109 protein-coding genes and 1 tRNA gene (2 of these 110 running past the window's edge) are annotated in these 111,477 nt (G+C 62.5%); 77 read left to right on the top strand and 33 right to left on the bottom strand.

The features are described from left to right. Positions 1-1,689: the 5' portion of a SulP family inorganic anion transporter gene (locus tag ACLGL5_RS24515; RefSeq protein WP_245307151.1), read on the bottom strand. It extends 51 nt beyond the left edge of the window; 1,689 of the gene's 1,740 nt are visible here — the first part of the coding sequence; it begins with the start codon at positions 1,687-1,689; its stop codon lies off the left edge, out of view. Positions 1,690-1,863: 174 nt separating this feature from the next. Here ACLGL5_RS24515 and gyrA point away from each other — a divergent pair, with 174 nt between their 5' ends. Then, positions 1,864-4,668 carry a DNA gyrase subunit A gene (gene gyrA, locus ACLGL5_RS24510; RefSeq protein ID WP_494372780.1) on the top strand — a complete coding sequence of 935 codons (2,805 nt, stop codon included), beginning with the start codon at positions 1,864-1,866 and terminating at the stop codon, positions 4,666-4,668. A 57-nt stretch (positions 4,669-4,725) separates the two neighbouring features. On the opposite strand, the gene ACLGL5_RS24505 is transcribed toward gyrA, so the two are convergent. Beyond that, positions 4,726-4,878 (bottom strand): hypothetical protein, encoded by a 153-nt coding sequence (locus ACLGL5_RS24505; RefSeq protein WP_019858284.1) that lies wholly within the window; start codon positions 4,876-4,878, stop codon positions 4,726-4,728. Between the two features lie 298 nt (positions 4,879-5,176). On the opposite strand from ACLGL5_RS24505, the gene coaD reads away from it, so the two are divergent. From coaD to tgt, 7 genes are all read left to right on the top strand, one after another. Beyond that, positions 5,177-5,677, top strand: coding sequence for a pantetheine-phosphate adenylyltransferase (gene coaD / locus ACLGL5_RS24500; RefSeq protein WP_019858283.1), 501 nt, complete (start codon positions 5,177-5,179; stop codon positions 5,675-5,677). Between the two features lie 110 nt (positions 5,678-5,787). Further along, complete coding sequence (locus ACLGL5_RS24495) at positions 5,788-6,282, top strand: peptidylprolyl isomerase (RefSeq protein ID WP_010909616.1); 495 nt, start codon at positions 5,788-5,790, stop codon at positions 6,280-6,282. A gap of 28 nt (positions 6,283-6,310) precedes the next feature. After that, positions 6,311-6,823 carry a peptidylprolyl isomerase gene (locus tag ACLGL5_RS24490; RefSeq protein WP_069092219.1) on the top strand — a complete coding sequence of 171 codons (513 nt, stop codon included), beginning with the start codon at positions 6,311-6,313 and terminating at the stop codon, positions 6,821-6,823. A 12-nt stretch (positions 6,824-6,835) separates the two neighbouring features. Further along, on the top strand, positions 6,836-7,285 hold the full coding sequence (locus ACLGL5_RS24485; RefSeq protein WP_019858280.1) for a DMT family transporter: 450 nt from the start codon (positions 6,836-6,838) through the stop codon (positions 7,283-7,285). Next, positions 7,285-8,370, top strand: coding sequence for a tRNA preQ1(34) S-adenosylmethionine ribosyltransferase-isomerase QueA (gene queA / locus ACLGL5_RS24480; protein WP_019858279.1), 1,086 nt, complete (start codon positions 7,285-7,287; stop codon positions 8,368-8,370). The genes ACLGL5_RS24485 and queA overlap by 1 nt, the downstream gene beginning before the upstream one ends. Then, positions 8,363-8,632, top strand: coding sequence for a hypothetical protein (locus ACLGL5_RS24475; protein WP_010909612.1), 270 nt, complete (start codon positions 8,363-8,365; stop codon positions 8,630-8,632). Before queA ends, ACLGL5_RS24475 begins: the two co-directional genes overlap by 8 nt. After that, positions 8,625-9,755, top strand: a complete 1,131-nt coding sequence (tgt, locus tag ACLGL5_RS24470; protein WP_069092218.1) for a tRNA guanosine(34) transglycosylase Tgt — start codon at positions 8,625-8,627, stop codon at positions 9,753-9,755. The genes ACLGL5_RS24475 and tgt overlap by 8 nt, the downstream gene beginning before the upstream one ends. 4 nt (positions 9,756-9,759) lie before the next feature. Here tgt and ACLGL5_RS24465 read toward each other — a convergent pair whose 3' ends face one another. After that, positions 9,760-10,179 carry a DUF4864 domain-containing protein gene (locus ACLGL5_RS24465; RefSeq protein WP_027046864.1) on the bottom strand — a complete coding sequence of 140 codons (420 nt, stop codon included), beginning with the start codon at positions 10,177-10,179 and terminating at the stop codon, positions 9,760-9,762. Positions 10,180-10,432: 253 nt separating this feature from the next. Between ACLGL5_RS24465 and ACLGL5_RS24460 the strand changes: the two genes are divergently transcribed. From ACLGL5_RS24460 to glpK, 15 genes are all read left to right on the top strand, one after another. Next, a complete protein-coding gene (locus tag ACLGL5_RS24460) occupies positions 10,433-10,669 on the top strand; it encodes an Lrp/AsnC family transcriptional regulator (RefSeq protein ID WP_010909609.1) in 237 nt (78 codons plus the stop codon). A gap of 170 nt (positions 10,670-10,839) precedes the next feature. Next, entirely contained in the window at positions 10,840-12,252 is a 1,413-nt protein-coding gene (locus ACLGL5_RS24455) for a circularly permuted type 2 ATP-grasp protein (RefSeq protein WP_027046863.1), read from the top strand. Positions 12,253-12,385: 133 nt separating this feature from the next. Further along, complete coding sequence (locus ACLGL5_RS24450; protein WP_038646939.1) at positions 12,386-13,327, top strand: alpha-E domain-containing protein; 942 nt, start codon at positions 12,386-12,388, stop codon at positions 13,325-13,327. A gap of 7 nt (positions 13,328-13,334) precedes the next feature. Beyond that, positions 13,335-14,126, top strand: a complete 792-nt coding sequence (locus ACLGL5_RS24445; RefSeq protein ID WP_069092217.1) for a transglutaminase family protein — start codon at positions 13,335-13,337, stop codon at positions 14,124-14,126. Positions 14,127-14,157: 31 nt separating this feature from the next. Then, entirely contained in the window at positions 14,158-14,889 is a 732-nt protein-coding gene (locus tag ACLGL5_RS24440; RefSeq protein WP_019858273.1) for a proteasome-type protease, read from the top strand. A 207-nt stretch (positions 14,890-15,096) separates the two neighbouring features. Continuing rightward, positions 15,097-16,509 (top strand): pyridoxal phosphate-dependent decarboxylase family protein, encoded by a 1,413-nt coding sequence (locus ACLGL5_RS24435; RefSeq protein WP_494372779.1) that lies wholly within the window; start codon positions 15,097-15,099, stop codon positions 16,507-16,509. A gap of 126 nt (positions 16,510-16,635) precedes the next feature. Beyond that, positions 16,636-17,403: a DeoR/GlpR family DNA-binding transcription regulator gene (locus tag ACLGL5_RS24430; RefSeq protein ID WP_010909603.1), complete on the top strand. Its 768-nt coding sequence runs from the start codon at positions 16,636-16,638 to the stop codon at positions 17,401-17,403. A gap of 127 nt (positions 17,404-17,530) precedes the next feature. Further along, a complete protein-coding gene (gene glpD, locus ACLGL5_RS24425) occupies positions 17,531-19,057 on the top strand; it encodes a glycerol-3-phosphate dehydrogenase (protein ID WP_019858268.1) in 1,527 nt (508 codons plus the stop codon). 43 nt (positions 19,058-19,100) lie between these two features. Next, a complete protein-coding gene (locus tag ACLGL5_RS24420) occupies positions 19,101-20,180 on the top strand; it encodes an ABC transporter ATP-binding protein (protein WP_069091456.1) in 1,080 nt (359 codons plus the stop codon). Positions 20,181-20,190: 10 nt separating this feature from the next. Continuing rightward, a complete protein-coding gene (locus ACLGL5_RS24415; RefSeq protein WP_494372778.1) occupies positions 20,191-21,255 on the top strand; it encodes an ABC transporter ATP-binding protein in 1,065 nt (354 codons plus the stop codon). Then, positions 21,256-22,122, top strand: coding sequence for a carbohydrate ABC transporter permease (locus tag ACLGL5_RS24410; RefSeq protein ID WP_019858264.1), 867 nt, complete (start codon positions 21,256-21,258; stop codon positions 22,120-22,122). 37 nt (positions 22,123-22,159) lie between these two features. After that, positions 22,160-23,041: a carbohydrate ABC transporter permease gene (locus ACLGL5_RS24405; protein WP_394811856.1), complete on the top strand. Its 882-nt coding sequence runs from the start codon at positions 22,160-22,162 to the stop codon at positions 23,039-23,041. A 2-nt stretch (positions 23,042-23,043) separates the two neighbouring features. Next, entirely contained in the window at positions 23,044-23,331 is a 288-nt protein-coding gene (locus ACLGL5_RS24400; protein ID WP_494372777.1) for a DUF2160 domain-containing protein, read from the top strand. 79 nt (positions 23,332-23,410) lie between these two features. Further along, on the top strand, positions 23,411-25,135 hold the full coding sequence (locus ACLGL5_RS24395) for an ABC transporter substrate-binding protein (protein ID WP_069092212.1): 1,725 nt from the start codon (positions 23,411-23,413) through the stop codon (positions 25,133-25,135). Between the two features lie 89 nt (positions 25,136-25,224). Beyond that, positions 25,225-26,715, top strand: a complete 1,491-nt coding sequence (glpK, locus tag ACLGL5_RS24390) for a glycerol kinase GlpK (RefSeq protein WP_064985743.1) — start codon at positions 25,225-25,227, stop codon at positions 26,713-26,715. Between the two features lie 55 nt (positions 26,716-26,770). Here the strand turns inward: glpK and ACLGL5_RS24385 are convergent, their stop codons facing one another. Then, the gene (locus ACLGL5_RS24385; protein ID WP_069092211.1) at positions 26,771-27,262 is read right to left on the bottom strand and encodes a BA14K family protein; all 492 of its coding nucleotides are present in this window, start codon (positions 27,260-27,262) and stop codon (positions 26,771-26,773) included. A 302-nt stretch (positions 27,263-27,564) separates the two neighbouring features. Here ACLGL5_RS24385 and ACLGL5_RS24380 point away from each other — a divergent pair. The 3 genes from ACLGL5_RS24380 (at position 27,565) to ACLGL5_RS24370 (ending at position 30,540) form a co-directional block, all read left to right on the top strand. After that, positions 27,565-27,640: transfer RNA gene (locus ACLGL5_RS24380), tRNA-Lys, on the top strand. 393 nt (positions 27,641-28,033) lie between these two features. Beyond that, entirely contained in the window at positions 28,034-28,927 is an 894-nt protein-coding gene (locus ACLGL5_RS24375; protein ID WP_245307149.1) for a universal stress protein, read from the top strand. 11 nt (positions 28,928-28,938) lie between these two features. Beyond that, entirely contained in the window at positions 28,939-30,540 is a 1,602-nt protein-coding gene (locus ACLGL5_RS24370) for an MBL fold metallo-hydrolase (protein WP_069092209.1), read from the top strand. 267 nt (positions 30,541-30,807) lie between these two features. Here ACLGL5_RS24370 and ACLGL5_RS24365 read toward each other — a convergent pair whose 3' ends face one another. The 3 genes from ACLGL5_RS24365 to ACLGL5_RS24355 are packed head-to-tail and all read right to left on the bottom strand — an operon-like array spanning position 30,808 to position 32,252. Next, on the bottom strand, positions 30,808-31,407 hold the full coding sequence (locus ACLGL5_RS24365; RefSeq protein WP_245307148.1) for an amino acid kinase family protein: 600 nt from the start codon (positions 31,405-31,407) through the stop codon (positions 30,808-30,810). Continuing rightward, positions 31,400-31,930, bottom strand: coding sequence for a cytochrome b/b6 domain-containing protein (locus ACLGL5_RS24360; RefSeq protein WP_069093427.1), 531 nt, complete (start codon positions 31,928-31,930; stop codon positions 31,400-31,402). Before ACLGL5_RS24360 ends, ACLGL5_RS24365 begins: the two co-directional genes overlap by 8 nt. 43 nt (positions 31,931-31,973) lie before the next feature. Beyond that, positions 31,974-32,252, bottom strand: coding sequence for a PepSY domain-containing protein (locus tag ACLGL5_RS24355; protein WP_019858251.1), 279 nt, complete (start codon positions 32,250-32,252; stop codon positions 31,974-31,976). 260 nt (positions 32,253-32,512) lie between these two features. Here ACLGL5_RS24355 and ACLGL5_RS24350 point away from each other — a divergent pair, with 260 nt between their 5' ends. Continuing rightward, positions 32,513-33,010 carry a cupredoxin domain-containing protein gene (locus tag ACLGL5_RS24350; protein WP_069092208.1) on the top strand — a complete coding sequence of 166 codons (498 nt, stop codon included), beginning with the start codon at positions 32,513-32,515 and terminating at the stop codon, positions 33,008-33,010. A gap of 330 nt (positions 33,011-33,340) precedes the next feature. Here ACLGL5_RS24350 and ACLGL5_RS24345 read toward each other — a convergent pair whose 3' ends face one another. Together ACLGL5_RS24345 and ACLGL5_RS24340 are read right to left on the bottom strand one after the other, a co-directional pair. Then, positions 33,341-35,407: an acyltransferase family protein gene (locus tag ACLGL5_RS24345; protein WP_069092207.1), complete on the bottom strand. Its 2,067-nt coding sequence runs from the start codon at positions 35,405-35,407 to the stop codon at positions 33,341-33,343. A 261-nt stretch (positions 35,408-35,668) separates the two neighbouring features. Then, the gene (locus ACLGL5_RS24340; protein ID WP_223217733.1) at positions 35,669-36,217 is read right to left on the bottom strand and encodes a hypothetical protein; all 549 of its coding nucleotides are present in this window, start codon (positions 36,215-36,217) and stop codon (positions 35,669-35,671) included. Positions 36,218-36,392: 175 nt separating this feature from the next. Between ACLGL5_RS24340 and ACLGL5_RS24335 the strand changes: the two genes are divergently transcribed. The 5 genes from ACLGL5_RS24335 to ACLGL5_RS24315 all read left to right on the top strand — a co-directional run bounded on the left by ACLGL5_RS24335 (position 36,393) and on the right by ACLGL5_RS24315 (position 42,597). Then, entirely contained in the window at positions 36,393-37,454 is a 1,062-nt protein-coding gene (locus ACLGL5_RS24335) for a glycosyltransferase family 4 protein (RefSeq protein ID WP_019858244.1), read from the top strand. 47 nt (positions 37,455-37,501) lie between these two features. Beyond that, positions 37,502-39,664, top strand: coding sequence for an amylo-alpha-1,6-glucosidase (locus ACLGL5_RS24330; RefSeq protein WP_069093426.1), 2,163 nt, complete (start codon positions 37,502-37,504; stop codon positions 39,662-39,664). A 109-nt stretch (positions 39,665-39,773) separates the two neighbouring features. Further along, the gene (locus tag ACLGL5_RS24325) at positions 39,774-41,543 is read left to right on the top strand and encodes an alpha,alpha-trehalose-phosphate synthase (UDP-forming) (protein WP_069092206.1); all 1,770 of its coding nucleotides are present in this window, start codon (positions 39,774-39,776) and stop codon (positions 41,541-41,543) included. Then, on the top strand, positions 41,540-42,331 hold the full coding sequence (otsB, locus tag ACLGL5_RS24320; protein WP_069092205.1) for a trehalose-phosphatase: 792 nt from the start codon (positions 41,540-41,542) through the stop codon (positions 42,329-42,331). Before ACLGL5_RS24325 ends, otsB begins: the two co-directional genes overlap by 4 nt. Positions 42,332-42,384: 53 nt before the next feature. After that, complete coding sequence (locus ACLGL5_RS24315; protein ID WP_038646910.1) at positions 42,385-42,597, top strand: hypothetical protein; 213 nt, start codon at positions 42,385-42,387, stop codon at positions 42,595-42,597. Between the two features lie 9 nt (positions 42,598-42,606). Here the strand turns inward: ACLGL5_RS24315 and dprA are convergent, their stop codons facing one another. The 4 genes from dprA to ACLGL5_RS24295 are packed head-to-tail and all read right to left on the bottom strand — an operon-like array spanning position 42,607 to position 46,666. Next, on the bottom strand, positions 42,607-43,740 hold the full coding sequence (gene dprA / locus ACLGL5_RS24310) for a DNA-processing protein DprA (protein ID WP_027046858.1): 1,134 nt from the start codon (positions 43,738-43,740) through the stop codon (positions 42,607-42,609). A gap of 17 nt (positions 43,741-43,757) precedes the next feature. After that, positions 43,758-44,345, bottom strand: coding sequence for a glycerol-3-phosphate 1-O-acyltransferase PlsY (gene plsY / locus ACLGL5_RS24305; RefSeq protein ID WP_069092204.1), 588 nt, complete (start codon positions 44,343-44,345; stop codon positions 43,758-43,760). Between the two features lie 57 nt (positions 44,346-44,402). Beyond that, complete coding sequence (locus tag ACLGL5_RS24300; RefSeq protein WP_069092203.1) at positions 44,403-45,689, bottom strand: dihydroorotase; 1,287 nt, start codon at positions 45,687-45,689, stop codon at positions 44,403-44,405. Next, positions 45,686-46,666, bottom strand: a complete 981-nt coding sequence (locus tag ACLGL5_RS24295; RefSeq protein ID WP_069092202.1) for an aspartate carbamoyltransferase catalytic subunit — start codon at positions 46,664-46,666, stop codon at positions 45,686-45,688. Before ACLGL5_RS24295 ends, ACLGL5_RS24300 begins: the two co-directional genes overlap by 4 nt. A gap of 157 nt (positions 46,667-46,823) precedes the next feature. On the opposite strand from ACLGL5_RS24295, the gene ACLGL5_RS24290 reads away from it, so the two are divergent. The 3 genes from ACLGL5_RS24290 to ACLGL5_RS24280 all read left to right on the top strand — a co-directional run bounded on the left by ACLGL5_RS24290 (position 46,824) and on the right by ACLGL5_RS24280 (position 49,517). Continuing rightward, the gene (locus ACLGL5_RS24290; RefSeq protein WP_038646902.1) at positions 46,824-48,452 is read left to right on the top strand and encodes a DNA alkylation response protein; all 1,629 of its coding nucleotides are present in this window, start codon (positions 46,824-46,826) and stop codon (positions 48,450-48,452) included. A gap of 157 nt (positions 48,453-48,609) precedes the next feature. After that, positions 48,610-49,158, top strand: coding sequence for a hypothetical protein (locus ACLGL5_RS24285; protein ID WP_069092201.1), 549 nt, complete (start codon positions 48,610-48,612; stop codon positions 49,156-49,158). Beyond that, positions 49,158-49,517, top strand: coding sequence for a DUF6105 family protein (locus tag ACLGL5_RS24280; protein ID WP_083246765.1), 360 nt, complete (start codon positions 49,158-49,160; stop codon positions 49,515-49,517). The genes ACLGL5_RS24285 and ACLGL5_RS24280 overlap by 1 nt, the downstream gene beginning before the upstream one ends. On the opposite strand, the gene ruvX is transcribed toward ACLGL5_RS24280, so the two are convergent. After that, complete coding sequence (gene ruvX, locus ACLGL5_RS24275; protein WP_069092200.1) at positions 49,417-49,941, bottom strand: Holliday junction resolvase RuvX; 525 nt, start codon at positions 49,939-49,941, stop codon at positions 49,417-49,419. The genes ACLGL5_RS24280 and ruvX overlap by 101 nt on opposite strands. A gap of 125 nt (positions 49,942-50,066) precedes the next feature. Between ruvX and ACLGL5_RS24270 the strand changes: the two genes are divergently transcribed. The 6 genes from ACLGL5_RS24270 (at position 50,067) to ACLGL5_RS24245 (ending at position 54,482) form a co-directional block, all read left to right on the top strand. Next, positions 50,067-50,774, top strand: a complete 708-nt coding sequence (locus ACLGL5_RS24270; protein ID WP_069093425.1) for a metal-dependent hydrolase — start codon at positions 50,067-50,069, stop codon at positions 50,772-50,774. A 24-nt stretch (positions 50,775-50,798) separates the two neighbouring features. Further along, positions 50,799-51,215 (top strand): hypothetical protein, encoded by a 417-nt coding sequence (locus tag ACLGL5_RS24265; protein WP_083246764.1) that lies wholly within the window; start codon positions 50,799-50,801, stop codon positions 51,213-51,215. A gap of 125 nt (positions 51,216-51,340) precedes the next feature. Continuing rightward, positions 51,341-51,628 (top strand): Asp-tRNA(Asn)/Glu-tRNA(Gln) amidotransferase subunit GatC, encoded by a 288-nt coding sequence (gatC, locus tag ACLGL5_RS24260; RefSeq protein ID WP_019858229.1) that lies wholly within the window; start codon positions 51,341-51,343, stop codon positions 51,626-51,628. A 7-nt stretch (positions 51,629-51,635) separates the two neighbouring features. Further along, on the top strand, positions 51,636-52,091 hold the full coding sequence (locus tag ACLGL5_RS24255; protein ID WP_019858228.1) for a GNAT family N-acetyltransferase: 456 nt from the start codon (positions 51,636-51,638) through the stop codon (positions 52,089-52,091). Further along, positions 52,091-53,656: an amidase gene (locus tag ACLGL5_RS24250; protein ID WP_019858227.1), complete on the top strand. Its 1,566-nt coding sequence runs from the start codon at positions 52,091-52,093 to the stop codon at positions 53,654-53,656. The genes ACLGL5_RS24255 and ACLGL5_RS24250 overlap by 1 nt, the downstream gene beginning before the upstream one ends. Before the next feature lie 28 nt (positions 53,657-53,684). Then, complete coding sequence (locus ACLGL5_RS24245) at positions 53,685-54,482, top strand: YdcF family protein (protein WP_069092198.1); 798 nt, start codon at positions 53,685-53,687, stop codon at positions 54,480-54,482. On the opposite strand, the gene ACLGL5_RS24240 is transcribed toward ACLGL5_RS24245, so the two are convergent. Next, entirely contained in the window at positions 54,455-55,174 is a 720-nt protein-coding gene (locus ACLGL5_RS24240; RefSeq protein ID WP_019858224.1) for a DUF599 domain-containing protein, read from the bottom strand. The two genes, ACLGL5_RS24245 and ACLGL5_RS24240, sit on opposite strands and share 28 nt — an antisense overlap. Before the next feature lie 176 nt (positions 55,175-55,350). On the opposite strand from ACLGL5_RS24240, the gene ACLGL5_RS24235 reads away from it, so the two are divergent. The 3 genes from ACLGL5_RS24235 (at position 55,351) to ACLGL5_RS24225 (ending at position 58,240) form a co-directional block, all read left to right on the top strand. Then, on the top strand, positions 55,351-56,754 hold the full coding sequence (locus ACLGL5_RS24235) for an L-serine ammonia-lyase (RefSeq protein ID WP_069092197.1): 1,404 nt from the start codon (positions 55,351-55,353) through the stop codon (positions 56,752-56,754). A 70-nt stretch (positions 56,755-56,824) separates the two neighbouring features. After that, on the top strand, positions 56,825-57,262 hold the full coding sequence (locus ACLGL5_RS24230) for a DUF1489 family protein (protein WP_069092196.1): 438 nt from the start codon (positions 56,825-56,827) through the stop codon (positions 57,260-57,262). 276 nt (positions 57,263-57,538) lie between these two features. Further along, positions 57,539-58,240, top strand: coding sequence for a DnaJ domain-containing protein (locus tag ACLGL5_RS24225; RefSeq protein WP_069092195.1), 702 nt, complete (start codon positions 57,539-57,541; stop codon positions 58,238-58,240). Positions 58,241-58,285: 45 nt separating this feature from the next. On the opposite strand, the gene ACLGL5_RS24220 is transcribed toward ACLGL5_RS24225, so the two are convergent. Beyond that, a complete protein-coding gene (locus ACLGL5_RS24220; RefSeq protein WP_019858219.1) occupies positions 58,286-59,722 on the bottom strand; it encodes a D-alanyl-D-alanine carboxypeptidase in 1,437 nt (478 codons plus the stop codon). A gap of 285 nt (positions 59,723-60,007) precedes the next feature. Between ACLGL5_RS24220 and ACLGL5_RS24215 the strand changes: the two genes are divergently transcribed. The 4 genes from ACLGL5_RS24215 (at position 60,008) to ACLGL5_RS24200 (ending at position 64,126) form a co-directional block, all read left to right on the top strand. After that, positions 60,008-60,337: a phasin family protein gene (locus tag ACLGL5_RS24215; protein ID WP_010909566.1), complete on the top strand. Its 330-nt coding sequence runs from the start codon at positions 60,008-60,010 to the stop codon at positions 60,335-60,337. Positions 60,338-60,635: 298 nt separating this feature from the next. Beyond that, positions 60,636-60,965, top strand: coding sequence for an ATP-dependent Clp protease adapter ClpS (clpS, locus tag ACLGL5_RS24210; RefSeq protein WP_010909565.1), 330 nt, complete (start codon positions 60,636-60,638; stop codon positions 60,963-60,965). A gap of 6 nt (positions 60,966-60,971) precedes the next feature. After that, positions 60,972-63,440, top strand: coding sequence for an ATP-dependent Clp protease ATP-binding subunit ClpA (gene clpA, locus ACLGL5_RS24205; RefSeq protein WP_010909564.1), 2,469 nt, complete (start codon positions 60,972-60,974; stop codon positions 63,438-63,440). Between the two features lie 65 nt (positions 63,441-63,505). Then, complete coding sequence (locus tag ACLGL5_RS24200) at positions 63,506-64,126, top strand: chloramphenicol phosphotransferase CPT family protein (RefSeq protein WP_019858218.1); 621 nt, start codon at positions 63,506-63,508, stop codon at positions 64,124-64,126. Positions 64,127-64,157: 31 nt separating this feature from the next. Here the strand turns inward: ACLGL5_RS24200 and ACLGL5_RS24195 are convergent, their stop codons facing one another. From ACLGL5_RS24195 to ACLGL5_RS24180, 4 genes are all read right to left on the bottom strand, one after another. Next, positions 64,158-64,589: an HIT family protein gene (locus ACLGL5_RS24195; RefSeq protein WP_019858217.1), complete on the bottom strand. Its 432-nt coding sequence runs from the start codon at positions 64,587-64,589 to the stop codon at positions 64,158-64,160. 108 nt (positions 64,590-64,697) lie between these two features. Beyond that, a complete protein-coding gene (locus ACLGL5_RS24190) occupies positions 64,698-65,912 on the bottom strand; it encodes a GNAT family N-acetyltransferase (RefSeq protein ID WP_038646888.1) in 1,215 nt (404 codons plus the stop codon). A gap of 55 nt (positions 65,913-65,967) precedes the next feature. Continuing rightward, positions 65,968-66,696, bottom strand: coding sequence for a glycerophosphodiester phosphodiesterase (locus ACLGL5_RS24185; protein WP_038646886.1), 729 nt, complete (start codon positions 66,694-66,696; stop codon positions 65,968-65,970). A 13-nt stretch (positions 66,697-66,709) separates the two neighbouring features. Then, complete coding sequence (locus ACLGL5_RS24180) at positions 66,710-67,174, bottom strand: RidA family protein (RefSeq protein ID WP_038646884.1); 465 nt, start codon at positions 67,172-67,174, stop codon at positions 66,710-66,712. A gap of 138 nt (positions 67,175-67,312) precedes the next feature. Between ACLGL5_RS24180 and ACLGL5_RS24175 the strand changes: the two genes are divergently transcribed. The 5 genes from ACLGL5_RS24175 to tsf all read left to right on the top strand — a co-directional run bounded on the left by ACLGL5_RS24175 (position 67,313) and on the right by tsf (position 71,057). Beyond that, positions 67,313-68,143, top strand: a complete 831-nt coding sequence (locus tag ACLGL5_RS24175; protein ID WP_069092194.1) for a cell envelope integrity EipB family protein — start codon at positions 67,313-67,315, stop codon at positions 68,141-68,143. A 36-nt stretch (positions 68,144-68,179) separates the two neighbouring features. Then, positions 68,180-68,458 (top strand): DUF4031 domain-containing protein, encoded by a 279-nt coding sequence (locus ACLGL5_RS24170; RefSeq protein ID WP_069092193.1) that lies wholly within the window; start codon positions 68,180-68,182, stop codon positions 68,456-68,458. After that, positions 68,455-69,066 carry a LysE family translocator gene (locus ACLGL5_RS24165; RefSeq protein ID WP_019858209.1) on the top strand — a complete coding sequence of 204 codons (612 nt, stop codon included), beginning with the start codon at positions 68,455-68,457 and terminating at the stop codon, positions 69,064-69,066. The genes ACLGL5_RS24170 and ACLGL5_RS24165 overlap by 4 nt, the downstream gene beginning before the upstream one ends. Positions 69,067-69,243: 177 nt before the next feature. Continuing rightward, on the top strand, positions 69,244-70,026 hold the full coding sequence (gene rpsB / locus ACLGL5_RS24160) for a 30S ribosomal protein S2 (protein WP_064985515.1): 783 nt from the start codon (positions 69,244-69,246) through the stop codon (positions 70,024-70,026). Between the two features lie 110 nt (positions 70,027-70,136). Next, positions 70,137-71,057, top strand: coding sequence for a translation elongation factor Ts (gene tsf, locus ACLGL5_RS24155; RefSeq protein WP_010909555.1), 921 nt, complete (start codon positions 70,137-70,139; stop codon positions 71,055-71,057). Between the two features lie 13 nt (positions 71,058-71,070). On the opposite strand, the gene ACLGL5_RS24150 is transcribed toward tsf, so the two are convergent. After that, positions 71,071-72,006, bottom strand: a complete 936-nt coding sequence (locus ACLGL5_RS24150; RefSeq protein ID WP_069092192.1) for a LysR family transcriptional regulator — start codon at positions 72,004-72,006, stop codon at positions 71,071-71,073. Between the two features lie 130 nt (positions 72,007-72,136). Here ACLGL5_RS24150 and ACLGL5_RS24145 point away from each other — a divergent pair, with 130 nt between their 5' ends. The 13 genes from ACLGL5_RS24145 (at position 72,137) to lpxB (ending at position 85,283) form a co-directional block, all read left to right on the top strand. Continuing rightward, complete coding sequence (locus tag ACLGL5_RS24145; protein ID WP_069092191.1) at positions 72,137-72,679, top strand: nuclear transport factor 2 family protein; 543 nt, start codon at positions 72,137-72,139, stop codon at positions 72,677-72,679. A gap of 37 nt (positions 72,680-72,716) precedes the next feature. Continuing rightward, positions 72,717-73,826: an aldo/keto reductase gene (locus ACLGL5_RS24140; RefSeq protein ID WP_069093424.1), complete on the top strand. Its 1,110-nt coding sequence runs from the start codon at positions 72,717-72,719 to the stop codon at positions 73,824-73,826. A 162-nt stretch (positions 73,827-73,988) separates the two neighbouring features. After that, positions 73,989-74,711, top strand: coding sequence for a UMP kinase (pyrH, locus tag ACLGL5_RS24135; RefSeq protein ID WP_038646872.1), 723 nt, complete (start codon positions 73,989-73,991; stop codon positions 74,709-74,711). 109 nt (positions 74,712-74,820) lie between these two features. Next, positions 74,821-75,375, top strand: a complete 555-nt coding sequence (gene frr / locus ACLGL5_RS24130) for a ribosome recycling factor (RefSeq protein WP_010909550.1) — start codon at positions 74,821-74,823, stop codon at positions 75,373-75,375. A gap of 32 nt (positions 75,376-75,407) precedes the next feature. Next, positions 75,408-76,142, top strand: coding sequence for an isoprenyl transferase (locus ACLGL5_RS24125; protein ID WP_019858199.1), 735 nt, complete (start codon positions 75,408-75,410; stop codon positions 76,140-76,142). Beyond that, positions 76,139-76,954 (top strand): phosphatidate cytidylyltransferase, encoded by an 816-nt coding sequence (locus ACLGL5_RS24120; protein ID WP_038646870.1) that lies wholly within the window; start codon positions 76,139-76,141, stop codon positions 76,952-76,954. Before ACLGL5_RS24125 ends, ACLGL5_RS24120 begins: the two co-directional genes overlap by 4 nt. Before the next feature lie 95 nt (positions 76,955-77,049). Beyond that, positions 77,050-78,192: an RIP metalloprotease RseP gene (gene rseP, locus ACLGL5_RS24115; protein WP_064985510.1), complete on the top strand. Its 1,143-nt coding sequence runs from the start codon at positions 77,050-77,052 to the stop codon at positions 78,190-78,192. A 217-nt stretch (positions 78,193-78,409) separates the two neighbouring features. Next, entirely contained in the window at positions 78,410-80,794 is a 2,385-nt protein-coding gene (gene bamA, locus ACLGL5_RS24110) for an outer membrane protein assembly factor BamA (protein WP_064985509.1), read from the top strand. A gap of 75 nt (positions 80,795-80,869) precedes the next feature. Beyond that, positions 80,870-81,925 (top strand): UDP-3-O-(3-hydroxymyristoyl)glucosamine N-acyltransferase, encoded by a 1,056-nt coding sequence (gene lpxD / locus ACLGL5_RS24105; protein WP_494372776.1) that lies wholly within the window; start codon positions 80,870-80,872, stop codon positions 81,923-81,925. Next, complete coding sequence (fabZ, locus tag ACLGL5_RS24100; protein WP_020628878.1) at positions 81,918-82,385, top strand: 3-hydroxyacyl-ACP dehydratase FabZ; 468 nt, start codon at positions 81,918-81,920, stop codon at positions 82,383-82,385. The genes lpxD and fabZ overlap by 8 nt, the downstream gene beginning before the upstream one ends. Positions 82,386-82,398: 13 nt before the next feature. Further along, positions 82,399-83,232, top strand: a complete 834-nt coding sequence (lpxA, locus tag ACLGL5_RS24095) for an acyl-ACP--UDP-N-acetylglucosamine O-acyltransferase (protein WP_027046851.1) — start codon at positions 82,399-82,401, stop codon at positions 83,230-83,232. After that, positions 83,204-84,118, top strand: a complete 915-nt coding sequence (locus tag ACLGL5_RS24090; RefSeq protein WP_019858190.1) for an LpxI family protein — start codon at positions 83,204-83,206, stop codon at positions 84,116-84,118. The genes lpxA and ACLGL5_RS24090 overlap by 29 nt, the downstream gene beginning before the upstream one ends. Next, positions 84,111-85,283 (top strand): lipid-A-disaccharide synthase, encoded by a 1,173-nt coding sequence (gene lpxB, locus ACLGL5_RS24085; RefSeq protein WP_019858189.1) that lies wholly within the window; start codon positions 84,111-84,113, stop codon positions 85,281-85,283. Before ACLGL5_RS24090 ends, lpxB begins: the two co-directional genes overlap by 8 nt. A gap of 30 nt (positions 85,284-85,313) precedes the next feature. Here lpxB and gltA read toward each other — a convergent pair whose 3' ends face one another. Next, a complete protein-coding gene (gene gltA / locus ACLGL5_RS24080; protein ID WP_019858188.1) occupies positions 85,314-86,642 on the bottom strand; it encodes a citrate synthase in 1,329 nt (442 codons plus the stop codon). 183 nt (positions 86,643-86,825) lie between these two features. After that, positions 86,826-88,250 carry a glutamate--tRNA ligase gene (gene gltX / locus ACLGL5_RS24075; RefSeq protein WP_064985725.1) on the bottom strand — a complete coding sequence of 475 codons (1,425 nt, stop codon included), beginning with the start codon at positions 88,248-88,250 and terminating at the stop codon, positions 86,826-86,828. A 103-nt stretch (positions 88,251-88,353) separates the two neighbouring features. On the opposite strand from gltX, the gene ACLGL5_RS24070 reads away from it, so the two are divergent. After that, a complete protein-coding gene (locus tag ACLGL5_RS24070) occupies positions 88,354-90,807 on the top strand; it encodes a ComEC/Rec2 family competence protein (protein ID WP_069092190.1) in 2,454 nt (817 codons plus the stop codon). Here ACLGL5_RS24070 and lexA read toward each other — a convergent pair. Both lexA and ACLGL5_RS24060 read right to left on the bottom strand, forming a co-directional pair. Continuing rightward, entirely contained in the window at positions 90,801-91,538 is a 738-nt protein-coding gene (gene lexA / locus ACLGL5_RS24065; protein WP_020628877.1) for a transcriptional repressor LexA, read from the bottom strand. The two genes, ACLGL5_RS24070 and lexA, sit on opposite strands and share 7 nt — an antisense overlap. A 377-nt stretch (positions 91,539-91,915) precedes the next feature. Further along, a complete protein-coding gene (locus ACLGL5_RS24060) occupies positions 91,916-92,689 on the bottom strand; it encodes a GntR family transcriptional regulator (RefSeq protein ID WP_069093423.1) in 774 nt (257 codons plus the stop codon). 152 nt (positions 92,690-92,841) lie between these two features. Here ACLGL5_RS24060 and ACLGL5_RS24055 point away from each other — a divergent pair, with 152 nt between their 5' ends. Genes ACLGL5_RS24055 through kynU form a run of 4 tightly spaced genes read left to right on the top strand, consistent with a single transcriptional unit; the run spans position 92,842 to position 96,863 of the window. Then, on the top strand, positions 92,842-93,828 hold the full coding sequence (locus ACLGL5_RS24055) for an ABC transporter substrate-binding protein (RefSeq protein ID WP_069092189.1): 987 nt from the start codon (positions 92,842-92,844) through the stop codon (positions 93,826-93,828). A gap of 59 nt (positions 93,829-93,887) precedes the next feature. Further along, positions 93,888-94,667, top strand: coding sequence for an ABC transporter ATP-binding protein (locus ACLGL5_RS24050; protein ID WP_038646859.1), 780 nt, complete (start codon positions 93,888-93,890; stop codon positions 94,665-94,667). 5 nt (positions 94,668-94,672) lie between these two features. Beyond that, positions 94,673-95,596 carry an ABC transporter permease gene (locus ACLGL5_RS24045; RefSeq protein WP_019858181.1) on the top strand — a complete coding sequence of 308 codons (924 nt, stop codon included), beginning with the start codon at positions 94,673-94,675 and terminating at the stop codon, positions 95,594-95,596. Between the two features lie 19 nt (positions 95,597-95,615). Then, entirely contained in the window at positions 95,616-96,863 is a 1,248-nt protein-coding gene (gene kynU, locus ACLGL5_RS24040) for a kynureninase (protein ID WP_069093422.1), read from the top strand. Between the two features lie 4 nt (positions 96,864-96,867). On the opposite strand, the gene kynA is transcribed toward kynU, so the two are convergent. Next, the gene (gene kynA / locus ACLGL5_RS24035) at positions 96,868-97,704 is read right to left on the bottom strand and encodes a tryptophan 2,3-dioxygenase (RefSeq protein ID WP_019858179.1); all 837 of its coding nucleotides are present in this window, start codon (positions 97,702-97,704) and stop codon (positions 96,868-96,870) included. Continuing rightward, the gene (locus ACLGL5_RS24030) at positions 97,701-99,326 is read right to left on the bottom strand and encodes an AMP-binding protein (protein ID WP_069092188.1); all 1,626 of its coding nucleotides are present in this window, start codon (positions 99,324-99,326) and stop codon (positions 97,701-97,703) included. The genes kynA and ACLGL5_RS24030 overlap by 4 nt, the downstream gene beginning before the upstream one ends. A gap of 312 nt (positions 99,327-99,638) precedes the next feature. On the opposite strand from ACLGL5_RS24030, the gene ACLGL5_RS24025 reads away from it, so the two are divergent. Continuing rightward, positions 99,639-100,469, top strand: a complete 831-nt coding sequence (locus ACLGL5_RS24025) for a hormone-sensitive lipase (protein WP_069092187.1) — start codon at positions 99,639-99,641, stop codon at positions 100,467-100,469. Positions 100,470-100,515: 46 nt separating this feature from the next. Here ACLGL5_RS24025 and ACLGL5_RS24020 read toward each other — a convergent pair whose 3' ends face one another. From ACLGL5_RS24020 to ACLGL5_RS24000, 5 genes are all read right to left on the bottom strand, one after another. Further along, positions 100,516-101,721 carry a molybdopterin molybdotransferase MoeA gene (locus tag ACLGL5_RS24020; RefSeq protein WP_069092186.1) on the bottom strand — a complete coding sequence of 402 codons (1,206 nt, stop codon included), beginning with the start codon at positions 101,719-101,721 and terminating at the stop codon, positions 100,516-100,518. After that, on the bottom strand, positions 101,721-102,203 hold the full coding sequence (moaC, locus tag ACLGL5_RS24015) for a cyclic pyranopterin monophosphate synthase MoaC (RefSeq protein WP_019858175.1): 483 nt from the start codon (positions 102,201-102,203) through the stop codon (positions 101,721-101,723). Before moaC ends, ACLGL5_RS24020 begins: the two co-directional genes overlap by 1 nt. 66 nt (positions 102,204-102,269) lie before the next feature. Then, positions 102,270-103,118 (bottom strand): indole-3-glycerol phosphate synthase TrpC, encoded by an 849-nt coding sequence (gene trpC / locus ACLGL5_RS24010; protein WP_069092185.1) that lies wholly within the window; start codon positions 103,116-103,118, stop codon positions 102,270-102,272. 3 nt (positions 103,119-103,121) lie between these two features. Next, positions 103,122-104,132 carry an anthranilate phosphoribosyltransferase gene (gene trpD, locus ACLGL5_RS24005; protein WP_038646849.1) on the bottom strand — a complete coding sequence of 337 codons (1,011 nt, stop codon included), beginning with the start codon at positions 104,130-104,132 and terminating at the stop codon, positions 103,122-103,124. After that, on the bottom strand, positions 104,129-106,021 hold the full coding sequence (locus ACLGL5_RS24000) for a SurA N-terminal domain-containing protein (RefSeq protein WP_069092184.1): 1,893 nt from the start codon (positions 106,019-106,021) through the stop codon (positions 104,129-104,131). The genes trpD and ACLGL5_RS24000 overlap by 4 nt, the downstream gene beginning before the upstream one ends. Before the next feature lie 143 nt (positions 106,022-106,164). Here ACLGL5_RS24000 and tpiA point away from each other — a divergent pair, with 143 nt between their 5' ends. The 5 genes from tpiA to ACLGL5_RS23975 all read left to right on the top strand — a co-directional run bounded on the left by tpiA (position 106,165) and on the right by ACLGL5_RS23975 (position 111,338). Continuing rightward, entirely contained in the window at positions 106,165-106,935 is a 771-nt protein-coding gene (gene tpiA, locus ACLGL5_RS23995; protein ID WP_069092183.1) for a triose-phosphate isomerase, read from the top strand. 167 nt (positions 106,936-107,102) lie between these two features. Continuing rightward, the gene (secG, locus tag ACLGL5_RS23990; protein WP_019858168.1) at positions 107,103-107,579 is read left to right on the top strand and encodes a preprotein translocase subunit SecG; all 477 of its coding nucleotides are present in this window, start codon (positions 107,103-107,105) and stop codon (positions 107,577-107,579) included. A gap of 211 nt (positions 107,580-107,790) precedes the next feature. Continuing rightward, on the top strand, positions 107,791-108,915 hold the full coding sequence (locus tag ACLGL5_RS23985; RefSeq protein WP_038652706.1) for a L,D-transpeptidase: 1,125 nt from the start codon (positions 107,791-107,793) through the stop codon (positions 108,913-108,915). 216 nt (positions 108,916-109,131) lie between these two features. Then, complete coding sequence (pyrG, locus tag ACLGL5_RS23980) at positions 109,132-110,769, top strand: CTP synthase (protein WP_020628875.1); 1,638 nt, start codon at positions 109,132-109,134, stop codon at positions 110,767-110,769. Between the two features lie 23 nt (positions 110,770-110,792). Continuing rightward, positions 110,793-111,338: a DUF1697 domain-containing protein gene (locus ACLGL5_RS23975; protein WP_019858165.1), complete on the top strand. Its 546-nt coding sequence runs from the start codon at positions 110,793-110,795 to the stop codon at positions 111,336-111,338. 49 nt (positions 111,339-111,387) lie between these two features. Here ACLGL5_RS23975 and ACLGL5_RS23970 read toward each other — a convergent pair whose 3' ends face one another. Then, positions 111,388-111,477, bottom strand: partial view of an NCS1 family nucleobase:cation symporter-1 gene (locus tag ACLGL5_RS23970; protein ID WP_020628874.1) — the 3' portion only. It continues 1,368 nt past the right edge of the window; 90 of the gene's 1,458 nt are visible here — the last part of the coding sequence; the start codon falls outside the window, past its right edge — the gene reads right to left on this strand; the stop codon is at positions 111,388-111,390.

Below are 111,477 nucleotides of genomic sequence, written 5' to 3'. Positions count from 1 at the left end.
TTTGATCGCCGCGTCGACGCTGTGGAATATACGTTGCGGGCCCACCATTTCAGCAATGCCGAACCGCGCCAGCGCCGCCTGGGCGCGCAGCGATTCCAGCCGCGCTATGGCAAAGACCGCGCCCGCCTTGCGGCAATGAAGGATGGTGTCGATCAGGGCCTGCGCGGCGGTGTAGTCGATTTCGACGATGTTGCTGGCCTCCAGCACGACCAGTTTCACGGTTTCGTCCCTGGCATCGACAAGGTCGCAAACGCCGCGCTTGAAGCGATCGGCATTGACGAAGGACAGTGGCGCCTGGAAGGCCGCGACCAGCACTCCCGGGAGTTGTTCGCCAGCGCTGGGCTTGGCCGGAGGCCACCAGACGGACGTGCCCGGCACCTGTTCGAGCTCGATAGGCTCCGTGCGCGTCGCGCTCCATATGCCATGCAGCAGCGACAGGCCGATGCCCACCGCCACGCCGGTTGCGATCGGCAACACGACGATTGCCGCCATGGTGACCAGGATCAACACGAATTCGACCGGCGCTTGTCGATAGACGCCGGCGAACACCTTCCAGCGCAATATGTGCTGGGCAACGAACATCAGGACGCCGGCCAAGGCGGCCTGCGGAACATTGGCGAGCAGGGCGCCGCCAAAGGCACCGAGCGCCAGCACGATGGCCGCGGCTGTGAGGCCGGACAGTTGAGAGCGGCCACCCGACTGGGAGACGATGGCTGTACGCGGCGGGCTGGCATTGACGGCAAAGGCGCCGAACAGGCTCGACAAAATGCTGCCGGCGCCGACGCCGACGAAATCGCGGTTGACGTTGGGCGAGGCGTCCTGTTGCGAGGCGAAGGACCGCGAGGTGGCGGCCGTCTGCACCATGACGACAATGGCGATCAGCAGCGCCAGCGGAACGAGCGCTTGCACATCGCCGAGGCTCGTCACCGGCAAATAGGCGCCCGGCAGGCCGTTTGGCAGAGCGCCAAGCACCTCGACGCCGTGATTCCTGAGGCCGAAGACGACGACCGCAATCGTGGCAAGCACCATGCCGATCAGGGCGCCTGGGATGCGGGCGCTGATCCGTTCCGAACAGAACACGATCGCGAACACGCCGAGGCCGAGCCACAGGCTCCAGGGATTGGTGAGATGGAGATTGCCGGCAATCTCGCCGACACGCCGCAAGGTTTCTCCACTCTCGGCAGGCAGGCCGAGCAGTCCGGGCATCTGTGAGACGATGATATGGACTGCGATGCCGGCCAAAAAACCTGTCGTAACCGGCACCGACAGGAGATCGGCGATCCAGCCGAGGCGAAAGACGCCGCTCAAGGTTACGATCAGCCCGACCATCAACGCCAGCATGGCCGCCAGTGCCAGATAATGCGGCGAGCCGGATGTGGCGAGTAGCGCTAGGCTGCCGGCGAACAGCGGCGTGATGGTCGAATCCGCGCCAACCGAGAGGTGACGATTGGCGCCGAACAGGGCAAACGCCACCGAACCGGCGACAAAAGCGAAAAAACCGATCTCGGGGGCAAAGCCGCCGAGCCGGGCCGTTGCCATCTGCTCGGGAATGGCGATCGCCGCCAATGTCAGGCCGGCGATCAGATCACCATTGAGATCCCGGAGCTGCCAGCCGCTCAGCGCCTGCAAAGGCAGCCACCGGCGCCAACTCATGGCGCTTGCGGCTTTCGCGTGGGAAAGTTGGTCCATTGCCGGCTTTTGCCTTGTGGCGGCGAAAAGCGTTGTGGCCATATCGTCGCAATCAGTGGTATCCTTTTGAAATTACCACCAAAAATGACACTGGAAAAGTGCCGCGGACATTGGAGTTTCGGCCTTGCTTCCTATATAAGCGGTCAGTGATTCCTGATTAGATTGTGATCCGATTTGACCGACCAAAAGACACCGCGCGGCGCCGACGGCGGCCCCACCGGCATCGAGCCGATCTCCATCATCGAGGAGATGCAGAGCTCCTATCTTTCTTACGCCATGAGCGTGATCGTCAGCCGTGCGCTGCCTGATGTGCGCGACGGCCTGAAGCCCGTGCATCGCCGCATTCTCTATGCAGCGCATGAGAGCGGTTACCACTGGAACCGCAAATATGTGAAGTCGGCCCGCCCGGTCGCCGACGTGATGGGTAAATACCATCCGCATGGCGACGCCTCGATCTATGACGCCTTGGTGCGCATGGCGCAGGACTGGTCGCTGCGCGTGCCGCTGATCGACGGGCAGGGCAATTTCGGCTCGATCGACGGCGACCCGCCGGCGGCCATGCGCTACACCGAATCGCGGCTGACCAAGGTCGCGCATGAGCTTCTGGAGGACATCGACAAGGACACGGTCGATTTCCAGGAGACTTATGATGCCTCGGACACCGAACCGAAGGTTCTGCCGGCTCGCTTTCCCAATCTGCTGGTCAACGGCTCCGGCGGCATCGCCGTCGGCATGGCCACCAACATCCCGCCGCACAATCTGGGAGAAGTCTGCAACGGCGCCATCGCCATCATCGACAATCCGGCGATCGACCTGCCGGCGCTGATGGAGATCATTCCTGGCCCCGATTTCCCGACCGGCGGCATCGTGCTTGGCCGCTCCGGCATCTACAGCGCCTATTCTACGGGCCGTGGCTCGATCGTCATGCGCGGCAAGGTCAACATCGAACAGCGCGGCAATGACCGTGAATCGATCATCATCACCGAGGTCCCCTACCAGGTGAACAAGGCCTCGATGATCGAGAAGATGGCGGAACTGGTGCGCGACAAGCGCATCGAAGGCATTTCCGACATCCGCGACGAAAGCGACCGCCAGGGCTATCGCGTCGTTATCGAGCTGAAGCGCGACGCCGTCGCCGACGTCATCCTCAACCAGCTTTACCGCTTCACCCCGCTGCAGACCTCTTTCGGCGCCAATATGGTGGCGCTGAATGGCGGCAAGCCGGAACTGCTGACCCTGACCGACATGCTGAAGGCGTTCGTCTCCTTCCGCGAAGAGGTCATCACAAGGCGGACGAAATTCCTGCTGCGCAAGGCGCGCGACCGCGCCCATGTGTTGGTGGGTCTTGCCATCGCCGTCGCCAATATCGACGAGGTCATCAAGCTGATCCGCACCGCGCCGGATCCGCAGACGGCGCGCGAGCAGTTGATGGAGCGACGCTGGCCCGCGGGTGATGTCGAATCGCTGATCCTTTTGATCGACGATCCGCGCCACCGCATCAATGAGGACGGCACCTACAATCTGTCCGAGGAACAGGCGCGCGCCATCCTCGAACTGCGTCTGCAGCGCCTGACCGCGCTCGGCCGCGACGAGATCGCCGACGAGTTGAACACGATCGGCGCCGAAATCGTTGATTATCTGGACATTTTGTCGTCCCGGGCGCGTGTCCAGCAGATCGTCAAGGACGAGCTTGCCGCCGTGCGCGACGAGTTCGGCACGCCACGCCGCACCGAGCTCACCGACGGCGGCGCGGATATGGAAGACGAGGACCTGATCCAGCGCGAGGACATGGTCGTGACGGTGAGCCATTCCGGCTATATCAAGCGCGTGCCGCTGTCGCTCTACCGGGCGCAGCGCCGCGGCGGCAAGGGCCGCTCCGGCATGTCGACCAAGGAAGAGGATTTTGTCACAAGGCTGTTCGTGGCCAACACGCACACGCCGGTGCTGTTCTTCTCCTCGCGCGGCATCGTCTACAAGGAAAAGGTCTGGCGGCTGCCGATCGGCAACCCGCAGTCACGCGGCAAGGCGCTGATCAACATGCTGCCGCTCGAGCAGGGCGAGCGCATCACCACCATCATGCCGCTGCCCGAGGACGAGACCAGCTGGGGCGAACTCGACGTGATGTTCGCCACCACGCGCGGCACCGTGCGCCGCAACAAGCTGTCCGATTTCGTCCAGGTCAACCGCAATGGCAAGATCGCCATGAAGCTGGAGGAGGAAGGCGACGAAATCCTCGGCGTCGAGACCTGCACCGACAATGACGACGTGCTTTTGACCGCCAGCTCCGGCCAGTGCATCCGCTTCTCGGTCGGCGATGTTCGCGTCTTCCAGAGTCGCAATTCCGTCGGCGTGCGGGGCATCACCATGGCCGAGACCGACCGCATCATCTCTATGTCGGTGATCGAGCATGTCGATGCGCCGCCCGCCGAACGCGCCGCCTATCTCAAGCGAGCCGCGGCTGAACGGCGGGCTGCCGCTGGCATCGCGGCCGGTGAAGAGGAAGAGATCGCGCTGACCAATGAAGAGGTCGGCGAGGAGGCTGAGCTTTCCGACGAGCGCTACGAGTTCCTCAAGGCGCATGAGCAGTACGTGCTGACGGTAACGGAGTATGGCTACGGCAAGCGCTCGTCGTCCTACGATTTCCGCCTGACTGGGCGCGGCGGCAAGGGCATCCGCGCCACCGACGTGTCGAAGACGGCCGAGATCGGCCAGCTGGTGGCGACCTTCCCGGTCGGCAATGACGATCAGATCATGCTGGTGTCGGATGGCGGCACGGTCATCCGGGTGCCGGTCAACGGCATCCGTTTCGCCAGCCGCGCCACAAAGGGCGTGACCATCTTCAATACCGCCGAGGGTGAGAAGGTGGTTTCGGTCGAGCGGATTTCCGAGCCGCAATCGGACGAGGAAAGCGAAGAGACCATTGAGGGCAGTTCGGAGTTTGCTCCCGGGACGGACGCTGGTCCAGACGGCGCTGAGTAAGTCCAGACATAGCAACGCCGGCCCATCGGCCGGCGCGGCAGCAAGTCCAGAACTGACTTAGTAGTGACGATACGGCTTGCGGGGGCCGAAGCCTTCGAAGCGCTTGGTGGTTGCCTTGACGCGGATGCGTTGCGCCTCCTGATGCAGCCCGAATACGGTGGCGATCAGCATGGCGACTGTCATTGCGGTGGCGAGCATGTAGATCAGCATTTGCGTGTTCTCCTGCGCCTTACAACGGATAGATGGGATTTTGGTTTCATCTTATTAAGGTGCAACCTAGTGAACGCTGCGTGAAGGCTTCGTGATCAGCGTGTTCATCTGTCGTTCATGTGCTGGAAAAGGTTCATGGGTTCCGCGCCGATCGGATTTGCCTTTGCGAGAGAGGCTCGCTAGAGCCTGCTCCATCTTGGTGGACTGAAGATGGAACAGGCTCTAGCTTTCATTTGAGCATGATCTTTTCCAAAAACCGGTTTCCACTTTTTGGGATCATGCATTAGAAGCACCTGCCATGACTGAACGCACCGCACTTTACGCAGGCTCCTTCGACCCGCTGACCAACGGCCATCTCGATGTGCTGAAGGCGTCGCTGGCCGTGGCCGACATCGTCTATGCCGCGATCGGCATTCATCCTGGCAAGAAGCCATTGTTTTCCTTCGAGGAGCGGGTGCAACTCATCGAAGCCGCCACGAAGGCCGAATTCGGCCGCGATGGCGCTCGCATCAAGGTCGTTGCCTTCGACGGGCTGGTGATCGAGGCCGCCAGGAAGCAGGGCGCCTCGATCATGATCCGCGGCCTGCGCGACGGCACCGATCTTGACTACGAAATGCAGATGGCCGGCATGAACGAAACCATGGCGCCCGAGCTGCAGACGGTTTTTCTGCCCGCCAGCCCGTCCGTGCGCACCATTACCGCCACACTTGTGCGCCAGATAGCCTCGATGGGCGGCGACATACGCCCCTTCGTGCCGGCGGCTGTTGCTGGCGCGCTCACCGCAAAATTCGCGAAATAAGCCCGGAGAAAATCCTCATGCAGCTCAAAAGGCTCGCCTCGTTCCTCGTCGTGCTTGCCGGTCTTGTGACCGCCTCGGTCTCGGCCTATGCCGCCGATCCCGAAAACACCATGATCATCACGCTGAAGGACGGCGACGTGACCATCGCGTTGCGGCCCGATCTGGCGCCCAAGCATGTCGCGCAGATCAAGAAGCTCGTGCGTGACCATGCCTATGACAATGTCGCTTTCCACCGCGTCATCGACGGCTTCATGGCGCAGACCGGCGACGTCAAGTTCGGCAACATGAAGAAGGGGTTCAACTCCCAGGCCGTCGGCACCGGCGGTTCGGACCTGCCTGACCTGCCGGCCGAATTCTCGCAGACCGAGCATTATAAGCGCGGCGTGGTCGGCATGGCCCGCTCGCAAGATCCGAACTCCGCCAATTCGCAATTCTTCATCATGTTCGCGCCGGCGCCGCCGCTCGACGGCCAGTACACCATCGTCGGCAATGTCGTCAGCGGCATGGAACTGGTGGACCACATCAAGAAGGGTGACGAGGCGGACAATGGTACGGTCTCCGACCCCGACCGGATGATCAAGGTGCGCATCGCCGCCGACAAGTAATTTCTGTTTTCTCAAAAGGATATCTGACATGGCCGAAATCAAGGACCGCGAGAACGCGCTCATCATGGAAACGACCAAGGGCAAGGTCGTCATCGAACTTTTCCCCGATCTGGCCCCCGGCCATGTCTCCCGCATCAAGGAACTGGCCAGGGAAGGCGCCTATGACGGCGTGGTTTTCCACCGCGTCATCGATGGCTTCATGGCGCAGACCGGCGACGTGAAGTTCGGCAATTCCTCGAAGCCCACCTTCGCGCCGTCGCGCGCGGGCATGGGCGGCTCGGACAAGCCGGACCTGAAGGCTGAGTTCTCCAACGCCAACCACGGCCGCGGCACCTGCTCGATGGCCCGTTCACAGAACCCGAACTCGGCCAATTCGCAGTTCTTCGTCTGCTTCGACGATGCCGCCTTCCTCAACCGCCAGTACACGGTCTGGGGCCAGGTCATCGAAGGCATGGACAATGTCGACAAGATCAAGCGCGGCGAGCCGGTCGTCGATCCCGACAAGATCGTGTCGCTGAAGGTCGCGGCCGACGTCAAGTAAGGCGAAACGACAATGATGGGCGTCGTCTGGTCGCTTCTCGGCATCCTGTCCGGCGCCTTCATTGCCATTCAGGCACCGATCAATTCGCAGCTGGCGCGCGGCCTGGGTCTCCCGGTCGCGGCGGCTGCATTCTCGTTTCTGTCTGGCGCGATCGTGCTCGGCATCATCGCCGTTACGGTGATGAAGCTACAAAGCATTTCGCTCGACTGGAAGGCGCCGGCGCCCTGGCTGTTCGTTGTCGGCGGCATGCTCGGCGGCTTCTATGTCACTCTCTCCACAATCCTGACGCCGCGCATCGGCGCCGCTGCGCTGATGGCGTTCCTGGTGGCCGGCCAGTTGCTCGCCGGCATGCTCATCGACCGAATCGGCTTCCTCGGTGTCGCGGTGCGTGAAATTTCGCTCGGCCGTGTCGCCGGCGCGGTGCTGCTCTTGGCCGGAGCGCTGCTTATCCGGCTCTACTGATGCGCGTTGATCTCTTCGACTTCGACCTGCCGGAGGAGCGTATCGCGCTTCGCCCCACCGAGCCACGCGACAGCGCCAAGATGCTCGTGGTCAGACCGGGGGAGGCGCTTGATGACCGCACAGTCGGCGACCTGCCATCCCTGCTCAGAGCCGGCGACGTGCTGGTGTTCAACGACACCAAGGTCATTCCGGCGCAGCTCAAAGGCATAAGGCGGCGCGGCGATGCACAGGCGCAAGTCGAGGCCACGCTGCATATGCGCGTGGCGCCGGACCGGTGGCTCGCCTTCATGCGGCCGGGTAAGCGCATTGCCGCCGGCGACCGCATCCATTTCGGCCATGACGGCAATTCCTGCTTCCTCGGCCAACTCGATGCCACGGTGATCGAGAAGGGCGAGGGCGGCGAGGCCTTGCTTGGCTTCGACCTGTCGGGGCCGTTCCTCGACGAGGCGCTGCATACCGTCGGCCACATTCCGCTGCCGCCCTACATCGCCTCGAAGCGTGATGATGACGAGCGCGACCGTGCCGACTACCAGACGATTTATGCAAGGGAGGAAGGAGCGGTTGCCGCGCCCACCGCCGGCCTGCATTTCACGCCGGAGCTTTTTGCGGCTCTTGACGCCAAAGGCGTCGAGCGCCACTTCGTGACCTTGCATGTCGGCGCCGGGACGTTCCTGCCGGTCAAGGCCGACGATACCGCCGACCACAAGATGCATGCCGAGATCGGTTCGGTCAGCCGGGAAACAGCCAATGCGCTGAACGCGGCCAAGGCGAGGGGCGGGCGCATCATCGCCGTCGGCACGACCTCGCTACGCCTGCTGGAGAGTGCGGCGCGCGAGGACGATACGGTGCCTGCGTGGTCGGGTCCGACCGACATCTTCATCACACCAGGCTATCGCTTTCGCACCGCCGACATGCTGATGACCAATTTCCACTTGCCGCGCTCGACGCTGTTCATGTTGGTTTCGGCCTTCAGCGGCCTCGATACGATGCGCGCCGCCTATGCGCATGCCATCGCGAACCGCTACAGGTTTTACTCCTATGGAGACGCAAGCCTGCTGTATCGAGCGGAGATGAGCGATGGATGATGACCTGCAGACCCTTGATCGCGATGCCCTGATTGCCGAGGTGAAGAAACTGCGCGCCGGCATTCGCGCGCATCGCGACACGTCAGGCCATGATCTCTGCTGGCATCACCCCGATCTGTGGGATCTGCTGCCTGAGAAGACCGAGCCGTCGATCGCCGTTCCGCCCTGGCCTAAATTCATGCGCGGCTGCATCCAGTATAGGCAGTCGCTCGACAGACAGGCGCCTGACGCGCCGATCCACGACAAGGAATTCAATGGCTAAGCCGTTCAGCTTCAAGGTCCTTGCCATCGACGGCAAGGCGCGGCGCGGTGTCATCGACATGCCGCGCGGCGAAATCCGCACGCCCGCCTTCATGCCGGTCGGCACCGGCGGCACCGTCAAGACCATGTATATGGACCAGGTGCGTGGCGTCGGCGCCGACATCATCCTGGGCAACACCTATCACCTGATGCTGCGGCCCGGCGCCGAGCGTGTCGCGCGGCTTGGCGGATTGCATGAATTCGCCCGCTGGCCGCATCCGATCCTGACCGACAGCGGCGGTTTCCAGGTGATGTCGCTGTCGAAGCTCAGGAAACTGACCGAAAAGGGTGTCACCTTCCGCTCGCATATCGATGGCGCGCCCTACGAAATGTCGCCGGAGCGCTCGATCGAGATCCAGGGCCTGCTCGATTCCGACATCCAGATGCAACTCGACGAATGCACGGCACTGCCGGCCGAGCTGAAGGAGATCGAGCGCGCCATGGAACTGTCGCTGCGCTGGGCCGAGCGCTGCAAGACGGCATTCGGTGACCAGCCGGGCAAGGCGATGTTCGGCATCGTGCAGGGCGGTGACAATGCAGCACTTCGAGTGCGTTCGGCGCAGGCGCTGAGCGCGATGGGCTTGAAGGGCTATGCGGTTGGCGGCCTGGCGGTCGGCGAGCCGCAAGCGGTGATGCTCGAAATGCTCGACATCACCTGTCCCGAACTGCCCGCGGACAAGCCACGCTATCTCATGGGTGTCGGCACGCCTGACGATATCCTGAAATCGGTGGCGCGCGGCATCGATATGTTCGACTGCGTGATGCCGACGCGAGCCGGCCGGCACGGCCTGGCCTACACCAGGCGCGGCAAGGTCAATCTGCGCAACGCTCGCCATGCCGACGACCCGCGCCCGCTGGACGAGGAAAGCGATTGTCCCGCGGCGCGCGATTATTCGCGCGCCTATCTGCACCATCTGGTGCGCTCGCAGGAGGCGCTGGGCGCTATGCTGCTCACCTGGAACAACCTGTCCTACTATCAGAAGCTGATGCAGGACATTCGCGCCGCGATCGAGACCGGCCGCTTCGAGGCGCGTGGAGCCGAGATATCAGAGGGCTGGGCGAGGGGCGATATACCGGTCCTGTAGAACCTCAGGTGCTTAGCGAGTTGGATGCGCGCAGGCTGCAGCCGGTGATCTGGAACGTGCCGTCGGGCTGCTGCTGCAGCGTATAGACCGCCTCGTAATCCTTGCCGTCGGGTCCGACGATCAGCACCTGCTGGATAATCGAGCCCGGACCTGTCTGCTCGACCTTGCCGAAGGCATAGGATTGTGGCTTGCGCACCGGCGGGTAGCCATTGGTCACCATGTTCATGAAGGCATCGACGGTCGGGAACACCTGCTTCACGTTCGGGGCGGCGAAGCTGTAGGCCTTGGCGCCGTCATCGGCCAGCAGCGCCTTCAACTGACCATCGATGACGGCCTGGCCTGCCTTGATTTCGGCATCGCCGGCAAAGGCCGAGGATATGAAGAGGAATGGAATGACTGCGAATGCGAAAAAAGCGCGGCGCATGGCCTGTCTCCGTTGTTCCTCGGAATAATCCCTCAAAAATGATGTCCGAAGATGCACGACAACATACGCTTGGCGGTGCATCCCGGTTTCACCGATTGCGAATATTCGCCACCGGAATGTCATGCCTGTTGCGGAGCTGCGCGAGGCCGTGGCCAGGGGCCGCGCCGGCTAAGTGCGGATTCCAGTGCTTGAAAGGCCGCCTCCAGTCTGCCAGAAGGGCCGCTTGGACTTGGACGTTTAGCGGGACGAAGCCATGAAGGCGTTTTTCGTGCAGATCAAATGCGAGTTAGGCAAATCCTATGAGGTTGCCAGCGCGCTTGCCGATGCCGAGATCGCTTCGGAAATCTATTCCACCGCCGGCAATTACGACCTGCTCGCCAAATTCTATGTCGATGACGAGGAAGACGTCGGCCATTTCGTCAACGAGAAGGTGCAGATTCTCCCCGGCATCAAGGACACGTTTACGGTCGTCACCTTCCGCGCCTTCTAGCCGGAAATGCATTTGCCCGGGCACGAGGCAAAGCCTGATCAAGGTCGTATTTCGACTGCCTCAATTTTAGGCAGCCGCAACATACTGATCGTCCGCATCTCCCAAATCACCGATTGCGCTTGATTTTCTTCGGCGACGCCAGTGAAATGGCGTCACAGGGGAGTATGCGATTGGCAGCGTTCGATGAAATGCTTCCGGAAGTTTCCGGATTGAGAAGACCGTATTCGGCTTATGATCGCTGGCTGAAGGAGCAGGATCCAGCCAGACTTACCGAGAAGATGCAGGACGCCGAACGCGTCTTCCGCAAGACCGGTATCACCTTCGCCGTCTATGGCGAGCAGGAAGCCTCCGAGCGGCTGATCCCCTTCGACATCGTTCCACGCATCATTTCAGGCAATGAGTGGCGGCGCCTGACGCAAGGCATCGAGCAGCGCGTGCAGGCGCTGAATGCCTTCCTCGACGACATTTACCATCGCCAGGAGATCCTGCGCGCCGGCCGCGTTCCCAGGGACCTGATCGCCAAGAACGAAGCGTTTCTACCGGAGATGATTGGGGTGCGGCCTCCGGCCGGCGTCTACACACACATCATCGGCGTCGATATCGTGCGCATCAGCGAGGACGAGTTCTACGTGCTGGAGGACAATGCGCGCACCCCGTCCGGTGTCTCCTACATGCTGGAGAACCGCGAGACGATGATGCAGCTGTTCCCCGAGCTGTTTCAGAAGATCAAGGTGCGGCCGGTGGAGAACTACCCGCAACTGCTGCGCCAGTCGCTCGCGGCGGTTCGGCCGCAAACCACCAAGGGCGCGCCGACCATTGCCGTGCTGACGCCCGGCAGTTTCAATTCCGCCTATTTCGAGCATGCCTTCCTTGCCGACCAGATGGGCGTGCAACTGGTCGAGGGCCAGGATCTCCGGGTCGTCGACGGCCATGTCGCGATGCGCACGACCGAGGGCTACAAGCAGATCGACGTGCTCTACCGCCGCGTCGACGATTCCTTCCTGGACCCGCTGACCTTCCGGCCGGATTCGGCCCTCGGCATACCCGGCATCATGGATGTCTATCGCGCCGGCAACATCACCATCGCCAATGCGCCGGGAACAGGTATCGCCGACGACAAGGCGATCTATTCCTACATGCCCGAGATCGTCGAATTCTACACCGGCCGCAAGGCGATCCTCGGCAACATCCCGACCTGGCGCTGTTCGGAGCCGGACAGCCTGAAATATGTGCTCGAGCACATCCACGAACTGGTGATCAAGGAAGTGCACGGCTCCGGCGGCTACGGCATGCTGGTCGGACCGGCGGCGACCAAGAAAGAGTGCGAGGCCTTCGCCAAGAAACTGGCGGCGAAGCCTTCCAATTATATCGCCCAGCCGACACTGGCGCTGTCGACCTGCCCGATCCTGACCGACAAGGGACTGGCGCCGCGCCACGTCGACCTCAGGCCCTACGTGCTGGTTTCCGACCGCATCCAGATCGTGCCCGGCGGCCTGACGCGCGTGGCTTTGAAGGAAGGCTCTCTGGTCGTGAACTCGTCGCAGGGCGGCGGCACGAAAGATACCTGGGTGTTGGATGATTGAAATGAGTGAGTAGGGAATAGTCAGTAGTGAGTAGTCAGCTGTCGAGGGAAGCGCATGCCATATTTCATTGAAATTCAACTATTTACTACGGACTACTCACTATTCCCTACTCACTAACCCGAAGGGCCTCCCCATGCTTCTCGGCCGCACCGCCAACGGGCTCTACTGGATGAACCGCTATATCGAGCGGGCCGAAAACATGGCGCGGCTGGTCGATGCCGGCCTGCGCATGGCGCTGACCCGCACGCAAAGCGCGTCGGAGGAATGGAATTCCGTGCTGCTCAGCGCCGGCTCCGACGTCGCCTTCAAGCAGAAGTATTCGGACTATACGGCCGCCGATGTCGCTGATTTCCTTTTGCGCGACACCTCGAATCCGTCGAGCACCATGTCGTCGATCGAAACGGCCCGCAACAATGCCCGCATGGTGCGCACGGCACTGACGCGCGAGACTTGGGAAAGCATCAACGAAGCCTGGATGTCACTAAAGCGGATGCTGGCGAGGCCAATAGACGAGCGCGACCTGCCAAGCGTGCTCGATGCCATCAAGCGCGAGACGGCGCTGATCCGCGGCTCGTTCTACGGCACCATGCTGCGCAACGAGATTTTCGACTTCTCGCAGCTCGGCACCTATGTCGAGCGCGCCGACAACACGGCGCGCATCCTCGACGTGAAGTACTACGTGCTGTTGCCGTCGATCTCCTGGGTCGGCTCGACACTCGACAATTATCAATGGGAATCGATCCTGCGCTCGGTGTCGGCGCATCGTTCCTACCGCTGGGTCTATGATGCGGACTACAAGCCGACCAACATCGCCGACTACCTGATCCTCAACGTGCGCATGCCGCGTTCGCTGACCTTCTGCTACCGCTTCTTGTCCGAGCACCTGAAGTTCCTCGGCGACGATTACGGCGAACGTCATGCCTGCCACGCGACGGCGGAGAAAACGCAAGCCATGCTGAGGGCCGGGTCGATCAAGGATATATTCGACGCAGGCCTGCATGAGTTCCTTGCCGGGTTCATTCGCGACAACACCCGGCTCGGCGACGAGATCGCGCAGGATTACCGGTTTTATTGAGGAAGCCATGAGGCTCAAGATCACCCACCGGACCGAATACCGCTACGATGCGCCGGTGCAATATCTGCTGCAGCGGCTGCGGCTGCTACCGGTGAGCGGGCAGACGCAGACGGTGCTGGCCTGGTCGCTGAAGGTCGAAGGAGCGCGCGAGGAAGTGCGGTTTACCGATCACTACGGCAACGACACAAGACTGCTGAGTGTCGAGGGCGACCACGATTTCATCACGGTCGAGGCGTCCGGCGAGGTGGTGACGCGCGATACGTCAGGCGTTTGCGGGTCGCATCAGGGCTTTGCGCCGCTGTGGCTGTTCGCGCAGGAAACGCCCTTGACCACCATCGGTGGCGGCATCCGTAAGCTAGCCGAAGCGGTCGGCCCGGGAACCGACATCGAAAGGCTGCACCGGCTGATGGCCATGATCGGCGAGCGCGTCGCCTACACGCCAGGCACCACAAATGCGGCCACACCGGCCGAAGAGGCGCTGGCGCTGAAGACCGGGGTTTGCCAGGACCATAGCCATATCTTTGCCGCCGCCGCGCGCGCCATGGGATTTCCGTCGCGCTACGTTTCTGGCTATCTGATGATGGATTCTGTCGAGCAGGCGGCAAGCCATGCCTGGGCCGAAGCGCATGTTCCGGGTCTCGGCTGGGTTGCCTTCGATCCCGCCAACGGTATTTCTCCCGACGAACGCTATGTGAAGGTGGCAACCGGCCGCGACTACCGCGACGCCTCACCGGTGTCGGGAATTCGACTGGGACAGGCGCAAGAACGGCTTGCGGTCACCGTCACGGTAGAGCAGTAATCCGGCAAGGATTAGTGCCAGAAGAGATTCCATGACCTATTGCGTCGGCCTGAAGATCGATCGCGGGCTCGTGTTCATGTCGGACACGCGCACCAATGCCGGCATGGATTCGATCTCGACCTTCAAGAAGATGCATGTCTGGGAACAGCCCGGCGAGCGCGTCATCGTCTTGATGTCGGCCGGCAATCTGGCGACGACTCAGGCCGTCGTCAGCCTGCTTGACGAGCGCACCAAAGCGGTGACCGACCGCCACGAGAAACTGCTCGAAACGCCATCGATGTACCAGACGGTGCGGCTGGTCGGTGATACGGTGAAAGAGGTGATCGCGCAGGCATCACCCGCCGGCGAGAAGGCCGATTCTTATTTCAACGCCTCCTTCATCCTGGGCGGCCAGATCCTGGGCAGTCCGCCGCGGCTGTTCATGATCTATCCCGAGGGCAACTTCATCGAATCGACCGACGACACGCCGTTCTTCCAGATCGGCGAGACCAAGTACGGCAAGCCGATCATCATCCGCGCCTATGAGCGCACGATGAGCCTTGCCGAGACGGTGAAGCTGCTTCTGGTGTCGTTCGATTCGACACTCAAGTCGAACCTGTCGGTCGGCTTGCCGCTCGACCTGCTGTTCCTGGAGAAGGATTCCTTCAAGGTCGGCCTGAAGAAGCGGATCGGCCAGGACGACCAATATTATCGCACCATCTCCGATGGCTGGTCGAATGCGCTGAAGAGCGCCTTTGCCAGCCTGCCGGATTTTCCGGGGTGATGTATGTCGCCCAAAAGTCCCGGTTTCGGGGGAACGACATGCACAAGAACAAGGATCTAAAGCGCATCGCTTGGATCCGATCAAGCGATGCGCTTTAGGGCGCTTGCGGTAGCTGCCGGCGCTTGCATCTATTTCACATGTTAATTATTGATGAATCTAAGAGCCGGGCGAAGAGTGCCGGCATTGCATTCGTGTCGGGAGGACAGGATGAACAATGACGAGTTCCGGCAGTGGTCGCGGCGTGCCGCCGACTGGGGCGCCGATTATCGCAATTCATTGCGCGACCGGCCGGTGCGGCCGCTGGTTGAGCCGGGCGACATTTTCAGGAGCATTGAAGCCTCGCCGCCCGAAGACGCCGAGCCGATGGACAGGATCTTCGCCGACTTCGAAGAGAAGATCGTGCCGGGCATGACGCATTGGCAGCACCCGCGCTTCTTCGCCTATTTCCCGGCCAATGCGGCGCCGGTTTCGGTGGTGGCTGAGTATCTCGTCTCCGCAATGGCCGCGCAGTGCATGCTTTGGCAGACCTCGCCGGCGGCGACCGAACTCGAGACCCGCACCGTCGACTGGATGCGCCAGGCACTTGGCCTTCCCGAAGGATTTTCCGGCGTCATCCAGGATTCGGCCTCGTCGGCGACACTCAATGCCGTGCTGACCATGCGCGAGCGGGCGCTGGATTGGCAAGGCAACAAAAAGGGGTTGGCCGGGCAGGGGCGGCTGCGCATCTATTCCTCGGATCAGGTGCACACGTCGATCGACCGGGCGATCTGGGTGTCGGGCATCGGCGAAGACAATCTTGTGCGCATTCCCGTCGATGGCCGCTTTCGCGCCATGGATGCGGCAGCACTCGAGGCGGCGATTGTCGCCGATCGCGAGGCCGGCATGCTGCCCGCCGGCATCATCGCCAGCGTTGGCGGTACCAGCACGGGCGGCACCGACGATGTCGCTGCTGTCGCCGCGGTGGCCAAACGCCACGGGCTCTATCTGCATGTCGACGCCGCCTGGGCCGGATCGGCGATGATCTGCCCCGAATTTCGCCATTTCTGGGCCGGTGTCGAACTGGCCAATTCCATCGTCTTCAACCCGCATAAATGGCTCGGCGCCCAATTCGATTGCTCGATGCAGTTCATCCGCCAGCCGGAGGATCTTGTTCGCACCCTGGCGATCAAGCCCGAATTCCTGAAGACGCATGGCCGTGACGGCATCATCAACTATTCCGAATGGTCGGTGCCGCTCGGCCGGCGCTTCCGCGCCCTGAAACTGTGGTTCCTGCTGCGCGCCCACGGGCTGGAAAACCTGCGCGCCATGATCCGCAACCATGTCACCTGGAGCGAGGGTATTGCCGCGCGGCTGGCAAGGGAGCCGGATTTCGAGATCGTCAGCGAACCGATGCTGTCGCTGTTTTCGTTCCGGCACAGGGCGCCCCCGAGCGCCGATGCCGACGCGCACAATCTGCGGCTGGTCAATGCGATCAACGACGATGGCCGCATTTACCTGACGCAGACGAGGGTCGACGGGCAGGTGGCAATCCGCTTCCAGGTCGGCCAGTTCGAGGCGACCGCTAGCGATGTCGATGCGGCTTTTGCCGTCATCACCGAAATCGCGCGCGGCATGGTCTGACCGGCCAATACTGGATTGCGCTGGAGTTCGCCTTTGCAATCAGGTGATTTCCATTAGCCGGCTTATGCCTTTTCATTGCTTTCGTTTTCGGCTATAGACAAGAAAAACGAAAACGGGAGGTCGCCCATGTATCTGTCGCCACGCCATGCCGAGATCATCCAGATGGCCAAGGACCATGGCCGCGTGCTGGTCGACGATCTGGCCACGCATTTCAACGTGACGCCGCAGACCATTCGCAAGGATCTCAACGATCTCTGCGACCAACGTCTGCTTTCGCGCATCCATGGCGGCGCATTGTTCCCGTCCGGTATCGAGAACATGGAGTATGAGGCGAGGCGCAAGATCGCCGCGGACGAGAAGGAGGCGATCGGCCGCGCGGCGGCAAGGCTGATCCCCGACAACGCCTCGCTGTTCATCAACATCGGCACCACGACGGAAGCGGTCAGCAAGGCGTTGCTCGACCACAACGGCCTGATGGTGATCACCAATAATATCAATGTTGCCAATAGGATGCGTATATATCCTTCGATCGAGGTGGTGATTGCGGGCGGGGTGGTGCGCGGTTCCGATGGTGGCGTCGTCGGCGAGGCAGCGGTCGATTTCATCAGGCAGTTCAAGGTCGACTACGCCGTTATCGGCGCCTCGGCCATCGACCATGACGGCGCCTTGCTCGACTTCGATTTTCGCGAGGTGAAGGTGGCGCAGGCGATCATTGCCAATGCCAGGCATGTGATTCTGGTCTCCGACCAGACCAAGTTCGAGCGCACGGCGCCGGTGCGTATCGGTCACCTGTCGCAGGTCAACACCTTCATCACCGACCGCTGCGACATCCCCTCGGTGCGCAAGATCTGCCAGGAGGCCGAGGTTCAGCTGATCGAGACGTCGCTGGGGTGAGGCCCTTTCACGATCGTCTCACGGGTTTGTTATATTTCGTTTGACATTCGTTATGAGTTCGAAATAATTCCGCCACGGTTTCGCAAAAGACCAAAAATGGTGCAATGCGAAATCGTGGAGGAGTTAAGTGGACACGTCTTCAGTCCGGGATATTTTCGTCATAGGTGGCGGTATCAACGGTTGCGGCATAGCCCGCGATGCCGTTGGGCGCGGGTTTTCGGTTTTTCTCGCCGAGATGAACGACCTCGCCAGCGGAACCTCCTCCGGTTCCACCAAGCTGATCCATGGCGGCCTGCGCTATCTCGAATTCTACGAGTTCCGCCTGGTGCGCGAGGCGCTGATGGAGCGCGAGGTTCTGTGGAAGAACGCGCCGCACATCATCTGGCCGATGCGCTTCGTGCTGCCCTATGCCAAGGGGCTGCGCCCGGCCTGGCTGATCAGGCTCGGCCTGTTCCTGTACGACCACATTGGCGGGCGCAAATTGCTGCCGGCGACCAGGACGCTCGACATGGCGAGCGATCCGGCGGGCAAGCCTTTGAAGCCGTTGTTCAAAAAGGCGTTCGAATATTCCGACGGCTGGGTCAACGATGCGCGGCTGGTGGCGCTGAACGCACGCGATGCCGCTGATCGCGGTGCAACGATCCGGACCCGCACGAAGGTGGTCGGCGCGCGTCGCGAAAACGGCCTTTGGACAATCAAGATCGAGAACCTGCAGAGCGGCGAGACGGAAGAGATCAAGGCGCGGCTGCTGGTCAATGCCGCCGGACCGTGGGTCGATCATGTGCTTTCCGGTGTCGTCGGCCTCAACGATGTGCACAATGTCCGCCTGGTGCAGGGCAGCCATATCGTCATCGCCAAGAAGTTCGACGATCCGCGCGCCTATTTCTTCCAGAACAAGGATGGCCGCATCATTTTCGCCATTCCCTACGAGGACGAGTTCACGCTGATCGGCACCACCGACCGGGATTATCCCGGCGATCCGCACGATGTGAAGATCAGCGACACCGAGATCGATTATCTCTGCGCCGCGGCCAGCGAGTATTTCGCGCAACCCGTCAAGCGCTCCGACATCGTCTGGACCTATTCGGCCGTGCGCCCGCTCTATGACGACGGCGCCTCCAAGGCGCAGGAAGCGACGCGCGACTATGTGCTGAAGGCCGATGGCGGCGAGGGTGCAGCTCCGATCGTCAATGCGTTCGGCGGCAAGATCACCACCTACCGCCGGCTGTCGGAATCGATGCTGGAGAAGATCGAAGGTTTTCTCGGCAAGCGCGGCAAGCCGTGGACATCGGACGCGCCGTTGCCGGGCGGCGATTTCCCGGCGACCGGGTTCGACGCGCAAGTGGCGAAGCTTAAGACAGCCTATCCTTTCCTCGATGCGCGTCTCGCCCGCCGGCTGACCCGGCTTTACGGGACGCGGGCTCAGCGTCTGCTTGGTCTTGCCAAGTCGAATGCCGAGCTAGGCCGCAATTTCGGCGGCGATCTCTATGAGGCCGAAGTGCGCTATCTCGTTGAAAATGAATGGGCCGTCACATCAGAGGATGTACTGTGGCGCCGCACCAAGCGCGGCCTGCATCTCAACCGCGAGCAGGTGGCGGCACTCGATGAATTCATGCGCGGCATAAGCCGGCGGCATGTCGCGGCCGCCGAATGAAGAGGGGTCTTGAGCTGATGCGGAAAGCCTGGGAGGAGGCGTCATGCTTGAACTGAGGAACGTCACCAAGACGGTCGGTGCGGTCGAGCACGTACGCGATGTCTCGCTGACGCTTCAGCATGGCTCGCTCAACGTCCTGCTCGGGCCGACGCTTTCCGGCAAGACCAGCCTGATGCGGCTGATGGCAGGTCTCGATGTGCCGACCTCCGGCTCGGTCTGGTTCGATGGCCAGGATGTCACCGGTGTGCCGGTGCAGAAGCGCAAGATCGCCATGGTCTACCAGCAGTTCATCAACTATCCGGCGATGACCGTCTATGAGAACATCGCTTCGCCGCTCCGGGTGGCCGGCGGGGAGCAAGGCAAGATCGACAGCCAGGTGCGCGAGGCCGCGGCGCTGCTGAAGCTGACGCCCTATCTCGACCGCACGCCGCTCAGCCTGTCGGGCGGCCAGCAGCAGCGCACCGCGCTGGCGCGCGCCATCGTCAAGAATGCCAGCCTGGTGCTGCTCGACGAGCCGCTCGCCAATCTCGACTACAAATTGCGCGAGGAGTTGCGGGCCGAACTGCCGAGGATCTTCGCCGCCGCCGGCACCATCTTCGTCTACGCCACGACAGAGCCGCACGAGGCGCTGCTGCTCGGCGGCAATACGGCAACGCTGTCGGAAGGCCGCATCACGCAGTTCGGACCGACCATCGACGTCTTCCGCAAGCCGGTCGACCTGGTGACGGCCAGGACCTTCGCCGATCCGCCGCTCAACACCATCGTGCTGGCCAAGAAGGGCGTCGACTTCCTGCTCGAAGGCGGGGTGAAGCTGCCGGTGCCGCCCGAACTCGTCGGCATCGCCGACGGCAACTACACGATCGGCTTCCAACCGCACCATCTGTCGCTCGATCGTCCCAACGCCGGCGCCGTGCCTGTGCGGGCCAAGGTGACCATCACCGAGATCACCGGGTCGGAGAGTTTCATCCATCTCGATTTTGCCGACGTGCGCTGGGTCATGCTGACCCACGGCATCAGGGATTTCGAGACCGACGAAGTGGTCGAGGTGTTCATCGATCCGCGTCACATCATGGTCTTCGACGAGCACGGCCGCGCCGTGACCGCGCCGAAGCTGGCGGCTTGAGGAGGGCGATATGGCGCGCATCGACGTCAACCATGTCAGGCATTCCTACCTGCCGAACCCGCAGAAGGATGCCGATTTCGCGCTCAGGGAAGTGCACCACACATTCGAGGATGGCGGCGCCTATGCGCTGCTCGGGCCCTCGGGCTGCGGCAAGACCACGCTGCTCAACATCATTTCGGGACTGCTGCATCCCTCGCACGGCCAGTTGCTGTTCAACGGCAGGGACGTCACCAATCTGTCGACGCAGGAACGCAACATCGCGCAGGTGTTCCAGTTTCCGGTCATCTACGACACCATGACCGTCTACGACAATCTGGCCTTCCCGCTTCGCAACCGCGGCGTGCCGGAGGTCGATGTCGACCGCAAGGTGCGCGAGACGCTGGAGATGATCGACCTGGCGTCCTGGGCCAAGAAGAAGGCGAGGGGCCTGACCGCCGACCAGAAGCAGAAAATCTCGCTTGGCCGCGGCCTGGTGCGCTCTGACGTCAACGCCATTCTGTTCGACGAGCCATTGACCGTCATCGACCCGCATATGAAGTGGGTGCTGCGCTCGCAATTGAAGCAGCTGCATCGCCGCTTCGGCTATACCATGGTCTACGTCACCCATGACCAGACCGAGGCGCTGACCTTCGCCGACCAGGTCGTGGTCATGTATGATGGCGGCATCGTGCAGATCGGCACGCCGGCCGAACTGTTCGAACGGCCGCGCCATACCTTTGTCGGTTATTTCATAGGCTCGCCGGGCATGAACGTCATGCCGGTGGCGATCGACGGCAAGACGGCGACGCTTGGCTCGCAGCGGATCGAACTGCCCGGAGCCCCCAAAGCCTCCGGCGCCGTCGAACTCGGCATCCGCCCCGAATATGTGCGGCTCGGCCGCGACGGCATGGCCGTCTCGATCAGCAAGGTCGAGGATCTCGGCCGCCACAAGGTGGTTCGCGCCAGGCTGGAGGGGCGCGACATCGCTGCCGTCATCGGCGAGGACGAGACCGTGCCAGCCGAACCGAAGGTGCGGTTCGATCCGGCCGGCATCAACATCTATGCCGATTCCTGGCGCGTCGAGATGGGGGCATAGATGGACAAGACTTGGAACAACAAGGCCTGGTTCCTCGTGCTGCCGGTGCTGGTGCTGGTGGCATTCACCGCCGTCATCCCGCTGATGACGGTGGTCAACTATTCGGTGCAGGACACGTTCGGCAACAATGTCTTCACCTGGGCCGGCACCGAGTGGTTCGAGGAACTGCTGTCGTCCAGCCGCTTCTGGGAAGCGATGGTCCGCAACCTGATCTTTTCCTTCATCATCCTGGCGATCGAGGTGCCGCTCGGCATCTTCATCGCGCTCAACATGCCGAAGAAGGGCTGGGGCGTGCCGGTCTGCCTTGTGCTGATGTCACTGCCGCTGCTCATTCCGTGGAACGTCGTCGGCACCATCTGGCAGGTGTTCGGACGCAACGACATCGGGCTGATGGGCTATTACCTCAACGCGCTCGGCATCGACTACAATTACGTGCAGGATCCGTTCGATGCCTGGGTGACGATCATCGTCATGGATGTCTGGCACTGGACCAGCCTCGTCGTGCTGCTCTGCTATGCCGGACTGGTCTCGATCCCGGATGCCTTCTACCAGGCGGCCAAGATCGACGGGGCCTCGCGCTGGGCGGTGTTCCGCTACATCCAGCTGCCGAAGATGCAGCGCGTGCTTCTGATCGCCGTGCTGCTGCGCTTCATGGACAGTTTCATGATCTACACCGAACCGTTCGTCGTCACCGGCGGCGGGCCGGGCAATTCGACGACCTTCCTGTCGATCGACCTCGTCAAGACGGCCCTCGGCCAGTTCGACCTTGGTCCGGCAGCGGCCATGTCGCTCGTCTACTTCCTCATCATCCTGTTGTTGTCGTGGGTGTTCTACACCGTGATGACCAACTACGACGCGGAGCGCTGAAATGGCTGGCGCCAATGAACGAACCGAGCGCAATGCGATGAACGGGACTGCCTCGGAAAGTCTCGCCGGTACGCTGTCGCAGAGCGATCTCGACAGGCGCATGCGCCGGCGCGGCGAGGAATCGCGCTGGTGGTGGATCGTGCCGACGCTCTACATCATCGTACTTTTGCTGCCGATCTACTGGCTCATCAATATGAGCTTCAAGACCAATGCCGAGATCGTCAACTCGATGACGCTCTACCCGCACGCGCCGACAATCGCCAACTACGTCACCATCTTCACCGAGAAGGCCTGGTACTCCGGCTACATCAATTCGATCACCTATGTGGTCATGAACATGGTGATTTCGGTATCGGTGGCGCTGCCGGCGGCCTATGCCTTCTCGCGCTACCGCTTCCTTGGCGACAAACATCTGTTCTTCTGGCTGCTGACCAACCGCATGGCGCCGCCGGCGGTGTTCGCACTGCCGTTCTTCCAACTCTACTCGGCCTTCGGGCTGATCGACACGCATATCGCGGTGGCGCTGGCGCATTGCCTGTTCAACGTGCCCTTGGCGGTGTGGATCCTCGAGGGCTTCATGTCGGGCGTGCCGAAGGAAATCGACGAGACCGCCTATATCGACGGCTATTCCTTCCCGCGCTTCTTCGTAAAGATCTTCATGCCGCTGATCGCGAGCGGCATCGGTGTGGCCTGCTTCTTCTGCTTCATGTTCTCGTGGGTCGAATTGCTGATCGCGCGCACGCTGACCACCACCGACGCCAAGCCGATCGCCGCCACCATGACGCGCACCGTTTCGGCCGCGGGCATGGATTGGGGCCTGCTCGCCGCCGCCGGCGTGCTGACGCTGATCCCCGGCGCGCTCGTCATCTGGTTCGTGCGAAATTATATCGCCAAGGGCTTTGCCCTGGGGAGGGTGTGATCATGAACCTAGACCTCTCCTGGATGGCGTGGACGTGGCCGACGGCGGCCTTCTTCGCGACCGTCCTGCTGTTGCTGTGCGGCATGGCGGCGTGGGAATACGCCTCGCCGGGCGGTAATCCGCGCGTCGGTATCCTGCGCTTCGAGACGACGCGCGGCGATCGTCTTTTCCTGTCGCTGCTCGGCAGCGCCTTTATCCATCTCGCTTGGCTGGGTCTTGTCGGACCGAGCCTCTGGTGGGCTCTCGCTCTCTCCGTGGTCTACGCCATTGGCGTGTTCCGCTACGTATAGAGGGGGAAACTGTTGGAGCGGCCGCGTGCCGGCGACCGCTCCAGATCGCACTTGAAACCTGAAACAGTGGAGGAAACACATGCGACGGCAATTTTTAACATCAACAACGGCCCTTGTCCTGTTGCTCGGCGCGGGCAATGCCTACGCCGGGATGGATGAGGCAAAAGCCTTTCTGGACAAAGAGATAGGCGGCGTGTCGACGCTTTCCCGCGCCGACCAGGAAAAGCAAATGCAGTGGTTCATCGACGCGGCCAAGCCCTTCGCCGGCATGGAAATCAAAGTCGTGTCGGAAACCTTGACCACCCACCAGTACGAGTCTCAGGTGCTGGCACCGGCCTTTACCGCCATCACCGGCATCAAGGTCACGCATGACGTCATCCAGGAAGGCGACGTCGTCGAGAAGATCCAGACCCAGATGCAGACCGGCCAGAACATCTATGACGGCTGGGTCAACGATTCCGACCTGATCGGCACGCACTGGCGTTACCAGCAGGTGCGCAATTTGACCGACTGGATGGCGGGCGAAGGCAAGGACGTTACCGATCCGATGCTCGACGTCGACGACTTCATCGGCACGAAGTTCACCACCGCGCCGGACAAGAAGCTCTACCAGCTGCCCGACCAGCAGTTCGCGAACCTCTACTGGTTCCGTTACGACTGGTTTAACGACGAGAAGAACAAGGCCGACTTCAAGGCCAAATACGGCTACGATCTCGGCGTGCCGGTCAACTGGTCGGCCTATGAGGACATCGCCGAATTCTTCACTGGCCGCGACGTCAACGGCAAGAAGGTCTATGGCCACATGGACTACGGCAAGAAGGATCCGTCGCTCGGCTGGCGGTTCACCGATGCCTGGCTGTCGATGGCCGGGAATGGCGACAAGGGCCTGCCGAACGGCCTGCCGGTCGACGAATGGGGCATCAAGGTCGATGCGAATTCGCGGCCTGTCGGCTCCTGCACCGCGCGCGGCGGCGACACCAATGGACCGGCATCGGTCTATGCCATCCAGAAGTATCTTGATTGGCTGAAAGCCTATGCGCCGCCGGAAGCCCAGGGCATGACCTTCTCCGAATCCGGCCCCGTGCCGTCGCAAGGCAATGTTGCGCAGCAGATCTTCTGGTACACCGCGTTCACCGCCGACATGGTCAAGCCTGGCCTGCCGGTCATGAACGACGACGGCACGCCGAAGTGGCGCATGGCGCCGTCTCCGCACGGCTCCTACTGGAAGGACGGCATGAAGCTCGGCTATCAGGACGTCGGTTCCTGGACGCTGATGAAGTCGACGCCGACCGACCGCGCCAAGGCCGCCTGGCTTTATGCGCAGTTCGTCACCTCGAAGACCGTCGATGTGAAGAAGAGCCAGGTTGGCCTGACCTTCATTCGCGACTCCACCATCCATGACAAGAGCTTCACCGAACGTGCGCCGAAGCTCGGCGGTCTGATCGAGTTCTATCGCTCGCCGGCCCGTGTGCAGTGGACGCCGACCGGTACCAACGTGCCGGACTATCCGAAGCTGGCGCAGCTCTGGTGGCAGAACATCGGTGACGCCTCGTCTGGTGCCAAGACACCGCAGGAAGCCATGGATTCGCTCTGCGCCGATCAGGAAAAAGTCATGGCACGTATCGAGAAATCCGGTGTCCAGGGCGACATCGGACCGAAGATGGCCGAAGAGCACGACCTTGCCTACTGGAACGCCGACGCGGTCAAGGGCGGCAATCTGGCACCTCAGCTGAAGCTCGAGAAGGAGAAGGACAAGCCGATCACCATCAACTACGACGAACTGGTGAAGAGCTGGCAGAAGTAAGACTGCCCTATGCGGGCGCTCGCGCCCGTGTGAAATTGGGGGAGGCGGCATGTTGCCGTCTCCCCTGTTTTGTGAAGGCGGAGGATGCAATGAGCGGTTTTGTGCTCGCAATCGACCAGGGAACGACATCGACCCGGGCGATCCTGTTCGACGACAAGATGAAGGTTGCAGGCACAGGCCAGCAGGAGTTCGGCCAGCACTATCCGGCCTCCGGCTGGGTCGAGCACGACCCGGAAGAGATCTGGGCAAGCGTCGTGACGACCGTGAAGGCTGCGCTGAAGAATGCTGGCCGCGAAGCATCCGATGTCGCGGCCATCGGCATCACCAACCAGCGTGAGACCGTCGTCATCTGGGACAGGGCGACCGGCAAGCCGATCCACAACGCCATCGTCTGGCAGGACCGCCGCACCGCGCCGCTCTGCCAGAAACTGAAGAAGCAGGGACTGGAGAAGAAGTTCACGCACAAGACCGGCCTGCTGCTCGATCCTTATTTCTCGGGCACCAAGATCGCCTGGATGCTCGACAAGGTGAAGGGCGCCAGGAAACGCGCAGAGAAAGGCGAATTGCTGGCCGGTACCATCGACAGTTTTCTGATCTGGCGGCTGACCGGCGGCAAGGCCCACGCCACCGACGCCACCAACGCCTCGCGCACGCTGGTCTACAACATCGCGGAAAATGCCTGGGACGACGAGCTTTTGGCCATTCTCAACATTCCAGTGAAAATGCTGCCGGAGGTCAAGGACTGCGCCGATGATTATGGAGTGACCGAGAAAAATCTGTTTGGCGCCGAGATAAGGATCCTCGGCGTTGCCGGCGATCAGCACGCCGCGACCATCGGCCAGGCCTGCTTCGAGCCGGGCATGATGAAATCCACCTATGGCACCGGCTGCTTCGCGCTGCTCAACACCGGGGGCGATCTGGTGCGTTCGAAGAACCGGCTCTTGACTACCATCGCCTATCGGCTGAACGGCAAGACCACCTATGCGCTGGAGGGCTCGATCTTCATCGCCGGCGCTGCCGTGCAATGGTTGCGCGACGGCATCAAGGTGATCGGCAAGGCCGAGCAAAGCGGCAAACTGGCTGATGAAGCCGACCCGACGCAAAACGTCTATCTGGTGCCGGCCTTTGTCGGTCTCGGCGCGCCGCATTGGGACGCCGAGGCGCGCGGCGCGATTTTCGGGCTGACCCGCAATTCCGGGCCTGCGGAGTTCGCGCGCGCCGCCCTGGAGGCCGTCGCCTATCAGACCCGCGACCTGCTCGACGCCATGCGCAAGGACTGGAAGGGCACTTCTGCCAAAACGGTGCTCAGGGTCGATGGCGGCATGGTCGCGTCGGATTGGACCATGCAGCGGCTGGCCGACATACTCGACGCGCCGGTCGACCGCCCGACCATCCTCGAGACGACCGCGCTGGGCGCAGCCTGGCTTGCCGGCTCGAAGGCTGGTGTCTGGCCCAAGGCGAAGGAATTCGCCAAGAGCTGGGCGCTCGAGCGGCGGTTCAAGCCGGAGATGGATATCGCTACACGATCCGCCAAGCTGGCAGGCTGGCGCGATGCTGTGCGCAGGACGCTGAGCGCATAAGAAAGACCCGCGCCGTTTCCGACGCGGGCCTTGTCTTAGCTACCGATACCTGGGGTCAGTAAGGCGAACGGCACTCCTGGCGCGGTCCGTAGTTCGGCTGGAATGTGTTGTCCGAAGCACGATAGCTGCGATAGCGGTCGTAGCACCACTGCACATGCGCATTGCCTTCGTGGACCCGGTTGTTCTCGCTGTTGACGATCGCACCCGTAATCAGCGCGCCCGTCGCGAAGGCCGCCAGCGGGAACCAGTTGTCGCCATGGCGACGATAGCCGCGATGGTACTCACGATAGCCGCGATGACCGTTCCAGTAGGCGCCGCCGTCGTTGTTCCGGGCAAAGTTGCGACGGACGCCGAAGTTGCGGTTGCCATGGCGGTTGTGACGCCATTGGAAATTCTGATCCCCGTTGCGGGCTTCAACGTTCAGGATATTGGATGAGGCCTCCGGTGCCTGCGGCACGAACATCTGAGCGGCATTGGCCGGAATCGAGGCCGCTACAAACGAAACGGACAAAGTGGCCGCCAGCATACCCGATATGATCTTGTTCATGATCTTCTCCTTGAAGGGTGGTTGACGTCCCTTGTGGCGAGACAACGGGCGGTATGGGGTAAGGTTCCTCGCTAAATCCCAAGTTGCTGAATTGTAATGTGTCTCCGGCCTGCCGCCAGTGCCGACGAGAGGTGATGGCACCGCTTTGCCGGGGGCGTTGCGCCGTTGATCGAAGCGGGCAGGGCGCCACCGTGGAAATGCTTGAGAAGTATGGCTCGCGGATACTCTTTTTCCGGTTGACCGGTCGAGGCACTCTCCCTATGTTCCGCGCAATTTCGAGGGCCGCCCTTTCGCGCCCGCGGGAGCGCGTAGCTCAGCCGGTAGAGCAACTGACTTTTAATCAGTAGGTCATGGGTTCGAATCCCATCGCGCTCACCATTAATTCAATGAAATCAATAGATTGCATGAGGTTGACCGGTTGTTTTGCCACAGCGGCGCATTTGTGTCCGCGTAGTGTCCGTAAGGAGCGGTGGATAAGCTTGCCATTGGCTTTCCCATGGTCGTGCAAGTTCCTTCGACACAATAGGGTTCCTCAAATCGGACGCTGGGACCCCCACCTGCTATTGAAGTCGGGCCTTGCCTCGATCTGTTCGGCACCGACAACGGGGCTCTATCAGCGGCACCACAACCCGCGAGGTTGTCAGGAGCAGTGAATGCGGCATTCGTGGCGTCAGGTGGGTTTCCCGACCCAGCATGCCCAACCTTCATTCCTCGGCCCCGATGGTAGCATTTGCGGTGAATCAATGCGCGCACTGTCCGCAACCTCCATAGATGTCGCAAGAGCTGGCACCCAGTGGTTCGACCCTGTTGCGAAGGAGGCTAAGTCTCATGAGGCCAATAGCATGTCTCTGCATGGCGACATACCCAGAGGCGAACACACCAAAGATCGCATTGAATACGGTCGCGTTCGTCAAGCATATCGACGCAGCGCTTCATGCCGTCGCCATCAATGTCGACATTCCCGACGTTTCGAACGCCCTCTCAAGATATTTGTTGGATCTTCCCTACAAGATACAGCAGGCCGAAGCGACCAGTCGCAAGCTTGGCAAGGATTTGCTGGAGGCGATTGCGCAAGAAGCAATGCGGGCTGGCGTGACCCTCACCACGCAGGAACTTGCCGCGCCGCCGGCCCTGATGGGAGATACCGCAGCCGAGCAATGCCGATATTTCGATATCGGCCTGGTCGGATGGGCGTTGGAGAACCAGACGGCACGAATGACAGCCGAGGCGGTCGTGTTCGGGTCGGGTCGACCGACACTGATTTTTCCGGATTCCACGAAGGTTGGGGTGCTGGACCATGTGGTCATCGCCTGGGATGGCAGCCGGGTGGCCGCACGGGCCGTTGCCGATGCACAACCGTTCCTGGAGCGTGCTTCGAGGGTCACGGTCGTGACCGTCACGGACGAAAAGCCGCTTCCCGGACACGGTATCGGTGAACGCCTTGCGCTGGGATTGAGGACGCGTGGTCTGGTGGCCGAGGCTGTCTCTATCCAGGCAGGGGACAGTCCAATCGGGACAGCTCTTCAGGAGCACGCTCTCAGGCTCGGCGGCAGGCTGCTGGTCATGGGTGGCTATGGGCATTCCCGCGTCAGGGACTTCGTACTTGGCGGAGCCACCGAAGGCATTCTCAGGGATTTGCGCCTGCCTGTCCTGCTGGCGCACTAGGTGGTGGCGCAATGAGAGGCGAAGCGGATCCTATCCTGCGCTTCCACGGCGCGGCTCATGGCGTCACCGGCTCATGCTATGAGATCGAAATGGCGCACTGGCGAGTGCTCATCGACTGCGGCCTGTTCCAGGGGTCGAAATCCGAGCGGGAATTGAACTATGGCGCGTTCCCGTTTCCACCGGACGTGATTGACGCTGTCATCCTGACTCATGCTCATATCGATCACAGCGGCCTTTTGCCGAAACTGGTCAAGCAGGGTTTTTCCGGTCCGATCCATACGACTCGCGCCACCATCGACCTTTGCTCAGTCATGTTACCGGATGCGGCGCATATCCAGGAGATGGAGGTGGAGCATCTGAACCGGCGCAACGCACAGCGCGGCCGGCCGCCGGTTGAACCGATCTACAGCCTGCAGGATGCGGCCGCATGCATGACTTTGTTTCGCGCCCTGGAATACGGCGCATGGACCACCATCGCTGATGGCCTTCGCGCCCGCTTCTGGAACGCGGGCCATCTGCTTGGTTCGGCATCGGTGGAGCTTGAGATCGACCGACGCGATGCCCCGTTGCGCATCATGTTTTCGGGCGACATCGGCCCAGGCCACAAGCTGCTTCAAACCGATCCCGAGGGGCCCGCCGGCGTCGACTATCTGATCTGCGAATCGACCTACGGTGACCGCGACCGCCCGGACGTTTCGCCAGAAGAGCGGCGAACCCAACTCGGCGACATCGTTCGTGGCGCCGCAGAGGCCGGCGGGGCCCTTATCATTCCGTCCTTCGCTGTCGAAAGGACGCAAGAACTGCTGGTCGATCTGTATTTGCTTATGCAAGCAGGGCAGGTGCCGTCAGCGCCGGTCTTCGTCGACTCGCCGCTGGCAACACGCGCCAGCGCGATTTTCGAGCGACATGCCAAGGAGATCGAAGAGGGCGATGTGCTGCGCCAAGCGCTCAACTCGAAGGAATTGCGCTTTACCGAGACGGTGGAGCAGAGCAAGGCGATCAACCGCCTGAGCGGCTTCTTCGTGGTGATCGCCGCCAGCGGCATGTGCGACGCGGGACGTATTCGCCATCATCTCAAGGCCAATCTCTGGCGCCGGAACGCCACGGTCATGATGGCCGGATATCAGGCCCAGGGGTCGCTCGGCAGGATTCTGCTTGATGGTGCGCAACGCGTGCGCATCCAGGGTGAGGAAGTCGACGTCAAGGCGCGGATCAGCCTGTTCGAGCTCTATTCCGGCCACGCCGACGCCAGCGAGCTGGTCGCCTGGCTCAAGGCCCGAACGCCGGTGAGGCAGCGGGTGTTTCTGACGCATGGGGAGGACGCTGGTCTCGGCGGCCTGCGTGGAAGGCTTGCAGGACTTATACCCGACGACAAGATCATCATCCCAAGGCTGGACGATGCCTTCCAATTGACCCCCAGTGGCAGTTTGGTGGTCGAGCTCAACGAGCCACGCCGTCTGAAGTCGGAGAAGATTGCCCACCTCGATTGGCACAACGACCTTTCAAGGCTTCTCCTTGACGTAAATCAGGCGGTGAGCGCTGCGGCCGACGAGAGGGGCCGCGCAGCGATTATCAGGCGCATGCGTAGGGCGCTCGAGAACAAGGACGCATAAGGTGGAAGGCGGCAATTGATTCAGGGCAAGAAGGGCGCGAGAAAGCCTGCCTGTCAACGGACAGCATATCGACTGCGTTTTGATCCGCGGGTTGATCGAAGCTGCGATCGTGGTGCCGAGCGCTATGAACCCTCAGCTATTGGCGTTCGTCATGGCGAGCAATTTTGTCTTCAGCCAAGAACCGGATTGCCGGAGAGGGAGAAAGAACCATGGCAGGGCATCAGGGCTCAGGTTGATGGGATCGCTATTCTCGACTGGCCTCTAATTTTACTCGCGCCGAGCAGAATGGCCGGTGATGGTGGTTCCCAGATAGGTGGGCGTGTCCCGCTGGGATATCTCTCCTACCGACCGGCGAACCAGGTGCCCCTTTTCACCTCTGATAATTTCAATGGCGTCATTGAGCTTGCCGGTTGCGGCAGGTTTGCCTGTCGCTTCAATGAACTCGATTGCTGCGCTGTCCTTCGGTCCCATGGAGCCAGCCGGAAAATTCTTCCCCGATAGCTCCTTCGGGCCTACGCGCCGCGGCGGGCGATCAGTCGCCGTTCCGTAATCGATATAGACGCCTTCGACATCCGTCAGCATAAGCAGCGTGTCTGCCTTCAACGCGCGAGCGAGAAGCGAGCTTGCCAGATCCTTGTCGATGGCGGCTTCCACGCCGGAAAGACTGCCGTCGTCCCGGGCTATCACCGGAACCCCGCCACCGCCGGTGCAGATGACGATCACGCCGCGTTCTGCTCTTATCTTGTCCGCTCCGCCCTTGTCGCATCGTGCTTCCAGGACCATGTCGAACAGGTAGCGACCAACTTGCGCCTCCGAAATCGTCCAGGGCGCAAATCGGATTTGGTCGGTTAATAGGTCGTCAGGCAATGTCCGCCGGCTCGGCCTTGCGTTTTCGCCCCGTGATCATGGCCAGTACCAGATTTTCGCGATGACGAAAGCTTGCCAGCGCGACGCCGCCAATATGGAAAAGGACCAGCACAAGTAAGCCGTGCGCGCTCAGGCTGTGCGCCGTTTCGACCCACGAGACGCCGAAATACGCGTCCGTCGTCATCAGCCAACCGGTCAATGCGGCTGACCCCATCGCCGCGATCAGCACGACCACCATTGCGCCGCCGGCTGGGTTGTGGCCGATGTACCGGGCTTCGCGGCCGCTCAGTATTGCCGAGAGATAACGCAGCACCGTCGCCGGGTCGCGCACGAATTGCGAGAAGCGCGCATAGGGCGTGCCAAGAACACCCCATAAGAGCCGCATTGCGACCAGCGCCGCAGCGGTGTAGCCGGCCCAATGGTGAACGTCCTCCGAAGAATGGGAGGTGAGCCAGGCCGTGATGAAGCTGAGCACCAGCGCCCAGTGAAAGCCCCGCACGACCCGGTCCCAGACGCGCACCATCTCCAGCGATGGTTGCGCGTCCGCCGCTCTTGAAGCGTTGCGATCAGTTTTCGCCGGCTTCGGCATTGTCGAGCTTTTCAAGGGTCTCGGCATTGTAGGCCAGATTCACTTTCTTGCCGGCCTTGTCGACTGCGTAGACTTCGTAGCAACCCTTCTCGACCTTGATCTGGCGGACGGTAAGACCTTCGCCGGTCAATTGCGCCTCGAGCGTTGCCTTGGGCTTGAACTGTGATTTCGAGGCGGTGCTGCAGCTGCCGCCAGCAGCGAGCGCCGGTCCTGCAATGATGCCGGCGAGCGCGGCGAGGACGAGGGTGCGATACATGATGGCTCCATTCGAGAGGTTGGGCGCGGATGTTGCGCCTTGAGGGGTGGATTTCGACCGATTCGGTCAGACGGCGGTATCACCGTCATTGGTGCGGGATAGCCAATTCAACCTGACAACTGGCTGACAGCGGCATAGGCACCGCCGATCGGGCTCACCGCCGGTCGGTTTGATCTGGCGCAAGGACCGCGGGTGGCGCCGCGAGCAGGATGATGGCTCGGATACAGAGCGCTTCTGTTGCTATCCCAAGGAGAAGAGTCATGAAAACCATATCGAGGAGAGCTACGATCGGGCTTGCGGCCGCAATGCTTATGATCGGCAGCGCCGACGCGACCCGGGCTGCTTCGATTGTCCAGGTCTCGCTGTGGGACAAAGGGGCAAGCGTGGAAATGCCCATGGGGCTCGCCTATGCCACGCCCGGGATCGATCTCTCCAAGGCCACGATGGGTATCAAGGCTTCCCCTGGAGCGGCGAAGGCCGGGGAGGTCACATTCAGTGTGAAGAATGATTCCAAGGACACCGTTCACGAAATGATCGTCATGTACCTTGCTGATCCCAGCAAACCGCTTCCCTACCTTGATGCCGAGAACCGCGTCGACGAAGATAGGGCCGGCGACAAGGGCGAAGTTTCGGAGCTTGATCCCGGAAAATCAGGCACATTGACGGTCGAGTTGAAGGCTGGAAAATACCTGCTTATCTGCAACGTGCCAGGTCACTATGGAGCTGGCATGTGGGCCGAATTCACTGTCGAGCCATAGATGCTGAACCAGGCAGCCGCCCGGCCGGAACCTGCGACTGCCGCAGTTTTCGAAAGCCTGCCGGGATCGCCGGCCTTGTGGGCTTGGCCGCGCCACGGCGGGATAGGCTGGGCAGTCACGGGATTTGTTTTTCCGGCGCAATATGGAACACGTCATGAGAGCGATGGTGCTCGAAAACATCGGCGTGTCATTGAAGCTGGTCGACAGGCCCGATCCCATGGCTGGACCCGGTGAGACGCTGGCTTTCTCGACGGTCCGGGCTTTCCCGGAAATGTTGGCGGGCAGGTTGAAAAATTCTCACCATGGGCGCCAAGCCGGCCGGCACGTGGTTCACATCCTAAGGCGTGCTGTTTGGTCTTTAGAAATTGTGGACTCGATCTCTGACACGAAGTCCCCCACCAGAAGCGAATTGGCATAGGCCGTGACATGATCGCCGTCGAAGAACAACGGGTGTCCGTTCCTGAATGCCGAACATGTAACTTGCGGGCAGAGCGTAGGCAAAGGGTCCCAGACGTGAATGTTCGGCAGAGCCGCTGATATCTCAGCGTAGCCCTTCAAAATTGGTGATCGAAGATTTTCTATCAGCTTTCGATCGATGTCGAATCCGTTGGCACAGGACGGATTCATTGAATTGAACCAATCACTGCATCGAAAGGCCGGGGCCCTGAAGATTGGCTTTGGGCCCTCGAAAACAATCGACAGTCCCGCCTTGGAGAGGGGGGTAAGTTGATCGATAGCGTTCTTGACGGCTTGTTCCGTCTGCTGCTCGCTGCTCTGCGGGCTGCTGTCGGGGCCAGCAGCCCATTGAAGGCTAAGTCGGGTCAGCCGGAGCGAGGGCAGGAACAGCAGGTCGCGAGGCTTGGCAATCTTGGCTATGTAGGCTGCACTGGCAGCCGTGGCATGAGCGCACGTCGGCTCAGTGTCGTGGCGAAGATCCAAGCTGACAAACGGGCAACCAGCGGTCGACACCACCACTGTTCGGATACCGGTTTCGAGCGTGAAGCGCTTCAGGAGAGGAATGTAGGCTCCCGCGTGAGAGTCGCCCAGCACGAACAAGGTCTCGCTACGCCCTTCGCCCGGGCACGCGCCTTTGGTGAAGAACTGTGCTTCTTCCACAGTTTCCGTGACGACGGCGCAACCAGGAGACTGGGGAGAGGTGTCTGGTGAGGTCGCGTACCATTCGCCTCTATTCCTCATGACCGTGCTCAAGGCGATTTCATATCGATTGTCGCGCATCAGCTTGAAGCCGAAAAATGCAGCAGCGATGACAGCCAGAAAGAGGGCGACAACGGCTATGTCGGGGGCGGTTCTCAGAAGCCGCAATCGACGCGTCGGTGTTTCGATCCAGAAATACGAAGCGAGGCTGAACGCCACGGCCGCCAGCAACGCTGTTAATTTTGTGGCGGTGGTTTCGGTGCCTATCGTCCATCTTGCGATCACCAAGACTGGCCAATGCCACAGGTAGAGAGAATAAGAGATCCATCCGACGAATCTGACCGGCTTTATTTCCAACACCGCAAAGTGTGGCGCACGGTCGCTTCCCAGATAGTAGAGGCATCCGATCAAGACAGTGGTGCAGGCAACGGCAGCCATGTTCTCAAGCCCATCGTAGGCCTTGCCAAAGTCGAGCGCGAACGTTGCCACGAGTCCGATCAGCGCGATCGTGGCTGCAAGATTGCAATGCCTTTCGAAGCCCGTCCGTTCCCCTATCCGGCTGACAAGCTGAAAGCACAATATGCCGCATGCCAACTGCCAAAAGCGGGCATAGGGCATATAGAAGGCCTGAAGCGGATTCGCAGCCAGTAGATGAAGCCATATCGCCACCGACACGACGGCGAGCGCACCATAAACAAGCGCCGAGAATCTCTTCCCGCGCGGTCCTATTACCCAAGGAAAAAACAGCAGCGGGAAAACGACGTAGAATTGTTCCTCAACCCCAAGAGACCACGTGTGGGTGAATGGGTTAAATTCGGTCACGGGTGAAAAATAGTCGGTTCCCTTGGCCAGGAAGATATTGCTGAGGCCGACAAAGGCGGAAGAGGCGGTTTTGCTGATTGATGTGCTGAGCCAAGCGTCCGGAACAAACAGAAAGGTGGCGAGCGCACTAAACAGTAAGCACACCAACAGCGCCGGCATGATTCTTGTGAATCGGCGCGCATAGAATTCCAAGACAAAATGAAAAGCGGACTGGCCCCGGTAGCGCCTCGACACCGTATAGCTGACGACGAAACCAGAAATTACGAAGAAAACATCAACCCCTAAAAAACCATTGGGGAGGCGGTCGCCATACAGATGGTAGAACACGACTGACAGGATCGCGATGGCCCGGAGCCCGTCAAGGAAAGCCAAGTAGTCCGTCGACGAGCGTTCCGACGTCGAACCAAAATTATCGGCCATTGGACGAAACACACGTTCTCGTAGGTAAAAAATTCGATCGGATAACGTTCCGGCTGAGGCCAGTTCAGCCCCAGTTGAAGCGCGGCAGCCTTAACCTGCGGGCAATTACAGTATGTGCCGATCATGGGAAAGGCCGGACACAGGATTTGTTTCATTCGACGGCGTTGTGGGGTCGATCCGTGGCTTTCCGCTGCAACCGAATGTCGCGAGCGAGGACGTTCGTCTCGCTCGCAGGACTCCGCAGCAGTGGCGATCGACCGTTCAGCTGTTTCGCGACAGATGCACGTCCAGGACGGCGGCCTTCTTGGCGATCAGGCCTTCCAGATCCGCGTCCGATCGCTTGGTGCCGGTCCGTTCGCGCAGCAGCGAGATCACCGCGCTCATTGAAAGCGGAGCAATTTGGGAAAGCGAAGTAATTTGGGAAAGCGGGGTGTCTTGGGAAAGCGGGGCGGTCTGGGTGGCCAGAATGGCGTCCACCGCGCCGGCAACATCGGGAATCTCCGTTGGTGCTCGCATGGTCGGTTCCTTTCTGCTCAGGTCGGCTTCGGCGGCGTCGGCCGGTCCTCGGACGCCGCGATCGAAGACGACAGCCAGGCCGTTCTTGACAGCGAGGGCGGCGACCATATCGTCGAGCTTGCGGTCGGAGAGGGCTGGGTCCGCGGGTTTCAGGATCTTGCGGATCACCCTAGCGGCCTGATCCGTCGATACGAAGTCATAACGCCGTTTTCTGGCCTCGACATATTGTTCGATGATCATGCTCAGGCGGCGGGCTGCAATGCCCCTGGGTTCCTGCACATCCTTGGGTTCCACCGGAGCCTCCCTAGGCTGCCGTGCGTACAAATTCGGCAGCCAAAAAGAAATAGGGCGGCTTGATCGGACATCAAACGTCCTTCGATCCATTTCGTCGCACCCGCCAAAGGGCCGGAACGATCCTGCGGCTGAAGCATTTCGTTCCATGACCAGCGCATTGAGGGAAGGCCGGGCCATGAAGATCGCTCATGTGGCGCCGCTGTACGAATCCGTTCCGCCAAGGCTCTACGGCGGCACAGAGCGCATCATTTCCTACCTGACCGAAGCCCTCGTCGACCTCGGCCACGAGGTGACGCTGTTCGCCAGCGGCGACACGAAGACTTCCGCCAAACTCGTGCCCTGCCGCGAGCGGGCGCTTCGTCTTGATCCACGCCCGCTGAAGTCCGAGATCGCGGCGCATCTGTCGATGCTCGACGAGGTGAGGAAACGCGCCGACGATTTTGACGTCATTCATTTCCACCTCAGCCATTTCCTGCATTTCCCATTTTTCCGCGATATGCCGCAGCGCACGGTGACGACGCCGCATGGCAGGCTGGATTACGCGGATCTCGCGCAGGCCTATGACCGGTTCCCGCGCTTCCCGATGGTTTCCATATCGCGCAGCCAACGGGCGAGGTTTGCGTCCGCCAACTGGCTTGCCACGATCCATCACGGCCTGCCCGTCGATCTCTACGAACCCGATTTCGAGGCAGGCTCGGATGGCGGTTATCTTGCCTTTCTCGGCAGGATGTCGCGCGACAAGCGGCCGGACCGGGCGATCGACATCGCCCGCCGCACCGGCCTGAAACTAAAGCTAGCAGCCAAGATCGGCGATGGCGACCGCGCCTATTTCGAGGAAGTCGTTCAACCGATGATCGATGGCGACCGGGTCGAATATGTCGGCGAAATCGGCGAGGACCAGAAGAGCAGGTTTCTTGGCAATGCAGCCGCCCTGCTGTTTCCGATCGATTGGCCCGAACCCTTCGGCCTTGCCGTGATCGAAGCCATGGCCTGTGGAACCCCAGTCATGGCCTGGAGTTGCGGCGCCATGCCCGAAATCGTCGACTATGGGGTTACAGGCTTCGTCGTCGAAACCATCGAGGATGCGGTCGCCACGATGCCGGCTCTCCTGCAGCTCGACAGGCGGCGCATAAGGGCGGTGTTCGAAAGGCGGTTTTCAGCCGACAGAATGGCCAGGGACTACGTCGAGGCTTATTCCCTGCTGCGCAACGGCCATGAGCAAAGCAGAGCGTCGTAGGCCTTCACCCGTCCGAAAAACCCAGCACGGGGACAATCCTGTTGACCATCACCCAACTCGACGAGCGCAAGCTTGATCCTGCCATAGCTCTGGCTTCCCTGGACGAAACCGCGCCGAGGGAGCCGCATCGGCTGTTCGCCCTCAAGCATGGCGATTGCTTTGCCGTTGCCGATGCCTATGGCGATATACGCGGTGTCGGCGACGGGTTTTTTCGCGACGACACGCGCGTGCTTTCCGAATTTCGCCTCACCGTCGGCGGGCGGTCGACGTCGTTGCTGGGCGCGTCGCTCAGCCAGGACAACGTGCTCTTCACCACCAACCTCACCAATCTGCCGATAGAGAGCGCCGCTGGCCGCCAGATTCCGCAAGGCGCTATGCATATCGAGCGCGTCCGGCTGTTGTGGGAGGAAAGGCTTTTTGAGCGCATAACGCTGTCCAACTACAGCCGCGAGCATTCTACGATCCTGCTGTCGCTGCGTTTTGCCGCCGATTTCCGCGACATGTTCGAGGTCCGCGGCTCGACCCGATCGAAACGTGGAACCGCCCATACGGCCGAGATCACGGGGAACGCGGTCGTGCTTCGCTACGAAGGCCTGGACAAGGTCGTGCGGACATCGGCGATTTCATTCTCACAGACGCCCGATCAACTGACTTCCGAGCGCGCCGATTTCGTCATCGCCGTCACCAAGCGCAGCAGCCAGACGCTTTATGTGGAAGTGGGCAACGCGACAGACGATCGCCCCGAAAGCCGCCGGTTTCGCGCGGCTGCCGCCCGCGCTCGCTTCGGCATGCGCGCCAAGCGCCGGCATGGCGCGACGCTGCATAGTTCCGGCCGCGTCTTCAACGACTGGATGGAGCGCGCGCGCGCCGATGTCGCGCTGCTCACCACGGAATTGGCGACCGGGCCCTATCCCTATGCCGGCATTCCCTGGTTCTCGACCGCCTTCGGCCGGGATGGCGTGATCTCGGCCTTGCAGATGCTTTGGCTCAATCCCGGTCTGGCGCGCGGCGTCCTGGCGTTTCTCGCTCAACACCAGGCGACCGAGACATCGCCTTTCAGCGATTCCGAACCGGGCAAGATCATGCACGAGACCCGCAAGGGCGAGATGGTGGCGCTAAGCGAACTGCCGTTCGGCCGCTATTATGGCGGTGTCGACACGACGCCGCTCTATATCCACCTTGCCTGCGCCTATGCGGACCGCACGGGGGATACGGCCTTCATCGATACGCTATGGCCATCGCTTTGCGCCGCGGCCGAATGGATCGAAACGGCGAGCCGTTCGACGGGGTTCCTCACCTACCAGCGCGCCGCGGAATCCGGCCTTGCCAACCAGGGATGGAAGGACAGTTTCGATTCCGTCTTTCACGCCGATGGCCGCATTCCGAAGGGGCCGATCGCGCTGGTCGAGGTGCAGGGCTACGTCTTCGCGGCGTTCCAGGGGTTGGCGAAGCTGGCACGGCTGCGTGGCGAGGCGGAACGCGCCGAGAGCTGGGAAATACGCGCCGACACGATTCGCCAAGAAGTCGAGCGCCATTTCTGGATGGAAGACCTCGGCTACTATGCGCTGGCGCTGGACGGCGATGGTCAACCTTGCAAGGTGCGCACGTCCAATGCCGGTCACCTGCTCTATGTCGGCCTTCCCGGTCCGGATCGCGCGCGCATGGTCGCCGATCAGCTGCTGTCGGCCTCGTTTCATTCCGGCTGGGGGCTGCGGACGCTGGCGGACGACGCGATCTTCTTCAACCCGATGTCCTACCACAACGGCTCCATCTGGCCGCACGATACAGCGATCTGTGCTGCCGGGCTGGCGCGGTACGGTATCCGCGACAGCGTCGTGCGGCTGATGAGCGGCACCTTCGAATCCGCTGTCCATTTCAACATGCGGTTGCCGGAACTGTTTTGCGGCTTCACGCGCGCGGCCGGCGAAGCACCGATCGCCTATCCGGTGGCTTGCCTGCCGCAAGCCTGGTCCGCCGGCTCCGCCTTCATGCTCATGCAATCGTGCCTCGGCCTGCAGATCGACGGCTGGACAGGCGAAATCCATGTGACCCGGCCGCGCCTGCCGATCGGCATCGACAACCTCGTCATCCGCCATCTTTCGGTAGGGCAGGCGGCGGTGGATCTGACGTTCCAGCGCGTCGGGGATCGCGTCGGCGCCTTCCTTGCCGAACCGCATGAGGGGCTGGTGCCGCTCGTGGTCAGGAGCTGAAAAATCGGAACCATCCTGCACCGTGAGCGTTGGACCACCACGCCATGGGGTGCCGAAACTCCAGCCCATAAAGCCGCTGCGGTATCCCATTGAAAGGTAATCGATTTCAATGCCCGACAACAGTTCGTATCTAGTCGTTCCCGTTTTCACATTGTGGCTCTTCGTTGTTGCGGCTGTCTGCGTCCTGGCCATTGTGCTGGTGACGATGGTGTTGCGGGCGCGCAAGGGCAGCAGGCTGGCCGCTGTGGAGGTTGACCCAGCTCGCGGCCCATTGCCGGAATTCGAGAAGAACGGGCAGTCGGCGTCCGCGGCACTGGTGCAGTGGTCGCCCGAAACGCTGCGTCACATCCTGGCCACCGAACTTCCCGATGCCCAGGTGATCGTCGTCTCAAACCGTGAACCGTATATCCACAACCGCGAGGGCGACGACATCCAGCTGGTCGTACCCGCGAGCGGGCTCGTCTCGGCACTGGAGCCGATCACACGCGCCTGTGCGGGCACCTGGATCGCCTATGGCGGCGGTTCGGCCGACAAGCTGGTGGTAGACAAGAACGATCGGATCGAGGTGCCGCCGGACAACCCTTCCTACACGCTGCGCCGTGTCTGGCTGAGCGAGGAAGAACAGCAAGGCTATTATCTCGGCTTCGCCAATGAAGGCCTCTGGCCGCTGTGCCATATCGCTTTCACCCGGCCGATATTCCGCGCCTCGGATTGGGAGGCCTACGAGGCGGTCAACCGCAAATTCGCCGACACCGTTGTCGCGGAGGCCCGCAACGAGCGGCCGATCGTTCTGGTCCAGGATTATCATTTCGCGCTGCTGCCGCGAATGATCCGTGAGCGGCTGCCCGAGGCGATCATCATCACCTTCTGGCATATTCCGTGGCCGAATTCCGAGGTATTCAGCATTTGCCCGTGGCGCGAGAAGATTCTCGACGGCCTGCTCGGCAGTTCGATCGTCGGTTTCCACACCCAGTTCCATTGCAACAACTTCATCGACAGCGTCGACCGTTTCCTGGAAAGCAGGATCGAGCGCGAGGATTCGGCCATTTCCTATGGCGGCCAGATCAGCCTGGTCCATGCCTATCCGATCTCGATCGAATGGCCGCCGGCGCAACTGGGCAAACTGCCTGACGTGGCGCAATGCCGCCGGCAGGTTCGCGAGAAATTCGGCCTGGCCGAAAATGTCAAGCTGTGCGTGGGCGTTGAACGTCTCGACTACACCAAAGGCATCCTCGATCGCTTCAATGCCCTCGATGAGCTGCTGACGCTTCATCCCGAATGGATCGGCAAGGTGGCGTTCCTGCAGATCGCTGCGCCCAGCCGCGGCACCTTGCCTGCCTATCAGCAACTCTACGAGGAGTGCCTGAGCCATGCCGAGGATCTCAACCGGCGCTATGGTCGCGAAGGCTACACGCCCGTCCTGATGATAACGGAACATCACTCGCAGCAGCAGGTCTACGAAATCTATCGTGCCGCCGACGTTTGCATGGTCACCAGCCTGCATGACGGCATGAACCTGGTCGCCAAGGAGTTTGTCGCGGCGCGTGAGGACGAACAGGGCGTGCTGCTGCTCAGCATGTTCGCCGGCGCCTCCAAGGAGCTTCTGGACGCACTGATCGTCAATCCCTATGACGCGGCCATGATGGGCGATGCCTTGCTGCAGGCCTTGACCATGTCGCAGGAAGAGCAAAGCCAGCGCATGCGACGCATGCGCGAGATCGTGCGCGACAACAATGTCTACCGGTGGGCGGGCAGCATGCTTCTCGATGCCGCGCGCTTGCGCAAGCGCGACGCGGTCGATCGTGCCGTCAGCGCCGCTCCAGCGGCCCCAGGCAACGTCATATCGCTGCTCGATCGCAGACGGGTGGCGGCGCTATGATGTCGATCTCGCCAAACCTCGCCGTGCCGGTCGTTCCGCAGGGACCATGGAGCCTGTTCCTCGATATCGATGGCACGCTTCTCGAACATGCCGCGCATCCCGATGCGGTGGTTGTCGGTGACGAATTGCGCACCCTGCTGGTGCGGCTCGAAGCGCAACTGGACGGAGCACTGGCGTTCATCACCGGACGGTCGATCGCCGCCGTCGATCATCTCTTCCAGCCCCTCAGATTGCGCGCTGCCGGGCTTTATGGCCTGGAACACAGGCTGGCGCGCGATGGTCCTGTCGAGGCGGCCGACGAACCGGCTGATATTGCGGCGCTTGCCAACGAAATCGCGACGGAACTGGACAACGCGGATGTCTATATCGAGCGCAAGGGACCCATCCTGGCCATTCATACGCGGGCGGCACCGCACCTGCTGCAACGCGCGACACAACTCGTCGAACAGGCACTGGACAGATTGCCTGCGGGATATCGGGTCCTGGCCGGAAATGCCGGTGTGGAGCTGATGCCGCTGGAGGCGGCGAAGGGAGCGGCCATCCGGCGCTTCCTGCAAATTCCGGCCTTCAGGGGACGACGCCCGGTGTTCCTGGGCGACGATACGTCCGACGAGAACGGGTTCGAGACCGTCAACGAATGGGACGGCATTTCGGTTCGCATAAAGCCGCAGGGATCGACAGCGGCGCTTTTTGGGCTGGCTGGGGTGGACGCGGCCCTGGCCTGGCTGGACGAGATGAGCAGAAGCGAGACCGCGAAAGCGGTGACGCTTGCCGCAACGTCCAAATGAACCGGACTGCCCCCTAAGTCGTTGCCGGTTCACGCACATGGAAGGAAGTTGCAATGACCCAACTGACCAGCCTCATCCAGGAAATCATGCCCGCCTGGCTCCGGCGGCAATCCAAGACGAACAGCCGAGATCGCCAGGCGGCAGCTGAGCCGCTGCGTCCCGAAGATGCGGACGCAGTCTGGCGCAAGGCTGTCGAAAACGATTTGTTTGGAGCCAACACGCCGGATTACGCCAAGACTGGGGAGAAGCAGCCCAGCCGTCATTGACGGCTGCGCTCAGCCATCCCCGAAAATCAGCGAAACATTGCCGCCGGCATGGCGTTCGAGCCGGCCGGCGAGGTCGAGTTCCAAAAGCACCATGAAGACCTGGGCCGGGTGAAGGCCGGTGTGGCGGATGATCTCGTCGACTGGCACCGGTGTCGGGCCTAGCGCCTCATTGACCTTGGCGCGGTCGCTCTCGCCGGGTGGCGGTGTGGCCGAAAAGTCGGGCGGGTCCTCGAACGGTGGCACAGCAGGCGCCCGCATGCCGGTCAGCGGCGCGATCGCCCTCGAAACGTCCGATGCCTCGGTGACCAGCGTGGCGCCGTCCTTGAGCAGACCGTTGGTGCCGGCGGCGCGTGGATCGAGCGGAGAGCCCGGCACGGCAAAAACCAGCCGGCCCATTTCGCCGGCAAGCCTGGCGCTGATCAGCGAGCCCGAACGCTGGGCGGCCTCGACCACCACCAGCCCGAGGACAGCACCCGCGACAAGACGGTTGCGGCGTGGGAAATCCTGGGCACGCGGCTGCCAGCCGAACGGCATTTCGGAGATGATGGCGCCGCGCTCGGCAATTTCCGCGCACAGGCCGGCATTTTCGGGCGGGTAGGGCAGGTCGAGGCCTCCGGCCAGCACAGCGACCGTGCCGGTTTGCAGGCTGCCCTGATGCGCCGCCGTGTCGATACCGCGCGCCAGCCCCGAGACGATGCCGTAGCCGTCGCCGCCAAGGGCGGCCGCCAGCATGCGCGCCATCTTGATGCCGGCCAGCGATGCATTGCGGGCGCCCACGATGGCGACGCCAGGCAGCCGGAACACAGCGGCATTGCCTTTGACCGCCAAAAGAGGTGGGGGATTGTCCATGCTTCTCAGCAGCGGGGGATAGTCGGGCTCGCCGATGCCGACAAAGCGCGCGCCAGCCCGGCGGGCTGCCTCGAGTTCGGCCTCGGCTTCGGCGACCGACGGAATGCGGGCGATCCGGCTGGCGCCGCCCGAAATCATCAGTTCCGGCAGGATTTCCAGCGCCACTTCGGCGGATCCGAAACGGTTGATCAGGTCGCGAAAGGAAGCGGGGCCGACATTCTGGGTGCGGATCAGCCGCAGCCAGCTCAGCCGCTGCCGGTCGCTGAGGCGCGGCCCGGTGGCCGGCTCGCTCACCGCGGTGGCGCGCTCGCTCACCCCTTGGCTCCGATCTTGCCCTCGGTGCCGGCAAGCAGCCGCGAAATGTTCGCCCTGTGCTTGATGAAGACGATGATGCTCATCACCACGAACAAAACGGCAATTTGCGGCGCGCTCAGGAAGTAGAGGGCTATCGGCACGATGACGGCTGCCGTCAGCGCCGCGAGCGACGAGTAGCGGAACAGGAATGCCATCGCCAGCCAGATGGCGGCGAAGATCAGTGCCACCTGCCAGGCAAGGCCGATCAGCACGCCGAGATAGGTGGCGACGCCCTTGCCGCCCTTGAAGCCAAGCCAGACCGGGAAGAGATGACCGAGAAAGGCGCCGAGGCCGGCCCAGACCGCCGTTTCAGGTGCGAAATGGCCTGCGATCAGCACGGCGGCGGTGCCCTTCAGCGCATCGAGCAGCAAGGTCGCGGCGGCCAGGCCCTTATTGCCGGTGCGCAGGACGTTGGTGGCGCCGATATTGCCGGAGCCGATCTTGCGCACATCACCGAGGCCGGCGGCGCGGGTCAGCAGCAGCCCGAAGGGAATCGAGCCCAAGAGGTAGCCGAATACCAGCGCCAGGATCAGGCCGTAAGTCATTGTTTCCCCCGCATTTCCCCCAGCTCAGTCCGGTCAGGCGCGACGCCCGTTGCCGGTCTATGCCGAGAACACTGTGCGGCCCGCGACCAGTGTTTGCAAGACCTTGCCTTGCAGGCGGGCGCCTTCGAAGCAGGTGTTTTTCGAGCGCGAGCGGATGCCGCTTTCACTGACGATCCAGGGTTCATCGAGATCGACGATCGCGAGGTCGGCGACTGAGCCCGGCTTCAGTGTGCCGCCGGGCAGTCCGAACAGCCTGGCCGGCGCTGTGGACAGCGTTTCGACGAGCCGCAGCAGGGGGACGTCGCCATTGTGGTAGAGCCGCAAGGCGGCGCCCAGCAGCGTCTCCAGCCCGATGGCGCCGGCCGCGGCATCGGCGAAGGGCAGGCGCTTGGTATCGACATCCTGCGGATCGTGCGAGGAGACGATGATGTCGACCGTGCCATCCCTGACCGCCTCGATCATCGCCAGCCGGTCTTCCTCGGCGCGCAATGGCGGTGTCAGGCGGAAGAAGGTGCGGTACTCACCGACATCGTTTTCATTGAGCGACAGGTTGTGGATCGACACGCCGGATGTCACCGCCGCACCATCGGCTTTGGCGCGGGTCACGGCGTTTGCCGCCATGGCCGTCGAGATTTTTGCCGCGTGGTAGGAGCCGCGCGTCAGCCGCGCCAAAGCCAGGTCGCGCTCCAGCGGGATCGATTCGGCTTCGCGCGGAATGCCGGAGAGGCCGAGCCAGCTGGCGTACAGGCCTTCATTCATCACGCCTGACGAACCGAGGTCGGCATCCTGCGTTTCGTGCACGATGGTGGCGCCGAAATCGCGGGCATAGGTGAGCGCCCGGCGCATCACCAGTGAACTGGCGATGGTGTGGCGGCCATCGGTGAAGGCGACGGCGCCGGCCTCGCGCAGCAGGCCGAATTCGGTCATCTCGCGGCCGTCGAGGCCCTTGGTGATCGCCGCCGCCGGAAAAATGTTGACGATGGCGGTGTCCTTGGCGGTGCGCAGCACGAACTCGACCAGCGCGACATTGTCGATCACCGGATCAGTGTCCGGCATCATGACGATGGAGGTGACGCCGCCGGCGGCGGCCGCGACGCTGGCCGAAGCGATGGTTTCGCGATGTTCGCCGCCCGGCTCGCCGATAAAGACACGGCCATCGATCAGTCCGGGAATGATCGCCTTGCCGGCGCAATCGATGGTCGTGGCGCCATCGGGCACGCCCTGGTTCAACGCCGCCTTGCCGGCGGCAACGATCTTGCGACCCTCGACGATGACGGAGCCGACTTCGTCGATGCCGCGCGAGGGGTCGACGATACGGGCGCGTTCAAAGACTGACGTGCTCATGCGCCGCGACCCTCCTGGTTGCGGCCCTCTTGATTACGACGCGGGTCGAGCAGCGCTTCCATCACCGCCATGCGCACGGCGACGCCCATCTCCACCTGCTCCTGGATCACGCTTTGCGGGCCGTCGGCTATTTCCGAGGCGATTTCGACTCCGCGGTTCATCGGGCCGGGATGCATCACCAGCGCGTCGTCCTTGGCGGCCTTCAGCTTTTCGGCGTCGAGGCCGAAATAGCGGAAATATTCGCGCACCGAAGGCACGAAGGCGCCCTCCATGCGCTCGCGCTGCAGGCGCAGCATCATCACCACGTCGGCGTCCTTGAGGCCTTCGGCCATCGAGCGCGTGACGATGACGCCCATCTTCTCGATGCCGGACGGCAGCAGCGTCGAAGGCGCCACCACCCGTACCTGCGCGCCAAGCGCGTTGAGCAGCATGATGTTGGAGCGCGCCACGCGCGAATGCAGGATGTCGCCGCAGATCGCCACGATCAATCTCGACAGCGGCCCCTTGGCGCGGCGGATGGTGAGTGCGTCGAGCAGCGCCTGGGTCGGGTGTTCATGCGCGCCGTCGCCGGCATTGACCACCGAGCAGCCGACTTTCTGCGCCAGCAGGGCGGCAGCGCCCGCCGACTGATGGCGGATGATCAATATATCGGGCCGCATGGCGTTCAGCGTCATCGCCGTGTCGATGAGCGTTTCGCCCTTCTTCACGGAAGAACTTGCCACCGACATGTTCATGACATCGGCGCCGAGCCGCTTTCCGGCCAGCTCGAAAGAGGACTGTGTGCGGGTCGAGGCCTCGTAGAAGAGATTGATCTGGGTGCGGCCGCGCAGCGTCGAGGTCTTCTTCTCGGATTGCCGCGAAATCGCGACGGCCCGATCCGCCCGGTCGAGCAACAGCTCGATGTCGGCGGGCGAAAGGTCGCTGATGCCCAGAAGATGGCGGTGAGGGTAGAGTGGCAGGGACGAAGCGTCGGTCATCTCAAGGCGCTGCTATAGGGTGCGGATTTTGCGCCCGCAAGCACCAGCTTTGGATTGGCGCCTTTCTCCCCGGTATTTTCGTCGCGCACGCGGCAACGCTTGGCTATATCTAGCCGATGGCCCCGGATTCGAGGCTTTCCGACGATAGGGACGAATTGTGACCGACGACGTGACGAACCAGCCGCCGCCGCTGACGGGTGGCAACGCCTGGCGAGGCGATCCGTTGCTGATCCAGCTTGCCGAGCGGTTTTCCGACCCGGTGCGCAAGGACCTCGACGGTCTCGGCCGTTTCGTCCTGACGCAGGAGGCCCAGGAGCTGGCGCGCCTGGCCAATGTCGAGACACCGAAGCTCAGGACCCATGACCGGCAGGGACGTCGCATCGACCTCGTCGAGTTCCACCCCGCCTACCACGCCTTGATGCGCCGCTCGGTGGCGAACGGGTTGCATTCCTCGGTCTGGGAAAATGGCGACGCCGAGATCGGCCGCCGCCATCAGGTGCGCGCCGCCCGTTTCTACCTGACCGCCGAACTCGAGACCGGGCATCTCTGCCCCATCACCATGACCAGCGCCTCGCTGGCGGCTTTGATGGCCAGCCCGAAGCTGTTTCGCGAATGGGCGCCGCGCGTGACGACGCGCAAATACGACCAGAGCCAGAAGCCGCCGGTCGAGAAGACCGGGCTGACGCTCGGCATGGGCATGACCGAAAAACAGGGCGGCACGGATGTGCGCGCCAATGTGACGAGGGCCGAGCGCGCCGGCAGCGGCTTCTATCGCCTGACCGGCCACAAATGGTTCATGTCGGCGCCGATGTCGGACGCCTTCCTGGTGCTGGCGCAGGCGCCGGAAGGATTGTCGTGCTTCCTCGTGCCGCGCGTGCTCGGCGACGGGTCGGGCAACGGCTTCCGCTTCCAGCGGCTGAAGGACAAGCTCGGCAACCGCTCCAACGCGTCTTCCGAGGTCGAATTCGTCAACGCCATCGGCGAGATGGTCGGCGAGCCAGGTGCCGGCGTGAAGACGATCATGGACATGGTGACCTTGACTCGGCTCGACTGCGCGGTGGCGTCCTCGGCGATCATGCGGGCAGGACTGGCGGAAGCGGTTCATCATGCCCGCCATCGCCAGGTGTTCGGCTCGACCTTGATCGAACAGCCGCTGATGCAGCGCGTGCTGGCCGACATGGCGCTGGATGTCGCCGCCGCAACCGCGCTGTCGTTCCGGCTGGCGCGCTCCTTCGACGAAGCGGCGAGCGATCGCGGCGAGGCGGCATTTGCCCGCGCCATGACGCCGGTGGTCAAATACTGGGTGTGCAAGATCGCGCCGCCGCTGCTTTACGAGGCGATGGAGTGTCTCGGTGGCAATGGCTATGTCGAGGAGGCGCCGCTCGCTCGTTATTACCGCGAAGCGCCTGTCAACGCGATCTGGGAAGGGTCGGGCAATGTCATGGCGCTCGATGTGCTGCGCGTGCTCGGGCGCGCGCCCGGCCTGTTCGATGAGGTGCTGGCCGGCATCGACCGCGACCTCGGCGCCGGCGGGCGCGGCACGATCGGCGTGTTGAAGGCGGCGATGCAGGTGGCTTCGACCGACGAGGGCTCGGCGCGCCTGCTGACCGAACAGCTGGCGTTGTCGGCCGCGGCGGCGGAACTGCGCCGGCTGGGGGCAGGGCGGATTGCCGATGCCTTCGTCGAGACCCGCCTGGCCGGCCAGTGGCGCAACACCTACGGCATGATCGATTCGCGCCACGACGCGCGCATGATCATCGACACGCTCTATCCGCCGGTGAACTGAGCCGAGAGCGGCGCACCGCTCGATTTTTCGATCGGTTCAACGCATCCGAGGACATCGTGAGTGCGTCCTGTGGATCGCCGTTAACCTTAACAAATGGTTTCCATTGCGGCGGCGGGCGGCAAAGCCCACTGTCATTCCTGCCGAAGCAGGGACCACGATGCGACACGTACTGACCTCCTTTCTGTCTGTGCACTGGGCGATTGTCTTCGCCCTGCTGGCGCTGATCTGCATAGATGGAGACCGTGGCGTGGCGGCGGCCCTCGGCGTGCTCGGTGTGAGCGTCGAGAGTGCCCGGTTCGTCGATCTGCAGAACGTCGTCGTGGTCGCGCCGCTTGCGATCGCCTTGCTGGTCGTGGCGGTGCTGTTCTTCTGGGCCTTTGTCGATACGCTGATCAACGATGCGGCCAGCCCGGGCGCCGACAGCGTCGTTCGCATCGCCTTCATTTCCGCGTCCGGCGTCATGTCGATGATCCTGATCGGTGGCGCCGCGCAAGGCATCAACGGGCTGTTCATGGTCGTCGCGGTGCAATTGGCGGCACTTCTGGCTTCCTATGTCGCGATGCTCGCCGAGCGGCGCTCCGCGGCCGCGTCGGATGACGCCGATTTTCGCGCCACGGCGCACAGCATGGCGAAGGCAGCGGCCCACAATTCGCTGCTTTCCCTGATATCGGGCCGGACCGGGCCGAACGGGAAGGGAGGCCGCTGATGCGCTATATCTTCGCATTGTGGGCGGCCCCGATGGCGCTGTTCTGGGGCTGGTTCTACCTGTCGCTCAACGACATGAATTTCGGCTATGTGATGCTGACCCGGCAGCTGCATGATTTCGTGTTCCAGCTTTATGGCCAGATGCTCGGCATCGATCCCGCGATCATCCCGGGAATGGTGGGAAAGGCCTGTATCTTCGACGGATTTCTGCTGATGGCGATATGGGCTTTTCGCCGTCGCCGCGAAATTCTGGATTGGGTCAGGCGTCGTCGTTCGGGCCCGCTTCCGCTTGACCGCCCAATTCCGTTCGATCGCCTGAATCGAGCGACTGAAGCCGGTCCAAGACTCCCTGCAGAATAAAGGCCGCGGCCGCGGAATCGATCTTGCCGGCACGTTTGGCGCGCGAGAAATCCATTTCGATCAACGTCCTCTCGGCCGCCACCGTCGACAGCCGTTCATCCCAGAACACAAAGGGCAGGTCGCTCAGCTGCGCCATGTTGCGCACGAAGGCGCGCGATTTTTGCGCGCGCGGACCTTCCGACCCGTCCATGTTGATCGGCAGCCCGATCGCCACCGCGCCGACATTCTCCTTCTTCAGCAATGCCAGAAGCACGGCGGCATCGAGCGAGAATTTCTTGCGCATGATGACCGGGCGCGGGTGAGCGAAGGCGAATCCCCGGTCGGAAACCGCGACGCCGATCGTCTTGTCGCCGAGATCGAGCCCCGCCAGCGTCCTGCCGTCGGCGAGCCATGCCGGCAATTGCTCAATCGTGATGATAGCCAACGGTTTTCCCTTGTCTTTTTCAGCAGCGTGCGTCCTTCCGGATGCGCGGCGGACACTATACCCTTTGATATCGAGGTCATCGGCGTTTTATCCTCTGGCCCGGCAATAATCGAGGAATGCATTTCATGAAACTCACCTGGTACGGCCATTCGGCCTTCCGTATCGAAACCGACGACGCCAAGATCCTCATCGACCCCTTTCTGATCGGCAACCCGTCCTGGACGGGCGGCTGGGAAGGGCCGGCCGAAGGGATCACGCATGTTCTGCTGACGCATGGACACAGCGATCATATCAGCGGCGCGCTGGAAGTGCTCGGCAAGAGCGGCGCGCAGCTGGTCGCCAATTTCGAGATCTGCATGTATCTGGTCGGCAAGGGCGCCGACGGCAGCAAGATCAATCCCGGCAATATCGGCGGCACGGTCGATTGCGGCGGCTTCACCACCACTTTCGTCCAGGCGCTGCACTCTTCCTCGTTTGGCGAAGAAGGCGGCAAGAACGTCTATCTCGGCAATCCGGGCGGGCTGGTCCTGCATTTCCCGGACGACCCGACGCTCTACCATATGGGCGATACCGACATCTTTTCCGACATGGCGCTGATCAACGAATTGCATGAGCCGAAGATCGGCATCGTGCCGATCGGCGATCGTTTCACCATGGGCGGCGCGGTGGCGGCACTTGCCTGCCGGCGCTTCTTCAAGTTCGACACGGTCGTCCCTTGCCATTTCGGCACGTTTCCGATGATCGATCCGACGCCCGAGAAATTCGAGGCCGGCCTCGAAGGGTCCGGTGTGAAGGTCGCGTTGCCGAAAATCGGTGAAACGATTACGATCTAGAAACAGCCAAAGCGGAACAACTCCATGGCGTTGGGGCGATCTCTTTGTGTGTCGATGTTTGTCGCGGCATCGCCCGCGCTCGCCGCGGATGACTTCATCGAAGGCGTCTATCTGCAGTCCGAGGAGCTTTGCACGCAGGCCAGGAAGGACACGCTGCAGAGGCTGATCGATGCTGGCAACATCGTGCTTTCCGTGCATGGCCTGCAGGGCGTTGAATACAATTGCGAATTCGTGCAAGTCAGCAAGGCGACACGCTCGCCGAGCTGGGCGGTGACGGCCATCTGCCAGGAGCCGGGCTATGTCTTTCCCGATGTCCTGTCGGTGACGCGGATCAGCCCGACGCAGATCGATCTCGTATCGGTCCGGCCGGTCGATGACGAAAGCGAAGCGAGCGGCAACAGCGGCAGCTATTATCTGTGCGAGGGCGTTGCCTTGCCATAGACTTGTCCTTGGACCGATGGCCGTGAGCCAGGGCGCCACCACGGCCTGGTCTCTCGCATGATGCATGTTGCGCCGCGCGCGCGGCGCCGCTATAGCCCGGACTGGTTTTCCCCGAGGCAAAATCTATGTCCGTTGATCTTCAGACTGTGAAGCGCGTCGCGCGTCTCGCCCGCATCGCGGTGAGCGAAGAAGATGCAGAACGCATGACCGGCGAACTGAACGCCATACTGGGCTTCGTCGAGCAACTGAACGAGGTCGATGTCTCCGGCGTCGGGCCGATGACCTCGGTGACGCCGATGGAGATGAAGAAGCGCCAGGACGTCGTCACCGACGGCAACAAGGCGGCCGACATCGTCGCCAATGCGCCGGCGACCGAAGAGAATTTCTTCCTCGTGCCGAAGGTCGTGGAGTAGGGCGCCGATGGCAATCGAGATCGCCATCGAGACACCGTTGCAGGACGATGTGCGCGGCCTGGTCAAGGAACTCAACGAGACCTTGCTCGAATTGACGCCGCCGGAGCACTGCTATCATCTGACAGTGGAGCAGATGGCCGGTCAGGACACGACCGTTTTCATCGCCCGCGACAATGGCATCGCCATCGGTTGTGGCGCGCTGAAGCGCCATGGCGGCGCCATTGGCGAGGTCAAGCGCATGTATACGCGGCCTTCGCATCGCGGCCAGAAAATCGGCGCCGCCATCGTTGAGCGCGTCGAGGCGCTGGCGCGTCAGGAAGGGCTGGAGCGGCTGGTGCTGGAGACGGGCGACCGTCATCCCGCCGCTTGGACCGTCTACGAACGTGCCGGGTTTTCGCGCTGCGGCCCGGTGCTGGATTATCCCGATTCCAAGTGGTCGGTGTTTTACGAAAAGAGCCTTTGATGAGCGACCTGACCAGACTGACGATTTCACAGGCCCGCGCCAAGCTGCGCGGCAAGGAAATCACCGCGACCGAGATCACCGAGGCCTATCTCTCGGCCATCGATCGCGCCAATCCGGCGCTCAATGCCTATGTCGCGGTGACTGGCGACAGGGCGCGTGACATGGCCAAGGCGTCCGACGCCAGGCTGGTCAAGGGCGAGGGCGGTGCGCTGGAAGGCATTCCGCTGGGGATCAAGGACCTGTTCGGTACCGAAGGTGTCCACACCCAGGCCTGCAGCCACGTGCTCGACGGCTTCAAGCCACTCTACGAATCGACTGTCACCGCCAATCTGTGGGCGGATGGCGCGGTCATGCTCGGCAAGCTCAACATGGACGAGTTCGCCATGGGCTCGTCCAACGAGACGTCCTATTACGGCCCGGTCATCAACCCGTGGCGGCGTTCGCGCCTCGACACAGTGGTGATGCCGACGACGCATCAGGGCGACGGCGGTTTCGTCTCGGCCGGCGGCACGAAAACCCAGCGCAGCCTGGACAACGCGCAGCTGGTGCCGGGCGGTTCTTCCGGCGGCTCGGCAACCGCCGTCTCGGCGTTCCTGTGCGCCGGCGCGACGGCGACCGATACGGGCGGCTCGATCCGCCAGCCGGCGGCCTTCACCGGCACCGTCGGCATCAAGCCGACCTATGGCCGCTGCTCGCGCTGGGGCATCGTCGCCTTCGCCTCGTCGCTGGATCAGGCCGGTCCGATCGCGCGCGACGTGCGCGACGCCGCGATCCTGCTCAGGTCGATGGCCTCGGTCGATCCGAAGGACACCACCTCCGTCGACCGCCCGGTGCCGGACTATGAGGCGGCCATCGGCAAGCCGATCAAAGGCATGAAGGTCGGCATTCCCAAGGAATACCGCGTCGACGGCATGCCCGAAGAGATCGAGGCGCTGTGGCAGAAGGGCATTGCCTGGCTGCGGGATGCCGGCGCCGAGATCGTCGACATTTCCCTGCCGCATACGAAATACGCACTGCCGGCCTATTACATCGTGGCGCCCGCCGAGGCGTCGTCCAACCTGGCGCGCTATGACGGCGTCCGCTACGGCCTGCGCGTGCCAGGCAAGGACATTGTCGAGATGTATGAGAAGACCCGCGCCGCCGGTTTCGGCCGCGAGGTCAAGCGCCGCATCATGATCGGTACCTATGTGCTGTCGGCCGGCTATTACGACGCCTACTACCTGCAGGCGCAGAAGGTGCGCAATTTGATCAAGCGCGACTTCGAAAATGTCTTCGCTGCCGGCGTCGACGTCATCCTGACCCCGGCGACGCCGTCCGCCGCCTTCGGCATCGCCGACGAGGACATGGCGGCCGATCCGGTGAAAATGTACCTCAACGACATTTTCACCGTCACTGTGAACATGGCCGGCCTGCCGGGCATCGCCGTGCCTGCCGGCCTCGACCCCAAGGGGTTGCCGCTTGGCCTGCAGCTCATCGGCCGGCCGTTCGAGGAAGAGACGCTGTTCCAGACCGCTGCCGTCATCGAGCAGGCGGCCGGCACATTTCAGCCTGAGAAGTGGTGGTAAGGGTATCGATCATCTGAAGGGGTGAGCGATGTTCTTCTATCTTTCCAAGGTCTTCTGGTTCTTCATGCAGCCGCTCAACCTGACGATCTTCCTGCTTCTGGCGGGATTGATTGCCGGGCTGATCGGCCGGCGGCGGCTGGCCTTCACCGGCAGTGTCCTGGCGTTTCTAATCCTGGCGCTCTCGACCTGGACGTCGCTTGGCGCGATGATGCTGAACCCGCTCGAGGAGCGCTTTCCACGGCCGCCGCTGCCGCAAAAGGTCGACGGCATCGTCGTGCTCGGCGGCGGCTTCGAGGGCGCCATTAACCTCGCGCGTGGCGGCTATGAATTGAGCAGCAGCGGCGATCGCATGGTCGAGACCGCAATCCTCGCCCGGCGCTTCCCACAGGCCAAGGTGGTTGTATCAGGCGGTCACGGCGCGTTTTTCATCGACGCCGAGGGGGACGCCGACACCGCGTCCCGCCTGCTCGTTCCGCTCGGTGTATCGGCCGATCGTCTTGTCCTTGAGGACAAGTCCCGCAACACCTACGAAAATGCTGTCTTCAGCCGCAAACTTGTCGAGCCGAAGCCGGGCGAGACCTGGCTGCTGGTGACCTCCGCCTTCCACATGCCACGGGCCAAGGCACTGTTCGACAAGGCTGGTTTTCCAACCGTTCCATGGCCGGTCGACTATCACACCTCCGGCAAGGAAGGTGTCGGCTTGTTTCGCGACAATGCGATTGATTCCGTGCAGAACACCACCATAGCGCTCCGCGAATGGATCGGGCTTTTCGCCTATTGGCTTTCCGGCCGCATCGATCAGCCCTTTCCGGGGCCGGGCGGCTGACCGATGACGGCGCGTCGCGCCGCCGAGAAGAACTGGCGCCGCACCAGCACGGCCAGCAGCAGAAGCGTCGACAGCACGAACACCACTGGGTCAACGAACCAGCCGAGATAGCCGATCGAGAAGAACACGCCGCGCAGGCCCGAGTTGAAATGCTTGCCGGCCAGCATGTTCATCTGCGCCGCGCGCCACACCGCGGTTTCCGTGACCGGATTGCGCGAGGCTTCGCCATGCGGGATCGGCACGGCGCCGATCAGGATCGAGCAATAGTTGAACAGCCGGTAGGCCCAGCCGAATTTGAAGAAGGAGAAGGCGAGGATCAGCACCAGCCCCAGCACCTTGATCTGAAAGGCCGGGCGCGATGGGGCGCCGCCGAGCGGCAGGTTGCTCAGCACTTCCAGCACCCGGTCGGACGCACCGAGCAAGGCAAAACAGCCGCCGAGCGCGATCAGCGAACTCGACGCGAAGAAGGCGGTTCCCTGCTGCAGGCCGCTCATGATGGCGGTGTCGACGATGCGGATTTCGCGCTCGGCCATGGTGCGCATCCAGGCTTCGCGCTGTGCATTCATCGCCGTCGTCAGCGACATGCGGCTGACCAGCTTGCCGTCCGAGGCGAGCGTATGCAGGAGCCACGCGATCAGGAAGAAGGCCAGCGCCCCGAGATCAGCCATCGAAAGATAGAAGGAATCGCCCATGGGCTGAATTTATCACATCCAGCGTGGTTGCTTCGATGCCGGCTCCCGTGATCGGCGGCAATGTCGCTGCCGGAGCAAACAAGGTCGGCAGGTGCTGCGCCGTGCCCGTCAAAAGAGCGGAAACATTCCTGGGAATTCCTATATGTAGAGTCCTCGACGCGACTCCAGGAGACAGCGTGTTCCTTTCGGTTTTCGACCTGTTCAAGATCGGCATCGGCCCCTCGAGCTCGCACACGATGGGGCCGATGACGGCCGCGCGGCGGTTTCTCGACGAGGTCGCCGGAGACGACTGGCCTCGGCCCGCCGGCGCCAAGGTTGCCCGCATCGGCGCCAGCCTGCATGGCTCGCTCGCCTATACCGGCATCGGCCATGGCAGCGACCGCGCCGTCATCCTTGGCCTTGCCGGCCAGACCCCGCAAACGGTCGATCCGGACCAGGCCGACGGCATCATCAGCCGCATCACCGCCGACAAGATGATTTCACCGCCAGGTCACCCGTCCTACCATTTCGATCCGGCAACCGATCTGGTGCTCGACCGCAAGACACCGCTTACCGGCCATGCCAACGGCATGGCGTTCCATGCCTATGACGCCGGCGGACGCCTGCTGCTCAAGCGCATCTACTATTCGATCGGCGGCGGCTTCGTGGTGTCGGAAGAAGAGCTGCAGCGCGTGAAGGCCAAGGGGTCGGTGACATCAGAAGGCAAGAAAGTGCCTTATCCCTTCAAGAACGCGGTCGAGATGCTCAAGATGGCGGCCAAGAGCGGGCTTTCCATCGCCGAGATGAAGCGCGTCAACGAGGAAACGCAGATGTCGCGCGAGGACCTCGACGCCGGCCTCGACGCCATCTGGGGTGCGATGAAGAGCTGCATCGATCGTGGCCTGTCGCAGGACGGCATCATGCCGGGCGGGTTGAAGGTGCGGCGTCGGGCCCGGCAGTTGCACGACAAGCTGCAGGAACAGTGGCAGCAGAACCGGCCAAATCCGCTGCTCGCCAATGACTGGCTGTCGATCTACGCCATGGCGGTCAACGAGGAGAATGCCGCCGGCGGCCGCGTCGTCACCGCACCGACCAACGGCGCGGCCGGCACGCTGCCGGCGGTGCTGCGCTACTGGCTGCATTTCCATCCCGAGGCCGACCAACCGAGCATCCGTGACTTCCTGCTGACGGCTGCCGCCGTCGGCGGCATCATCAAGACCAATGCGTCGATCTCGGGCGCCGAGGTCGGCTGCCAGGGCGAGGTCGGGTCCGCCTCGGCGATGGCCGCGGCCGGCCTGTGCGCCGTCATGGGCGGCACGCCCGAGCAGGTCGAGAATGCCGCCGAAATTGCGCTCGAACACCATCTCGGCATGACCTGCGATCCGGTCGGCGGGCTGGTGCAAGTGCCGTGCATCGAGCGCAATGCGCTCGGCGCGGTCAAGGCGGTGACGGCCGCGTCGCTGGCGATCAAGGGCGATGGCGTCCATTTCGTACCTCTCGACGCGGCGATCGAGACCATGCGCCAGACCGGCCTCGACATGAACGAGAAGTACAAGGAAACCAGCCTCGGCGGTCTCGCCGTCAATGTCGTGGAGTGCTGAGCAACGCTTGGCACTGTGGAGAAGTCCCTCAGGCCGTTGACGTCCCGGCGCTCCGGACTAACCTTAGCGAATGGCTCTCAATCTCCTAAAACTGTGCGTCGGCTGCGACAGCGTCGAGGATCTCGAGGAATGGATCGAGTTCCGCCTCGACGAACGGCGCCGGGCCGGCGAACCGGCCGAACACTGGCACACCACCCGCATGGTGCCGACGCGCGGCGCCGAGGTCACCGATGGCGGTTCGCTCTACTGGGTGATCAAGGGCAATGTGCAATGCCGGCAGCTGATCACCGAGATCCGGCCCTTCATTGACGACGAGGGCATCGGTCGCTGCCGCCTGATGCTCGATCCGCAAGTCGTGCGCACCGATTGGCAGCCGCGTCGGGCCTTCCAGGGGTGGCGCTATTTGAAACCGTCGGATGCACCACCTGATCTCGGCAAAGGCAAGGCGGGACTGGTCGAGATGCCGCCGAAACTCAGGCGCGAGCTTGCCGATCTCGGCTTGCTGTAGGCCATCGCGCGCAAGTGCTGTCTGTTTTGGCGTCGGCTTTTCTGGCCCTCCATCTTGCTTCGCTCTGGACTTGCAAGCGGCGCGACAACGCCACATCTTGAAATCCATGCGCGATGAAAAGCTGGCGAAGCCGACAAGGTCCACAGGGCTGGGGAACCATTCCGCATGGCGGTCTTCTTCCTGTCCAGGTGAAAGCCTTCATTCCGGCGCAGAAAAAGTGTTGGATGACATCACGCGGCTGTCCAAGCGGACAGGGCATCTGCGGGGCGGTGGGAAATGTTAGGCGCAATTGTCGGTCTGGTCGCATTGCTGCTGGTGCTCCTGGGCGTTGCCTCGGCCTTCCTCCGGGCCGATCCGGCCCGCTTGGCAACCGGCATGAGAACACTGGGACCAATCCTGCTGGCACTGGTGGGCGCCGCCGTGCTTCTGGTCGGTCGAAGCGGAATCGGCGGCGTCGTGCTGTTTGCGGCGATCGGCTGGTATGCTGCCACGCGCAAGAACCGGCCTGATGTCAAGCCGGCGCCGGGAAAACGCTCAACGGTGCGGACGGCAGCGCTTGAAATGGAGCTGGATCACGATACCGGCGGCCTCGAAGGGCTGGTTCTGGCCGGCCGCCATGACGGCAAGATGCTTGGTGCGATGGGCCTTGCGGAGTTGCAGCATCTCTACCGCGAACTCTCTGCCGATGCGGAGAGCCGCCAGTTGCTAGAGACGTATCTTGACGGCAGATTTCCCGTCTGGCGCAAAAACACTGAGACGAACGGTGGCGAAGGGCTGGGTGTTGCGCCAGGTCCGGGCGCCATGACTAAGGAGGAGGCCTACAAGGTCCTTGGTCTTGAAGCGGGGGCCGCCGCGGCGGATGTCCGCAAGGCGCACCGCCGCCTGATGCAGCGCCTGCACCCCGATATCGGCGGCACGTCTTTCCTGGCGGCGCGAATCAACGAAGCCAAGGACGTCTTGCTCTCCAATCACAACTAGTCTCCTTCGACGCAGAAATTTTCCGGGAGATACTTCCACGCCGTCCTACTGCTGGACGGCGTAGCACTCGATTTTCTTCTTCTTTAAAGCGGTGCAGGCCTTCCAGGCGGCGTCCTTCGAACCAAAGCCGCCGAAACGGGCGCGGTAATAGGTGACGCCGTCCTTGTCGAAGGCGACGGTGAAGCCGGAAGCATCCGCCAGCGCCTTCGGCGCCTGCTTGCTGGTCTTGTCGAGGACGGCCTGGGCTTCCGACTGCTTCGGCGAAGAGGCGACCTGGATCGCCCAACCCGACGGCACCGAAGCGGTGTTGACCGGATCGACGGTTGGCGCCGGCTCGGCGGCCGCCGCCGGCTCGGCATAGGCGGCCACGACCTGTGCGCTGGCGACCTTGGGCGCTGAGACGATGACCGTCTTCACCTTCTTTGCCGGGGCAACCAGCTTGGGCGCTTCGGCCTCGGCGCTCTCTTCGTCATCACCCTGCGCAGCCGTCGCGTCGTCGGCAACGGCGTCATCGGCGCTGGCCACCGCGACCGGCTTGTCGTCCGGGGTCGGCGCGTCGTGCTTGGGCAAAAGAACCTTGGCGAGGGCCTTGACCGGGTTGCTGCTGTCGGCCTTGGCGACGAGGTCGCCGCCACCGCGGGTCGAGGCCCTTGGCATGTAGGTGTTGATCAGGGAAGCCATCTGGTTGTCGCGGCTGCCGCCCGACGTGCCGCCCATGACAACGGCGACAAGGCGGCGGTTGCCGTCGGCCACCGATGAGACGAGGTTGAAGCCGGAGGCACGGGTATAGCCGGTCTTGATGCCGTCGACGCCCTTGATGCGGCCGAGCAGTCGGTTGTGACCGTTGATGCGCTGGCGGCCGTAGAGAAACGAGCGCTGCGAGAAATAGCCGTAGTACTGGGGAAAATGTTCCCTGAGCGCAATGCCGAGCGTGGCCATGTCGCGCGCGGTGGTGAACTGGCCGGGGTCGGGCAGGCCGTTGGCGTTGCGGAAGACGGTGCCGTTCATGCCGAGAGCCCGCGCCTTGGCGGTCATCATGCGGGCAAAAGTGGATTCATCGCCGCCAAGCATTTCACCGAGGGCAGTGGCCGAGTCGTTCGCCGACTTGGTGACGATCGACAGGATCGCGGTTTCGACCGAGACCGAACCGCCCGGCTTCACGCCGAGTTTCGTTGGCGCCTCGGCGGAGGCCTTGGCGGAAAACACGACAGGCGTGTTCCGGCTGATCTTGCCCTTCGCCATCGCTTCGAAGGTCAGATAAAGCGTCATCATCTTGGTCAGCGACGCCGGATAGCGCCTGCCATTGGCATCCGCGGAGTACAGCACCTTGCCCGTCTTGGCGTCCACAACGATGGCCGCCTGCCGCGCTGCCAGCGAGGCGGCAACGTCGGAGCAAACGAACGTCATCGCCAGGGCGAGGACCATGATCGCTTTGAGGGGGGAGGTGGATTTGGAAACGATGCCCAACAACGCCTGACGCACTGATATTTCCCTTGAATTCTTCGTTGCGTTGGAGGCGGCAAAGGGTCCTGCCTCACTTTCAGCCAAGCTAACGGGGCAGCGTTACCAATCCGTTTATGGTAACCGCCGCGTTCACCATTTTCTTCGGGCTTGAAACACACTTTATTTGATTTTTAGCCATTGCCTGCGCAGGCGAGCCTCGCACGCCGGTGAAATATTGACTTTTGTGCGGCGCACAATATATTGAGGTGCATTGCACAATGGCGCCCCGAAGAAGGACGCCTCAACCGTCAAGGGAATCGTGAAATGACCCAGACCTATGAGGACTTCAGCAAATACGGCAAGGAATTCGCCGACACCGGTTTGAAGAGCTTCGCTTCGCTCTCCAAGGGCGCCCAGGCGATCGCCACCGAGGCCGGTGAGTACACCAAGAAGAGCTTTGAGGCCGGCAGCGCTGCTGTCGAGAAGCTGTTTTCGGCCAAGTCGCTGGACAAGGCGATCGAGATCCAGACCGACTATGCCAAGCAGTCCTACGAGGCATTCGTCGCCGAGGCCACCAAGATTGGCGATCTCTATGCCGAACTCGCCAAGGAAGCCTACAAGCCGTTCGAATCGATAGTTGCCAAGGCGAAGTAATTTCGCCCGGGCGAGGTAATTTTCGCCCTGACACATTCAGATCCGGCCCTTTGGGCCCGGGACAAAGCCCGGTCGCGGAAACGCGGCCGGGTTTTTTCATGCTAATTTCCGGTTCGCGGCGGCGTAGCGCTTCACGATTGCGAAAATCCGCCAAGTTTGGTCACCTAGCCATATTGTCAGCTAACCAGAAGGGCTTAAAATCGTCCATCGAACACCTACATGTCGAACTCGCATGAGGATTCGAACGAGGCAGGATTACGTGACGATCAGTTTGACTGCCATGAGACAAGTGGCGCGGATGCAAAACGGCGGCGGCGACGGCAATGAGGCCGGCCGCGGGACGGCCGTTATCACGCGCACCAAAACCAAGACCAAGAAGCCCAGCCTTTACCGGGTCCTCATCCTCAACGACGACTACACTCCCATGGAGTTCGTGGTTCACGTGCTGGAGCGTTTTTTCCAGAAGGACCGCGAAGCCGCCACACGCATCATGCTTCATGTTCACAATCATGGAGTGGGCGAGTGCGGGGTCTATACATTCGAGGTGGCCGAGACCAAAGTGTCTCAGGTCATGGATTTCGCCCGACAGAATCAGCATCCGCTGCAATGCGTGATGGAGAAGAAGTGAGGTAACATGCCGGCTTTCTCCCAAGGCCTGGAAAAGGCGCTTCACCAGGCGCTGACGCTCGCCAATGAGCGGCACCATGAATACGCAACCCTTGAACATCTGCTGCTCGCGTTGATCGACGACACCGAGGCGGCCGCCGTCATGCGCGCCTGCAACGTCGATCTCGATGAGCTGAAGCACACTGTTCTGACCTATATCGACACCGAGCTCGACAATCTGGTCACCGGCTACGACGAGGATTCCAAGCCGACCGCCGGCTTCCAGCGCGTCATCCAGCGCGCGGTGATCCATGTGCAGTCGTCGGGCCGCGAGGAAGTGTCGGGTGCCAACGTGCTCGTCGCCATCTTCGCCGAGCGCGAGAGCCATGCCGCCTATTTCCTGCAGGAACAGCAGATGACCCGCTACGACGCGGTCAATTACATCTCGCACGGCATAGCCAAGCGCCCCGGCGCATCGGAAACGCGCTCGCCGCGCGGGGCCGATGACGAGCAGGGCGGCCAGAATGGCGCCGAGCCGCAAGAGGAAGGCGGCAAGAAGAAGCAGCAGCAGGACGCGCTGACGGCTTATTGCGTCAACCTCAACAACAAGGCCAAGGCCGGCAAGATCGACCCGCTGATCGGCCGCGAGTCGGAAATCAACCGCACCATCCAAGTGCTGTGCCGCCGCTCCAAGAACAACCCGCTCTATGTCGGCGATCCGGGCGTCGGCAAGACGGCGATCGCCGAGGGTCTCGCCAAGCGCATCGTCGAGGGCGACGTTCCCGAAGTGCTGCACAACGCCACTATCTTCGCGCTCGACATGGGCACGCTGCTGGCCGGCACGCGCTACCGTGGCGATTTCGAGGAACGGCTGAAGCAGGTCGTCAAGGAACTCGAGGACTATCCGGGTGCGGTGTTGTTCATCGACGAGATTCATACGGTGATCGGGGCAGGAGCCACCTCGGGCGGCGCCATGGACGCGTCGAACCTGCTGAAGCCTGCTCTGTCGTCGGGTGCGATCCGCTGCATCGGCTCGACCACCTACAAGGAATTCCGCCAGTTCTTCGAGAAGGACCGCGCTCTGGTGCGGCGCTTCCAGAAGATCGACGTCAACGAACCGACCATCGAGGACGCCATCGAGATCATGAAGGGCCTGAAGCCCTATTTCGAGGAGTTCCACAAGGTCCGCTACACCTCGGAAGCCATCAAGGCTTCGGTCGAGCTGTCGGCGCGCTACATCAACGACCGCAAGCTGCCGGACAAGGCGATCGACGTGATCGACGAGACCGGCGCCTCGCAGATGCTGGTGCCGGAAGCCAAGCGCAAGAAGACCATTGGCATCAAGGAGATCGAAGCAACGATCGCTACCATGGCGCGCATCCCGCCGAAGACGGTTTCGGCGGATGACGAGAAGGTGCTGCAAGGCCTCGATATCGAGTTGAAGCGGGTCGTCTATGGCCAGGATACTGCCATCACGGCGCTGACCTCGGCGATCAAGCTGGCCCGTGCCGGATTGCGCGAACCGGAAAAGCCGATCGGCTCGTATCTGTTCTCGGGTCCGACCGGTGTCGGCAAGACGGAAGTGGCCAAGCAACTAGCCGCCTCGCTCGGCGTCGAGCTGATCCGCTTCGACATGTCGGAATATATGGAACGCCACACCGTTTCGCGGTTGATCGGCGCGCCTCCCGGCTATGTCGGTTTCGACCAGGGCGGCTTGCTCACCGACGGCGTCGACCAGCATCCGCACTGCGTGCTGTTGCTCGACGAGGTCGAGAAGGCGCATCCGGATCTGTTCAACATCCTGTTGCAGGTCATGGACCACGGCAAACTGACCGACCACAACGGCAAGCAGATCGACTTCCGCAATGTCATCCTGATCATGACCACCAATGCGGGCGCATCGGATGCGCAGCGCGCGGCGATCGGTTTCGGGTCGACCAAGCGCGAAGGCGACGATGTCGAGGCGATCAACCGGCTGTTCACGCCGGAATTCCGCAACCGTCTCGATGCGATCATCCCGTTCGGCTCGCTGCCGGTGCCGGTCATCCATCAGGTGGTGCAGAAGTTCGTCATGCAACTCGAGGCGCAACTCTCCGAGCGTGGCGTCACCTTCGACCTGTCGCCGGATGCGATCGCCTGGCTCGCTGACAAGGGCTATGACGAGCGCATGGGCGCGCGGCCGCTCGGCCGTGTGATCCAGGAGCACATCAAGAAGCCACTGGCTGACGAGGTGCTGTTCGGCAAGCTCAAGAAGGGCGGCACGGTGCGCGTCACCGTCGAGAAGAAGGAAACCGGCGAGACCGGCCTGAAGCTCGAATCGCTGGCCGACGAGGCGCCGGTGAAGCCGAAGAAGGAAGAGCCGGAAGACGCGCCGAAGCCGCCCAAGGCAGTGGCCAAGAAGCCTGCAGCCAAGAAGGTCGTGGCGCAGAAGCCGGAGCCCAAGGGCAAGGATGGCGGCAAGCGCAGCCTGGTCCCGCAACTGCCCCGCAAGGGCTGATCGGCACGCACTCGAAAAAGCCCCGGCAACGGGGCTTTTTTTCATTTTTGAGCAATGGGGTGGCTATGCCAGGCCAGATCGTCATCCTCAACGGCGCGCCGCGGTCGGGAAAATCGAGCATCGCTCGCGCCATTCAGGAAAGCTTCGATGGCGCATGGATGAATCTGGGTGTCGACAGCTATGCCCAGATCATACCGTCGCGACTTCGCCCGGGAATAGGGTTGCGACCTGGAGGCGAACGCCCCGACCTCGAAGTCTTCGTGCCGCACCTTTATGCCGCCCTCTACGAATCGGTCGCGGTGCACAGCCGGCTGGGGCTGAACGTCGTGACGGACGTCGGCCATCACGATGCCTATTCGAAGCCGCTCGATTGCCTGGCCGATTGCGCGCGCCGTCTCGCCGGCCTGCCGGCGCTGTTCGTCGGCGTTCGCTGTCCGATTGAAATCATCATGGAAAGGCGAGCCGCCAGCGAGGCGGGCCGGGGTTATGTCACCGGCTCTTCGGACGATCCCACGCCTTTGCCGGTGCGTATGTGGCAAGAAGCGGTGCACCGGCCGGGCATATATGATCTCGAGGTCGATACCTCGGTCCTCAGCCCTGAACAGTGCGCACAAGCGATCCGCCAGCGCCTGCGTGATGGCGCTCAGCCGGGTGCGATCGAGCGCTTGGCTCAAGCCGCTAGCTAGACTTTCTCCTGCCCCCGAAACGAAGTTCGGCTCAGCTTCCCAGCGCCGCCCGTATTTTCTCGGCGTTCCCGGCCAGCACTTCGGGTTTCTCCATCTCACCGCTATGCGGCTTCAACGGGATGCCGTCGAAGCGCGGGATGACATGGACGTGCAAGTGATAGACGGTCTGGCCGGAGGCCGGCTCATTGAACTGCAGGATGGTGACGCCGTCGGCATCGAGCGCCTTCTTGACTGCCAGCGCCACTTTCTGGACGACGGTAAAAAGCGGGCCGAAGGTCGACGGATTGGCGTCGAGCAGGTTGCGCGACGGGGTTTTTGGCACAACCAGCGTATGGCCGGGTCCTTGCGGCATCACATCCATGAAGGCGACGACGGCGTCATCTTCGTAGACGCGGTGCGAAGGGATTTCGCCGCGCAGGATCTTTGCGAAGATGTTGTTGGTGTCGTAGGCGGCCTCAGTCATGGCGAACGCTCCGGATTGTGCCTCGCGTCCCGTGTAGCGAAGCTCTTCCGGAGCGGCAAGACGATGTGGCGGTACGATCAGGCGAGATCGGCCATGCCAGAAGGCCTGCTACTCCTCGAGATCCTTGCGAAACGGCGTATGTTCTTCGAGATAATCGCTCATCCGCTCCACTTCGCGCCGCTCGCGCTGGAGATAGTCGGCCACCGCATTGCGCAGGCCGGGGTGCGAAATGTAGTGCGCGGAATGCATCGTCACCGGCCGGTAGCCGCGCGCCAGCTTATGTTCTCCCTGCGCGCCCGCCTCCACCACCTTCAGCTTGCGTTCGATGGCGAAGTCGATGGCCTGGTGGTAGCAGACCTCGAAATGCAGGAAGGGATGATCCTCGATGCAGCCCCAGTTGCGGCCGTAGAGCGCGTCCGAGCCGATGAAATTGATGGCGCCGGCGATGTAGCGGCCGTTGCGCCTGGCCATCACCAGCAGGATATCATCCGCCATGCGTTCGCCGATCAGCGAGAAGAACTGGCGGTTCAGGTAGGGGCGGCCCCATTTGCGGCTGCCGGTGTCCATGTAGAAGGCGAAGAAGTCGTCCCAGGCCTTTTCCGTCAGGTCCTTGCCGGTCAGCCAGTCGATGGTGATGCCATCGGCAAGCGCCTCGCGCCGTTCCTTCTTCATCGCCTTGCGCTTGCGAGAGGCAAGCGTGGCGAGGAAGTCGTCATAGGTCGAAAAACCTTCGTTGAAGAAGTGGAATTGCTGGTCGGTGCGGTGCAGGAAACCGGCGGCCTCGAGTGTCGCCACGTCGTTTTCCTGCGCGAAGGTGACATGCGCCGAGGACACGCCGAGCTTGTCGGTCACCATTTTGAGGCCGGCGGCAAGCCCGGCCCTCACCGCATCCGGATCCTCGCCTTTGCCGACCAGCAGGCGAGGGCCGGTGACCGGCGTAAACGGCACGGCGCATTGCAGTTTCGGATAATAGCGGCCGCCTGCGCGCTCGAAGGCGTCAGACCAGCCGTGGTCGAACACATATTCGCCCTGGCTGTGCGATTTGAGATAGCAGGGGACGGCGCCCAGCAGCCTGCCTTGCGCGGTCTCCAACCGCAAATGATGTCCCTGCCAGCCGGTGCGCCGCACGGCGCAGCCGGAATCCTCCAACGCGCTTAAAAAAGCGAATGAAACGAGCGGATTATAGCCGTTTTCCGCATCGCCGCGCGTGGTGCCGGCAAAGCCGTTCCACTCATCGCAGGTGAACGCGCCGATGCCCGCGGCGATACGGATCGAATAGTCCGCATTTGCAGTTTGCCCGTCGCCATCGTCGCCCTGATCCATGAGGCTTATTTAAGCTCCATCCGGGGCGCTACAAGTCACGTTTCAGACACTCCGCTCAAGCGACTTTGACCAACTCGGGTTCGAACCCTTCGAATGTCATCTGATCGGCGTATTTGAAGGTCAGGTCGATCGCGGGCTGATCATGCACCGTCCAGGTGATGACAGGCATTTTGAGCTTTTCACGCACGAAACTGACGAACGGGTTCGGCAGGTCGCCGGCGGCGTAGGAGGTGAAGGATAGCTCATGCGCCAGCATGGAAAAATGCGCCTCGATCAGCTTGAGGTCCTTGCCGTAGGCGGTCAAGCCGGCGGGAATGCCGGGTGCATGTTTCGGGAAGTCACGGATCAGCCAGTGATCGAACGACATGATCGCCGCCTTGCCCTTGTAGCGCTTGAGCATCCTGCCGACACTTGCCACCAGGCCTTCATCGCGGCCGGGAACCCCTTTCAGTTCGACGACCATGGGCACGCGGCCGTCGACGAGGTCGAGCGCTTCCTGCAGCGTCGGCACGCGGTCGGATGTGGCGCCAACCTTGAGCGCGGTCAGTTCGGCCGCGCTGCGCTGCCAGACGAAACCGTCCTCTCCAGTCAGTCTTTTCAGGTCGTCATCATGGATGATGACGGGAACGCCGTCCGACGACAGATGCACGTCGCATTCGATGGCGTAGCCCCGTTCGGCCGCGGCCGTGAAGGCGGAAAGCGTGTTTTCCCAGCGCGTCTTGTTCATGTCGTGGAAGCCGCGATGGGCAACGGGCCGGGCGGTTAGCCAGGATAGATCGGTCATGTCAGGCCTTCGTTCATTCGACTTCGAAGATGGCTTCGATTTCCACTGCGGCATTAAGTGGCAGGGAGGCAGTGCCGACGGCGGAGCGGGCGTGTTTGCCGCGCTCGCCAAGGGCGGCGACCAGGAAATCGGAAGCGCCGTTGGCAACCAGATGCTGTTCGACAAAGTCGGGGGCAGAGGCGACGAAGACGGTGATCTTCACCAGCCGGCTGATCTTCTCCAGGTCGCCGAGCGCAGCCTTGGCTTGCGCCAGAATGTTGATCGCGCAGTATCTCGCCGCGTCCTTGCCGCTTGCCGTGTCGACGTCACGGCCGAGCAGGCCGCTCGCCTGCAGCTTGCCGTCCTTGAGCGGCAATTGCCCGGCGGTGAACAGCAGATTGCCCGACCTGCAGTAGGGAACGTAGTTGGCGGCAGGTGCGGCGGCGACTGGAAGCGTCACGCCGAGATCACTTAGCCGCTTTTCGATTGTTTCACTCATTGCTTTTCCCTATTGCTGGAAGGCGCCGCGCTGGCGGGGCCGAAATTGCTATTTTTGCCTCGCTTCCGCCACGACTTTTTTTAAGCTGGACCATCTTTCCCTGCGGCCTGCCATCAGCCGCGACGATCGGAGTACCTCATGCGCGCAGCGCGCCTCGCATTCCACGCCGTTCTGTTATCGGCGGTGTTCCCGATAGTCCCCGCCTTCGCCGTACCGGCGCTGCAGGCGCATCGCGCCGTGTATGACCTTACCCTCAAAAAGGCCTCCGACCGCTCCGGCATAACAGGTATATCCGGTCGCATGGTCTACGAATTCAACGGTTCGGCGTGCGAAGGTTATACGGTGAAATTTCGCTTCGTCACCCAGATCGTTACCGGCGAGGGCACGAAGCTGACGGACCAGCAGACGACGACTTTCGAAGATGCCGAAGGCAAGACTTTTTCCTTCGTGACCAAATCCTTTGTCGACCAGAACCTCGACAAGGAGGTCAAGGGCATCGCCACGAAAGACGCCAAGGGCCTCAAGGTCGATATCGACAAGCCCGAGAAGAACAGCCTGGAACTCGCCGCCACCCAGTTTCCGACCCAGCATCTGGTCGAACTGATCGGCAAGGCCGAGAAAGGCGAGAATTTCTACCAGACGAACCTGTTCGACGGCTCGGAGGACGCAAATAAGGTGATGGCGACCACTGTTGTCGTCGGCAAGAAGACCGAAGCCGACAAGGTCGATCCGGAGGCTCCGGCGCTGGCCAAACTCGCCACCGACAAGTACTGGCCGGTCGACATCGCCTATTTCGACGACAGCGCCCAGAACGGCGAGGAAGTGCCGGAATACCGGATCAGCTTCAAGCTGCACGAGAACGGCATCACCCGCGATCTCACCATGGACTATGGCGACTTCTCGATGACCGGCAAGCTGGTCAATCTTTCGCTGTTCGACCAGACAAAGCCTTGCGCGGTATCGAAGTAGCAGAGTTGCGCAATTGAGCTGGCCGCGGCGGGCTTGATGGCGGTCTACGTCGATGCGGCGATCTGGAAGTGGGCCGGCCATCGCTGGTGCCACCTGATGGCCGACGACACCAACGAGCTGCATCGCTTCGCCGCCGCGCTTGGCGTCAAGCGTTCGTCCTACCAGGGACCGCCCAAGACATCGGCCCCGCATTATGACATAACCGGCTTCGAGCGCGACCGCGCGGTGCGGCTCGGCGCCATCGAATGCAGCCGCGAGGAGATCGTCGCGATCTTCCGGCGCGTGCGGGTGCCCAATGGAAAGGCCAAGCGATGACACCAACGGCATTTCTGGCTTATTGCGCCGCCGTCACACTCGCCGCCGCCACGCCGGGGCCTGCGATGTTCACGGTCATCACCAATGGTGTGTCGCGCGGTTTCCTTCGCGCCTTCATGGCCGGCGTCGGGGTTGCCGCCGGCGATGCCGTGCTGGTCACTCTGGCGCTGCTCGGCCTTGTGGCGCTGGCGCAAACATTCGAATGGATCTTTCTCCTGTTGAAATATGCCGGCGCCGCCTATCTGATCTTTCTCGGCATCAGGATGTGGCGCGCCTCGGCCTCGCAATCGAATGAGCCGCGGACGGCCGAGGCGAGATTGTCCCGGTCCTTTTTCCTTGGCGCGTCCATTGCGCTGGGCAACCCCAAGGCGATCCTGTTCCACGCCTCGATCATGCCGCTGATCCTCAATCTCGACACGCTGACCCTTGTCGATGGCCTTCTGGTGGTGGCCACCGTCATCAGCGTCAACATCCTGACCATGGGGGTCTATGCAGCGCTTGCGGGCCGGGCTTCGGGCTGGTTCAGGACACCGAAGCGCATGCGCCTGATGAACCGGTTTGCCGGCAGCGCCATGATCGGCACCGGCGCGCTGATTGCCGCACGCTGAGCGGGAAAACGCTACCCCGCTTGCGTTTGTCGCGCTTCCCCTCTATATGCGCGCTCATTCCACACACGGACTTTGGTGTCTGCCCGGGAGAAATCCGGCTGAAACCTCCGGTGGCGTTCGAGGACAAAGTCCAAAAATGCCTGTGTCCGTGGAGGCTAACCGGAAAGGAAAATAAGAATGGCTCTGCCTGATTTCAGCATGCGCCAGCTTTTGGAAGCTGGCATCCACTTCGGCCACCAGACCCATCGCTGGAACCCGAAGATGGCGCCCTACATCTACGGCGCTCGCAACAACATCCACATCATCGACCTCTCGCAGACGGTGCCTTTGCTGCACCAGGCGCTGAAGCAGGTTTCCGACACCGTCGCCAAGGGCGGCCGCGTGCTGTTCGTCGGCACCAAGCGCCAGGCGTCCGACATCGTCGCCGATGCGGCGCAGCGTTCGGCCCAGTACTATGTCAATTCGCGTTGGCTCGGCGGCATGCTGACCAACTGGAAGACGATCTCGAATTCGATCCAGCGCCTGCGCAAGCTCGACGAGATGCTGGCCGGCGAGGCCCAGGGCCTCACCAAGAAGGAGCGCCTGAACCTCGACCGCGAGCGCGAAAAGCTCGACAAGGCGCTGGGCGGCATCAAGGACATGGGCTCGACGCCCGACCTGATGTTCGTGATCGACACCAACAAGGAAGCGATCGCCATCCTGGAGGCCAAGCGTCTCGGCATCCCGGTCGTCGCCATCATCGATTCGAACTGCGATCCGGACAAGATCGACTTCCCGATCCCTGGCAATGACGACGCAGCGCGCGCCATCCAGCTCTATTGCGACCTGATCGCCAAGGCTGCGATCGACGGCATCGCCCGTCAGCAGGGCGCGCTCGGCGTCGACATCGGCGCTTCGATCGAAGCCCCGGTCGAGCCGGCGCTCGATCCGGCTCCGTCGACCGAGACCCCGCAGGCGTAAAACGGCGAGGGCCGGTTCCGGCCTTCATCTTTCTAATATTTTGGCACGCTAAACGGACGCATCATCGAGTACCGGTGGTGCGTCGGTGCATTTAAAACAAAGAGGCGACAATGAGCATTTCGGCTGCACAGGTCAAAGAACTCCGCGACTTGACCGGCGCGGGCATGATGGACTGCAAGGCGGCGTTGAACGAGACGAACGGCAACATGGAAGAAGCCGTCGACTGGCTGCGCAAGAAGGGCATCTCCAAGGCCGACAAGAAGGCCGGCCGCACGGCGGCCGAAGGCCTGATCGGCGTCGATGCCGGCGTGCGCGAAGCTGCCGTCGTCGAGGTCAATTCCGAGACCGACTTCGTCGCCCGCAACGCTGCATTCCAGGAAATCGTCGCCAACGTTGCCAAGGTTGCTCTCGCCTATGGCACGACGGAAGCCGTGGCTGCCGCGAAGTATCCGGGTTCGGATAAGTCGGTCACCGACACCATCAAGGATGCGGTCGGTACCATTGGCGAGAATCTGGGCTTCCGCCGCTCGGCCAAGCTGACCGTTCCGCACGGCGCCGTTGCGACCTATGTCCACAACGCGGTTGCCGACGGCCTTGGCAAGCTCGGCGTGCTGGTTGCGATCGAAACCACCGGCAATGAGCATGCCGCAAATGCCTTCGGCCGCCAGGTCGCCATGCATGTCGCCGCCACCAACCCGATGGCGTTGACGGCGGAGCAGATCGATCCGGCAGCGGTCGAGCGTGAGAAGGCGATCTTCTCCGATCAGGCGCGCCAGTCCGGCAAGCCGGAAGCCATCATCGAAAAGATGGTCGAGGGCCGCATGCGCAAGTTCTACGAGGAAGTCGTGCTCCTGAAGCAGGCCTTCGTGCTCAATCCCGACATCACCGTCGAGAAGGCGCTGAAGGATGCCGAAAAGGAAATCGGCGCGCCGGCCAAGATCACGGCCTATTTGCGCTTCGCGCTCGGCGAAGGCATCGAAAAGGAAGAGACCGATTTCGCAGCGGAAGTCGCGGCGGCGGTCAAGAAGTAAACTTCCTACTGCTTTATTCCAAAAGCGTCTTTCTGCCGGACGTCCGCAGGGATGTCCGGCTGATTTCTTGTGCGGTGTCGATAAAGGCCCGCAGTTTCGGCGCCATCGCCGCCCGGCGCGGGAAATAGAGGAAAAGGCCGGGTTCCTCGATTGCCGATTGCGGCAGAACCTGCACCAGGCGGCCGGCCGCAAGATCGGCGCGCGCCAGCGGCTCGAACATATAGGCAAGGCCCACTCCGGCAAGCGCCAGGTCAATCGCTGCGAGCGAATCCGTGACGATGGCCGTACCGCCGGTCTGCACCACGACATCCTTGCCGTCTTCGGTCAAATCCCAGCGATAGAGGGCACCGGAGCGGACAAGCCGGTAGCCGATGCAATTGTGGTTGGCGAGATCGGCCACGCTGCGCGGACGGCCGCGGCGTCCGATATAGGCGGGCGAGGCGACGATGACGGTTTTGAACGGAGGCGTGAGCCGCACGGCCACCATGTCCTGCGCGATCATCTCGCCTAGCCGGATGCCGGCATCAAAGCCTTCGCCGACGATGTCGACCAGCCCCTGGTCGGCGAAAATCTCCACCGTAACGTCCGGATAGCGCTCGGCCATCGCCGCGACGACAGGCGTCACCGCCAACGGAATCGCGATGGTGGAGGCGTTGATCCTGAGCAAGCCGGAGGACCTGCCCTTGACGCTGCGGATTCGATCGATCCGTTCACCAATATCCTGAAGGGCAGGAGCCGCGGCCTCCACCAGCGCCTTTCCGGATTCGGTCAGCGAAACACTGCGCGTCGTGCGCGCGAACAAAGGCTGGCCGATACGCTCCTCGACCAGCCGTACGGCGTGACTGACCGCCGACGGGCTCATGCCGAGTTCGGCCGCCGCGAGCGCGAAGCCGCCACGCCGGGCAACGGCAACGACCACAGGCAGATGTATGAGGAGATCACGATCCATTCATGAGCAATATCGCATGGTCTTTGCGAACAATGCAATCTTATCGATGCCTCCGCCGGGGTCCACATTGTCGCCAACGCACCGGCGCCCACACACTGGCAATTGGCTGGTTGCATCAAGGAGAAGAGACATGAATGCGTTGAAGCACGTAACGTTCGCGGCAGGCATGGCGCTGGCGCCGATCGATGCCGGCGGGGCGGAACCCTCCGGCTGGCAGGCACTTGCGGACGAACGCACGGTCATCCGGATCGCCGACGCCATCGACCGCGCCGTCGACGCGCAGGACTGGAAACTGGCGCGCAGCTATTTCGCGGATCGGGTTACCGCCGATTTCAGCAGCCTGTCCGGGCAGCCGGCGGCCAACATCGCCTCCGACGACCTGATCGGCGCCTGGGCCGGCAACCTCAAGGGCAGCAAGACAAGCCTGCATCTGCGCACAAATCATCAGGTCGTTCTCGAGGCGAAAACGGCGACGGTCCGTTCGAACGGCTATGCCTGGAACCGGATGGAGGGCAATGGCGACCCGCTTTGGGAAGTCTGGGGCACCTATGAGCATCACCTGACGCGCTCCACCGCCGGCTGGAAGGTCGACGGCTTCGCGTTCCACATGACGCATGAGCGCGGCAACGTTTGGGTCAAGGCAACGCCGGGCAATGACACGGCGGGCCAGTGACACCGCGGCATTCACCAGCAAGCATTGGAAGACGATCATGACCATGACCTATTACACGCTCGGCAACAGCGGCCTCAGGGTCAGCCGGCTCGCTCTGGGCACGATGACTTTCGGCAAGGAATGGGGGTGGGGAGCCGACAGGAACACAGCCCGGGCGATGTTCGACGCCTATGTCGAGGCGGGCGGCAATTTCTTCGACACGGCGGACCTCTACACCGGCGGCACGGCCGAAGCCTGGCTTGGGGAATTCATCGCCGAGCGGGGCTTGCGTGACACCGCGGTGATCGCCAGCAAGTTCACCATGAATATGCAGCCGGGCAATCCGAATGCCGGCGGCAACGGCCGCAAGAACATCATGCGGGCGGTCGATGCCTCGCTGAAGCGGCTGGGCACCGACTATATCGATCTCTATCTCATGCATGTGTGGGACAGGCTGACGCCGGCCGAAGAGGTCATGCGTACGCTGGATGACCTGGTGCGGATGGGCAAGGTGCGCCATGTCGGCCTGTCCGATGTGCCGGCCTGGTATGCGGGGCGCGCGCAGGCGATCGCCGAACTGCGCGGGTATGAGCCGGTTTCGGCCCTGCAACTCGAATACTCCCTGGCCGAACGCGCGATCGAGAACGAGTTCGTGCCTTTCGGCACGCGCCATGGCGCCGGCATCATGGTCTGGAGCCCGCTGGCCAGCGGGCTGCTCAGCGGCAAGTATCGGCCGGCCCAGGCCGGAAATGTGGGCCGGCTCGACGGGTTCCGCAATTCGACGCATCCGGGCTTCCAGAAATTCACGGAGCGCAACTGGGCCATCGTGACCGAACTCGAGAAGGTTGCATCCGGGCTCGGCCGCAGCATGCCACAGGTCGCGCTCAACTGGGTGGCGACGCAGCCGGGGATCGCAACAGTCATCCTCGGTGCGACCACGCTGGCCCAGATACAGGACAATCTTGGCGCGCTGGACTTCGAGATTCCGGCAGCGCTTCGCGACCGGCTGGATTCGGTCAGCAGAACGCCGGCGCCGTTCCCCTATTCCTATTTCGGGCCGCAGATACAGGCGCGCGTCACAGGCGGCGCTGCGACCGGCGACAAGCCCTCCGGCTACGCATTGCCGGTGCTTGTCGAGGGCGAGCCAGCCAGCGTGTCCGCCGGCTGATCGATCCGGCAGGCTGCCACCAATTTTGCCGGTCGGGCGCCGCGTGACATCGCGGCGCCCTTCGTGTATCGGAACTCGGCATCGTGCCAATGTTCGGGGCGCGACGCCTGCGCGAGGGCGGCCAGCCCAGGCGTGACCACATACAAAAATGACGAGGACCAGATGACGGTGAAGCCCCTCTACCGACGTGTCTTGCTGAAAGCGTCGGGCGAAGCGTTGATGGGCGAACAGCATTTCGGCATCGATGTCTCGGTCGTGGATCGCATCGCCGCCGACATCGCCGAGGCCCGTGCTCTGGGCATCGAGGTCGGCGTCGTCATCGGCGGCGGCAATATCTTTCGCGGCGTGGCCGTCGCCTCCAAGGGCGGGGACAGGGTCACCGGCGACCACATGGGCATGCTTGCCACGGTCATCAATTCGCTGGCGTTGCGCACCTCGCTGAACAAGATCGGCGTCGACGCCGTGGTGCTGTCCGCGATCGCCATGCCGGAGTTGTGCGAAAGCTTTTCACAGCGCCAGGCCACCGCCTACATGAACCAGGGCAAGGTGGTGATCTTTGCCGGCGGCACCGGCAATCCGTTCTTCACCACTGATTCGGCGGCGGCACTGCGCGCGGCCGAAATCGGCGCCGATGCGCTGTTCAAGGGCACGCAGGTCGATGGCGTCTATTCGGCCGACCCGAAAAAGGATCCGAAAGCGACGCGTTTCGAGCGCATCAGCCATGCCGAAGTCATAAATCGAGGCCTTTCCATCATGGATACGGCTGCGATTGCACTTGCGCGCGAAAACAACATTCCGATAATCGTCTATTCGATCCACGAAAAAGGTGGTTTCGGCGATATTCTGAGGGGCGGCGGCCGCTGCACGGTCGTCGCGGACGATTGATCCCGGGCCTGATCCCGACAAAGGGGAAACCGGCTTTTCGAAAATCAGGCTCGAACGGGGCCTTGCCCCGAAGCAGTGAACCCGCAGCAGACGGGTCGAGGAGACTAGGATGAGTGGTGAGTACGACGATCTCAAGCGGCGCATGGATGGGGCAATCGCCGCGTTCAAGCATGACCTGGCTTCGCTGCGGACCGGCCGCGCCTCTAGCAATCTGCTCGATGCCATCCAGGTGCAAGCCTACGGCACCACCATGCCGATCAACCAGGTCGCCAACGTCACGGTGCCGGAGCCGCGCATGATCTCGGTGTCGATCTGGGACAAGTCGATGGTCGGCGCCGTCGATCGCGCCATCCGCGAATCCAACCTGGGTTTCAACCCCATCGTCGACGGCACCAATCTGAGGATTCCGCTGCCCGAGCTCAACGAGCAGCGCCGCAAGGAACTGGTCAAGATCTCGCACGGCTATGCCGAGAATGCCCGTGTCGCCGCGCGCCATGTGCGCCGCGACGGCATGGACTTCCTGAAGAAGGCCGAGAAGGACGGCGTTATCAGCGAGGATGATCAGCGCAAACGTTCGGATCAGGTCCAGAAGCTTACAGACGAAACGATCAGCACCATCGATCATCTGCTTTCCGACAAGGAAGCTGAAATCATGCAGGTTTAGGGTTGGCGGCCGGCTGACCCGAAAGCGAGATCATGACAACGCCCGCGCACGTCGCGATCATCATGGATGGAAATGGACGCTGGGCCAAGGCGCGCGGCATGCCTCGGCTCGCCGGTCATCGCGCAGGCGTCGAGGCATTGCGCAAGACGGTGCGCGCGGCGCCCGATCTCGGCATCTCGTTCCTGACCGTCTATGCGTTCTCGTCGGAGAACTGGTCGCGGCCGAAGGCCGAGGTCAGCGACCTGATGGGGCTATTGAAGCTGTTCATCCGCCGTGATCTCGCCGAACTGCACCAGAGCGGCGTACGGGTCAGGATCATCGGAGACAGGGCAGGGCTGCAGGCCGACATCCGAGGGTTGCTCGAAGAGGCCGAATCGCTCACCGCCCGTAACGAGTCCCTGACGCTGGTGATCGCCTTCAACTATGGCGGGCGCGACGAGATCGTTCGCACGGCGCGCAAGCTTGCCTCGGCCGCGGCGCGCGGCGAAATCGACGCCGAATCGATCACCGCAGAGAGCTTTGCCGGCTGTCTCGACACCCAAGGCATTCCCGATCCGGAACTGGTCATACGCACCAGCGGCGAGCTTCGCCTGTCCAACTTCCTCTTGTGGCAGGCCGCCTACAGCGAACTCGTCTTCCTGCCTTGCTATTGGCCTGACTTCAGCCGCGAACACCTTGCCGAGGCGTTGCGCGAATTTGCCGGCCGCGAGCGCCGTTTCGGCGGATTGGGCCCGCAAGACGTCGCTTCGCGACCGGCCGCGGGATGAGCAACCTTCAGCTCCGCGTCATTTCAGCGGTCGTGCTTGCCGTCATCGCCCTTGGCCTGACCTGGCTTGGCGGCCTGCCATTCCGACTGCTGTGCGCGGCCATGTCGGCGATGATCTTCTACGAGTGGACACGCATGTCGCGGCCCGCCGCGGCCAATGGGCTAGGCTTCCTGCCCGAGGCGCTGGTCGTCGTTTTCATCGGCGCCTTGATTGTCGGGCTTGCCGCACCGTGGCTGCTGCTGCTTGTCGTGATTCTGATCGCCGTTACGGCGATTGCCGCCCTGGTTCGCAAGGCCGGGCAGTGGGAGGCAAGCGGTCTTGCCTATGCCAGCGTGTCCGGCCTGTCGCTTGCGTTGTTGCGCGATGGCGACCATCCGGGCCTCGTCGCCATCCTGTTCCTGTTCGCAGTGGTCTGGGCGACCGACATTTTTGCCTATTTCGTCGGGCGAGCCGTCGGTGGTCCCAAACTGGCGCCGTCGATTTCGCCCGGCAAGACGCGCAGCGGCGCGGTCGGCGGCGCTGTCGGTGGCGTTGTCGCCGGGGTCATGCTGGCAGCAGTCGCCGGTGCCGGCAATCTGGCGCTCCTTGGCTTCGTGGCGCTTGTGCTTTCGATTATCGCCCAGGCTGGAGACCTGTTCGAATCCTGGGTCAAACGGCGGCATGGCCGCAAGGATTCGGGCGTGCTCATTCCAGGCCATGGCGGCGTCATGGACCGTGTCGACGGGCTTGTCGCGGCGGCTCTTGCTCTATACGTCATTGGCTGGATTTCGGCGGGCGCCGATCATCCGGCGCAGGGGCTGTTTCCGATTTGAACGGTGTCGTTTCACGATCTGGTGCGGGCGTGCCTTGGATTCGCCTGGATTGATGTCACAGTCACCGCGACAGCGGAAGAATTTGAGGGCATGAGTTGAACGGGATTCTTCACGCGATTTTCAGCACCGAAGGCTTTTTTCTCGGCACGCTCGTGCCGTTTCTCTTCGTGCTGACCGTGGTGGTGTTCGTCCACGAGATGGGCCACTACCTCGTCGGCCGCTGGTGCGGCATCGGGGTCAAGGCCTTCTCGATCGGCTTCGGTCCCGAACTCATCGGCTTCAACGACCGGCATGGCACGCGCTGGAAGCTTTGCGCCATTCCACTTGGCGGCTATGTCAAATTTGTCGGCGACATGAACGCCACCTCCAGCCAGCCCACCCCGGAAGATCTTGAAACGCTGACCGACGAGGAGCGCAAGGTTGCCTTCCACACACAGGCCATCTGGAAGCGAGCGGCGACCGTGGTGGCCGGGCCCCTGTTCAATTTCCTGCTGGCGATCGTCGTCTTTTCCGTGCTGTTTGCCTCCTATGGGCGTTATGTCGCAGAGCCCATGGTGGCGGAAGTCACGGCGGACAGTCCGGCGGCAAAGGCCGGCATCCAGCCTGGCGATCGATTCGTCAGTGTTGACGGCAGCAAGGTCGAAACCTTTGGCGATGTGCAGCGGCTGGTCTCGGGCCGCGCCGGCGATACCATCACCTTTGTCATGCTGCGCGACGGCAAGGAAGTCACGGTGACCGCGACGCCGCAGTTGATGGAGCAGCAAGACGCGCTCGGCAACAAGGTCAAGGTCGCGGTGATCGGCGTCGTCAACAACAAGGAGCTCGGTCAGCCGCGTCTCATCACCTACACACCGGTCGGGGCGGTTGCGGCGGCAGTTGAGGAAACAGGCCACGTCATCGAGCGCACCGGCCAGTTCTTGCAGCGTTTCGCCGTCGGGCGCGAGGACAAGTGCCAGTTGGGCGGTCCCGTCAAGATCGCGGACATGGCCGGCAAGGCGGCGAAACTCGGTTTCGAATGGCTCGTGCAGCTCGTCGCACTGCTCTCTATTGGCATAGGTTTTCTAAACCTTTTGCCGATTCCCCCCCTCGACGGCGGCCATCTGTTGTTCTACGGGGTGGAGGCCGTCATTCGCCGGCCGGTGTCGGAACGGATGATGGAAATGGCCTATCGGGCCGGTCTGCTCCTGGTCTTGTGCTTCATGGGTTTCGTGTTCTGGAACGATCTGTTTGGATGCTGAAATCATGAAGAAATTTGGCTTTGGCATGGTCGATGTTGAGACGCCGTTTACCATGCACGGGGATATGAGTGACGCGAAAGCCACGCACCAGGGTTAAGTAAATACAAATTAACCAGAAGCCTTGCGTGTAGGGAAAATCCGGTTAATACGGTAGGGGAAATTACCGCACGTCCGGTTTTCTCGCCGTGGGGACTACGAGAAAAGGTTATTAAGCCCGATGAAGGCAGCATCCAAGTTTCTGAGCGCCGCGTCAGCGGCGGCACTGTCCGCCGCTCTGGTCGTGCCAGGTGCGCTCGCAGTACAATTCGTTGCCACATCGGCGGCTGAAGCCGCTGTCGTCAGCAGGGTGGAGGTGAGCGGCAACCAGCGTGTCGACGCCGATACCATCCGCAATTACATCACCATCAAGCCGGGCAAGGCCTTCTCCAGTTCCGATGTGGATGCGGCCGTCAAGGCGCTGTTCGGCACTGGCCTGTTCTCGGACGTCCAGATCAATCAGGTCGGCTCGACGCTGGTGGTCAAGGTTGCCGAGTACAAGGTCGTCAACCAGGTGCTGTTCCAGGGCAACAAGAAGCTCAAGGACAATGCGCTTGAGGCGGCGGTTCAGCTGAAGCCGCGCGGCACATTCTCGCAAGCGACGCTCGATTCCGACGTCGAGGCCGTGAAGGCCGCCTACAGGCGCATCGGCCGCGATGATGCCGGCGTGACCACGCAGATCATGGAACTCGGCGACAACCGCGTGAACGTGGTGTTCCACATCACCGAAGGCGACCGCACGCAGATCGCGGCGATCAATTTCGTCGGCAACAGTGCCTATTCGAGCCGTCGTTTGTCGGACGTGATCAACACCAAACGCTCATCCTGGGTGTCGTTCATCCTGCGCGACGACGTCTATGACGAGGACAAGCTGCGCGCCGACCAGGAGCTGCTGCGCCGCTTCTACTACAATCACGGCTACGCCGATTTCCAGGTCGTGTCGGCCGTCGGCGAACTCGACAATGCGACGAACAAATACACGGTCACCATCACCGTCCAGGAAGGCGAGCGCTATAATTTCGGCGATATCAGCGTCGAAAGCACGATCCCGGAAGTCGACTCCAAGTCGCTGGAATCGGTGGTCGAGACCCACAAGGGCGATGTCTACAATGCCAAGGATGTCGAGGACTCCATCATCGCTCTTACCGAGAAGGTGGCCGGTTCAGGCTATGCCTTCGCGCAGGTGACGCCGCGCGGCGACCGCAATTTCGAGAACCATACGATTTCGGTGGTCTATACGGTCGACCAGGGCACCAAGGCCTATATCGAGCGCATCGAGATCCGCGGCAACGACCGTACGCGTGACTATGTCATCCGCCGCGAATTCGATGTCAGCGAAGGCGATGCGTTCAACCAGGTGCTCATCCAACGCGCGAAGAAGCGCCTGGAAGACCTGAATTATTTTGACAAAGTCGAAATCTCGAGTGTGCCCGGCTCGCAGCCCGATCAGGTGGTGCTGGTTGTCGACGTGGTCGAGAAATCGACGGGTGAATTCTCCGTTGGTGCCGGCTATTCGACCGGCGGTGACACGGCAGGCCCGTCCGTCGAAGGCTCGATCACCGAGCGTAACTTCCTCGGCCGAGGCCAGTTCATCAAGCTGTCGGCGGGCGGCGGCAAAAATTCACGCGACTACGCCGTATCGTTCACCGAGCCGTATTTCCTCGGTCGACGCATCGCCGCCGGTTTCGACATCTACAAGTCGACGAGGCAATACAACAACAACTACGACAGCGACACCACCGGTGCGACGGTGCGCTTCGGGTTGCCGATCACCAATAGCATCACGACACAACTGGCGTATAATATCTCTCAGGAGAAGTATAAGGTCGACGACAGTTGCGGCCCTACCGACCTTCCGAATCCTCCCGGCGGCACCTGCAACATTTCTCAGGCCATCTTGGATGGCATCGCAGAAAGCCCCTGGATCAAGTCGTCGGTCAGCCTGGGTTTGGTCTATAACACCATCGACGACATGAAGAACCCGCATGAAGGCATCTATGCCAACACGACCGTCGAGGTCGCGGGTCTTGGCGGCGATGCCAAGTTCGTGAAGATTACCGGGCGCGGCAGCATCTACCAGACGCTGTCCGAACAGCTTGACCTTGTCGGGCTCATTTCGGGTGGCGCGGGGCATGTCGAGGGATACGGCAACGACGGCGATCTGCGCATCTTCGATCACTTCCAGAGCACGGATCGCATGATCCGCGGTTTTGCTTACGGTGGTATCGGTCCGGTGGCTGAGGGCACCAGTGGCGACCATCTGGGTGGCACGACGTATTTCAACGCTTCGGCCGAAGCCCAGTTCCCGCTGCCAGTCGTTCCCGAAAGCTTCGGCCTGCGCGGCGCGGTGTTCGCCGACGCGGCGACGCTCTATGGCAACAAGATCGCCAATCAGTCACTGGTCAATCAGGACTCGACCGGCATGAAATTGCGCGCTTCGGTCGGTATCGGCCTGATGTGGGCCTCGCCGTTCGGTCCGATCCGTATCGACTATGCGATCCCGGTCAGGAAGGAAGCGAGCGACGACGTGCAGGAATTCAACTTCGGCATATCGACCCGCTTCTGATCGGCGGCTAACGATGCTCCCGGGTTTTTTGGATCCGGGAGAAATGTTCCGACCTAGCTGGATATAGCTTCTGGAATGACCGATCCGGTGTTCTTCGCGCCATCACGCCGGTATACGGCGGCCGAAGTCGCGAATCTGACCGGCTCGGTGCTTGTCGATTCCGGCCAATCCGACGTTTCGATCGAGGCGCTGGCGCCGGCCCACGAAGGCGGTGCCAATGCGCTCGTCTTCGTCGATGGCAGGCGCAATTCCGCGCTGATGCCGTCATTGCGGGCGGCCGCGGTGCTGTGTCCGGCGGAATTCGCCAACAAGGCGCCGTCCAGCGTCGCCGTTTTGGTCCATCCGCGTCCGCAACAGGCATTCGCGCTGGTCGGCCGACTGCTGTTTCCGACAGCTGCCACGCCGGGTCCAATGACCAGTGAGACCGGTGTTTCACCGCATGCCCATATCGATCCGACCGCGCATATCGAAGGCGGCGCCATTATCGAGGCAGGTGTGGTCATCGGGCCAGGCGTCTCGATCGGCAAGGGCACCGTCATCGCGCCAAACGCGGTTATTGGACAATCCTGCCAGATCGGCCGTGACGGCTATGTCGGCCCGGGCGCCAGCATCCAGTACGCGCTGATCGGCAATCGGGTCATCATCCATGGCGGCGCCAGGATCGGCCAGGACGGCTTCGGCTTTGTCGGCGGTGCCAAGGGTCCAGAACGCGTTCCCCAGATCGGACGGGTCGTCATCCAGGACGATGTCGAGATCGGTTCCAATTCCACCGTCGATCGCGGCGCCATGTCCGATACGATCATCGGTCAGGGCACCAAGATCGACAATCTCGTGCAGATCGCCCATAACGTCCGCATCGGCCGCAATTGCATAGTGGCCGGGCTTTCAGGTATTTCCGGTTCCGTGGTCGTGGGTGACAACGTTACGATGGGCGGCGGCGTCGGGCTCGCGGATCACTTGACCATCGGCTCAGGAGCCAAGCTTGCCGCCAGAAGTGGATTTATGAGCAATGTTCCCGCCGGCGAGATCTGGGGCGGTTATCCGGCACAGCCGATGGCGGAAGCCATGCGGGAGATAGCCATGTTGCGCACGATGGCCAGGGCACGCAAGCAGGGCAAGGACAATGGCTGATATGGTGGCGGCGACGACGCTGGAAGCGGTCGACATACTGGGGCTGATGAAGCTCCTGCCGCACCGCTATCCCTTCCTGATGATCGACCGCATCGTCGACATCGATGGCGACGATTCCGCCGTAGGCATCAAGAACGTCACCATCAACGAGCCGCATTTTCAGGGGCATTTCCCGGAGCAGCCGGTGATGCCGGGCGTGCTGATCGTCGAGGCCATGGCGCAGACGGCAGGCGCCATCTGCATCCGCAGCCTTGGGGCGTCGAAGCCGTCGCTGGTCTATTTCCTGACCATCGACAATGCCAAATTCCGCAAACCGGTCGTTCCCGGCGACCAGTTGAAGATTCACGTCAAGAAAATCAAGAAGCGCGGCAACCTGCTCAAATTCGCCTGCGAAGCCCTGGTCGATGGCACCAAGGCGGCCGAGGCCGAGATTTCAGCCATGATGGTCACCGGCGACTGACGATCGAGTGCTTATGAAAATCAAGACTTCAATCCATCCTTCCTCCGTCATGGAAGAGGGCGCTCAAATCGGTCAGGGTGTGCGCATAGGGCCGTTCTGCCATATCAGCGCCGATGCCGTGATCGGCGATGGTGTCGAACTGGTCAGCCATGTCTCCGTCATGGGCGCGACCACCATCGGCGCCTCGACCAAGGTCTATCCGATGGCGACATTGGGCGCACCGCCGCAGAACACCAAACACCAGGGCGGCCGCACGACGCTGGTCATCGGCGCCAACTGCACCATCCGGGAAGGCGTCACGATGCATGTCGGGACCGACACCAGCCGCGGCGAAACGACAGTGGGCGACAATGGCAATTTCCTTGCCTACGCCCACATCGCCCATGATTGCGTTGTCGGCAAGAACGCCACCTTCGCCAATGGCGCGACGCTGGGCGGCCACTGCGAGATTGGCGACAACGTCTATATAGGCGGCCTCAGTGCCGTTCATCAATTCGTGCGTGTCGGCGACAATGCCTTTCTTGGCGGGTGCTCGGCCTTCGTTGGTGACGTCATTCCCTATGCCATTGCCGTCGGCAACCGCGCCAGCTTGCGCGGTTTGAACATCATCGGCCTCAAGCGCGCCGGTCTGCCGCGTTCCGAAATCTATCTGTTGCGCAAAGCCTACAGGACGATTTTCGACCGCTCTCGCACCGTTGGCGAGAACATCGAATTCGCCAAGGCCGAGTTCGCCTCTTCGCCGACCGCCATGAAGATCGTCGACTTCATCAGCAGTCGCGGCAAGCGGCACTATGCAGTGCCATCGCTAAAAGGCAGCGATGGCGACGATACCGACGATGAAGACTGAGGCCGCTTCCGCCGGTCTTGATCTCCCGCCAGATGCCAGGGTCGGCATCATCGCAGGCGGCGGCAGTCTTCCGGTCGAAGTCGCGGCGGGCTCGGCCGGGCAAGGTTATCCGCCCTTCATCGTCCTCATGGAGGGCGAAGCCGACCGTCTGCCGGAATTGTGCCGGTACGAGCATGAGACCCTTGCGCTGGAGGCGATCGGCTCGCTTATTCCATTGCTCAAACGCCACCGGATTACCCATCTGGTCCTTGCCGGCGAGATCAAGCGCCGGCCAAGGCTGACGCATCTGCGCCCAAGCCTTAGCCTGCTGGGGGTGATACCAATTGTCGTCATGGCGCTGGCGCGTGGCGACGATGGCCTGTTGAAGGTGGTGGCGCGCGGTCTCGAGGCCCGAGGGATAAAGGTCATGGGCGCCCACGAAATCGTGCCGAGCCTGGTCGCCGCCGAAGGGGTCTTGACCAAAGCGGTGCCGCAGAAATCGGATTGGCGCGACATCGAGGCAGGCTTTGCCGCGGCGAAGGCCATTGGGGCGCTGGATATCGGCCAGGCGGCGATCGCGGTCGGCGGCCGGGCCATTGCGCTCGAGGGCATCGAGGGTACGGCCGGATTGCTCGACCGCGCCAAACTGCTGCGTGGCCACGGCCGCATCGCCGGCAAGACCCGCGGTGTCCTGGTCAAATGTGCCAAGCCTGGCCAGGAACTGCGCGCGGACCTTCCATCCATCGGGCCGCAGACGGTCGAAGCGGCACATGCGGCCGGGCTTGCCGGCATTGCCGTCGAAGCGGGGCGCTCACTGATCCTCGAAGGCCCCGCAACCCTGTCGCGCGCCAATGAACTTGGTCTGTTCATCGTCGGCCTGGCCGCAGCGGAGCCTGCACATGGCTGACAGGGCGTTGAAGATCGCGATCGTCGCCGGCGAGGAATCGGGTGACCTGCTCGGCGCCGACATCGTGCGTTCGCTCCGTCAGATAACAGGTCGCGAGGTGCGGCTCGTCGGCCTCGGCGGCCGGCATCTCGGCGAATTGGGCCTGGTGTCGCCCTTCGATGCCGGTGAGATCGCGCTGATGGGTTTCAGCGCCGTCCTGCGCGACCTGCCGCGCCTCATCAGGCGGATCGGCCAACTGGCCAAAACCATCGCCGAAGAAAAGCCGGACTGTCTGGTCACCATCGACAGTCCGGACTTTTCCTTGCGCGTCGCCAGGAAGGTGCGGGCAGCCAATCCGTCGATACCGATCATCCATTATGTCTGCCCGAGCGTCTGGGCCTGGCGGCCGGGCAGGGCGGTGGCGATGAAGCCCTATGTCGACCATATCCTCTGCATCCTGCCGTTCGAGGTGAAGGAACTCGACCGGCTGGGCGGCCCGCCGGGCACCTATGTCGGGCATCGCCTGACGCATGATGCGGGCGTGCTTGCCGCCCAGAAGGCGCAGGCCTTGCCGCGCGATCTTGCCCAGGACCGGATCAAGACATTGCTCGTCCTGCCGGGCTCGCGGCGCGGCGAGGTACGGCGACTGATCGAACCATTCGGCGAGACCGTGTCGATGCTGCGCGCGCGCGGGCATCGGCTGCGACTGCTGCTGCCGACGGTTCCGCATGTCGCCGATCTCGTCAAATCCTCGGTCAATCGTTGGGACGAAAAACCCGAAATCATCGTTGATCCGCAACGCAAATGGCAGGCTTTCGGCAAGGCCGATGCCGCGCTGATCGCATCGGGGACCGTGTCGCTGGAACTGGCTTTGGCTGGTGTGCCGATGGTGTCGTCCTACAGGCTCGATCCGGTCGCCCGTGCCGTTGCGCCGTATCTTGTTTCGGTCTGGTCGGCGCTGCTGCCCAATCTCATCTCGGATCGCGCGCTCATCCCGGAGTTCTACAACGAGTACGTCAAGCCGAACAATCTGGCTCGCCAACTGGAAGCGTTGTTTGCCGACAGCGGCATGCGCGCCTGGCAGAAGGACGGCTTTGCGGAGATTGCGCTGCGCATGGCGACGGACAAGCCGTCGGGCGAGATCGCGGCGGGCGTTGTGCTGCGCCATATAAAAAAGGCGCCCTGAGAGGCGCCTTTTTTTAATCGGCAGCTTCGGTCAGCGCTTGGCGATCGGCACGTAGTCGCGCTCCGGCGCACCGGTGTAGAGCTGGCGCGGGCGGCCGATCTTCTGGCGCGGATCCTCGATCATCTCCTTCCACTGCGCGATCCAGCCGACGGTGCGTGCGACCGCAAACAGCACGGTGAACATGGTGGTGGGGAAGCCCAGCGCCTTCAGCGTGATGCCGGAATAGAAATCGACATTCGGGTAGAGCTTCTTCTCGATGAAATAGGGGTCGGTCAGCGCGATCTTTTCCAGTTCCATCGCGATGTCGAGCAGCGGATCGTCCTTGATGCCGAGTTCGCCCAGCACCTCGTGCGCCGTTTTCTGCATGATTTTCGCGCGAGGATCGTAGTTCTTGTAAACGCGGTGACCAAAGCCCATCAGCCGGAACGGGTCGTTTTTGTCCTTGGCGCGGGCGATGAATTCCGGGATGTGATCGACATGGCCGATCTCGCCCAGCATGTTGAGCGCCGCTTCATTGGCGCCGCCATGGGCCGGGCCCCACAGGCAAGCGATGCCGGCGGCGATGCAGGCGAACGGGTTGGCGCCCGACGAGCCGGCGAGGCGAACCGTCGAGGTGGAGGCATTCTGCTCGTGATCGGCGTGCAGGATGAAGATGCGCTCCATGGCGCGCGCCAGCACCGGGTTGATCTTGTACTCCTCGCATGGCACCGCAAAGCACATATGCAGGAAGTTTGCCGCGAAACCGAGATCGTTCTTCGGGTAAATGAAGGGCTGGCCGATGTGGTACTTGTAGGCCATGGCCGCGATCGTCGGCATCTTGGCGATCAGGCGCATCGACGCCACCATGCGCTGGTAGGGGTCGGAGATGTCGGTGGAGTCGTGATAGAAGGCCGACAGCGCGCCCACCACGCCGCACATCACCGCCATCGGGTGCGCGTCGCGGCGGAAGCCGGTGAAGAAGCGCGACATTTGCTCGTGCACCATGGTGTGGCGCGTCACGCGGTAGTCGAAATCGTCCTTCTGCGCCTTGGTCGGCAGTTCGCCGTAGAGCAGGAGATAGCAGACTTCGAGGAAGTCGCCGTGTTCGGCCAGCTGGTCGATCGGATAGCCGCGGTGGAGGAGAATACCGGCATCGCCGTCGATGAAGGTGATCTCGGACTCACAGCTTGCCGTCGAAGTGAAGCCGGGGTCGTAGGTGAAGGCGCCGGTCGTGCTGTAGAGCGAGGCGATGTCGATGACGTCGGGTCCGACGGAGCCGCTTCGCACCTTGAATTCATGGGTCTTGCCGGCGAATTGAAGCGTTGCGGTAGCCTCTTGGTTCGCGCCGCCCACATCCAGTTTTTTCGCAGCTTCGGTCATTGCAAACTCCTTGTTGTTTCCTCATGCCGGCAAAGGCAAATTCTGCAGAGCGACACGTCGAAATCACCGCAATGCGCGTATTCGCCACCGCATTTTAGGAGGTGCGTGCCAGATTGGGCCAAGGCCTAATGTTGCACTGCGAAACGCGCCTTTCAATGCCAATCTTCTTGGGCCAGTTTGCTCCTAATCGATTTGATCCGCTATGCGCGCCAGGCTTTCCTCGCGCCCAAGCACGGCAAGCACGTCGAACACGCCAGGCGAGGTGCTTTTGCCGGTCAGCGCGGCCCGCAACGGTTGGGCCACGGCGCCAAGCTTGTGGCCACCGGCCAGCGCATAGTCGCGGATCACGGCTTCCGCCGCGGCTGCAGTCCAGTCGCCGGAAAACGCATTCAAAGCTTCGTGAGCGCCGCGCAGGATCTTGCGGGCGTCGTCGTTGAGCAGGAGGGCCGCCTTCTCGTCGACCGGCAGCGGTCGCGTGGCGAACAGATAGGCCGCGCCATCGACGAGCTCGACCAGCGTCTTGGCGCGCTCCTTCAGGCCCGGAAGGGCCGCCAGCAACTGCGCCTTGTTGTGTTCGTTGAGGCGCGCGGCCATCGCCGGGCCACCCTCGAGATAGGGCAGAGTGGCGATGAAGATGTCCAACAGCTTCGCGTCGGCCATGCGCCGCATATGCGCGCCGTTGATCGCTTCCAGCTTGGCGAAATCGAAGCGGGCAGCGCCCTTGTTGACGTCGCCGATATCGAACCAGGAGATCATGTCCTTGATCGACATGATCTCGTCATCGCCATGACTCCAGCCCAGGCGCGCCAGGTAGTTGAGCAGTGCCTCCGGCAGGTAGCCCATGGCCCGATAGGCTTCGACGCCGAGCGCGCCATGGCGCTTCGACAGCTTGGCGCCGTCGGCGCCATGGATCAGCGGGATGTGCGACATAGACGGCACGTCCCAGCCCATGGCGTTGTAGATCACGGTCTGGCGGGCCGCATTGGTCAGGTGGTCGTCGCCGCGGATGATGTGGGTGACACCCATGTCGTGGTCGTCGACGACGACGGCATGCATGTAGGTTGGGTTGCCGTCCGAACGCAGGATGATGAAGTCGTCGAGATCCTTGTTGGGGAAGCGCACCTCGCCCTGGACGCGGTCATGGACGATCGTCTCGCCTTCGGTCGGCGCCTTGATGCGGATGGCGCCCTTGACGCCCGCAGGCGCCTCAGAGGGGGCGCGGTCGCGCCACTGGCCGTTGTAGCGCGGCGGCAGGCCCTTGGCCCGTGCTGCCTCGCGCATCGCCTCCAACTCGGCCGGCGTCTCGTAGCTGTAATAGGCCTTGCCCAGACGCACGAGTTCCTCCGCGACCTCGCGGTGGCGTGGCGCGCGCTCGAACTGCGAGACCGCGTCGCCGTCCCAGGTCAAGCCGAGCCAGGAGAGGCCGTCGAGGATGGCAGCCGTCGCGGCGGCGGTCGAACGCTCGCGATCGGTGTCCTCGATGCGCAGCAGCATCGTGCCGCCGGTGTGTTTGGCATAGAGCCAGTTGAACAGAGCCGTGCGCGCGCCGCCGATGTGCAGATAGCCGGTGGGCGAGGGGGCAAAACGGGTGACGACCTTGTCGGACATGAAACTCTCGGAAACCATCTGAAGCGGGGTGCGGCCGCGCGGACTTTCGCGCGTCGCGCGTTCATGTAGCATAGGGCGTCAGGGGTGCAAGGGGCAGGACCCGATGGCTGGACGAGGCTGGGGCTCGGATCAGGGCGAGGACGCTGGTGTTGGCGTCAGCGAACGGTCGTTGTTTGCATCTCCCCTTGCGAACCCACTGCCATCGCCCCTTATGCCTGCACCCGGCAGCCAGCCGCCGCAGGCGGATATGCCGGCGACACTTCCGCCGCCTGCTTCAGGCCGGATTGTGCGTGTCCGGCGGCGACTCGCCCGGGTTTCCTGGCCTCGCCTACGCCATAGTGCGGCGACGGCAGCGGAGCTCGAGCTTGACCGGGGCATCGCCTTCCTGCTGGTGCCGGTTTGTCTGGCCGCTGGAGCGATCGGCTATTATTCGCTCGCGACGGAGCCTGATTTTGCAAAGCCTGTCGCGGTCGTCGTGCTGATGGCGGTCTGTGCATTTGTTTCGCGCTCCTGGCCCAAAACCCATCTGGGCTTCACGGCGGCATTGTTGTGCGCGCTTGGCCTGCTTGTCGCCAAGGTCGAGACATGGCGGGCGGGCACCCAGATGCTGGGTTCGGAAATCTCGGCGCAAGTCACCGGCCGTGTCGTTTCGCTCGACCGGATGGAGACCGGCCGCATCCGGCTGACCATCGACGTGACGTCGACCGCCCGGCCGAAACTGCGCTATGCGCCGGAAAGGGTCAGGCTTTCGGCGCGAGATATCCCGGCGGAAATGACTGCCGGCTCCCTGGTCACCGGCTATGCTAAACTGTTGCCGCCGACCGGTCCGGTGCGGCCGGACAGTTACGATTTCTCCTTCGACAGCTATTTTGCCGGCATTGGCGGCAGCGGATTCTTTCTCGGCAACCCAAAGCTTGTCTCAGCCACGGACGACGAGGTGCCGCTCACGGCCCGCCTTTTCTCGGGGATAGAAAATGCCCGTGAAGCCATTGCCGACCACATCAGGGCCACGGTTGGCGGTGCCGAGGGTGAGATCGCGGCGGCGCTGATCGTCGGCGTGCGGGCCGGCATTCCCGATGAAATCAACGAGGCGATGCGACGCACCGGCATCTATCACATCATCTCCATTTCCGGACTGCATATGGCGCTCGTCGCCGGTACCATCATGGGGCTGCTGCGCGGCGCCTTCGCGCTGTTTCCGGACTTTTCCGCGCGTCGGCCGGTGAAGAAATATGCGGCCGCCGCGGCCCTTTTCTCGATCGCCGCCTATCTCGTCATTTCCGGCGTCGTCGTCGCGGCCGAACGCAGCTTCATCATGCTGGCGGTGATGCTGATTGCCGTGCTGTTCGATCGCGCGGCGCTGACCATGCGCAATCTTGCGATCTCGGCGATCGCCGTCATTGTGGTGTCGCCGCATGAGGTAGTCGGCCCAAGCTTCCAGATGTCGTTCGCCGCGACCGCGGCGCTGGTCGGGGCTTATGCCGGCTGGGCGGATCACCATGCGGGAAAGGCAAGACCGCCACCGCCAAAGCGATCCCTGCCGGGTTTTCTCACGCGAAAATTCCTGCTGGCGACGGGTGGGTTGGCGATGACATCCATCATCGCCGGCTGCGCCACGGCGCTGTTTGCCATCTGGCATTTCCAGCGTGTGTCGCCGCTCAGCCTGTTCGCCAATCTGGCCGTCATGCCGATCGTGTCACTGATTGTCATGCCTTTCGCTGTTCTCAGTTCGCTTGCGATGCCCTTTGGTGCCGACGGTCCCTTCCTTTACGTGATGGGCAAGGGCCTGACCGCAATGATCGCCATATCGGCGTGGATATCGGAGCGCTCCCCGGTCGATGCGGTCGGGCTGATTTCGCAGCAATCCGTGCTGCTGGTGACCATCGCCCTGATCATCGCGACGATGGCGACGACCTGGCTGCGGCTCGCGGCAGTGCCATTCGCGCTTGCCGGCCTGCTGACAGTATCGGATACGCGCGCCCCGGATGTGCTGATTTCCGAAGATGCGCGTTTGGTGGCGCTGCCGATCGGCGGTGGAGAACTCGCGGTCAGCCGGGCTCGCCCGAACGAGTTCACCGTCGACAATTGGAAACGCGCGCTGGTGTCCGAAACCATCGTCGTGCCGGAGATGTTCGACAAGGCGGACTGGCAATTCGACATTGCCGATGCCGCCAATCTGCCGCCGGGAGCGCCGTTTTATTGCACGGATGGCGTCTGTCTTGCCCGGCACCCGTCAGGGGCGATCATCGCGCATGTCGAAGACCGCAAGGACACCTGGAAGGCTTGCGGCTTCGCCGATTTGATCGTCGTCAATGACGCAACCGGCTATGATTCCTGCCACAATCCGCTGGTTGTTGTCGTCACCAAACGGCAACTTGCCCGCAAGGGCAGTGCCGCCGTCTTCTTCGACCGCCAATCGGCGACAGGTCCGCCAATCATCAGCTTCGCGGTGGACGGGCCATATCGGCCCTGGCACGAGCAGCGAAAATTTTCGCGCGAGGCGAGGGGGCTGCCGCCCTATCAAAAACCCGAAAAGCCTGCCGTTCCTGCTCAGTAGCGCCGGATCAACCCGACAAGCTTGCCTTGCACCTTGACCCTGTCTGGCCCGAAAATGCGCGTCTCGTAGGCCGGGTTGGCGGCTTCAAGGGCGATCGAGGCGCCCTTGCGGCGGAACCGTTTCAGGGTTGCTTCCTCCTCGTCGACCAACGCCACGACGATCTCGCCCGGGCTCGCCGTGTCGGCGTTGCGGATGATGACCGTGTCGCCGTCGAAGATGCCGGCGTCGATCATCGAGTCGCCCTTGACCTCAAGTGCATAATGCTCGCCACCCATGATCATGTCCGGCGGTACCGAGATCGAATGTGTCTGATGCTGGATGGCATCGATCGGCACACCAGCGGCGATGCGACCCATCACCGGGATCGACACGGCGGAAACCGCATCGTCATTATTGCCGGCCGCGGGCAAGCGCGATGCCGCCGGCTTGATCTGGCGGCCAAGACCACCCTGGCCGAGGCTGCCCTGGATGACGCTTGGCGAGAATTTCTTTGCCGCGTTGAGGCCGGGTGCGATCGAATCCGGCAGCCGCAGCACTTCCAGCGCCCGCGCCCGGTTGGGCAGCCGGCGAATGAAGCCGCGTTCCTCCAGTGCCGTGATCAGGCGATGAATGCCTGACTTGGAGGCAAGATCGAGCGCTTCCTTCATTTCGTCGAAGGAAGGCGGAATGCCGCTTTCCTTGAGCCGTTCATGAATGAACATCAGCAGTTCATGTTGCTTGCGTGTCAGCATGGCGGCCCCCAAGGCATTGAACGACGGGTGTGAATCAGAATCGAAAAACAAACCCAGAACAAACACTATCTGTTCCAGTTGTGTTCCGCAACTGTTTAAAGTTTAATGAATTTGTTAACGCGTCCGAAATTATTTGGCCCCGGCAGCGGGCCGCGCTAGACCGCTTCCGCTCCCCGCAGGTTCATTGAAATCATTTTGGTTAATGGCCTGTGGCCTACCCCTGGATGCGGTTTGGCATCAGGCATTTGAGAGGCGTCCACAGAGCGGATTTGTACGGTGTATCGATCCATTTCCGGCGGAACGAAACGAAATCAAAATGCCAACGGTCGCGGGTTCAGGCCGGCCATGGCCGCGTGGATATGGACGCCGCGGCAACGTCATCCGGAAACCGCTTTCAGGCTGCCGGCGCGCGCGGTGTAGGTGTTGGCGCCGTTGTCTTCGCTGTGGACATAGACATGCAGCGTGTAGCCGATATGCGCGGTCATCAGCGCCTTTGCCCGCTCGACATTGCGATCGAGCGCCGCTTCCATGATTGCGGTGTGATGCTCGATGGCGATCGCCTCGCGCAGGGCGTCCATAGCCTCGCCATAGCCGTCCTTGAGGCCGGCCGCCGCCCGCAATGTCGGCGCCAGGCCGAGAAACCGATGATGCCGACGCAGTTGATCGGCGATCGTCGAGCGGAAGCGCAATAGCCAGTTCGACGTCGCCGCGCTCAGCAGAGCCGCATGGAAGGCCTCGTGGCTCTCGTCCCATTTGTCGACGGCCGCATCGGAAGGGTCTTCGACCGCGGTCTTGCACCGGGAGAGCCGGTAATGAGCGGTGACGACCGCGTCCTCCCATTCCCTGCCGCCGTTCGCGATCGATTCCAGGAACAGCGGCATTTCGACAACCATCCTTGCGCGCGCCAAGTCCTCGAGCTCGGCGCGCGACACGGGAGCGACGGCAAAGCCGCGATTGCTGATGGCGGTGACCAGGCGCTCGGCTTCAAGTCGGGACAAGGCTTCACGCAGCGGCGTCCAGCCGACGCCGTATGTGCCGCGCAGCGCGCTCAGCTTGAGCGGCGCGCCCGGCATGAGGCGGGTGGTCAGGATATCGCGCCGCAGCAGCTGATAGGCCGCCTCGGTCTTCGTGGAATTGTTCTGATCCTGCATCGCCATCCGTCCGTCATCGGCTTGCGAAAATTATATATGAAGCGGAGGTATGGCAAGAATTATATATAATGTTTGACACACGGCGGGCGACTGACCATGATCGCCGCAGTTGCCGTCCTGTGGGCGGCGCTGATCAAATCTGGGAGGAAATGATGTTGAAGTCGAAGTCCGCTTGGCTGTCGGGATTGGCCCTGGCAGGCGCATTAATGGTCAGCGCAGGCAGCGCCGCGGCCGATCAGATACGCATCGGCATCGCTAATTTCGGCGAGCATCCGCAGCTCAATGCCGCCATAGCCGGCTTCAAGAAGGCATTGACGGACAACGGTTTTGTCGAGGGCAAGGACGTCGTCTACACCGAAAGCCATACCAACTTCGATGCATCGCTGGTGCCGCAGATGATTGCCAAGCTGCAGGCGGAGCAGCCCAAGCTGATCTACACCATCACCACGCCGGTATCGCAGATCGCCAAGAAGGCGCTCGCCGGTTCCGGCATTCCGATCGTCTTTGCCGCTGTCACCGATCCGGTGGCGGCCAAGCTGGTGCCGTCGTGGGACGCCGGAGACGAAGGCATGACCGGCGCCAGCGATCTGCAGGATGTCGCCGCGGTGATGGCCTTCACCAAGAAGCTGCTGCCGAACGCCAAGCGCTTCGGGGTGCCTTACAATCCAGGCGAGGCCAATGACGTTGCCCTGATAGAAAAGATCAAGGCGGCGGCGCCGGCGGCCGGTTTCGAGGTCGTGGAAGTCGGCATCGACAACGTCAATGACATCCAGCAACGCATCGCTTCGCTCGCCGGCAAGGCTGACGTGATCTACGGTCCGGCCTCGAACCTGATCCAGCCGGCAATCGCCGCTGTCTCCGCGGCCGCACGCCAGGCCGGTATCCCGGTCGTCAACTCTGATGACAGCGCGGTCCGCAACGGCACCGTGCCGGCGAGCTTCGCGGTCAATTACACGCAGGTCGGCATGAACGCCGGCAACATCGCCGCCGAAATCCTCAAGGGCAAGGATCCCAAGACGATCGCGCCGTCGCGCCCGGCCTACAAGGATCACATGGCAACGATTTCCCGCAAGGCGATGGCCGCGTTCGGCATCGAGATACCGGCTTCGATGGCCGATTGCGGCTGCATCGTCGACTGATATCGGGCTGCAAGGGGCGATGGCGTTGGCGCCGTCGCCCTTCCGGCCAGGGAGGAACGATGCTCGATATCCGATCCGCGCGCAAAGTATTCTACAAGGGGCAGGCCGACGAGAAGGTCGCGCTCGACGGCCTCAGCCTGTCATTGGCCACCGGCGAGTTCGGCATCGTCATCGGCTCCAACGGGGCCGGCAAGAGCAGCATGCTCAACGCTATTTCCGGAGCCCTCGTCCTGGATTCCGGCAAGATCCTGATCAACGGCGCCGACGTGACAGCCATGCCGGTGCACAAGCGCGCCACACGATTGGCGCGCGTCTTCCAGGATCCGATGCGAGGCACCGCCGCCAGCATGACCGTGGCGGAGAACATGCTGCTGGCCGATCTGCGCAGCCAAAAACGCACGCTGCGGCAAGGGCTGAACGCCACGCGGCTCGCGTCCTACAAGGAGCGCCTGTCGATATTGGGCCTCGGCCTCGAAAATCGTCTCGACACCCGTGTCGACCTGCTCTCGGGCGGGCAGCGGCAGTCGCTGTCGCTGATCATGGCAGTCGGCGGATCGCCGGACCTGCTGCTGCTCGACGAGCATACCGCGGCACTCGACCCGCGCACGGCCGAGATCGTCATGCAGGCGACGGTGCGTGCCGTCAACGCGCTGAAGCTGACCACGCTGATGGTGACCCACAACATGCAGCACGCCGTCGACTATGGCAGCCGGGTGATCATGCTCGACGCGGGCCGGGTCCTGCTGGAGGTCTCCGGCGAGGAGAAGGCGAGGGTCACGGTTATCGATCTGATCGGCCATTTTTCCATCAAGACCGACCGCATGTTGCTGGCGAGCTGATCACCATGGGCTTTATTCCGGACGTTCTGACGAGCTTTGTCGCGATCATGCCGGTGACCCTGGCGCAGAGCCTGATCCTGGCCTTTGTCGTGCTCGGCATCATGATCCCGTTCCGCATGCTGAACTTTCCCGATCTCACTAGCGAAGGCGCCTTTCCGCTGGGCGGCTGCGTCTGCGGCGTGCTGCTGGCTGCCGGGGTATCGCCGCTGACCTGCATCGTCGTCGCATTTGTGGCGGGCTTCGCGGCGGGTTGCTGCACCGCCTTCATCCATCTGCGCTTCCGCATCCACACGCTGCTGGCGGGCATCCTGATGATGACGATGCTCTACAGCATCAACCTGCGCATCATGGGCAAGTCTAACCTTTCGGTTTTCGGCTCGCCCACCGTGTTCGATTGGGTGCCGTTCGCGCGGCCGGGTTTTCCGGCCAGCAAGATCGTCGTCGCCGGCCTTCTCGCGCTCATCGCCTTTGCGGCGCTCTACATGTTCTTCAGAACCGAGAAGGGGACCGCCGTGCGCGCCGTCGGCGCCAATCCCGACATGGCCGAGGCGCAGGGCATCAATGTCTGGGCGGCGACCATAGGCGGTGTCGGGCTGGCAAGCGCGTTTTCGGCCTCGAGCGGCGCGTTGATGGTGCAGTCGCAGGGATTTGCCGACGTCAATATGGGGCTGGGCATCCTCATCAACGGCCTTGCCGCGCTGATGATCGGCGAGGCGGTCGTTGGCAAGCAGACGGTCTCGCGCCAGCTGCTGGCGCCCTTTGCCGGCGCGATCATCTACTACCAGCTGGTGTCGTTCTGCCTTGCCGCCGGCATGCCGCCTCCCGACCTGAAGCTTGCCACGGGCCTGTTCGTGCTCGCCATGCTTGCTCTGCCGAGCCTCAAGCGCAGCCGGGGACCAGCGCCCGCGCGCGAAGCGATCCGTGAATAACCAGGGAATGTCACACATCATGCGTGCAACGATCGATCTCGCCGCAGTCGAAGCCATGGATGCGGCGGATCCGCTGCGTGCCATGCGCGACCGCTTCATTTTGCCGGAAGGTGTGATCTACCTCGACGGCAACTCGCTGGGTGCCGCGGCGCCCGCCGTCTTCAACGAGCTGCAAAAGGCGGCGACGCAGGAATGGGCGCAGGATCTCATCCGCGCCTGGAACACCGCGGGCTGGTTCGACATGCCGGTCGCGCTCGGCGACCAACTCGGACGTCTGATCGGCGCCGAGGCCGGCCAGACGGTGGTCTGCGACACGACCTCGATCAACATCTACAAGGTGCTGCATGCAGCCCTTGGCATTCGGCCGAACCGCTCGGTCATCGTCGCTGAGGGCGACAGTTTCCCGACCGATCTCTACATGGCCGAAGGCGTGGCCTCGACGCGGCCGGGCACGGTGCTGCGGCTCGAAGGCGTCGACGCGCCCACCATCGAGGAGCTGATCGATGAGCGCGTCGGGGTCATCCTGGTCAACCACGTCAATTACAAAACCGGACAATTGCGCGACATGGCCGCGCTGACGTGCAAGGCCCATCAGGTCGGTGCGCTGATCGTCTGGGATCTCTGCCATACGGCCGGCGCGTTGCCGGTCGAACTCGATGCTGCGAACGCCGATTTCGCCATTGGCTGCACCTACAAATATCTCAATGGCGGTCCGGGTGCGCCGGCGTTCATCTATGCAGCGAAGCGCCACCACGACGACGTCCATCAGCCGCTGAGCGGTTGGTGGGGCCATGCACGGCCCTTCGCTTTTGAACAAAGTTATGCGGCCGGCAGCGGCATCCGCCGGTTCCTGTGCGGCACGCAGCCGGTGCTGTCGATGCGGGCGCTGAAAGGGGCGCTCGATATCTGGGACGATGTCGACATGGCGGCGGTGCGCAAGAAGAGCATCGCGCTCACCGACCTGTTCATCCAGCTCGTCGAAGCCAGATGCGGCGCCTACGGCCTCGAACTCGAAGGTCCGCGCGACGGCAATGCGCGCGGCAGCCAGGTGTCGTTCCTCCACCCGCATGGCTACCAGGTGATGCGGGCCTTGATCGAGCGCGGTGTGATCGGCGATTTCCGCGCGCCGTCGACCATCCGCTTCGGCTTCACGCCGCTCTATGTCGGCTACAAGGACGTCTGGCAGGCGGTCGAGGTGCTCGAGGACATCCTGCGCACCGGCGCCTGGCAGGAAGCGCGTTTCGCGGTCAAGACGGCGGTGACTTGAGACCTCAGAGCCGCGTGCGGACCGTCCACAGTTCCGGAAACAGCACGACCTCGAGCATCTTCTTGAGATAGGACGCACCTGAGGTGCCGCCGGTGCCGCGCTTCAGGCCGATGATGCGCTCGACCGTGGTGACATGGTTGAAGCGCCAGCGGCGGAAATAGTCCTCGAAATCGACCAGCTTCTCGGCCAGCTCATAGAACATCCAGTAGCGCTGCGGATCGCGGTAGACGGTCTGCCAGGCGACCATCACCTCTTCGTTCTCGGTGCGGGTCTCACGCCAGTCGGTGCGCTTGGCATCGGCGCCGATGTCGAACCCGTTGCGCGCCAGAAGCAGCAGCGCTTCGTCGTAAAGCGATGGCTCGGCCAGGATGGCCTCCAGCTTGCCGGTGAGGTCCGGCCGGTGCTTGTGAGGTCCGAGCATTGCTAGGTTGCGGTTGCCAGCCATGAACTCGATGGCGCGGTATTGCCAGGACTGGAAGCCAGAGGATTGGCCGAGCGCGTCGCGGAACTCGGTGTATTCGCTTGGAGTCATCGTGCGCAGCACGTCCCAGGCGTTGTTCAACTGCTCGAAAATCCGGGCGACGCGCGACAGCATCTTGAAGCTCGGCTCGAGGCGGTCGGCGCGAATGGAGCGTATGGCGGCGCCAATCTCGTGCAAAGCAAGTTTCATCCAGAGCTCCGAGGTCTGGTGCTGGATGATGAACAGCATCTCGTCATGCGCCGACGACAGCGGCGTCTGTGCGTCGAGCACTTTTTCCAGATGCAGATAGTCGCTGTAGGACATGCGCTCCTTGAACGACATCTGCGCGCCTTCGGAGGCCGGATCGTAGGGCTCGCTCAATTGGTTTTCTCCGTACGCAGCCGGAAGCGCTGGATCTTGCCGGTCTGGGTCTTGGGCAGGGCGGCGATGAATTTGACCGAGCGCGGATATTTGTAGGGCGCTATCGTTGCCTTGACGTGGTCCTGCAGGCGCTTGACGGTCAACGCATCGGGCGCCACGCCTTGCACCAGCACGACATGCGCCTCGACGATCTGACCGCGTTCGCCGTCATCGGCGCCTATGACCGCGCATTCGGCGACATCGGGATGCGACAGCAGTGCCGCTTCGACCTCTGGTCCGGCGATATTGTAGCCGGCGCTGACGATCATATCGTCGGAACGCGCGGCGAAGTGGAAGAAACCGTCCTCGTCCTGGGAAAAGGTGTCGCCGGTGAGGTTCCAGCCGTCGCGCACATACTCCTTCTGCCTGTCGTCGGCCATGTAGCGGCAGCCGGTTGGTCCGCGCACCGCCAGCCGTCCGGTCTCGCCGCGTGGCACCTCTTGCATCGCGTCGTCGACGATACGCGCTTCATAGCCGCCCACCGGCTTGCCGGTGGATGCAGGCTTCATGTCGCCAAAACGGTTGGAGATGAAGATGTGCAGCATTTCGGTGGCGCCGATGCCGTCGAGGATCGGCTTGCCGGTCTTCTCGGTCCATTCCTCGAAGACAGGAGCCGGCAAGGTCTCGCCGGCCGATACGGCGACACGCAGCGATGACAAATCGGCACCTTCATCCATGGCCTTCAGCATGGCGCGGTAGGCGGTAGGCGCCGTGAAGGAAATGGTCGCTTTGTAGGTCTCGATGATGTGGATCATGTTGGGCGGCGTCGCCTGTTCCAGCAGCGTCGCCGCCGCTCCAAAGCGCAGAGGGAAGATGGCAAGGCCGCCAAGGCCGAAGGTGAAGGCGAGCGGCGGCGAGCCGGCAAAGATGTCGTCCGGCGTGACCTGGAGGATTTCGCGCGCATAGGCGTCAGCGATGATCAGGAGATCGCGGTGGAAGTGCATCGTGGCCTTCGGCACGCCCGTCGTGCCGGAAGTGAAGCCGAGCAGGGCGACATCGTCGCGGCCGGTGTTGACGGCGGTGAAGGTGACCGGCTTGTCGAGCGCGGCGCGGTCGAGCTCGGCATCGTGGTTGGCGGTGCCGTCGAAACCGATCACCTGCTTCAGGAAGGCGCTGTCCTTGGCGCAGGCGGTCATCTCGTCCATCAGCCTGGTGTCGCAAAGCGCGGTGGTGATCTCCGCCTTGTCGACGATCTTGGTAAGTTCGCCGGCGCGCAGCATCGGCATGGTGTTGACGACCACCGCGCCGACCTTGGTGGCGGCCAGCCAGCAAGCAACCATTGCGGGGTTGTTGGCGGAACGGATCAGCACCCGGTTGCCCGGCTTGACGCCATAATTCTCGACCAGCGCGTGGGCCAGCCTGTTCGTCCAGTCAGACAGTTCCTTATAGGTGCGGCGGCGGCCATTGCCGATCAGGGCGGTGTGATCGCCAAGACCCTTCTCGACCAGCCTGTCGGTCAATTCGACGCCGGCGTTAAGGCGTTCGGGATAGTCGAAGCCGTCGAGCAGGAAGTCCGGCCACTGATCCGGCGGCGGCAGATGTTCGCGCGTGAACGTGTCGATATGCGCTGAAGGCCCAAGCATGTCGCCGCCATCCCATTTGCTGCCTGGCCAGTGCGCGAAGCATCTGTCCGAGGTCGTGGATCTGAAGTTCCCGTCTTTCGCGAGAGGCTTTGTGTCGCCAGTTACACCTGTTCGGCGACGCCACCGGAAGGTTGGACATTCGCAGGTTTGGACAGCACAGCGGACCTCCCATTGTCGACTGTTCTCGGGGCAGGATCGCACCAGTCGAAATTTGTTTCAAGCCTAAAATGTTTTTGCCCTGAAGCATTGACGCATGGCATGGTGGCGGCCATTGCTAGCGTCAAACGCATGCGTTTTTGGGGGAGGGTGCCGATGCCTAGACATCGCATTGCCGATTGGAACAACGCCTACGCCAATGGCGCGAACATCGCCGGCAGCGACCGTTGGCCGGCAGCGTGGGCGGAACCGGCGCAAGCCTTCCGGGACGCGCTGGCGGCAGAAGGCCGGGCACGGCTGGACATCGCCTATGGCGAGCGGCCGCGAAATCGCTTCGATCTTTTCCTTCCCGAGGCCGCGCCCCAGGGGCTCATCGTGTTCATCCATGGCGGTTATTGGCTGGAGTCCGACAAGAGCGACTGGTCGCATCTGGCCAAGGGCGCGGTCAGCAGCGGCTTTGCCGTGGCGATGCCGTCCTACACGCAGTGCCCGGACATACGCATCGCGGGCATCGTCCGTGAAGTCGGCGCGGCGATCGAAAAAGTGGCGGCAATGGTCGCCGGACCGTTGATGCTGACCGGACATTCGGCCGGCGGACATCTCGCCAGCCGCATGGTGACCACATCGACGCCTCTGGCGGCCGATGTGGCAAAGCGCATCCGCCATGTCGTCTCGATCTCGGGCCTGCACGACCTTCGTCCGCTCATGCGCACCGGCATGAATGGCGCTTTGGCAATCGACGAAGCCGAAGCGCAGGCCGAGAGCCCCGCCCTGTTGCGGCCCTTGGATGGCACCCGCATCACCTGCTGGGCCGGCGGTGGCGAGCGTTCCGAGTTCCTGCGCCAGAATGCGCTGCTGGCCAATATCTGGACCGGTCTTGGCGCCACCACCAGCTGCGTGGTCGAGCCCGACCGGCATCATTACGACATTGTCGATGGCCTCGGCGATCCGGCGCATGCGCTGACGCGAACCTTGATCTCGGAATAGGTGAGATCGTTTTTGTCCTGTTATCAGTGAATTATGGGATAATCCTTCAGCGCAGCATCAGCACGCTGCAAGAATCCCCGGCAGCGGATGCAGGGGCAAATGGCGCCCGCACGATCAGTCCATTGGCGTCGGCCAGCATCCTCAGCATGGACGAGTCCTGGATGCTGAACGGCGTCGCCACCAGCCCGCCATCGTCCTCCCTGACCACCGACCGCACATAGTCTTGGCGCAGGTCATTGGCCGGCATTGCGGCGCCCAGTCGGGCCGGACGGATGTCCTGACGATGATCACGGCCGCCGAGCCTCGCCAGAAGCGGCTTGAGGAACAATTGCGAGCAGACCAGGCTTGCCACCGGATTGCCGGGCAGGCCGATGCACCTGATGTCGCCGAGGCGTCCGAACATCAGCGGCTTGCCGGGGCGCATGGCGATCTTCCAGAATCCGAGCATCATGCCTTCGCCGGTCAGCACGTCATGGATCAGGTCATGGTCGCCAACCGAGGCGCCGCCAAGCGTGACGATGACATCCGCACCGGCCGCAACCGCCTTTTTGACCAGCGCTGCGATGGCATCCTTGCGGTCGGCGGCAATGCCGAGATCGAGCGCGCGGGCGCCGACCGATTGCGCGGCAGCGGCGACGCCATAGGCGTTGGACGAGATGATCTGGTCCGGCCCGAGATCGCTGCCGGGCGGCAGCAGCTCGTCGCCTGTGGCGATGATGGCGACCAGCGGCCGCCTTACCACACTCACTCTGGGATGGTTGGCCGATGCCGCCAGCGAGAGTGCCGCCGCATCGAGCAAACGACCTTTTTCCAGCAGGACGTCGCCCTTGGAAAAGTCGAGGCCGATGCGGCGTATGTTGCGCCATTCCGCAGTGGGCTCGATCACTTCGATCTCACCGCCGCCGAGATCCCTCACGTTTTCCTGGATGACGATGGTGTCGGCACCTTCAGGCAGCGGCGCACCGGTGAAGATACGCACGGCCTGGCGCTCGCCGACGGTGCCCTCAAAACCGCGCCCGGCCGGTGCCATGCCGATCACCGAAAGTTTCGATGGCACGGACGCCACTTCGGCCGCGCGCACCGCGTAACCATCCATGGCCGAAGCGTTGAAGGGCGGCTGAGTGCGAAGTGCCGCGACCTGTTCCGCCAGCACCCGATCGACCGCGTCGAACAGAGAAACGCTTTCGCTGGCCAGGGGGGCTGCACCATCCAGCAGGCGCTCAAGCGCCTCGGCCACCGGAACCAGCGCCATCAGGCGCCAGCCTTGTAGTCGCCGGACTTGCCGCCGGTCTTTTCCACCAGCTTGATGCCGGAAATGACCATGGCGCGGTCCACGGCCTTTGCCATGTCGTAGATGGTCAGGCAGGCGACCGATGCGGCGGTCAGCGCTTCCATCTCGACGCCGGTCTTGCCGGTGACACGCGCCAGCGCGGTGACTTTCAGGCCGGGCAGCGCGTGGTCGGGCTCGATGTCGACGGAAACCTTGGTCAGGAGCAGTGGATGGCAGAGGGGGATCAATTCATGCGTCTTCTTCGCCGCCATGATGCCGGCGATGCGGGCGGTGCCCAGCACGTCGCCCTTCTTGGCGTTGCCGGCGAGGATGGTCTTAAGCGTCTCGGGCTGCATCGAGACGAACCCTTCGGCGATCGCCGTGCGCGTCGTTTCTTCCTTATCGCCGACATCGACCATATTGGCCTCGCCCTGTGCGCCGAGATGGGTGAGGGCCGATGTCATCGTCAGACGGCCATAGAGCGACGTGCGTCCATTCGGACGCTCAAAGTACGCTCTATCACTTTGAATCTATGCATCGTGCTCTCCGAAAATCGATTCCGATTTTCGGGCCGATGCATCCAGCGCCTTGCCCGTCAGCAGAATGCGGGTCGCCGCGGTGACATCCTGTTGCCGCATCAGGCTCTCGCCGACAAGAAAGGTGCCGATGTCCTTCTTCTGCAGCCTGAGGCAATCGTCATGTGTGAAGATGCCGCTCTCACTGACCAGCAAGCGGTCGGCCGGCACCATCGTTGCCAGCCGCTCGGAGGTTTCGAGGCTGGTTTCGAACGTTCTCAGATTGCGGTTGTTTATGCCGATCAGCCGCGACGACAGTTTTAGCGCGCGCATCGTCTCGGCTTCATCATGCACCTCGATCAGCGCATCCATGCCGAGTTCGAATGCGGCCGCTTCCAATTCGCTCGCCAAGGCATCGTCGACGCTGGCCATGATGATCAGGATGGCATCCGCGCCCCAGGCGCGTGCTTCATAAACCTGGTAGGGGTCGAATAGGAAATCCTTGCGCAGCGCGGGCAAGGCGACGGCTGCCCGTGCCCTGGTAAGGAATTCCGGCGCGCCCTGGAAGGACGGTGCATCGGTCAACACCGAAAGACAGGCGGCGCCGCCCTTCTCATAGGCCTGCGCCAGTGCCGGCGGATCGAAATCGGCACGAATCAGCCCTTTGGAAGGGCTCGCCTTCTTGATTTCGGCGATCAGGGCGAAGCGACCCGATCCGCGCTTCGCCTCGAGTGCTGCAAGAAAGCCGCGTGGTGCGTCGGCGTCCTTCGCCCGCGCCTTGATCTCGGCCAGCGGTATCAGTGCCTTGGCGGCGGCGATCTCGTCGCGCTTGTAGGCCTCGATCTTGCGCAAAATGTCAGACACGGTTCACCCGTTCGAAATTTCGACCAAACGGTCGAGCACCTGCAGCGCCCGGCCGCTGTCGATGGCTTGTGCCGCGAGCGCGATGCCGTCGGCGAGCGTCGTCGCCTTGCCCGCGATCACCAGCCCGGCGCCGGCATTCATCAGCACGGTGTCGCGATAGGCGCCGGCAGCACCACCCAGCATGTCGCGCAAGGCCTTGGCATTGTAGGCGGCGTCACCGCCGCGCAGCTCGTCCTTGGTGTGGCGCTTCAGTCCAACCTCTTCCGGGGTCAGCGTGAAGCTGCGGATCTCACCGCCGATCAGTTCCGCCACCTGCGTCTCGCCGGTGGTGGTGATTTCGTCATAGCCGTCGCCATGAACGACCCAGGCATGCTCGGTGCCCAGCGCCTTCAATGTCTCGGCCACCGGCATGATCCATTCCGGCAGGAACACACCGACCATCTGCCTGACGACGCCAGCCGGATTGGAGAGGGGGCCGAGCAGGTTGAAGATGGTGCGGGTGCCGAGCTCGACGCGGGTCGGGCCGACATGCTTCATCGCCGGGTGGTGCGCGGGCGCGAACATGAAGCCGACGCCGGCTTCGTGGATGCAACGGCCGATCGTCTCCGGCGGAATGTCTATCTTGACCCCAAGCGCGATCAGGACATCGGCCGCGCCGGTCAGCGAGGACAGGCCGCGATTGCCGTGTTTGGCGACCGGCACGCCGGCGGCGGCGATAACGAAGGCCGAGCCCGTCGAAATGTTGACGCTGTGGGAATTGTCGCCGCCCGTGCCGACGATATCGATGGCACCCGCGGGCGCCTCGACGCGCAGCATCTTGGCCCGCATCGTGGCGACAGCGCCCGAAATCTCGCTGACCGTCTCACCGCGTACGCGCAGCGCCATCAGGAAGCCGCCGATCTGCCCGGGGGTCGCGTCGCCTGACATGATGATGTCGAAGGCCTCGCGCGCTTCCTCGAAGGAAAGCGCGGTGCCGGCCGCCACCTTGGCGATATGGGTTTTCAGCGCGCTCATCTTGTCGAGGCTTGGGCAACGGCGGCCTGGTCGATGCGGACGTCATACTGCGTCTGCAACTGCGCCACCAACTGGTCGAGCAGATCGTCCGACATGCCGGAAGTGAAGGATTTTTGCGCATCCTCCGGCACCGAGCTGGCATCGGCTCCGGCGGGCTCGAACACTTCGGCGACCTTGAACAGGATCTGCCCGTCGCCGGTGGGCGAGGGGATCAAGCCGGTGCCGCCTTCGCCGACGCCGAACATCACGGCAGCGCCTTCCTTGCCGAAATCGGCATCGTCGGCTTCGCGCCTCAGGCCGCGCTTGGTCTGCTTCTCCAGCTTGAGATCGCCGGCGATGACATCGAGCGTGGCACCAGCCTTGAGCCGCTTGTCGAGCTCGCTCGCCTTGGCGGCAAGGCGCTTGGTGGTCTCGGCCGCCGTCCAGTCGGCGACGACTTTCTGGCGGACCTCGTCAAGTGTGCGGTCGCGAGCCGGTGTGATCGAGGCGACTTCATAGAAGATGAAGCCGTTGTCGGCCGTGGTCAGCGCTTCGTTTTCGGTTTTGGGTTCGGCATCAAAGATCGCCTTGATCAGTGCAGGAGATTCCGGCAGGTCCTTGACGATGGAGCCGTCCGGCCTGAGGCCGCTGCGATCGACGGCATCGATGGTGACGTCCTTCAGCTTCAGCTTGGCGGCCGCGTCGGCCAGCGAACTGCCGGAGGCGCGGGTATCTTCGTAATTGTCGTGCACATCCAAAAGGATGCGGCTTGCCTCGCCCAGCGCCAGGTCCTTGCGGATCTGGTCGGACACTTCGGCGAGCGGCTTCACCACCTCGGGCTTGATCTCGGTGACGCGCAGCAGAACCGGACCGAAGGCGCCCTGAACGACCTGGCTGACTTCGTTGGCGTTGAGCGCGAAGGCGGCATCTGCAACCGCCTTGTCGGCTATCTTGTCCTTGGCCAACGTGCCAAGCAGCGTGTCGGCCGGGGTCTTGCCTTCGGCTGTCACCAGCTTTTCGAACGTGGCGCCGGCCTTGAGCGAATCGAGCGCGGCTTTGGCTGCGTCCGGTGTCTTGAACACAAGCTGCTCGATCGTGCGCATTTCGGGCGTCGTGTAGCGCGCCTTGTTCTTGTTGTAATCGTCATTGACCTGCTGGTCGGTGACAGCAGTCGGATCCATGATGTCCACCGGCTCGAGGCGGACATAGGAGAATTTGCGGTACTCAGGTGCGGCGTAGGTCTTCTTGTTGGCCTCGAAATAGGCCCGAAGCACGCTGTCGCTCGGTGCCTCGATGGGCTCGACGAGCTTCTTCGGCAACACCAGATAGTCAACGGTGCGGTCCTCGCCGCGATAGAGCGCGACGGCCTTGAAGAAAGCGTCCGGTGCCTTGAGGCCGTCCGAGACCGCCTCGACGATCTGCTGGCGCACCGCCACCTGGGCGCGATTCTTCAGATAATCCTCTGGCCGCATGCCGACCTGGCGCAGCATGTACTCGAATGTTCTCCTGTCGAACTCGCCGCCTGGACCCTTGAACGCCGGATCCTCGCGCGTCAGCTCGGCCAGCCGGTCCTTGGACAGGCCAAGGCCAAGCTTACGGGCCTGTTCGTCGAGAACGGCGCCGGAGACAAGCTGAGCCAGGACCTGGTTGTCGATGCCGAGCGCCTTTGCCTGTTCGTGGGTGAGGCGCTGACCGAATTGCTGCGACATGACGGCGAGCTGGCGATCATAGGCGAGGCGGTATTCGTTGATCGATACCTTGGTGTCACCCGCTATTATCACCGAATCGTGGCCGGCAAAGCCGCCCATCAGCCGCCCGGAGATGCCCCAGGCGGCGAAACTGACCACCAGCAGCGAAAGCAATGTCTTCGCGACCCATGTACCCGCCGCGCTTCTCAATACACCAAGCATCGTTACTTCCGATTTATGCGCATTTTCGCATGCGCCGAGTCTGAAACAAGCGCAATAGCGCCCTTCCGGGCCACTGTCGATTGCTTTGTGGCCTGATTTTGGTAGTGAGGGCCAGAGCTTGATATCGCCCGGAGAAGCAGACCATGACGCCAGGAATTCGCCCGCTTGTCGCCGGCAACTGGAAAATGAACGGAACCAGCGCTTCGCTGAACGAGCTCAGGATGATCGGCAACGGTTTCATGAGCGGGCTCGACGCGGAGACCGAGGCCCTGGTCTGCGTTCCCGCGACGCTGCTCTCCCATGCCGCGGATATTCTGTCGCGCACGCCGGTCCATGCCGGCGGCGAGGATTGCCACACCAAGGAAAGCGGCGCCTACACCGGCTGCATCTCGGCGGAGATGCTGAAGGACGCCGGCGCGAGCCATGTCATAGTCGGCCATTCCGAATGCCGCGAACAACGCGGCGAGGACGATGCGACGGTCCAGGCCAAGGCCGCCGCCGCATGGCGTGCCGGGCTCGTGGCCATCATTTGCATCGGCGAGACGCAGCAACAGCGTGAAGCGGGCGCCACGCTCGACGTGCTGTCGCGCCAGGTCGCCGGCTCGGTGCCGCCGAGTGCCACGCCATCCAACACCGTCATTGCCTATGAGCCGGTGTGGGCGATCGGCACGGGCCTGACGCCGACCGCGGCCGATGTGACCGAAGCGCATGCGCATATCCGCGAAAAGCTCTCGGAGAAACTTGGCGCCGCTGCCGCCAAGATGCGCATTCTCTACGGCGGCTCGGTCAAGCCGTCCAATGCGGTTGAACTGCTCGGCGTCAGGAATGTGGATGGCGCGCTGGTTGGCGGCGCCAGCCTGAAGGCGGCCGATTTCCTCGGTATCGCCGAGGCCTATCGCAGCATTTCAGGCTAAGTTTCACGACGAAGGACGGGGCTTATCCCGTCCCAATTCGTTGCAAAGGGCGCGTTGCTTCCCATATTCCGGCCACGGGCTTGGAAATGCCGTGAAAGCATTGTATTGAGCCGCCTCCAATTCACCGGTCGTGTCCGCGGCCGGGCAAGGCCTTGCCAGGATAAACTATGCAAACCGTACTGATCGTCATCCATCTCATGGTCGTGCTCGCCCTCGTCGGCGTGGTGCTGCTGCAACGCTCCGAAGGCGGCGGCCTTGGCATTGGAGGCGGATCGGGCTTCATGACGGCGCGCGGCGCCGCCAACGCGTTGACCCGGGCAACGGCGATCCTGGCGGCGGCTTTCTTCGTCACGTCGCTGACCTTGTCGATCATTGCCCGCTACGGCGAAAAGCCGATCGACATTCTCGATCGCGTCCCCGCGACCTCGGACGGCGCCGGCAAGGGCGTGCTCAACCAGTTGCCTGGCACGACGACCCCGGCACCGGCCGGCAGCACCACCCCGACGCCGCCGTCGGGCAATGGCGCGGCGACGACGCCTGCGCCGGCAGCTCCGGCCACCGCCCCCGCCTCTGGTGCAACGCCGCCGGCAAGCAACGGCACCACCAACACGGCGCCCGCGGCACCGCAGGTCCCGAACCAGTAACCTCATCTGGTCCAAACCGCGACCTGTGATCGTTTGAACACAGTCGCGGCAAATGCTGCGCGATCACGAAGATTCAACGGGCAGCAGCGTGGTCTCGCGCTTGAGGCATCCGCGCTTATTCGACTATAGATTGCACGCGGCATTTTCGGTGTCCTTGGGGGACGCCGGGCGACGCCGTGGGCAACAAGCATTGAACGATCGGATCTTCGCCATGCAGCTTCGCAGCTTCATTTTCCTGGGACTTTGCGCCGTACTCGGCTTGAGTTCCCCGGCTTTCGCCGGCGTGCCGGCCAATTTGGCCGCCAATCAGTCGGTCGACAAAACCGACGCCATCAACGTCGCAGTCAAGAGCGATGCGGCGCAGTTGAAGGCTCTCAAGAAGAAGAAAAGCCCGACACCGGACGATCTCGCCCAGATCAAGAAAATCGAGGCCAAGATCGCCGCCGACAAGGAAGACGCCAAGACCAAGGCGCTCGAAGCCAGGAAGCTGGCGTTGCGCGAGGCGGCCAAGGCCAAGGCCGACGCCGAACGGCAGGCCTTCCTGGCTAAGAAGGGAAAGAGCGCTTCTACAACGGCCGAAGTGGCTGACGCCAAGCCGGCCAAGAAGACCACAAAGGTCATCGAGCCGATCGAACCGATCACACCAATCCAGTCAGCCGAGCCGCTTCCGGCAGAAGCGATGAATGTCGCTCTGACCGGCAACAATGGTGAGCTTCGTAGCGAGGTCATCGGCCAGAAGCAGCCGAGCCGCGGCCTGTTCGCCGGCCTGTTCGGCGGCACCTCTTCCGGCTCGTCGATCAGCTATCTGCCCGAGACGCGGGCTCTCGACCGGGCTCTCGCCCAGAAGGACGCCAAGAAGCCGTTCAAGGTGAAGCCGGAATTCGTGCCGCAGGACGTGGAATTCACCGGCTATGAGCCGGGCACCATCGTCATCGACACCAGCGCGCGCCGTCTCTATCTCGTCGAATCGTTTTCGACCGCGCGTCGCTACGCGATCGCGGTCGGCCGTGAAGGCCTGCAGTTCAAGGGTACGGTCGCGGTGGGCGACAAGCAGGAATGGCCGCGCTGGATCCCGACGCTCGACATGCAGAAGCGCGAGCCCAAGCACTACGGCCAGTACAAGGACGGCATGCCCGGCGGCGGCCAAAACCCGCTCGGCGCCCGCGCCATCTACCTCTATGACGGCAAGAAGGACACGCATCTGCGCATCCACGGCACCATCGCGCCGCAGTCGATCGGAACCAGCGCTTCCAATGGCTGCTTCCGCATGATCAACGAGCACGTCATGGATCTCTACAGCCGCGTCAGGGTCGGCACCAAAGTCGTCATCATCTGACGTTTCCGCCATCCTGCCGAAAGGGCCGGCTCAGCCGGCCCTTTTGTTTTGCCTCGCTCACGACAAGCCTGTCCGGTCGTGATCCCCGGACAAACGAAAACCGTTTGTTCGAGAAAACCGGGTTCCACACTTCGGGATCATGGTCCGACGCCTTCTTGGGAAAAAACCTTCGCGGTGGTTTTTTCTCTGGCGGAATCAATCCAGCCGCGTTAAGCGATGACTCCCATGGCGCGATATGTATTCATCACAGGCGGCGTGGTTTCCTCACTTGGAAAAGGCATAGCCGCAGCGGCCCTTGGGGCTCTCCTGCAGGCGCGAGGCTATCGCGCACGCATCAAAAAACTCGACCCGTATCTCAATGTCGATCCCGGCACGATGTCGCCGTACCAGCATGGCGAGGTGTTCGTCACCGATGACGGTGCGGAGACCGATCTTGACCTTGGTCACTACGAGCGCTTCACCGGCCGCTCGGCCAATCAGCAGGACAACATCACCACCGGCCGCATCTACAAGAACATCATCGAGCGCGAGCGGCGCGGCGACTATCTCGGTGCCACCGTGCAGGTCATTCCGCACGTCACCGACGAGATCAAGAATTTCGTCCTCAACGGCAATGACGACTATGATTTCGTGCTGTGCGAGATCGGCGGCACGGTCGGCGACATCGAGGCGATGCCGTTCCTCGAGGCGATCCGTCAGCTCGGCAACGACCTGCCGCGCAACAATGCCGTCTACGTGCATCTGACCTTGATGCCCTACATTCCGACGGCGGGTGAGCTGAAGACCAAGCCGACCCAGCATTCGGTCAAGGAACTGCGCGGCATCGGCATCGCGCCCGACATCCTTCTGGTTCGCGCCGACCGCGCCATTCCCAAGGAAGAGCGCAGAAAGCTGTCGCTGTTCTGCAATGTCCGGGAAAGTGCCGTCATCCAGGCGCTCGACGTGCCGCACATCTACGACGTGCCGATGGCCTACCACAAGGAAGGGCTCGATTCGGAAGTGCTGGCCGCCTTTGGCATCGACCCTGCGCCGAAGCCGCGCATGGAGCCCTGGCAGAAGGTGTCGGACCGCATCCACAGCCCGGAAGGCGAGGTGACCATCGCCATCGTCGGGAAATACACTGGCCTCAAGGACGCCTACAAATCGCTGATCGAAGCGCTTTCGCATGGCGGCCTGGCCAATCACGTCAAGGTCAAGCTCGACTGGATCGAATCGGAGATCTTCGAGAAGGAGGATCCGACGCCTTGGCTGGAAAAGGTGCATGGCATCCTGGTTCCCGGCGGCTTTGGCGAACGCGGCTCCGAAGGCAAGATCCTGGCGGCGAAATTCGCGCGCGAGCGCAAGGTGCCGTATTTCGGCATCTGCTTCGGCATGCAGATGGCCTGCATCGAGGCGGCGCGGTCGCTGGCGGGCGTCGAGCATGCCTCCTCGACCGAGTTCGGCCCGACCAACGAGCCCGTCGTCGGCCTGATGACCGAATGGCTGAAGGGCAACATGCTGGAGAAGCGGCGGGAAACCGGCGATCTCGGCGGCACGATGCGTCTCGGCGCCTATCAGGCCGACCTCGCCAAGGGCTCCAAGATCGCCGAGATCTATGGCGACACGCAGATTTCCGAACGCCACCGCCACCGCTACGAGGTCAATATCGACTACAAGGAGCGGCTAGAGGATTGCGGCTTGGTGTTTGCCGGCATGTCGCCAGACGGCGTGCTGCCGGAGACGGTCGAATATCCCGACCATCCCTGGTTCATCGGCGTCCAGTATCACCCTGAGCTGAAGAGCCGGCCGCTCGATCCGCATCCGCTGTTCGCCAGCTTCATCGAGGCTGCCGTGGAACAGTCTCGCCTGGTGTAGGCACCCGCCAGGCGGAGCCTCTCATGCAGACCTATGTCGCGCTCCTCTACAGCATCATCCTGGGTGAGGGGCGCCGGGTCGTCATGGCGGACCTCAAGGCGATGGCGGAAGGCCTCGGCTTGAGGAATGTTCGCACGCTGGTGGCGACGGGAAATCTGGTCTTCGAGGCTGAGAGGACCGCGACTGCCGCGCTTGAGAAGCGGCTGGAGGCCGCCTTCGAAACGGCCTTTGACCGCCACGTCGACATCATTGTTCGTGGCGCTGGAGATTGGCAGAAACTCGCGTCGCGCAATCCATTCCCAACCGAATCGGAGGAAGCCGGGGATCAGGTCGCGGTGCGTGTGATGCGCAAGCCTGTGGCCGAAGATGTCCTGTCGGGGCTTCAGGCCTATGCCGCCGAGGACGAGAAGGTGCTCTTGATCGGCGGCGACATATGGCTTGTGTTTTCGCGCGAACGGCCAAGCTCGCGGCTGCTTGCGGCCGCCAATCACAAGCGCCTGGGCATAGGCACGTCGCGCAACTGGAACACGGTGCGCAAATTGGCGGAGATGGTTGGCAGTAGGGAATAGGGAATCTGTTTGTGTATTCCCCTAGCCCCTACTGCCTACTGCATCACTTTCAGGCTTTCGCTATCTTGGCGCCCGCACCCACGGCGGCGGTGCGCAGCACGTAGTAGATGATGCCGGCAATCGCCACGCCGAAGAACCA

Source organism: Mesorhizobium sp. U510, from assembly GCF_059180695.1.
This window is presented reverse-complemented; position numbering and strand designations above follow the sequence as displayed.

What these genes read in the sequence shown, in the direction of transcription:
- ACLGL5_RS24505 (WP_019858284.1), bottom strand. Translation starts at nt 4,878, where the DNA reads ATGCTGATCTACATGCTCGCCACCGCAATGACAGTCGCCATGCTGATC.
- coaD (WP_019858283.1), top strand. Translation starts at nt 5,177, where the DNA reads ATGACTGAACGCACCGCACTTTACGCAGGCTCCTTCGACCCGCTGACC.
- ACLGL5_RS24495 (WP_010909616.1), top strand. Translation starts at nt 5,788, where the DNA reads ATGATCATCACGCTGAAGGACGGCGACGTGACCATCGCGTTGCGGCCC.
- ACLGL5_RS24490 (WP_069092219.1), top strand. Translation starts at nt 6,311, where the DNA reads ATGGCCGAAATCAAGGACCGCGAGAACGCGCTCATCATGGAAACGACC.
- ACLGL5_RS24485 (WP_019858280.1), top strand. Translation starts at nt 6,836, where the DNA reads ATGATGGGCGTCGTCTGGTCGCTTCTCGGCATCCTGTCCGGCGCCTTC.
- queA (WP_019858279.1), top strand. Translation starts at nt 7,285, where the DNA reads ATGCGCGTTGATCTCTTCGACTTCGACCTGCCGGAGGAGCGTATCGCG.
- ACLGL5_RS24475 (WP_010909612.1), top strand. Translation starts at nt 8,363, where the DNA reads ATGGATGATGACCTGCAGACCCTTGATCGCGATGCCCTGATTGCCGAG.
- tgt (WP_069092218.1), top strand. Translation starts at nt 8,625, where the DNA reads ATGGCTAAGCCGTTCAGCTTCAAGGTCCTTGCCATCGACGGCAAGGCG.
- ACLGL5_RS24465 (WP_027046864.1), bottom strand. Translation starts at nt 10,179, where the DNA reads ATGCGCCGCGCTTTTTTCGCATTCGCAGTCATTCCATTCCTCTTCATA.
- ACLGL5_RS24460 (WP_010909609.1), top strand. Translation starts at nt 10,433, where the DNA reads ATGAAGGCGTTTTTCGTGCAGATCAAATGCGAGTTAGGCAAATCCTAT.
- ACLGL5_RS24450 (WP_038646939.1), top strand. Translation starts at nt 12,386, where the DNA reads ATGCTTCTCGGCCGCACCGCCAACGGGCTCTACTGGATGAACCGCTAT.
- ACLGL5_RS24445 (WP_069092217.1), top strand. Translation starts at nt 13,335, where the DNA reads ATGAGGCTCAAGATCACCCACCGGACCGAATACCGCTACGATGCGCCG.
- ACLGL5_RS24440 (WP_019858273.1), top strand. Translation starts at nt 14,158, where the DNA reads ATGACCTATTGCGTCGGCCTGAAGATCGATCGCGGGCTCGTGTTCATG.
- ACLGL5_RS24435 (WP_494372779.1), top strand. Translation starts at nt 15,097, where the DNA reads ATGAACAATGACGAGTTCCGGCAGTGGTCGCGGCGTGCCGCCGACTGG.
- ACLGL5_RS24430 (WP_010909603.1), top strand. Translation starts at nt 16,636, where the DNA reads ATGTATCTGTCGCCACGCCATGCCGAGATCATCCAGATGGCCAAGGAC.
- ACLGL5_RS24420 (WP_069091456.1), top strand. Translation starts at nt 19,101, where the DNA reads ATGCTTGAACTGAGGAACGTCACCAAGACGGTCGGTGCGGTCGAGCAC.
- ACLGL5_RS24415 (WP_494372778.1), top strand. Translation starts at nt 20,191, where the DNA reads ATGGCGCGCATCGACGTCAACCATGTCAGGCATTCCTACCTGCCGAAC.
- ACLGL5_RS24410 (WP_019858264.1), top strand. Translation starts at nt 21,256, where the DNA reads ATGGACAAGACTTGGAACAACAAGGCCTGGTTCCTCGTGCTGCCGGTG.
- ACLGL5_RS24405 (WP_394811856.1), top strand. Translation starts at nt 22,160, where the DNA reads ATGAACGGGACTGCCTCGGAAAGTCTCGCCGGTACGCTGTCGCAGAGC.
- ACLGL5_RS24400 (WP_494372777.1), top strand. Translation starts at nt 23,044, where the DNA reads ATGAACCTAGACCTCTCCTGGATGGCGTGGACGTGGCCGACGGCGGCC.
- ACLGL5_RS24395 (WP_069092212.1), top strand. Translation starts at nt 23,411, where the DNA reads ATGCGACGGCAATTTTTAACATCAACAACGGCCCTTGTCCTGTTGCTC.
- glpK (WP_064985743.1), top strand. Translation starts at nt 25,225, where the DNA reads ATGAGCGGTTTTGTGCTCGCAATCGACCAGGGAACGACATCGACCCGG.
- ACLGL5_RS24385 (WP_069092211.1), bottom strand. Translation starts at nt 27,262, where the DNA reads ATGAACAAGATCATATCGGGTATGCTGGCGGCCACTTTGTCCGTTTCG.
- ACLGL5_RS24375 (WP_245307149.1), top strand. Translation starts at nt 28,034, where the DNA reads ATGTCGCAAGAGCTGGCACCCAGTGGTTCGACCCTGTTGCGAAGGAGG.
- ACLGL5_RS24370 (WP_069092209.1), top strand. Translation starts at nt 28,939, where the DNA reads ATGAGAGGCGAAGCGGATCCTATCCTGCGCTTCCACGGCGCGGCTCAT.
- ACLGL5_RS24360 (WP_069093427.1), bottom strand. Translation starts at nt 31,930, where the DNA reads ATGGTGCGCGTCTGGGACCGGGTCGTGCGGGGCTTTCACTGGGCGCTG.
- ACLGL5_RS24355 (WP_019858251.1), bottom strand. Translation starts at nt 32,252, where the DNA reads ATGTATCGCACCCTCGTCCTCGCCGCGCTCGCCGGCATCATTGCAGGA.
- ACLGL5_RS24350 (WP_069092208.1), top strand. Translation starts at nt 32,513, where the DNA reads ATGAAAACCATATCGAGGAGAGCTACGATCGGGCTTGCGGCCGCAATG.
- ACLGL5_RS24345 (WP_069092207.1), bottom strand. Translation starts at nt 35,407, where the DNA reads ATGGCCGATAATTTTGGTTCGACGTCGGAACGCTCGTCGACGGACTAC.
- ACLGL5_RS24335 (WP_019858244.1), top strand. Translation starts at nt 36,393, where the DNA reads ATGAAGATCGCTCATGTGGCGCCGCTGTACGAATCCGTTCCGCCAAGG.
- ACLGL5_RS24325 (WP_069092206.1), top strand. Translation starts at nt 39,774, where the DNA reads ATGCCCGACAACAGTTCGTATCTAGTCGTTCCCGTTTTCACATTGTGG.
- otsB (WP_069092205.1), top strand. Translation starts at nt 41,540, where the DNA reads ATGATGTCGATCTCGCCAAACCTCGCCGTGCCGGTCGTTCCGCAGGGA.
- ACLGL5_RS24315 (WP_038646910.1), top strand. Translation starts at nt 42,385, where the DNA reads ATGACCCAACTGACCAGCCTCATCCAGGAAATCATGCCCGCCTGGCTC.
- plsY (WP_069092204.1), bottom strand. Translation starts at nt 44,345, where the DNA reads ATGACTTACGGCCTGATCCTGGCGCTGGTATTCGGCTACCTCTTGGGC.
- ACLGL5_RS24300 (WP_069092203.1), bottom strand. Translation starts at nt 45,689, where the DNA reads ATGAGCACGTCAGTCTTTGAACGCGCCCGTATCGTCGACCCCTCGCGC.
- ACLGL5_RS24295 (WP_069092202.1), bottom strand. Translation starts at nt 46,666, where the DNA reads ATGACCGACGCTTCGTCCCTGCCACTCTACCCTCACCGCCATCTTCTG.
- ACLGL5_RS24285 (WP_069092201.1), top strand. Translation starts at nt 48,610, where the DNA reads ATGCGACACGTACTGACCTCCTTTCTGTCTGTGCACTGGGCGATTGTC.
- ACLGL5_RS24280 (WP_083246765.1), top strand. Translation starts at nt 49,158, where the DNA reads ATGCGCTATATCTTCGCATTGTGGGCGGCCCCGATGGCGCTGTTCTGG.
- ACLGL5_RS24270 (WP_069093425.1), top strand. Translation starts at nt 50,067, where the DNA reads ATGAAACTCACCTGGTACGGCCATTCGGCCTTCCGTATCGAAACCGAC.
- ACLGL5_RS24265 (WP_083246764.1), top strand. Translation starts at nt 50,799, where the DNA reads ATGGCGTTGGGGCGATCTCTTTGTGTGTCGATGTTTGTCGCGGCATCG.
- gatC (WP_019858229.1), top strand. Translation starts at nt 51,341, where the DNA reads ATGTCCGTTGATCTTCAGACTGTGAAGCGCGTCGCGCGTCTCGCCCGC.
- ACLGL5_RS24255 (WP_019858228.1), top strand. Translation starts at nt 51,636, where the DNA reads ATGGCAATCGAGATCGCCATCGAGACACCGTTGCAGGACGATGTGCGC.
- ACLGL5_RS24250 (WP_019858227.1), top strand. Translation starts at nt 52,091, where the DNA reads ATGAGCGACCTGACCAGACTGACGATTTCACAGGCCCGCGCCAAGCTG.
- ACLGL5_RS24245 (WP_069092198.1), top strand. Translation starts at nt 53,685, where the DNA reads ATGTTCTTCTATCTTTCCAAGGTCTTCTGGTTCTTCATGCAGCCGCTC.
- ACLGL5_RS24240 (WP_019858224.1), bottom strand. Translation starts at nt 55,174, where the DNA reads ATGGGCGATTCCTTCTATCTTTCGATGGCTGATCTCGGGGCGCTGGCC.
- ACLGL5_RS24230 (WP_069092196.1), top strand. Translation starts at nt 56,825, where the DNA reads ATGGCTCTCAATCTCCTAAAACTGTGCGTCGGCTGCGACAGCGTCGAG.
- ACLGL5_RS24225 (WP_069092195.1), top strand. Translation starts at nt 57,539, where the DNA reads ATGTTAGGCGCAATTGTCGGTCTGGTCGCATTGCTGCTGGTGCTCCTG.
- ACLGL5_RS24215 (WP_010909566.1), top strand. Translation starts at nt 60,008, where the DNA reads ATGACCCAGACCTATGAGGACTTCAGCAAATACGGCAAGGAATTCGCC.
- clpS (WP_010909565.1), top strand. Translation starts at nt 60,636, where the DNA reads ATGCAAAACGGCGGCGGCGACGGCAATGAGGCCGGCCGCGGGACGGCC.
- clpA (WP_010909564.1), top strand. Translation starts at nt 60,972, where the DNA reads ATGCCGGCTTTCTCCCAAGGCCTGGAAAAGGCGCTTCACCAGGCGCTG.
- ACLGL5_RS24200 (WP_019858218.1), top strand. Translation starts at nt 63,506, where the DNA reads ATGCCAGGCCAGATCGTCATCCTCAACGGCGCGCCGCGGTCGGGAAAA.
- ACLGL5_RS24195 (WP_019858217.1), bottom strand. Translation starts at nt 64,589, where the DNA reads ATGACTGAGGCCGCCTACGACACCAACAACATCTTCGCAAAGATCCTG.
- ACLGL5_RS24190 (WP_038646888.1), bottom strand. Translation starts at nt 65,912, where the DNA reads ATGGATCAGGGCGACGATGGCGACGGGCAAACTGCAAATGCGGACTAT.
- ACLGL5_RS24185 (WP_038646886.1), bottom strand. Translation starts at nt 66,696, where the DNA reads ATGACCGATCTATCCTGGCTAACCGCCCGGCCCGTTGCCCATCGCGGC.
- ACLGL5_RS24180 (WP_038646884.1), bottom strand. Translation starts at nt 67,174, where the DNA reads ATGAGTGAAACAATCGAAAAGCGGCTAAGTGATCTCGGCGTGACGCTT.
- ACLGL5_RS24175 (WP_069092194.1), top strand. Translation starts at nt 67,313, where the DNA reads ATGCGCGCAGCGCGCCTCGCATTCCACGCCGTTCTGTTATCGGCGGTG.
- ACLGL5_RS24170 (WP_069092193.1), top strand. Translation starts at nt 68,180, where the DNA reads ATGGCGGTCTACGTCGATGCGGCGATCTGGAAGTGGGCCGGCCATCGC.
- ACLGL5_RS24165 (WP_019858209.1), top strand. Translation starts at nt 68,455, where the DNA reads ATGACACCAACGGCATTTCTGGCTTATTGCGCCGCCGTCACACTCGCC.
- rpsB (WP_064985515.1), top strand. Translation starts at nt 69,244, where the DNA reads ATGGCTCTGCCTGATTTCAGCATGCGCCAGCTTTTGGAAGCTGGCATC.
- tsf (WP_010909555.1), top strand. Translation starts at nt 70,137, where the DNA reads ATGAGCATTTCGGCTGCACAGGTCAAAGAACTCCGCGACTTGACCGGC.
- ACLGL5_RS24150 (WP_069092192.1), bottom strand. Translation starts at nt 72,006, where the DNA reads ATGGATCGTGATCTCCTCATACATCTGCCTGTGGTCGTTGCCGTTGCC.
- ACLGL5_RS24145 (WP_069092191.1), top strand. Translation starts at nt 72,137, where the DNA reads ATGAATGCGTTGAAGCACGTAACGTTCGCGGCAGGCATGGCGCTGGCG.
- ACLGL5_RS24140 (WP_069093424.1), top strand. Translation starts at nt 72,717, where the DNA reads ATGACCATGACCTATTACACGCTCGGCAACAGCGGCCTCAGGGTCAGC.
- pyrH (WP_038646872.1), top strand. Translation starts at nt 73,989, where the DNA reads ATGACGGTGAAGCCCCTCTACCGACGTGTCTTGCTGAAAGCGTCGGGC.
- frr (WP_010909550.1), top strand. Translation starts at nt 74,821, where the DNA reads ATGAGTGGTGAGTACGACGATCTCAAGCGGCGCATGGATGGGGCAATC.
- ACLGL5_RS24125 (WP_019858199.1), top strand. Translation starts at nt 75,408, where the DNA reads ATGACAACGCCCGCGCACGTCGCGATCATCATGGATGGAAATGGACGC.
- ACLGL5_RS24120 (WP_038646870.1), top strand. Translation starts at nt 76,139, where the DNA reads ATGAGCAACCTTCAGCTCCGCGTCATTTCAGCGGTCGTGCTTGCCGTC.
- bamA (WP_064985509.1), top strand. Translation starts at nt 78,410, where the DNA reads ATGAAGGCAGCATCCAAGTTTCTGAGCGCCGCGTCAGCGGCGGCACTG.
- lpxD (WP_494372776.1), top strand. Translation starts at nt 80,870, where the DNA reads ATGACCGATCCGGTGTTCTTCGCGCCATCACGCCGGTATACGGCGGCC.
- fabZ (WP_020628878.1), top strand. Translation starts at nt 81,918, where the DNA reads ATGGCTGATATGGTGGCGGCGACGACGCTGGAAGCGGTCGACATACTG.
- lpxA (WP_027046851.1), top strand. Translation starts at nt 82,399, where the DNA reads ATGAAAATCAAGACTTCAATCCATCCTTCCTCCGTCATGGAAGAGGGC.
- ACLGL5_RS24090 (WP_019858190.1), top strand. Translation starts at nt 83,204, where the DNA reads ATGGCGACGATACCGACGATGAAGACTGAGGCCGCTTCCGCCGGTCTT.
- lpxB (WP_019858189.1), top strand. Translation starts at nt 84,111, where the DNA reads ATGGCTGACAGGGCGTTGAAGATCGCGATCGTCGCCGGCGAGGAATCG.
- gltA (WP_019858188.1), bottom strand. Translation starts at nt 86,642, where the DNA reads ATGACCGAAGCTGCGAAAAAACTGGATGTGGGCGGCGCGAACCAAGAG.
- gltX (WP_064985725.1), bottom strand. Translation starts at nt 88,250, where the DNA reads ATGTCCGACAAGGTCGTCACCCGTTTTGCCCCCTCGCCCACCGGCTAT.
- ACLGL5_RS24070 (WP_069092190.1), top strand. Translation starts at nt 88,354, where the DNA reads ATGGCTGGACGAGGCTGGGGCTCGGATCAGGGCGAGGACGCTGGTGTT.
- lexA (WP_020628877.1), bottom strand. Translation starts at nt 91,538, where the DNA reads ATGCTGACACGCAAGCAACATGAACTGCTGATGTTCATTCATGAACGG.
- ACLGL5_RS24060 (WP_069093423.1), bottom strand. Translation starts at nt 92,689, where the DNA reads ATGCAGGATCAGAACAATTCCACGAAGACCGAGGCGGCCTATCAGCTG.
- ACLGL5_RS24055 (WP_069092189.1), top strand. Translation starts at nt 92,842, where the DNA reads ATGTTGAAGTCGAAGTCCGCTTGGCTGTCGGGATTGGCCCTGGCAGGC.
- ACLGL5_RS24050 (WP_038646859.1), top strand. Translation starts at nt 93,888, where the DNA reads ATGCTCGATATCCGATCCGCGCGCAAAGTATTCTACAAGGGGCAGGCC.
- ACLGL5_RS24045 (WP_019858181.1), top strand. Translation starts at nt 94,673, where the DNA reads ATGGGCTTTATTCCGGACGTTCTGACGAGCTTTGTCGCGATCATGCCG.
- kynU (WP_069093422.1), top strand. Translation starts at nt 95,616, where the DNA reads ATGCGTGCAACGATCGATCTCGCCGCAGTCGAAGCCATGGATGCGGCG.
- ACLGL5_RS24030 (WP_069092188.1), bottom strand. Translation starts at nt 99,326, where the DNA reads ATGCTTGGGCCTTCAGCGCATATCGACACGTTCACGCGCGAACATCTG.
- ACLGL5_RS24025 (WP_069092187.1), top strand. Translation starts at nt 99,639, where the DNA reads ATGCCTAGACATCGCATTGCCGATTGGAACAACGCCTACGCCAATGGC.
- ACLGL5_RS24020 (WP_069092186.1), bottom strand. Translation starts at nt 101,721, where the DNA reads ATGGCGCTGGTTCCGGTGGCCGAGGCGCTTGAGCGCCTGCTGGATGGT.
- moaC (WP_019858175.1), bottom strand. Translation starts at nt 102,203, where the DNA reads ATGACATCGGCCCTCACCCATCTCGGCGCACAGGGCGAGGCCAATATG.
- trpD (WP_038646849.1), bottom strand. Translation starts at nt 104,132, where the DNA reads ATGAGCGCGCTGAAAACCCATATCGCCAAGGTGGCGGCCGGCACCGCG.
- ACLGL5_RS24000 (WP_069092184.1), bottom strand. Translation starts at nt 106,021, where the DNA reads ATGCTTGGTGTATTGAGAAGCGCGGCGGGTACATGGGTCGCGAAGACA.
- tpiA (WP_069092183.1), top strand. Translation starts at nt 106,165, where the DNA reads ATGACGCCAGGAATTCGCCCGCTTGTCGCCGGCAACTGGAAAATGAAC.
- secG (WP_019858168.1), top strand. Translation starts at nt 107,103, where the DNA reads ATGCAAACCGTACTGATCGTCATCCATCTCATGGTCGTGCTCGCCCTC.
- ACLGL5_RS23985 (WP_038652706.1), top strand. Translation starts at nt 107,791, where the DNA reads ATGCAGCTTCGCAGCTTCATTTTCCTGGGACTTTGCGCCGTACTCGGC.
- pyrG (WP_020628875.1), top strand. Translation starts at nt 109,132, where the DNA reads ATGACTCCCATGGCGCGATATGTATTCATCACAGGCGGCGTGGTTTCC.
- ACLGL5_RS23975 (WP_019858165.1), top strand. Translation starts at nt 110,793, where the DNA reads ATGCAGACCTATGTCGCGCTCCTCTACAGCATCATCCTGGGTGAGGGG.